The 109,002-nt window shown below is 36.0% G+C and carries 101 protein-coding genes, 2 pseudogenes, 1 CRISPR repeat array and 1 riboswitch (1 of these 105 cut by a window edge); of the genes and pseudogenes, 81 read left to right on the top strand and 22 right to left on the bottom strand.

The features are described 5' to 3' along the window. The 3 genes in view from ACZ2M0_RS02470 to ACZ2M0_RS02480 are tightly spaced (at most 26 nt apart) and all read left to right on the top strand, a layout consistent with a single transcriptional unit that may run on beyond the window. A protein-coding gene (locus tag ACZ2M0_RS02470) for a Gfo/Idh/MocA family protein (RefSeq protein ID WP_122051852.1) crosses the window boundary here: on the top strand, nt 1-510 show its 3' end. The gene continues 513 nt to the left of window position 1, outside the view; 510 of the gene's 1,023 nt are visible here — the last part of the coding sequence; its start codon lies beyond the left edge, outside the window; the stop codon is at nt 508-510. Between the two features lie 26 nt (nt 511-536). Further along, nucleotides 537-1,400 (top strand): sugar phosphate isomerase/epimerase family protein, encoded by an 864-nt coding sequence (locus ACZ2M0_RS02475; protein WP_490058395.1) that lies wholly within the window; start codon nt 537-539, stop codon nt 1,398-1,400. Between the two features lie 19 nt (nt 1,401-1,419). Further along, nucleotides 1,420-2,271 (top strand): TIM barrel protein, encoded by an 852-nt coding sequence (locus ACZ2M0_RS02480; protein ID WP_490058396.1) that lies wholly within the window; start codon nt 1,420-1,422, stop codon nt 2,269-2,271. Nucleotides 2,272-2,607: 336 nt separating this feature from the next. Here ACZ2M0_RS02480 and ACZ2M0_RS02485 read toward each other — a convergent pair whose 3' ends face one another. The 4 genes from ACZ2M0_RS02485 to ACZ2M0_RS02500 form a co-directional block, all read right to left on the bottom strand. Further along, the gene (locus tag ACZ2M0_RS02485) at nt 2,608-3,456 is read right to left on the bottom strand and encodes a TIM barrel protein (protein ID WP_490058397.1); all 849 of its coding nucleotides are present in this window, start codon (nt 3,454-3,456) and stop codon (nt 2,608-2,610) included. A gap of 11 nt (nt 3,457-3,467) precedes the next feature. Then, a complete protein-coding gene (locus ACZ2M0_RS02490; RefSeq protein WP_490058398.1) occupies nt 3,468-4,325 on the bottom strand; it encodes a TIM barrel protein in 858 nt (285 codons plus the stop codon). 308 nt (nt 4,326-4,633) lie between these two features. Then, a complete protein-coding gene (locus ACZ2M0_RS02495) occupies nt 4,634-4,855 on the bottom strand; it encodes a hypothetical protein (protein WP_490058467.1) in 222 nt (73 codons plus the stop codon). Between the two features lie 18 nt (nt 4,856-4,873). Continuing rightward, a complete protein-coding gene (locus tag ACZ2M0_RS02500; protein WP_490058399.1) occupies nt 4,874-5,293 on the bottom strand; it encodes a hypothetical protein in 420 nt (139 codons plus the stop codon). Between the two features lie 307 nt (nt 5,294-5,600). Here ACZ2M0_RS02500 and ACZ2M0_RS02505 point away from each other — a divergent pair, with 307 nt between their 5' ends. Next, the gene (locus tag ACZ2M0_RS02505) at nt 5,601-5,822 is read left to right on the top strand and encodes a hypothetical protein (RefSeq protein ID WP_490058400.1); all 222 of its coding nucleotides are present in this window, start codon (nt 5,601-5,603) and stop codon (nt 5,820-5,822) included. A 70-nt stretch (nt 5,823-5,892) separates the two neighbouring features. On the opposite strand, the gene ACZ2M0_RS02510 is transcribed toward ACZ2M0_RS02505, so the two are convergent. Further along, entirely contained in the window at nt 5,893-6,654 is a 762-nt protein-coding gene (locus tag ACZ2M0_RS02510; RefSeq protein WP_223902654.1) for a DeoR/GlpR family DNA-binding transcription regulator, read from the bottom strand. Nucleotides 6,655-6,856: 202 nt separating this feature from the next. Between ACZ2M0_RS02510 and ulaG the strand changes: the two genes are divergently transcribed. The 7 genes from ulaG to ACZ2M0_RS02545 all read left to right on the top strand — a co-directional run bounded on the left by ulaG (nt 6,857) and on the right by ACZ2M0_RS02545 (nt 12,578). Continuing rightward, nucleotides 6,857-7,930, top strand: a complete 1,074-nt coding sequence (gene ulaG, locus ACZ2M0_RS02515) for an L-ascorbate 6-phosphate lactonase (RefSeq protein ID WP_046331537.1) — start codon at nt 6,857-6,859, stop codon at nt 7,928-7,930. Between the two features lie 36 nt (nt 7,931-7,966). Continuing rightward, nucleotides 7,967-8,443: a PTS sugar transporter subunit IIA gene (locus ACZ2M0_RS02520; protein ID WP_490058401.1), complete on the top strand. Its 477-nt coding sequence runs from the start codon at nt 7,967-7,969 to the stop codon at nt 8,441-8,443. 5 nt (nt 8,444-8,448) lie between these two features. Further along, nucleotides 8,449-9,942, top strand: coding sequence for a PTS ascorbate transporter subunit IIC (ulaA, locus tag ACZ2M0_RS02525; protein WP_490058402.1), 1,494 nt, complete (start codon nt 8,449-8,451; stop codon nt 9,940-9,942). A 21-nt stretch (nt 9,943-9,963) separates the two neighbouring features. Beyond that, complete coding sequence (locus ACZ2M0_RS02530) at nt 9,964-10,266, top strand: PTS sugar transporter subunit IIB (RefSeq protein ID WP_223902651.1); 303 nt, start codon at nt 9,964-9,966, stop codon at nt 10,264-10,266. A gap of 12 nt (nt 10,267-10,278) precedes the next feature. Then, entirely contained in the window at nt 10,279-10,917 is a 639-nt protein-coding gene (locus ACZ2M0_RS02535; RefSeq protein WP_223902650.1) for a 3-keto-L-gulonate-6-phosphate decarboxylase UlaD, read from the top strand. Nucleotides 10,918-10,989: 72 nt separating this feature from the next. After that, nucleotides 10,990-11,871 carry an L-ribulose-5-phosphate 3-epimerase gene (locus ACZ2M0_RS02540; RefSeq protein WP_490058403.1) on the top strand — a complete coding sequence of 294 codons (882 nt, stop codon included), beginning with the start codon at nt 10,990-10,992 and terminating at the stop codon, nt 11,869-11,871. Between the two features lie 11 nt (nt 11,872-11,882). Next, complete coding sequence (locus tag ACZ2M0_RS02545; protein WP_490058404.1) at nt 11,883-12,578, top strand: L-ribulose-5-phosphate 4-epimerase; 696 nt, start codon at nt 11,883-11,885, stop codon at nt 12,576-12,578. A 125-nt stretch (nt 12,579-12,703) separates the two neighbouring features. On the opposite strand, the gene ACZ2M0_RS02550 is transcribed toward ACZ2M0_RS02545, so the two are convergent. Then, nucleotides 12,704-13,384 carry a hypothetical protein gene (locus ACZ2M0_RS02550; protein ID WP_490058405.1) on the bottom strand — a complete coding sequence of 227 codons (681 nt, stop codon included), beginning with the start codon at nt 13,382-13,384 and terminating at the stop codon, nt 12,704-12,706. A 56-nt stretch (nt 13,385-13,440) separates the two neighbouring features. Between ACZ2M0_RS02550 and yaaA the strand changes: the two genes are divergently transcribed. The 11 genes from yaaA (at nt 13,441) to ACZ2M0_RS02605 (ending at nt 21,734) form a co-directional block, all read left to right on the top strand. Beyond that, entirely contained in the window at nt 13,441-14,208 is a 768-nt protein-coding gene (gene yaaA / locus ACZ2M0_RS02555; protein WP_490058406.1) for a peroxide stress protein YaaA, read from the top strand. 29 nt (nt 14,209-14,237) lie between these two features. Then, entirely contained in the window at nt 14,238-14,843 is a 606-nt protein-coding gene (locus ACZ2M0_RS02560; protein ID WP_490058407.1) for a histidine phosphatase family protein, read from the top strand. Nucleotides 14,844-14,979: 136 nt separating this feature from the next. Continuing rightward, on the top strand, nt 14,980-15,501 hold the full coding sequence (locus ACZ2M0_RS02565) for a TetR/AcrR family transcriptional regulator (protein WP_490058408.1): 522 nt from the start codon (nt 14,980-14,982) through the stop codon (nt 15,499-15,501). Next, entirely contained in the window at nt 15,501-16,562 is a 1,062-nt protein-coding gene (locus ACZ2M0_RS02570) for an ABC transporter permease (protein WP_490058409.1), read from the top strand. The genes ACZ2M0_RS02565 and ACZ2M0_RS02570 overlap by 1 nt, the downstream gene beginning before the upstream one ends. 1 nt (nt 16,563) lies before the next feature. Continuing rightward, complete coding sequence (locus tag ACZ2M0_RS02575) at nt 16,564-17,238, top strand: ABC transporter ATP-binding protein (protein ID WP_490058410.1); 675 nt, start codon at nt 16,564-16,566, stop codon at nt 17,236-17,238. A gap of 494 nt (nt 17,239-17,732) precedes the next feature. Further along, nucleotides 17,733-17,954, top strand: coding sequence for a hypothetical protein (locus ACZ2M0_RS02580; RefSeq protein ID WP_223902642.1), 222 nt, complete (start codon nt 17,733-17,735; stop codon nt 17,952-17,954). A 107-nt stretch (nt 17,955-18,061) separates the two neighbouring features. Further along, on the top strand, nt 18,062-18,673 hold the full coding sequence (locus tag ACZ2M0_RS02585) for a TetR/AcrR family transcriptional regulator (RefSeq protein WP_223902641.1): 612 nt from the start codon (nt 18,062-18,064) through the stop codon (nt 18,671-18,673). A 143-nt stretch (nt 18,674-18,816) separates the two neighbouring features. Further along, nucleotides 18,817-19,356 carry an NADPH-dependent FMN reductase gene (locus tag ACZ2M0_RS02590; protein ID WP_223902640.1) on the top strand — a complete coding sequence of 180 codons (540 nt, stop codon included), beginning with the start codon at nt 18,817-18,819 and terminating at the stop codon, nt 19,354-19,356. 11 nt (nt 19,357-19,367) lie between these two features. Beyond that, nucleotides 19,368-19,916 carry an NADPH-dependent FMN reductase gene (locus tag ACZ2M0_RS02595; protein ID WP_223902639.1) on the top strand — a complete coding sequence of 183 codons (549 nt, stop codon included), beginning with the start codon at nt 19,368-19,370 and terminating at the stop codon, nt 19,914-19,916. Nucleotides 19,917-20,001: 85 nt separating this feature from the next. Continuing rightward, complete coding sequence (locus ACZ2M0_RS02600) at nt 20,002-20,793, top strand: tyrosine-protein phosphatase (RefSeq protein ID WP_490058411.1); 792 nt, start codon at nt 20,002-20,004, stop codon at nt 20,791-20,793. A gap of 11 nt (nt 20,794-20,804) precedes the next feature. After that, nucleotides 20,805-21,734 (top strand): FAD:protein FMN transferase, encoded by a 930-nt coding sequence (locus ACZ2M0_RS02605; protein WP_490058412.1) that lies wholly within the window; start codon nt 20,805-20,807, stop codon nt 21,732-21,734. Nucleotides 21,735-21,794: 60 nt separating this feature from the next. Here ACZ2M0_RS02605 and ACZ2M0_RS02610 read toward each other — a convergent pair whose 3' ends face one another. Next, nucleotides 21,795-22,865: a C39 family peptidase gene (locus tag ACZ2M0_RS02610; protein WP_490058413.1), complete on the bottom strand. Its 1,071-nt coding sequence runs from the start codon at nt 22,863-22,865 to the stop codon at nt 21,795-21,797. A gap of 225 nt (nt 22,866-23,090) precedes the next feature. Then, a complete protein-coding gene (locus ACZ2M0_RS02615) occupies nt 23,091-23,627 on the bottom strand; it encodes a CvpA family protein (protein WP_223902635.1) in 537 nt (178 codons plus the stop codon). 157 nt (nt 23,628-23,784) lie between these two features. On the opposite strand from ACZ2M0_RS02615, the gene rsmG reads away from it, so the two are divergent. The 19 genes from rsmG to ribH all read left to right on the top strand — a co-directional run bounded on the left by rsmG (nt 23,785) and on the right by ribH (nt 44,119). After that, on the top strand, nt 23,785-24,507 hold the full coding sequence (gene rsmG / locus ACZ2M0_RS02620; RefSeq protein WP_223902634.1) for a 16S rRNA (guanine(527)-N(7))-methyltransferase RsmG: 723 nt from the start codon (nt 23,785-23,787) through the stop codon (nt 24,505-24,507). A 15-nt stretch (nt 24,508-24,522) separates the two neighbouring features. Next, a complete protein-coding gene (noc, locus tag ACZ2M0_RS02625) occupies nt 24,523-25,371 on the top strand; it encodes a nucleoid occlusion protein (protein ID WP_265893602.1) in 849 nt (282 codons plus the stop codon). A gap of 15 nt (nt 25,372-25,386) precedes the next feature. After that, nucleotides 25,387-26,166 carry a ParA family protein gene (locus tag ACZ2M0_RS02630; RefSeq protein ID WP_198180500.1) on the top strand — a complete coding sequence of 260 codons (780 nt, stop codon included), beginning with the start codon at nt 25,387-25,389 and terminating at the stop codon, nt 26,164-26,166. Beyond that, nucleotides 26,144-27,031, top strand: coding sequence for a ParB/RepB/Spo0J family partition protein (locus ACZ2M0_RS02635; RefSeq protein WP_490058414.1), 888 nt, complete (start codon nt 26,144-26,146; stop codon nt 27,029-27,031). The genes ACZ2M0_RS02630 and ACZ2M0_RS02635 overlap by 23 nt, the downstream gene beginning before the upstream one ends. After that, nucleotides 27,024-27,299: a DUF951 domain-containing protein gene (locus ACZ2M0_RS02640; RefSeq protein WP_223902631.1), complete on the top strand. Its 276-nt coding sequence runs from the start codon at nt 27,024-27,026 to the stop codon at nt 27,297-27,299. Before ACZ2M0_RS02635 ends, ACZ2M0_RS02640 begins: the two co-directional genes overlap by 8 nt. 25 nt (nt 27,300-27,324) lie before the next feature. Then, the gene (gene ychF, locus ACZ2M0_RS02645) at nt 27,325-28,425 is read left to right on the top strand and encodes a redox-regulated ATPase YchF (protein WP_223902630.1); all 1,101 of its coding nucleotides are present in this window, start codon (nt 27,325-27,327) and stop codon (nt 28,423-28,425) included. 9 nt (nt 28,426-28,434) lie between these two features. Then, nucleotides 28,435-29,217 carry a DUF1129 family protein gene (locus ACZ2M0_RS02650; RefSeq protein ID WP_490058415.1) on the top strand — a complete coding sequence of 261 codons (783 nt, stop codon included), beginning with the start codon at nt 28,435-28,437 and terminating at the stop codon, nt 29,215-29,217. Nucleotides 29,218-29,361: 144 nt separating this feature from the next. Then, a complete protein-coding gene (locus ACZ2M0_RS02655; RefSeq protein WP_490058416.1) occupies nt 29,362-31,086 on the top strand; it encodes an ABC transporter ATP-binding protein in 1,725 nt (574 codons plus the stop codon). After that, nucleotides 31,087-32,958, top strand: coding sequence for an ABC transporter ATP-binding protein (locus ACZ2M0_RS02660; RefSeq protein WP_490058417.1), 1,872 nt, complete (start codon nt 31,087-31,089; stop codon nt 32,956-32,958). It abuts the gene before it with no gap. A gap of 199 nt (nt 32,959-33,157) precedes the next feature. Further along, a complete protein-coding gene (locus tag ACZ2M0_RS02665) occupies nt 33,158-34,684 on the top strand; it encodes an ABC transporter permease/substrate-binding protein (RefSeq protein ID WP_490058418.1) in 1,527 nt (508 codons plus the stop codon). A gap of 1 nt (nt 34,685) precedes the next feature. Then, the gene (locus tag ACZ2M0_RS02670; protein ID WP_490058419.1) at nt 34,686-35,654 is read left to right on the top strand and encodes an ABC transporter ATP-binding protein; all 969 of its coding nucleotides are present in this window, start codon (nt 34,686-34,688) and stop codon (nt 35,652-35,654) included. 177 nt (nt 35,655-35,831) lie between these two features. Beyond that, nucleotides 35,832-36,518, top strand: a complete 687-nt coding sequence (gene croR, locus ACZ2M0_RS02675; RefSeq protein ID WP_034978891.1) for a response regulator transcription factor CroR — start codon at nt 35,832-35,834, stop codon at nt 36,516-36,518. A 4-nt stretch (nt 36,519-36,522) separates the two neighbouring features. Further along, entirely contained in the window at nt 36,523-37,677 is a 1,155-nt protein-coding gene (locus ACZ2M0_RS02680) for a sensor histidine kinase (protein ID WP_223902624.1), read from the top strand. Nucleotides 37,678-37,721: 44 nt separating this feature from the next. Further along, a complete protein-coding gene (locus tag ACZ2M0_RS02685; RefSeq protein WP_490058420.1) occupies nt 37,722-39,293 on the top strand; it encodes a UDP-N-acetylmuramoyl-L-alanyl-D-glutamate--2,6-diaminopimelate ligase in 1,572 nt (523 codons plus the stop codon). 14 nt (nt 39,294-39,307) lie between these two features. Beyond that, on the top strand, nt 39,308-40,054 hold the full coding sequence (locus ACZ2M0_RS02690; protein WP_490058421.1) for an aspartate/glutamate racemase family protein: 747 nt from the start codon (nt 39,308-39,310) through the stop codon (nt 40,052-40,054). 447 nt (nt 40,055-40,501) lie between these two features. Next, nucleotides 40,502-40,635: riboswitch (FMN riboswitch) on the top strand. 119 nt (nt 40,636-40,754) lie between these two features. Then, complete coding sequence (gene ribD / locus ACZ2M0_RS02695; protein WP_490058422.1) at nt 40,755-41,816, top strand: bifunctional diaminohydroxyphosphoribosylaminopyrimidine deaminase/5-amino-6-(5-phosphoribosylamino)uracil reductase RibD; 1,062 nt, start codon at nt 40,755-40,757, stop codon at nt 41,814-41,816. Next, nucleotides 41,801-42,406, top strand: coding sequence for a riboflavin synthase (locus ACZ2M0_RS02700; protein ID WP_490058423.1), 606 nt, complete (start codon nt 41,801-41,803; stop codon nt 42,404-42,406). The genes ribD and ACZ2M0_RS02700 overlap by 16 nt, the downstream gene beginning before the upstream one ends. Nucleotides 42,407-42,417: 11 nt before the next feature. After that, nucleotides 42,418-43,644, top strand: a complete 1,227-nt coding sequence (gene ribA / locus ACZ2M0_RS02705; protein WP_490058424.1) for a GTP cyclohydrolase II — start codon at nt 42,418-42,420, stop codon at nt 43,642-43,644. A 1-nt stretch (nt 43,645) separates the two neighbouring features. Further along, nucleotides 43,646-44,119 carry a 6,7-dimethyl-8-ribityllumazine synthase gene (gene ribH, locus ACZ2M0_RS02710; RefSeq protein WP_223902620.1) on the top strand — a complete coding sequence of 158 codons (474 nt, stop codon included), beginning with the start codon at nt 43,646-43,648 and terminating at the stop codon, nt 44,117-44,119. A gap of 97 nt (nt 44,120-44,216) precedes the next feature. On the opposite strand, the gene ACZ2M0_RS02715 is transcribed toward ribH, so the two are convergent. Next, on the bottom strand, nt 44,217-45,482 hold the full coding sequence (locus ACZ2M0_RS02715) for an MFS transporter (RefSeq protein ID WP_490058425.1): 1,266 nt from the start codon (nt 45,480-45,482) through the stop codon (nt 44,217-44,219). Between the two features lie 193 nt (nt 45,483-45,675). Between ACZ2M0_RS02715 and ACZ2M0_RS02720 the strand changes: the two genes are divergently transcribed. Genes ACZ2M0_RS02720 through ACZ2M0_RS02730 form a run of 3 tightly spaced genes read left to right on the top strand, consistent with a single transcriptional unit; the run spans nt 45,676 to nt 48,798 of the window. Continuing rightward, nucleotides 45,676-46,383 carry a coenzyme F420-0:L-glutamate ligase gene (locus tag ACZ2M0_RS02720; protein ID WP_490058426.1) on the top strand — a complete coding sequence of 236 codons (708 nt, stop codon included), beginning with the start codon at nt 45,676-45,678 and terminating at the stop codon, nt 46,381-46,383. Between the two features lie 42 nt (nt 46,384-46,425). Beyond that, entirely contained in the window at nt 46,426-47,775 is a 1,350-nt protein-coding gene (locus ACZ2M0_RS02725) for a HEPN domain-containing protein (RefSeq protein WP_490058427.1), read from the top strand. 33 nt (nt 47,776-47,808) lie between these two features. Beyond that, a complete protein-coding gene (locus ACZ2M0_RS02730; RefSeq protein WP_490058428.1) occupies nt 47,809-48,798 on the top strand; it encodes a D-2-hydroxyacid dehydrogenase in 990 nt (329 codons plus the stop codon). Nucleotides 48,799-48,888: 90 nt separating this feature from the next. Here ACZ2M0_RS02730 and ACZ2M0_RS02735 read toward each other — a convergent pair whose 3' ends face one another. Continuing rightward, on the bottom strand, nt 48,889-49,875 hold the full coding sequence (locus ACZ2M0_RS02735; RefSeq protein WP_490058429.1) for a LacI family DNA-binding transcriptional regulator: 987 nt from the start codon (nt 49,873-49,875) through the stop codon (nt 48,889-48,891). A 182-nt stretch (nt 49,876-50,057) separates the two neighbouring features. On the opposite strand from ACZ2M0_RS02735, the gene ACZ2M0_RS02740 reads away from it, so the two are divergent. Together ACZ2M0_RS02740 and rpiB are read left to right on the top strand one after the other, a co-directional pair. Beyond that, nucleotides 50,058-50,714, top strand: coding sequence for a ribulose-phosphate 3-epimerase (locus tag ACZ2M0_RS02740; protein ID WP_490058430.1), 657 nt, complete (start codon nt 50,058-50,060; stop codon nt 50,712-50,714). Between the two features lie 17 nt (nt 50,715-50,731). Beyond that, the gene (gene rpiB, locus ACZ2M0_RS02745; RefSeq protein ID WP_490058468.1) at nt 50,732-51,247 is read left to right on the top strand and encodes a ribose 5-phosphate isomerase B; all 516 of its coding nucleotides are present in this window, start codon (nt 50,732-50,734) and stop codon (nt 51,245-51,247) included. Between the two features lie 150 nt (nt 51,248-51,397). On the opposite strand, the pseudogene ACZ2M0_RS02750 reads toward rpiB, so the two are convergent. After that, nucleotides 51,398-51,892 (bottom strand): annotated as a pseudogene (locus ACZ2M0_RS02750) (PTS system mannose/fructose/sorbose family transporter subunit IID); the annotation flags it as partial. Nucleotides 51,893-51,909: 17 nt separating this feature from the next. On the opposite strand from ACZ2M0_RS02750, the pseudogene ACZ2M0_RS02755 reads away from it, so the two are divergent. The 3 genes and pseudogenes from ACZ2M0_RS02755 to ACZ2M0_RS02765 form a co-directional block, all read left to right on the top strand. Continuing rightward, nucleotides 51,910-52,281: pseudogene (locus ACZ2M0_RS02755) on the top strand (DeoR/GlpR family DNA-binding transcription regulator); the annotation flags it as partial. Nucleotides 52,282-52,470: 189 nt separating this feature from the next. Further along, nucleotides 52,471-53,829 carry a DHA2 family efflux MFS transporter permease subunit gene (locus ACZ2M0_RS02760; RefSeq protein WP_490058431.1) on the top strand — a complete coding sequence of 453 codons (1,359 nt, stop codon included), beginning with the start codon at nt 52,471-52,473 and terminating at the stop codon, nt 53,827-53,829. Between the two features lie 32 nt (nt 53,830-53,861). After that, entirely contained in the window at nt 53,862-54,362 is a 501-nt protein-coding gene (locus tag ACZ2M0_RS02765) for a TetR/AcrR family transcriptional regulator (RefSeq protein WP_490058432.1), read from the top strand. Nucleotides 54,363-54,416: 54 nt separating this feature from the next. Here ACZ2M0_RS02765 and ACZ2M0_RS02770 read toward each other — a convergent pair whose 3' ends face one another. The 6 genes from ACZ2M0_RS02770 to ACZ2M0_RS02795 all read right to left on the bottom strand — a co-directional run bounded on the left by ACZ2M0_RS02770 (nt 54,417) and on the right by ACZ2M0_RS02795 (nt 60,666). Beyond that, the gene (locus ACZ2M0_RS02770; protein ID WP_490058433.1) at nt 54,417-55,220 is read right to left on the bottom strand and encodes an ABC transporter ATP-binding protein; all 804 of its coding nucleotides are present in this window, start codon (nt 55,218-55,220) and stop codon (nt 54,417-54,419) included. Beyond that, nucleotides 55,198-56,112: an ABC transporter permease gene (locus ACZ2M0_RS02775; protein WP_490058469.1), complete on the bottom strand. Its 915-nt coding sequence runs from the start codon at nt 56,110-56,112 to the stop codon at nt 55,198-55,200. Before ACZ2M0_RS02775 ends, ACZ2M0_RS02770 begins: the two co-directional genes overlap by 23 nt. 33 nt (nt 56,113-56,145) lie before the next feature. Further along, on the bottom strand, nt 56,146-57,114 hold the full coding sequence (locus ACZ2M0_RS02780) for an ABC transporter substrate-binding protein (RefSeq protein ID WP_490058434.1): 969 nt from the start codon (nt 57,112-57,114) through the stop codon (nt 56,146-56,148). Nucleotides 57,115-57,621: 507 nt separating this feature from the next. Next, nucleotides 57,622-58,590, bottom strand: a complete 969-nt coding sequence (locus tag ACZ2M0_RS02785) for an ABC transporter substrate binding protein (RefSeq protein ID WP_490058435.1) — start codon at nt 58,588-58,590, stop codon at nt 57,622-57,624. A gap of 358 nt (nt 58,591-58,948) precedes the next feature. Continuing rightward, nucleotides 58,949-59,902, bottom strand: a complete 954-nt coding sequence (locus tag ACZ2M0_RS02790) for a 1-phosphofructokinase family hexose kinase (RefSeq protein ID WP_490058436.1) — start codon at nt 59,900-59,902, stop codon at nt 58,949-58,951. A gap of 20 nt (nt 59,903-59,922) precedes the next feature. After that, a complete protein-coding gene (locus ACZ2M0_RS02795; protein WP_490058437.1) occupies nt 59,923-60,666 on the bottom strand; it encodes a DeoR/GlpR family DNA-binding transcription regulator in 744 nt (247 codons plus the stop codon). Nucleotides 60,667-60,828: 162 nt separating this feature from the next. Here ACZ2M0_RS02795 and ACZ2M0_RS02800 point away from each other — a divergent pair, with 162 nt between their 5' ends. From ACZ2M0_RS02800 to rpoN, 5 genes are all read left to right on the top strand, one after another. Then, nucleotides 60,829-61,287 carry a PTS sugar transporter subunit IIA gene (locus tag ACZ2M0_RS02800; RefSeq protein WP_490058438.1) on the top strand — a complete coding sequence of 153 codons (459 nt, stop codon included), beginning with the start codon at nt 60,829-60,831 and terminating at the stop codon, nt 61,285-61,287. Next, on the top strand, nt 61,284-61,604 hold the full coding sequence (locus tag ACZ2M0_RS02805; RefSeq protein ID WP_490058439.1) for a PTS sugar transporter subunit IIB: 321 nt from the start codon (nt 61,284-61,286) through the stop codon (nt 61,602-61,604). The genes ACZ2M0_RS02800 and ACZ2M0_RS02805 overlap by 4 nt, the downstream gene beginning before the upstream one ends. Nucleotides 61,605-61,626: 22 nt before the next feature. Next, entirely contained in the window at nt 61,627-62,979 is a 1,353-nt protein-coding gene (locus ACZ2M0_RS02810) for a PTS galactitol transporter subunit IIC (RefSeq protein ID WP_490058440.1), read from the top strand. A gap of 218 nt (nt 62,980-63,197) precedes the next feature. Further along, complete coding sequence (locus ACZ2M0_RS02815; RefSeq protein WP_174794905.1) at nt 63,198-63,968, top strand: class II aldolase/adducin family protein; 771 nt, start codon at nt 63,198-63,200, stop codon at nt 63,966-63,968. A 278-nt stretch (nt 63,969-64,246) separates the two neighbouring features. Then, the gene (gene rpoN / locus ACZ2M0_RS02820) at nt 64,247-65,518 is read left to right on the top strand and encodes an RNA polymerase factor sigma-54 (protein ID WP_490058441.1); all 1,272 of its coding nucleotides are present in this window, start codon (nt 64,247-64,249) and stop codon (nt 65,516-65,518) included. A gap of 114 nt (nt 65,519-65,632) precedes the next feature. Here rpoN and ACZ2M0_RS02825 read toward each other — a convergent pair whose 3' ends face one another. Then, complete coding sequence (locus ACZ2M0_RS02825) at nt 65,633-66,574, bottom strand: aldo/keto reductase (RefSeq protein ID WP_490058442.1); 942 nt, start codon at nt 66,572-66,574, stop codon at nt 65,633-65,635. Nucleotides 66,575-66,761: 187 nt separating this feature from the next. Between ACZ2M0_RS02825 and ACZ2M0_RS02830 the strand changes: the two genes are divergently transcribed. The 7 genes from ACZ2M0_RS02830 to ACZ2M0_RS02860 all read left to right on the top strand — a co-directional run bounded on the left by ACZ2M0_RS02830 (nt 66,762) and on the right by ACZ2M0_RS02860 (nt 80,043). Continuing rightward, nucleotides 66,762-67,670 carry an L-lactate dehydrogenase gene (locus ACZ2M0_RS02830; protein WP_045927542.1) on the top strand — a complete coding sequence of 303 codons (909 nt, stop codon included), beginning with the start codon at nt 66,762-66,764 and terminating at the stop codon, nt 67,668-67,670. A gap of 129 nt (nt 67,671-67,799) precedes the next feature. Then, nucleotides 67,800-71,981 (top strand): type II CRISPR RNA-guided endonuclease Cas9, encoded by a 4,182-nt coding sequence (cas9, locus tag ACZ2M0_RS02835; protein WP_490058443.1) that lies wholly within the window; start codon nt 67,800-67,802, stop codon nt 71,979-71,981. Between the two features lie 225 nt (nt 71,982-72,206). Beyond that, the gene (cas1, locus tag ACZ2M0_RS02840) at nt 72,207-73,118 is read left to right on the top strand and encodes a type II CRISPR-associated endonuclease Cas1 (RefSeq protein ID WP_490058444.1); all 912 of its coding nucleotides are present in this window, start codon (nt 72,207-72,209) and stop codon (nt 73,116-73,118) included. Beyond that, complete coding sequence (gene cas2 / locus ACZ2M0_RS02845; protein ID WP_490058445.1) at nt 73,096-73,401, top strand: CRISPR-associated endonuclease Cas2; 306 nt, start codon at nt 73,096-73,098, stop codon at nt 73,399-73,401. The genes cas1 and cas2 overlap by 23 nt, the downstream gene beginning before the upstream one ends. Then, nucleotides 73,398-74,066: a type II-A CRISPR-associated protein Csn2 gene (gene csn2, locus ACZ2M0_RS02850; protein ID WP_490058446.1), complete on the top strand. Its 669-nt coding sequence runs from the start codon at nt 73,398-73,400 to the stop codon at nt 74,064-74,066. Before cas2 ends, csn2 begins: the two co-directional genes overlap by 4 nt. A gap of 30 nt (nt 74,067-74,096) precedes the next feature. Then, a CRISPR array of direct repeats spans nt 74,097-77,368; the repeat unit is 36 nt; unit sequence GTTTTAGATGATTGTTAGATCAATGATGATTAGAAC. A 112-nt stretch (nt 77,369-77,480) separates the two neighbouring features. Then, nucleotides 77,481-78,722 (top strand): MFS transporter, encoded by a 1,242-nt coding sequence (locus tag ACZ2M0_RS02855; protein ID WP_490058447.1) that lies wholly within the window; start codon nt 77,481-77,483, stop codon nt 78,720-78,722. Between the two features lie 163 nt (nt 78,723-78,885). Then, complete coding sequence (locus ACZ2M0_RS02860) at nt 78,886-80,043, top strand: hypothetical protein (RefSeq protein WP_490058448.1); 1,158 nt, start codon at nt 78,886-78,888, stop codon at nt 80,041-80,043. Nucleotides 80,044-80,179: 136 nt separating this feature from the next. Here the strand turns inward: ACZ2M0_RS02860 and ACZ2M0_RS02865 are convergent, their stop codons facing one another. Then, entirely contained in the window at nt 80,180-81,427 is a 1,248-nt protein-coding gene (locus tag ACZ2M0_RS02865) for a glycosyltransferase family 2 protein (RefSeq protein WP_490058449.1), read from the bottom strand. A 414-nt stretch (nt 81,428-81,841) separates the two neighbouring features. Then, complete coding sequence (locus tag ACZ2M0_RS02870; protein ID WP_490058450.1) at nt 81,842-82,756, bottom strand: proline-specific peptidase family protein; 915 nt, start codon at nt 82,754-82,756, stop codon at nt 81,842-81,844. 498 nt (nt 82,757-83,254) lie between these two features. Between ACZ2M0_RS02870 and ACZ2M0_RS02875 the strand changes: the two genes are divergently transcribed. The 17 genes from ACZ2M0_RS02875 (at nt 83,255) to ACZ2M0_RS02955 (ending at nt 103,203) form a co-directional block, all read left to right on the top strand. Further along, nucleotides 83,255-83,704: a DUF3290 domain-containing protein gene (locus tag ACZ2M0_RS02875; protein WP_223902593.1), complete on the top strand. Its 450-nt coding sequence runs from the start codon at nt 83,255-83,257 to the stop codon at nt 83,702-83,704. 13 nt (nt 83,705-83,717) lie between these two features. Continuing rightward, nucleotides 83,718-84,353 carry a DUF421 domain-containing protein gene (locus ACZ2M0_RS02880; RefSeq protein WP_490058451.1) on the top strand — a complete coding sequence of 212 codons (636 nt, stop codon included), beginning with the start codon at nt 83,718-83,720 and terminating at the stop codon, nt 84,351-84,353. A gap of 13 nt (nt 84,354-84,366) precedes the next feature. Next, nucleotides 84,367-85,188: a Sir2 family NAD-dependent protein deacetylase gene (locus ACZ2M0_RS02885; protein WP_490058452.1), complete on the top strand. Its 822-nt coding sequence runs from the start codon at nt 84,367-84,369 to the stop codon at nt 85,186-85,188. Between the two features lie 9 nt (nt 85,189-85,197). Beyond that, entirely contained in the window at nt 85,198-86,151 is a 954-nt protein-coding gene (locus ACZ2M0_RS02890) for an exonuclease domain-containing protein (RefSeq protein WP_490058453.1), read from the top strand. Nucleotides 86,152-86,256: 105 nt separating this feature from the next. Next, nucleotides 86,257-87,129, top strand: coding sequence for a DNA/RNA non-specific endonuclease (locus ACZ2M0_RS02895; protein WP_490058454.1), 873 nt, complete (start codon nt 86,257-86,259; stop codon nt 87,127-87,129). A gap of 327 nt (nt 87,130-87,456) precedes the next feature. Continuing rightward, nucleotides 87,457-88,542, top strand: coding sequence for an ABC transporter ATP-binding protein (locus ACZ2M0_RS02900; protein WP_187154941.1), 1,086 nt, complete (start codon nt 87,457-87,459; stop codon nt 88,540-88,542). Next, complete coding sequence (locus ACZ2M0_RS02905; protein ID WP_187154942.1) at nt 88,542-89,408, top strand: carbohydrate ABC transporter permease; 867 nt, start codon at nt 88,542-88,544, stop codon at nt 89,406-89,408. The genes ACZ2M0_RS02900 and ACZ2M0_RS02905 overlap by 1 nt, the downstream gene beginning before the upstream one ends. Beyond that, nucleotides 89,409-90,233 carry a carbohydrate ABC transporter permease gene (locus tag ACZ2M0_RS02910; protein WP_223902587.1) on the top strand — a complete coding sequence of 275 codons (825 nt, stop codon included), beginning with the start codon at nt 89,409-89,411 and terminating at the stop codon, nt 90,231-90,233. Continuing rightward, nucleotides 90,217-91,512: an MBL fold metallo-hydrolase gene (locus ACZ2M0_RS02915; RefSeq protein WP_490058455.1), complete on the top strand. Its 1,296-nt coding sequence runs from the start codon at nt 90,217-90,219 to the stop codon at nt 91,510-91,512. The genes ACZ2M0_RS02910 and ACZ2M0_RS02915 overlap by 17 nt, the downstream gene beginning before the upstream one ends. A 49-nt stretch (nt 91,513-91,561) precedes the next feature. Next, entirely contained in the window at nt 91,562-92,872 is a 1,311-nt protein-coding gene (locus ACZ2M0_RS02920; RefSeq protein ID WP_490058456.1) for an extracellular solute-binding protein, read from the top strand. 265 nt (nt 92,873-93,137) lie between these two features. Then, a complete protein-coding gene (locus tag ACZ2M0_RS02925; protein WP_223902584.1) occupies nt 93,138-94,442 on the top strand; it encodes an extracellular solute-binding protein in 1,305 nt (434 codons plus the stop codon). A gap of 136 nt (nt 94,443-94,578) precedes the next feature. Continuing rightward, the gene (locus ACZ2M0_RS02930; RefSeq protein WP_490058457.1) at nt 94,579-95,496 is read left to right on the top strand and encodes a magnesium transporter CorA family protein; all 918 of its coding nucleotides are present in this window, start codon (nt 94,579-94,581) and stop codon (nt 95,494-95,496) included. 14 nt (nt 95,497-95,510) lie between these two features. Then, nucleotides 95,511-96,434 (top strand): serine hydrolase, encoded by a 924-nt coding sequence (locus ACZ2M0_RS02935; protein ID WP_490058458.1) that lies wholly within the window; start codon nt 95,511-95,513, stop codon nt 96,432-96,434. Nucleotides 96,435-96,595: 161 nt separating this feature from the next. Continuing rightward, nucleotides 96,596-97,183, top strand: a complete 588-nt coding sequence (locus tag ACZ2M0_RS02940; RefSeq protein ID WP_490058459.1) for a TetR/AcrR family transcriptional regulator — start codon at nt 96,596-96,598, stop codon at nt 97,181-97,183. Continuing rightward, nucleotides 97,176-100,208, top strand: a complete 3,033-nt coding sequence (locus tag ACZ2M0_RS02945) for an MMPL family transporter (protein ID WP_490058460.1) — start codon at nt 97,176-97,178, stop codon at nt 100,206-100,208. Before ACZ2M0_RS02940 ends, ACZ2M0_RS02945 begins: the two co-directional genes overlap by 8 nt. A gap of 320 nt (nt 100,209-100,528) precedes the next feature. After that, nucleotides 100,529-102,088 (top strand): ATP-binding cassette domain-containing protein, encoded by a 1,560-nt coding sequence (locus tag ACZ2M0_RS02950; RefSeq protein ID WP_490058461.1) that lies wholly within the window; start codon nt 100,529-100,531, stop codon nt 102,086-102,088. Nucleotides 102,089-102,183: 95 nt separating this feature from the next. Further along, complete coding sequence (locus ACZ2M0_RS02955; RefSeq protein ID WP_490058462.1) at nt 102,184-103,203, top strand: zinc ribbon domain-containing protein; 1,020 nt, start codon at nt 102,184-102,186, stop codon at nt 103,201-103,203. A gap of 77 nt (nt 103,204-103,280) precedes the next feature. Here the strand turns inward: ACZ2M0_RS02955 and ACZ2M0_RS02960 are convergent, their stop codons facing one another. Next, the gene (locus tag ACZ2M0_RS02960; protein ID WP_490058463.1) at nt 103,281-104,657 is read right to left on the bottom strand and encodes an NAD-dependent succinate-semialdehyde dehydrogenase; all 1,377 of its coding nucleotides are present in this window, start codon (nt 104,655-104,657) and stop codon (nt 103,281-103,283) included. A 125-nt stretch (nt 104,658-104,782) separates the two neighbouring features. Next, on the bottom strand, nt 104,783-105,565 hold the full coding sequence (locus ACZ2M0_RS02965) for an alpha/beta hydrolase fold domain-containing protein (protein ID WP_490058464.1): 783 nt from the start codon (nt 105,563-105,565) through the stop codon (nt 104,783-104,785). Between the two features lie 192 nt (nt 105,566-105,757). Here ACZ2M0_RS02965 and ACZ2M0_RS02970 point away from each other — a divergent pair, with 192 nt between their 5' ends. The 3 genes from ACZ2M0_RS02970 (at nt 105,758) to serS (ending at nt 108,531) form a co-directional block, all read left to right on the top strand. Then, the gene (locus tag ACZ2M0_RS02970; protein WP_223902576.1) at nt 105,758-106,363 is read left to right on the top strand and encodes a TVP38/TMEM64 family protein; all 606 of its coding nucleotides are present in this window, start codon (nt 105,758-105,760) and stop codon (nt 106,361-106,363) included. Continuing rightward, nucleotides 106,363-106,893 carry a GNAT family N-acetyltransferase gene (locus ACZ2M0_RS02975; protein WP_490058465.1) on the top strand — a complete coding sequence of 177 codons (531 nt, stop codon included), beginning with the start codon at nt 106,363-106,365 and terminating at the stop codon, nt 106,891-106,893. The genes ACZ2M0_RS02970 and ACZ2M0_RS02975 overlap by 1 nt, the downstream gene beginning before the upstream one ends. Before the next feature lie 330 nt (nt 106,894-107,223). Beyond that, nucleotides 107,224-108,531, top strand: coding sequence for a serine--tRNA ligase (serS, locus tag ACZ2M0_RS02980; RefSeq protein WP_223902574.1), 1,308 nt, complete (start codon nt 107,224-107,226; stop codon nt 108,529-108,531). Nucleotides 108,532-109,002 lie beyond the last annotated feature (471 nt).

Here is a 109,002-nt window from a genome sequence, read left to right on the forward strand (position 1 = left end):
ACTGCTATTCACGAATGTGACATTATGCACTGGTTAGTTGGTAGTGACTATGACAAAGTTTCATGCTTTATTCCTGGAGCACAAACCAAATACACTCACGAAGGTTTGCATGATCCCCAAGTGATGACATTTGATACTAAGAATGGTATCCATGCTGATCTAGAAGTATTTGTTAATAATCATAACAGTTACGATATTAACTGTGAAGTTGTCTGTGAAGAAGGAACTATTGCATTAACCAGCCCAATTTTCACTCAAGTAAAAACTCAAGAAAGAGCACAAACTGCAATTCCACAAAATGATAGTTTCCGTTTCCGTCAAGCCTTTGATTCAGAAATCCAAGATTGGGTAAATGGTGTACTAGCTGATCACCTTAACCCGACAGCTCCAACAACTTGGGATGGTTTAATGGCATGTGTAGCTGCCGATGCTTTAGAGAAATCACGTGACAATGGTTTTGTCAAAGAACCAGTAGTTTTGCCTGAAAGACCAGATCTTTACAAGAATTAATAATTAAAAAGGAAAAAGAGATTTTTATGAAATTAGCATATGATGCTTCAATGTTTCGCGATAGTACGCCACTTCACGAAACGATTGATAAAGTAGCAGAGCTAGGATACAAATATTTGGAATTAGCTCCTAGAACTGATTTCTTCTGGTTTTATCAATATCCTAAAGCAAATTCCGCTATGATTACAAATGTTCGCAAATGGTGTAAGGATGCTGGAGTTGAAATTTCATCTTTGGTTCCTGTCCAGCAATGGTCCTCACCTAACGAACAAGAAAGACAAGCAGCTGTACGCAATATGAAGAGGACAATTTGGCTTGCCTCTGAACTTGGGGTTAATACCATTAATACTGAATTTTCTGGGGATAAATATAATTCTGTTGCTTCAGAAGGTCAGTGGTATAAATCCATGGAGGAATTGCTTCCTATTTTTGAAAAGGAAGCAATTAGACTTGAAATTCAAGCCCACCCAAATGACTTTATTGAATCCAGTTATGCTGCTGCACAGCTTATTCGCTCACTCAACTCTGATAATGTTGGCCAAGTATTATGTTCGGCACATGCCTTTTATTCTGATGGTGGTAAAGGTGATGTCAGAAAGCAAATTTTAGATTCAAAAGATGTACTGAGTCACGTCCTAATTGCAGATACGTTTAATTTTGCTGGTTCTTATGGATTGAGATATACTATCAACCCGCCTGGTGCTCCTGTAACTATTCATCAACACTTAAATCCTGGTGAAGGCGAAGTTGATATGGATGCCTTTTATTCTACGCTTCGTGAAATTAACTTTGATGGAATTGTGACCAATAATGTGTTTATGTGGCCTGATCGCATAGAATGGTCAAATGAAAAAACTTTGAAGTCTATTAAAGATGGACTCCACATTTAATGAAAGGAGGAATACCTGGATGCTTACATACAATGACTTTTGTATCAATAGAAAATCTGCCCCTGGATTAGACTTAAAAGATTTTATTAACATGGTGGCTGATCTGAACATTAAATATATTGAGTTGCGTAATGATATAACAGGTGAAGTCGATAATTCTACCATTTTAGATGGTTATCAACCTGAAGAAATAAAGCAGTTGCTTGATGAAAAAAATATTCAAGTAGTAGATATTAATGCTCAGGGAAATATGGATCTGGCAGAGAGCTTAGAAGAAAACCTGAAAAGTCTTAACGAAATGATTGATATTGGCAAAGTTTTGCACGTGAAAAATATTCTGTTCTGTCCAGTTAGAGATGCAAATGACAAGAGAACGAGTGCAGAATGTCGTCAAGGCGCTATTAATAATATGAAGGCTTATTCTAAACTCTTAAAAGAAAATGGCATGAGTGGTTTGCTCGAGCCTTTGGGATTCATGGATTCATCCTTAAGAACACCATGGCTTGCACAAGATATTATTAAAGCTGCCAAAGTCGATAACTTCAAGTTAGTAGCTGATAATTTCCACTATTATTTAGCCGAGGTTACTAAAGAAGACTTTGAGACTAAAGTAGATCCTAAAATGGTTGGTTTAGTTCATTTAAGCTCAGTTGTTAATCAAAAGCCACGTGAAGAATTAGGTGATGCTGACCGAATCTTGGTAACTAAGAATGACATTATGAATGCCTTAAATCACGTAAAAATGTTTGAAGAAAGTACTTATAATGGCTTATATTCTTTTGAACCATTTTCTCCAGACTTGTATAAATGGGATGCAGAAAAAGCCAAGAAAGAAATTGTTCGTAGCATAGATTTAATCAATGCCCAGTAATAAAATTAATATATATTTCTCAAACAAATTCAATTCGTTTATCTAAAAATAACTTTCAAAAAGAATATTGAACATTTAAAAATAGATGTTCAATATTTTTATTTTTGACTAATTTGCTTTTTAGAAGAGCATGGCGCAAGCAGTTTGGTGGACCATTTCAAGTAATGAAAGTATAACCAGTGATTACGTATATTATAAAAAGTCTGGATACCTAGACCTATTTGGAATAGTAATTTTAAAATCTAATATGTCTTTAGGATATAAAAAACTGTTGACAGCTTCTTAAGAGAATCTTTCAACAGTTTTTAGGATTTAAGCGATTTTAGATCTGGTTTTCTAACCGGCAATTATTTTTTCAATACTGTCTGCAATTTGTTGTTTGCATTTATCATAACTCCAATTATTAATTTCAGGTGCACAAGGCTCAAATGAATAAAGGCCGAAATAGTTGCTCTCCTTAAACCAATTTGCTTGTTCAATAGATTTCATCACGTCTTCTTCATTAGCAGAGATAAAGTAACGATCGGCATCATCAGCTTCTTCTGGAGATTTTGCAGAAGTAATAGAACTTAAATGAATTAAGCCAACACGGCTGACATCTACCTTTTCGTCAAAATCATCTTTAGTAACCTCGGCTTTATAATAATGGAAGGTATCTGCAATTAACTTAAAGTTTTTAGCATCCGCCTCTTGTAAAACCTTTTGTGCAACCCACGGGAAACGCAATGATGAGTCACCAAATCCTAAAGGTTCTACCAAGCCATTAACTCCTACTGCTCCAAGAACATCTGAATAAATCCGAATATTGTGAACCAGATCGTCAAATTTTTGTTCATCAGTACGAATATCATCCGCATTCCTGATAGGAGTAAACAAAATATGATCAGCACCAATTTTTTGTGCAATTTCAGCTAATGCAGTAACTCCCTTTAATTTGGTATTCCAGTCACTACGATCATCAAGGTTAAATTCGGCGGAAATATTAGCTACATGAACATCATAATTGCGCTGCAAATTATTAAACTCTGCAATGCTTAAGTCATCCAAAAAATTGCTACCGTGATGTATGTCTGTTCTTAATTCGATATTATGAACTCCGACATCATTAGCTAATTTTACAAAGTCGGGCAGAGATAAGCCACCTGCACAGCAACGATTAATACAAAAGTCATTTAATTCCAACATAATAAATCCTCCTAAATATTTTTAATCAGGTTAATGCTCTTGGTAAGATTTTCCTTGGCAGTTTCATAATCCCACTGGCGAAGTTCATCTGAGAATGGCTCAAATGAAAATAGACCGTCGAATTTGCTGTTTGAAAACCATTTAATAGTGTCAAAAGCATTGATATGATCCTGATTAGGATCACTTAAAAGCACGCGATTTTGATCTGTCAATTTAGATTTGGGCATCTGGACCTCGATTGTACTCATATGAATGAGACCAACTTTATTAACATCAAGCTTATTATCTAAATCATTACGAGTGACACCGCCCATGAACCAGTGAAATAGATCAGCTACTACTTTAAAATTGGTTGCACTAGCTTCTTCGATGATATCAATAGCTCTAAATGGTGTTCTGATTGAACTTTCAGGGAAACCCAGTGTTTCAAATAAACCAGACATACCTTTATCTTGAAGCCTTTTTGCAAACTCTTTAATGGTTTCAACACCTTCATTAAATTTTTCGCTGTCACTTCTATCATCGAACTTGTCCATTACCGGACAGAAAAGAATTTTTTGGGCGCCGATTCCCTGAGCTATAGTAATCATCTCATCGAGATCATTTAAATTTCTGTCTTTCTGGCTCAATAAATCTGTATTACCGAGCGAGTTGATATCTTCAACTTGAACGTCGTATTTTTGTAATAGATCATTAAAATCCGAAATACTCATTCCATCTAAGATATTTTTATTATCAGGTTCTTTACCTAGATCATTTCTTAATTCTACATGTTTGATTCCTAATTCACTTGCTAATTTAATAAAATCAGCAAGTGGTAAACCGGGCGCTGATTTACGATTAAGACATAAATTTGAATTATTAATCATATTAAATACCTCCATTTTATAAAGCGCTTTCCATCTGTAATGGTAGGAAATAAAAAATAGAAGGTAAATGTAAAAAAGACGCAAGTATTTGTACTAATTAATAGAAAATATAAAAAGCTTATATTAATATGTAATGAGCTCCAAAAGTTAGACAACTTTTGGAGCTCATTACATGAAACGCTAATTTATCAGTCTTTTTGTGTATAACAATCTTAGCTAACGCGTAGAAAATATTTTTACTAACCCTTTTTATTCACTTCAGAGAAACAGTTGTTAACTTTTTTGGGATTAATTGGCTCTCCAAATACTTATTTATTTTTTCTAGAATTGTTATGAATAAATAATTTACGAGTATCAAAGGTAGTCTTATGGTAAATTGTATTATATATCTTTCTTTTTGGATGAGCCCAACCCATGCCACGTTTACCATAGTTGGGAATAATAGCTCTTTTGATAGCCCTCGTTGCTCTTCCCTTTGTTCTGGCAGAGATAGACTTTCTCAAACTAGGCTTTCTGAAACCGATTTTAATCATTACTTTTTCTTCTCCTTAATCTTCCCATTTGCATAAGGTGTAACCTTGGCTAATAGCCCTTTTTAATGATATTTTGGTTATATTGCCATGCGCTCTTCGAAGCCCACGGCAACTCGGATTAAAATGATATCTTTTCCCTGAATTAGGAGCTATATAGACTTTACGTACATTACGTCTGGCGACACTTTTACGCTTTTTTTGCTTTCTTTTTGCAGCTACCTTCCTTTTGCGAGTAGCTTTTCTTCTTTTAACAGTTACTTTTTCAGTAACTACTTTTTTCGCATTACTTTTTACTACTTTTGTTGACTTTGCAATAACCGTTTGTTGAGAATCTTGTATACCTGTGTTGCCAGAAACAAAAGTAGTGAAAAAAGTTATAAAAATCACTACAAAGCAAAACCACCATTTTTTATAAAAAGGTTTTTTATTCTGCATATTTTACCTCCCAAATAAAATAATTAATTCCTTAATATAATCATATCGCATATAGAAATAAAAAGTGCAAGTTTTTATATAAATGTATATAATAGAAATCATATATATTAAAGTGAAAAAATGTTTGGAAACAAAATCTTGATTTTCATTTAAGTAATACTTGTGTAATAACCAAGGGGAGAAGATTATGAGTATCGGACCTTTGTCAGAGAGGGTTACTGCAGCTGCATAAATTGCTGCTGTATGCGTTGCTTTATTTTTACCTGTTTATGATAAAAAACAGGTAAAACGTAAAAAGACTCGTAATATGAAGGCTATTTTTAGGCTTTTAATTAAAAAAGCGCTAGAAGAAAAAGACACGTCAAACTTGGAATCATACTTTAAAATAAGTTTTCTCATTATTGACAGTAATGATGATAAACAAATTTATTCATTAGTGCAGCATGCAATTGAAATTCTAAATAATCAGAATATGCCGGAGGATAAAAAAGAAACAGGCATTAAGCAGCTAATGGAATATCTTAAATAAGCAAACTTTATTTCTGAACAAATTAAAGCAGGGGTGAAAAGTAATAAACTTTTCACCCCTGCTTTTTTGCTTATAACTGTATTTGAATAACCTGCACACCAGCTTTAATAAACCCTTCAACCGTATCTCTTGGCGTAAAAGAATCCGTAATCAGTAAGTCTATATCACTGGCCTGACCGATTACAAAATTAGAAAACTGGTTAAACTTACTGTAATCAGCAACTACTATTAATTTACGGGACTGTCTAATAATAGCTTTGTTTACTTTTGCTTCTTCCATAAAAGGTGTTGAAATGCCTCGTTCAAGACTTAAACCCGCACAGCCGATAATTGACCAGTCGGCAAAGATTTTTAAAAAAGGTTCAACTGCCAAGTCACCGCTCATAATCATTTTGCGAGAGACATTACCACCGCTTAAGATAATTTGGCTGTTACTGGCTCGCATGTCTAAATTTCCTGCATAGCCATTATTGGTTAAAATGTTAACGTCTTTTTTGAGTAAGTAGGGAATCGCCTCAAAGGCGGTAGTACTTGAATTGATAAAAACCCAGTTATGTTTCTCAATGTGAGAAGCTGCTTCTTCACCGAGCCTTTGTTTAATGTAACTGACAGAATCAGTAAAAGGAACTTCTTCGGGCTTTACTAACGAGATGATGCCTTTTTCCTGCAATATCTTGCCTTGATTAGCCAGATTGCTGCAATCTCTGCGAACTGTCATAATAGAAACGTTCAGCTTTTGACTCAATTCATCTAAGCTGATCTTTTTTTGATGGTTAAGTAAATCAATAATTTTTTGGCGTCTATTTTTGATTTCTTGATATGAGTTCTTCATTTTAAATTCTCACCATAATAACAACTATTTATTTTCAGTAACAAAAATTACCATAAAATATGATAATTATCAATAAAATATCTTATTTTTTGTAAAAATATCATAAAAAGTAATAATTATCCTTTAATATGGTTGAAAGCGATAACATACTACAATATAATTTAACATGAAAACAAGGATAAAAAGAACATAGGAGGAAAAAATGACGAAACCAACTAACATTAATGAAGTGACACCGCAAGTTTTTGCAGAAAATAATTTCCCAGAATGGGGAACTTTCTTAAATGAGCAAATTGCTGCCAAAAAGGTACCAGAAAAATCATTTGCAATCTGGTGGCTAGGTTGCATGGGTACCTGGCTTAAAACACATGAGGGTACAAACATTGCAATTGACATGTGGAACGGTACCGGTAAACACACTCATGGTGATGGCAAGATGCGTCAAGGTCACCAAATGATGAGAATGACAGGTGGAGAGGCTTTACAACCTAATTTACGTAATAAGCCTTATGTAATTGACCCATTTGCTATCAAAGATTTAGATGCACTGTGCGTTACACATACTCACCACGACCACTTGGATATTTATACAGCAGCTTGTGTTAACAAATTTTGCCCTAATGCAAAATTTATCGGTCCTCAAGGCGTAGCTGATGAATGGGAAGAATGGGGCGTTCCGGCAGAAAAAATCACTGTAGTTAAACCTGGAGATGAAGTCAAGGTTGGTTCAGTAACCATCAAGGCTTTAGAAGCTTTTGACCGGACTGAACTTGTTACAGAAGATGATCCGAACGTTAAATTGGCAGGTACTAAGCCAATAGAAATGGCCAAAGTAGCAGTTAACTACCTCGTAGAAACTTCAGGTGGAAACTTATACCATTCAGGCGATTCACACTATTCTAACACTTTTGTGAAACATGGTAACGAAAATAAAGTTGACGTAGCCCTTTGTGCATATGGTGAAAATCCACGTGGAATTACGGATAAACTTGATGATTCCCAAGTTTTGCGCATGGCAGAAGCCCTAAAGACAAAAGTTATTATTCCAATGCACTATGACATTTGGACAAACTTCTACAGCGATCCTAAAGATATTTTGGCTCTGTGGAACAGAAAAAAGAATCGCTTACAATATCAATTTAAACCTTACATCTGGCAAGTCGGTGGAGAATTTAACTTCCCTCAAGATAAAGATAAATTTGAATACATGTACGATCGTGGCTTTCATGATGCATTTAAGAATGATCCTGACTTACCATTCCCAGAATTACTATAATTCTCTTTTTCATTAAAAATTTGGTAGGAGGAAATCATGCTCAGATATTTTTTAGAAAATCACTTGATTAATATCAGTCAGAAACACCCAAAAGATTGGCAGCAGGCCATCAGGATATCCGGTGAAATAATGAAGAAAAATAATCTTGTCACGGATAAATATATTGATCAGGTAATTGCAGACGTCAAACAATATGGACCGTATATTGTGATTGTTCCCGGTGTGGCAATGCCCCATTCGCAAGCCAATAGTTCGGAGGTTTTAGGTACTGGTATTGGTCTGACAATATTTCCAGAGGCAGTTTCCTTTGACCCAAATGATCCAGAAAAAAATGCGCAACTATTCTTTATGCTGGCTGCTAAAGATAACCCTACTCATATGAAAAATATTGCTAACCTCTCCAACTTGCTGATGGAAGATGACATGATTGAAGACCTACGTAAAGTGAAGAATTTACAAGATTATCAAAAAGTCATGCAAAAACATGATAAGAGTAAAGAAAAAAGCAGGTAAGAAAAATGCAAAATATTTTAAATGCTTTATTAGCTATTTGGAGCTACTTTGCCACTAATGTTTTAAATCAACCAGCGTTCATGATCGGCTTCATCGTTCTCATTGGCTATATTTTGGAACGTAAAAAGTGGTATGAAGTTCTGTCAGGTTTTTTAAAGGCTACAGTTGGCTACTTTATATTAGCTGCCGGTTCTGGGGGTTTAGTTAACACTTTCAGGCCGATTCTTGTAGGCCTAAAAGATCGTTTCCATCTTAGTGCGATGATTATTGACCCATACTTTGGTCAAAATGCGGTTAATGCAGGAATAATGGAACGCTTTGGCCGTTCGTTTGCAGATACAATGCTTTTACTGTTATTTGCCTATATCATTAATATTTTATTGGTCAGATTTTCAAAATACACCAAGCTGCGGGCCGTATTTACTACGGGCAATGTACAAGTGCAGCAGGCGGCAACTGCCTTTTGGCTGATATTGTTCTGTTTTCCTAAATTAAATCGCTTCTCAATTTTAGCAATCATGAGTTTGATTTTGGGGCTTTACTGGGCTGTGGGTTCAAACCTAACAGTTGGTATCACTCAAGAATTAACAGATGGGGCCGGTTTTGCTGTAGCTCACCAACAGATGTTTGGTATTTACTTTTTTGCCAAGCTTTCCGAAATGATTGAAAAACATTCTGTGAAAAAGACTAAGGGTAAAAACAAACGACTTGAGGACATTAAACTGCCAAGTTTTATGTCAATCTTTAATGACAATATGGTATCAACTTCAATCTTAATGTTGATTTTCATCGGCGCAATTTTAGTAGTTCTGGGACCAGATTACTTAACCAAGGCTCATTTTATGCAAAAGGGTCAAAGCTTTATCTTTTACATTTTGCAAACAGCCCTGCAATTTTCAGTTTACTTAGCAATTTTACAACTAGGTGTTAGAACTTTCGTTAATGAATTAACTGAATCCTTCACAGGAATTTCAGATCGCTGGCTTCCAGGTGCGGTACCTGGGATTGACGTTGCCGCCACCCTAGGTTTTGGTTCCCAAAATGCACAAACTATTGGATTCATGTTTGGTGCACTTGGTCAATTCACCATGATTATCTTATTGCTTGTTTTCCACTCGCCAACTTTAGTCATAGCTGGATTTATTCCACTGTTCTTTGACAATGCCGCTATAGGACTATATTCAAATAACCGTGGAGGCTATAAGTGTGCGATGATTATGCCATTCATTTCCGGCTTAATTCAAGTTGCAGGTTCAGCTTTAATTGCTACTTGGGTAGGTATGGCAAGATACGGTGGCTACCTGGGCATGTTTGACTGGGCTACTGTTTGGCCATTCTTCACGGTAGTCATGAAATATCTCGGCTATATCGGTGTAGCAGTAATCATTATTTTGCTTTTAGCTATTCCACAATTACAGTACCGTGCCGATCCTGAAGGTTACTTCATGATCACTGAAGATTACCCAGCATGGAAGAAATTAAATAATAAAGAAGAATAACTACAGAAAGGATGATTTTATATGAAGATTTTGACTGCGTGTGCTAATGGTTCAGGAACGAGCTTAATGCTGCTGCGAACCGTCAAGAAGACATTGGAAAAGATGGGCTATCAAATAACGCAAGCTGATCATACTTCCATTTCGGAAGCTAAAGGCATTGCGCGTAACTATGACGTAGTTTTTACCTCAATTCCATTTATCAGTATGTTTGATGAAGTTAAAAAGCGTGGCGGTGAGGTCATTGGCATAAAAAATGTTATTTCGGCTAAAGAAGTTGAAGACAAAGTAAATGCTTCTGACATCCCCACAAAGTTTAAAAAGTAATAGGAGAAAATAATGGATTTACCAAAATTACAAGTGGCTTTAGACAGTGACAATACAGCGCAGGCAATAGAAGTTTTACGTAAAGTAGAAGATGTAATTGATGTTGTTGAAGCGGGGACCATTCTGGTTTATAAAGATGGCTTAAGTGCGGTTAGGAACCTGCGTGCAATGGCTCCAGATAAAATCTTGCTGGCTGATATTAAATGTGCTGATGCTGGTACAAAGTGTGGTCAATCATGCAAAGATGCCGGTGCAGATTGGATGACATGTATTAATGCAGCTACTGTTCCTACTATGAGCAATGCTCAAAAGGAAATTGAAGTTCAAGTAGAACTTTATGAAGGCTGGGATAATAAAGAAAGAATGCAGGAATGGCTTGATCACGGCATTCATCAGGTAGTTTACCATCAAAGTCGTGACGCCAAGTTTGCTGGCCAAAAATGGTCGCAGCAGGATGTTGAAAATGTCAAAAATCTGATCAATATGGGCTTTAAGGTTTCCGTTACCGGTGGCGTTCATCCCGAAATTTTAAAGTTGTTTAAGGGAGTTCCAGTTTATACCTTTATTGCTGGTCGTGCAATCAGAGAAGCAGATGACCCACACGCTGTTGCCAAACAGTTTAAAGACGAAATCAACAGAATTTGGGGTTAATTAAATACTAAAAAAGGGGATAAGTGAGCGAAGGTTCATTTTCCCTTTTTTAATAAATATGAGGAGAGAATAATGACAGTTAATGCTTTAGGAATCTACGAAAAAGCTTTGCCCCAGAACTTGTCGTGGCAGGAAACTTTTGAATTAACCCATGACTTGGGTTTTAATTTTTTAGAATTTTCAGTTGACGAAAGCGACGAACGTTTAGCACGCTTAGATTGGACACGAGAAAAGAGAAGTGAAATCCGTAATCTAATGTGGGAGACAAATACCAGGATAAATAACTTAATGCTATCAGGTCATCGACGCTTCCCCTTAGGTTCAGCTGATCCGGCAATACGCGAGAAATCCTTGGTAATGATGCAAAAAGCAATTGATCTTTGTGTCGATTTGGGCATTCACAATATTCAAATGGCCGGCTACGATGTTTATTATGAAAAAAAGACTATGACTTCCAGAGAATATTACGTTGAAAATCTGATTAAATGCGTCCATATGGCAGCTATGAAAAATATTATGCTGTCAATTGAAACGATGGATGATCCTTTTATTAATAATCTGTCTAAGATTGCTCATTATCATGATTTAGCTAAAAGCCCATGGCTGCAAGCATATCCTGACTTAGGCAATTTAAGTGCATGGCCGGAAAACGATGTGCCAGCGCAACTTGAGAAATACATTGATACTATCTGTGCAATTCATTTAAAAGACAGCAAAAAAGTTACCCCAACTTTTAAGGGTCAGTTTAAGAACGTACCTTTTGGTCAGGGCTGTGTTGATTTTACTGGGTTACTCCGCACTCTAGTCAGATTAGATTATAACGGCAGTTTTACTATTGAAATGTGGTCTGGAGATAATGGTGATGACAATGCACTTGATGAAGTAAAAAGTGCCAAGGCATTTTTTGATGATATTTTTAAACGGGTAGGCATTACTCAAGAAAAGGTAAATTAAAGGAGAATAAGATGCTGGAAAAATTGAAAGAAGAAGTCTATGAGGCTAACATGTCACTACCCAAGTTAAATTTGGTGACTTTTACTTGGGGCAATGTTTCAGGAATAGATAGAGAACAAGGTTTATTTGTAATTAAGCCTTCAGGTGTACCTTATGAAAAGCTGAAGCCAGAAGACCTGGTAGTTATTAATTTAAAAGGAAAAGTAGTTGAAGGAGACAAAAATCCGTCATCAGACACACCCACCCATACTTATTTGTATAATCATTTTCCTAAAATTGGTGGGATTGTGCATACCCATTCACCTTGGGCAGTTTCATTTGCGGCTGCTAAAATGGATATTCCGGCACTAAACACAACTCATGCAGATACCTTTTATACTGCTGTGCCGGCTGCTGATGCCTTGACTAAGGCAGAAATAGAAGAAGATTATGAAGGCAATACCGGTAAGACAATTGTGCGTACCTTTAAAGAGCGTAATCTTGATTACGAAGCAACTCCCGCTGCACTAGTTAGTCAGCACGGTCCGTTTGCTTGGGGTGCAACTCCTGCAAAAGCTGTTTATAATGCCAAGGTGTTGGAAGTAGTGGCAGAAGAAGACTTTCACACTTTAGAATTAACCCATCGGAATTCAGAATTACCGCAGTATTTGCTGGATAAACATTACTACCGTAAACATGGTCCTAATGCTTATTATGGTCAACGATAAAAATTAAAAACTGATTCATTAAAAAACTGATAAATCTTTATTTGACGATATAACCCGAATTCTTATTCAAGTTACACAATCTTAACAAGGTTTATCAGTTTTTAATTTGAAATTGTTATTGAGTGCTAATATTTAGTTTCTTTAATATCGTCTTCTGGCCGGTGCTCTTGAATTCGAATTAGCTGCCATGTAAAATCACTTTTAGGCACATACTTTAAGTTGATGCTCAATTCATTATCAGCAAAAGTGAAATCCAGCTCAGTCCTATTCTCAATCATTTCGATACGATTAGGATTGTCGGACAGACCCAGAATTTTTAGTGTTTCTGGCAGTGGCTGTTTGATAAAAATATATTTTTGATAAGGCATGTGCCTATTCTGGAGTACGAAACCGTTATTGTCTTCTACATTGCTAATTTTAAGGGCGCAGGGTTCGCTTTCATTAAAAGCATGGCCAAAAAGATGCATCCAGTTGTTGATTTGCTTAAGCATTTCTTCAGTTTCAGAAGGCAACTTCCCATTATCGGTAACTGGAATATTAATTATCGTCTTTTGACCATCTTTACGATTTGCTACAAGCTTTGCAACTGCATTTGCTGGGACTAAATCACAACTTTCTTTAATAGTTTCTGCATCGACCAAAGCAATAGTATATTTTGCACAAGCTTTTTTAAAGTCTGTTTGATGAGCGTCAACGCTGACAGCCCGGGCTCCTATATTGCGAGCAGTTTTAACTAAAAAATCAGCGTCTACATCTTTTGTACTTTTTAGTTTAAAATTTAATACGATGGCAAAATCAGGATTCATTGATTTCTCTCCTTCAGTAGATATTATTAATAAGTTTAACCCAAAAGGTGGTAAAGATGAAAATTATTATTTCACCGGCAATGAAAATGACAGTTGATAATGACTCTTTTTCTGCAAAAACGTCTCCACAATTTTTAGCTCAAGCTCAAGAATTAGCCGCTTTTCTAAAAAAATGCAGTTTTGATGAATTACAAAAAATCTGGCAATCTAGTGAGCGTACAACTAAAGAAGGTCAAAGGCAGATTCAAACTCTAAACTTGAGTCAAAAAGATGGTTTAACTCCTGCTATTATTTCCTATTCTGGCATTCAGTATCAATATATGGCTCCCGACTTGTTCACTAAGCCCGCTTTGTCTTACTTGCAAAAAAATGTCCGAATATTATCAGGTCTGTACGGCGTTTTGCGGCCTTTTGACGGTGTTTGGCCCTACAGACTGGAAATGAAAAATAAAGTAGGGGGTTTTAAACAGCCAAATTTATACCAATTTTGGGGCACAACAATTGCAGACAATCTTTTTAATGAAGATCTGGTGTTGATCAATTTAGCTTCTAAAGAATATTCGCGCAATGTTACCCCATACGTTAAGAATGGCAGGCAGATGATTACTGTTGATTTTCAAGAAAAGAAAAACGGCCAGTGGAAAACAGTTGGGGTGCATGCCAAGATGGCTCGTGGAGAGATGGTGCGCTATATTGCTGAAAACCAATTAACTGAACCGGAGCAACTGCAAGATTTTCATGATTTTGGTTTTGTGTTTGAGCCTGAAGACAGTACCAATGACACTTATGTTTTCAGGACAAAGTTCGATTTTAAACGGCGCTAAAAATTAAGATATAGAAATGTGAGGTTATTATGGAAATTGTTTTTGTTCGCCATGGTCAGACAGATTTAAATAAAACTGGTCGTATTCAAGGTTCGGTTTTTGATCATGATTTAGATGAGACTGGTCGTGCATGTGCTGAAAGAGCTGCTGCTAATTTCGATCCTGCGGGATTTGATGTGGTTTTTTCAAGTCCTTTAAAAAGATCTTTGACAACCGCTGAAATTTTTACTAAAGGACAAAAAGAAATAAAAATTGATCAAAGGCTAACGGAAATTAATTTTGGCGAATGGGACGGTCATTTTCTTTCAGAGCTGGAGCAAAAATATCCTGATGCCATTGATCCTTGGGGCAAGGCTGCAGCTGGCTATATAAAGTATGCCCCGAGTGGTGAATCTTTTGCGGCACTGGATCAAAGGTGCGGCAGTTTTCTAGATGATATGAAAAAGAATTATTTGAGTAAAAAAGTACTCGTTTTTTGCCATGGTACTCTAATTAGAATGATGTTTGCCCACTATTTTACGCATGGTGACATGAAGTATTTTGAAACCATGGATAATTGTGCTTTGGCAAAAGTCTCCTACCGTGATGGTATTCCCCGAGCAAATTATTATAATCGCATTTTAACTTTCAAATAACGTCCTCAGTCTCATTCACGAGGCTTTTTTTATAAAAAATTATGCGAGCATTATAATTGACCACTAAAAATAAATGAACTATTATTTTTATAAAGTGACACTGTGTCACTTACGACACAAGGAGATGATTAAGAAAATGGCTAAGTCAACTTTTATTAACTTGCCTGCTGGCAAAAAGAAGAAAATCGAAAATGCTTTATTAAAAGAATTCAGCAACTATCCTTTGGCAAAAGCACAAGTGGCACGAATAGTGAAAGAAACGGGTATTGCACGCGGGGCTTTTTATAAATATTTTTTTGATTTAGAAGATGCATATCATTATATGTATGAATTGGCCCTAAAAAGTATTCATTTACCAATAAAAATAAAGTCGCAGTTTGATGCACAACAATATTATGATAATGTTGTTCATTTTATTGAAGAAATGCAAGCAAGTACATATGCAGGTTTAATAAAAATGCATATCTTGTATAATGAAAGTTCACCTGGCCATCCTGTTTCACCAAAAATTTTAGCTGAATTAGATCCGCAGAATTGGAGTGCAATGGTGCTAAGCCATGCCACCATTCGCTTGGTATTAACAAACCCAGCTCAAAAAAAGGCAATTATGACTCGTTTTAAGGCGAGCTTGGAACTGTTGAATAAAGGAAAAAATTAATGTTTTTAGCAATTAAAGAAATAAAAAGAGAGAAACTACGTTATGGCTTAATAATTTTAATGATTTTTTTGATTAGTTATCTCATATTCGTCTTATCGGCGCTGGCAACAGGCTTGGCCAGTGAAAATACACAGGCACTTGAATCTTGGAATGCTCAAAAAGTAATCTTAAATAAAAATGCTAACGTAAGTATGAGTCAGTCATTTTTAACCAAAAATGATTTAAAAAGGGCTTCATTATCTAAAGATGAAGCATTGCTAGGTCAAATTCCAGTAGTAGTTAAGAAAGCAGGACGTCCCCAAATTTCAGCACAATTTATTGGGGTTAAAAAGCAGCAGTTTATTTATCATGTTCAGGAACTTATTGCGGGTAGAAAAGCAAAAAAGAATTATGAGGTGGCTGTTGACCAGGCCTTTAAAACTAAAGGTTACAAAATAGGCGATAAACTGGCACTAAACGGCTCGAGTAAAAAGTATAAGATTGTTGGCTTTGTTAAGAATGCGAAAATTAATATTGCTCCAATTATATACGGGACATTGGAGTCTTGGAAAAAGTTGCGGCAAGGGATGCCAACTTTAGAGGCTTCAGCTCTAATTTCTCGTGATCATCACTACAAGTATAATTATAAAGATAGCAAGACATATCCTATTGGCCAATTTATTAAAAAACTTCCAGGATATACAGCGCAAAATATGACTTTTGAATTAATGATTGGTTTTTTATACATTATTTCATTAATTATAATCGCAGTTTTCCTGTACATTTTAACAATGCAAAAAATGCATAACTATGCGGTCATGCGTGCACAAGGAATTCCCAGCAGCACTTTAGTAAAAGCAACCGTTAGCCAGGCAATTATATTGGTCCTTGCTGGATTAGTCATTGGCTTGGCAGCAATGTTTGTGACAGTTAAGGTTTTACCGGCCGCAGTTCCCATCAGCTTCACGCCAAAAATCATTCTGACTGGTACAGTAGGTTTGCTGTTAACGGCAATTATCGGCAGCTTAATTCCAATCAGATCAATTTTAAAAGTAGATCCGGCACAGGCAATAGGTGAATAATATGGCAATTATCGAATTAAAAAATGTTCAAAAAGTTTATGGCATTGGAGCTGCACAAGTTGTTGCCCTTAAAAATATTAATTTTAAAGCCAATCTAGGTGAAGTGGTTTTGATTATGGGGCCTTCAGGAGCAGGTAAAAGCACCTTTTTAACAATAGCCGGTTCTTTGCAAAAACCAACTACAGGAGAAGTTATTGTCAATGGTCAGAATATTGCACGGATTTCTGCAAAAGCAAGTGATCATTTACGACTAATGCAGCTGGGTTTTGTATTGCAGGCTTATAATTTAGTTCCTTTTTTAAAAATTAGAGAGCAGTTTGAACTAGTTAATAAGGTAAAGAAAAGAGGCAATATCAGTCAAGAAAAATTGCAGGAATTATTAAAACAGCTTGGTATCAATTCTTTACTTGATAAATATCCGAGTGAATTATCAGGCGGTCAGCAGCAACGGGCAGCAATTGCACGTGCTCTTTACGCCAATCCTCAAATTTTGCTGGCTGATGAGCCTACTGCTTCACTTGACAGTGAAAATGTGGCAGAAGTAGGAAAGTTGTTTAAAAAACTGGCAAAAAGTTATAATAAGGCGGTTTTGTTGGTAACGCATGATCCCAGATTAAAGCAATACGCAGACCACATTTATGAGATGATGGATGGCAAAATTAAGCAAACGCTTTAGTTATTAAATTTTGTAAATAAAAATAACAATATAAAAAATAACCGGCAGAATTATTTTAATTAAAAGCGAAGAATCAACTAATCTTTTTTTGTTAATAGTAATTTTATTATTTGTAATAATTTCAGTTTAGCATGAACAATGTTATTAATTGAAATCATTTTTTACTGCGTAAATTTCACAGAAAAATCCTTGATTCTTTTGTACTATAAAAAAGTACTTTGCTCTTGACAAAGTACTTTTAAATTTATTATTCTTAGTAGTAGAAAGATAATGTTATTTTTTGAAGTGAAATAACGAATGTAATCAAAAAATATAATTATTAATTTGTTTTTTAACTACTTGAGTAAATTACTAGGAAATAATGATCTCTTTGCTAAAATAACAAAAAAGTATTTTTGAGTATATGTTTTAATTTGGTATAATTTTTATTTTATTTATTAGCGATACGAGTATAATATATTACTGAGTAAGGCTTTTTATGTAGAGGTATAGTAATGAATGATGTCCCAGAAGATAAGTCGATTGAGTTGTCAACCGATTACCAAAACCATAGCATTAATATGACTTTTTCAGACAATCTAACAGATGATTCTGAACGAGGTTATATTCTGTCCGCTGCTTTCTTTTCCTATTGCGCAGCGCAAGGTCTAAGCAAAGAAGAAGTAAGTAACATGGTTTCGACTTATTATGATGAATTTTTAAATAATGAGGAATAATTAACTCATTTCAAATATTTGGCTAAATGAAGTTTCGATAGTAGTACTGTCTCTAGGAAAACTGGTTTATATAATAGTACGTTTAAAATTAATCAAGGAAAACCAAAATGGCTAGAAAAAAAGAAATAGGAAGAAATAAGATTTTAAGTATTGCCTACAAAATGGTTGTTAAAGACGGCATTGAGAGTTTGACTGCTCGCAATATTGCCAAAGCTGGTCATTTTTCCACTCAACCTTTGTATCTTGAGTTTAATAGCATGGAAGACTTACGCAAAGAAGTTTTGCGTAAAATTGCCGACAACTTAAAGAATAATATTTTGCAAAAAAGGTATACGGATAAACCATTAATTGATATGGATCTATCATATATTGATTTTGCTAAGGAACAGGAAAATCTTTTTAGAGCAATGTTTGTTGACGGTAAATTTGGTAGTAAAATTATCGCCGATACATTAATTAATTTTGGTATTGAAAAATTTAAGGAGCAATATCCAGATAGTAATTATTCCGAAGATAGAATTAGAAGTGTTGTCATTGCTAACTGGATTACCACTAGTGGTATTGCTTCATTAATAGTTAATAAAATTGCGACTTTTTCACAAACACAAATTATAAATGTTTTAACGGCACAGATTAATGATGCAATCTTAAATGACTGGCTAAGCAAGACTAGTAAAGTTTCTTTATTTGATACTAATGAAGACAAAGATAAGAAATAGACTTTAATGCTCTATTGGCAAAAGAATTATTGGCTGGGAGCAGTTATTAAATTATTAAAACTATCTGAAACAAGGAACATGTTAAAAAGATACGAATATGCTATAATTAATTTTGAAGTTAGTTTTCCTGAAAGGTGGTTTTTATGAAAATCCTTGCATTATGTGGCTCAAATGCCAATAATTCATTTAATGAGGCATTGCTTAAATTTATTTCTAAGCATTTTGCCGACAAGTATGATTTTAAGTTTGCAACTGTTAAAGGGTTGCCAATGTTTAAAGAGGGTGAAGATGCTCCAGAAGCAATTCAAACCTTAACTAAAGAAATTGAAGACGCTGATTTGGTTTTAATCGGTTCTCCTGAGCAACAACACTCTGTTACCAGTGCTTTAAGTAGCGCACTTGAATGGTTATCTTGTGTAACTCACCCATTTAAGGGTAAGCCAGTTGCTATTGTTTCAACTTCACCAATGCCACAAGGTGGATCTCGTTCACAAAGTCGTTTGAAGAGTTTGTTGACTGCACCAGGCTTTGGCGCCAAGGTCTTTAATGGTGATGAATTCATGATGGGTGTTGCACCAACACAGTTTGATGATAATGGTGACTTGAAAGATGAGCCAACCGTTAAATTCTTAGGTCAATTTTTCGATGAAGTTGATAGTTGGTACGCACAAGTAACTAAGTAGGAGGGTCGAGAATGAAAATATTAGCAATTGTTGGTACAAATGCACCTTTTTCCTATAATCGTTTTTTAGCACAATTTATTGCCAAGCATTATAGTGACAAAGCAGATATTGAAGTAAAAGAAGTCGATAAATTGACACCTTTCTGCAGAACAGAAATGGCTGATGACACTATTAAGGCCTGGATTGAAGAAGTTAAGAGTGCTGATGGTATAATAATCACTACTCCTGAATATGATCATACTATTCCTGCTGCTTTAAAGAGCAGCCTTGAATGGCTTGGTTCACATGCAGGCCCTAATGTTATGAAGATGAAGCCAGTTGCTGTTGCTGGTGCATCATACGGTGCACAAGGTACTGGTCGTGCTCAAGAAGATATGCGTGAAATTTTGCTTTCACCTGATATGAGTGCAAATGTTTTGCCAGGCAACGAAGTTTTAATTGGTCAAGCTCCAGATAAGTTTAACAAAGAAACTGGAGAATTAACTGATGAAGCTACTATCAAGCAGTTAGATGGCATGATGGATAACTTCTTCAAGTTTGTTGAGCAAGCACATAAATAAACTTTTGCCAGTTTAGCTGGTAGAGAGTAAAATAACCGGATAGGAGCATTCTATCCGGTTATTTTTGATGTGAAAGGAAGTTGGCATGACAAAACCTGTCGTTTTACCTGTAAAATCTGTGCGTAATCCCCGCGACTTAGGCGGTTATATTGGCCTGGGGGGCCATAAAATCAAAAGTCATCGTTTATTGCGTACAGGCAACATAAGTAAAATAATCCCAAAAGATGAAAAATTTTTGCTTGATTATGGTCTGAGTAAAATTATCGATTTACGTTCACCAGCTGAGTGCAAGGCTAATCCCGACCAAAATATACCAGGGGTTGTTCATTATGAATTTCCCTTGTCTGTTGATGACAATACTGGTGGCAATGGTCTGGATATGAGTATAGAATTTGAACAATATCGCCATGATCAATATGCGGGTTTTTATACTATGTGTCAGAGATATCATGATCATGTCAGCAGTAAATTTGCTCAGAATAGCATTCACCAAATTGTCAGTTTAATTGCTGAAACGACTCAGGGCTCAGTTTTATACCATTGTTCAGAAGGTAAAGACAGGACGGGATTGGTAACTGTAATATTGCTTCACATTTTGGGAGTAGACCTAGAGACTATTCGGCAGGACTATCTTTATTCCAACTTGATGCTCAACGATTACCGCAAGGTTCGTGATGAGCGATTTAAAAGGGCCGGAGAAAATGATAAGTTCCGTGCTAACATGCGCATTTTGGGTTCGGTAGCCAATGCGTATATTGATACGAGCTTGATTACAATCAATGAAAACTATGGCGGCATTGATTCTTATATTGATAAACAATTAAGAATCGATGAGCAGATGAAAGAAAAAATAAGAGAAAACTATTTGGAGAAGTAGGGATAAAATCAATGATAAAAAATTTAGCTTTAGAACAACAAGTAGGACAACATCATGCTTTAGGCACATCAATAACCTTACAAATTTTTGGAGCACGCGATAAAAGTGTTATTAATGACTCGTTTACTTTGATTGATCATTATGAAGATTTATTAACAGTTAATCGTGATGAATCTGAAGTTATGGATGTAAACCATGCGGCTGGTAAACATCCAGTGCAAGTTTCCAGTGGTACCTATGATTTAATCAAATTAGCAGTAGAAGAGAGCCGGAAAAATTTTGGCTTTAATGCTTTAATTGGTCCAGTCGTTAAATTATGGGCAATTGGTTTTAAGGGAGCCCATGTTCCAACTGATGATCAGATTAAAGAAAGGATGAAGCTGATTGATCCTTTTAGTGTTGACTTGAATGACACAGACCAAACCGTTTTTTTGAAAAAGTCGGGTATGGAATTAGATCTTGGGGGTATTGCTAAAGGCTGGATTGCTGATCGCATTAAAGATTTCTGGATGGCCTATGGTGTTCATGCTGGAATTATTAATCTTGGTGGCAACATTCTACTTGTTGGTGATTCTCCTAAAAGGATTAGTGGTCAGTGGTCAGTAGGAGTGCAGGATCCTAAAGAGCCGCGTGGCAATAATATTGCTTCGGTAATGGTACCACAATGTTCAGCTGTTACTAGTGGTACTTATGAACGGTACTTGGTAGTTGACGGGCATAAATATCACCATTTAATTGACCCGCGGACTGGCTATCCGGTTGAAACTGATTTAGCCGGAGTGACTACTTTTACCAAGTATTCAGTTGAAGCAGAAATCGAATGTAAGAGGCTATTTTTTGCAGGTAAGCCGGTTGCTGGTTGGCATGATAATCCAGATCGCATCGGAGCAGTTTTTGTTTATAACGATGAACACGTTGAGTATGACAACTTTCAAAAGTAATAAAAAAGTGCCGTGAAAGGCACTTTTTTAATTACAATTTAAATTCGTAATGTAAGTATATTATTTGAACGAGAGAGCTTTATGGCAAAATTCTGCTTGAATAGCACTCTTTGGTACCCAGGCAATTGCACCATGATCATAATTCATGTTCTTGCCACCTGTACCCGCTTTATCAAACTTGGAGTAATAAAGGGGATCATAAACTAAGAACCTGCCTTTCTTGTAGCCGGTGATAACTTTGCAGTGATTGCGCTTGTAATCGCCAGCTTTTTGATATGAAGAAAAGCCATAGTATAACACTGGCTTGCCAGCCTGAATATACATTTTAAGATCATCAACAGTTAGCTTTTTACTGGAAATATTAATAATCTTTTTGCCCTTTTTAAAAGTCCGGGCATATTTAGCTAAGGCACCTGGGCTAATTACGTAGCCAAAACCGACGCCAGTGTAAACATTTCCCTTTTGTCCGCCTTTAACTGGTTGCATTGGTAAATTATTTTGAATTTTTGTAAGCAAGCTAGTAGTAATTTTCTGTCCCTGAGAACCTAACAACATAGCCATTGAGGCTCCTGCACAGCCCCACGGGGTTTTAACAGGAACGTATTGACTGACATACGGCGTCTTTTCAATTGTTTTAGCCTGATTAGGAGTAGCTACAGCTTTTTTATTAATATAGCCAATTGATTTCTTGCCCTTTTTGTTAAGCCAATAGTATGTTTTGCCGTTGTGGGTGAATTTTTTATTGACATTAAAAGTTTGGTGAAAATAATTCTTGGCTGCTTTCTTCTTGGTAAAATTATCAAGATAAATACCATAATTCTTTTTAACAATTGCTATTTTGAAAGTTTTGACTTTTTTGGCTGTGATATTAGCAGGCTTTTTATTCTGAGTCTTGGCAGCTGGGACCTTGGCTTCGGTCTTATCTGTTTCTTTGTCTGTCTTTTGGTCTTCTTGCGACTTTTGCGTCTCAGACTCTTTATTTACTTGATTAGGGTCCTGCTTTAATTGCTTATTTTGAGATTCCGTTTCTGCGCTAACTGTTTTGGTCAGACTGTTACTGAAAACAGGTGCTGCAAGAATAATGGCTGCAGAAAGAGTTACAATTTTCTTTAAGGTTAATTTGCTTTTCAATTTATCCTCCTAATTTCTTATTCAAAATGCCTTTATAACCAGTTTACTACCAAAAATGGCAAATATGTGCAAAAAATTTTGTGGATTTCTATTATTAGTAAAGGTGTATATAACACAATTACTCAAATTATTTTAGTTTGAAATCAGAGTAAACTTTTGCTAATTGTTAAACAAAAACAGCACTTAAACTAACAAGTTTAAACACTGATGATAATTTGATTTAATTTAGGCAGCAGTTCTACTGATACTAAAAATGCTGTTGAACAATCCGTTAGATAAGCCAGGTGTGTTATAAATAATGAAACGGATAAATGAGGAATCCAAAGTTTGCTGAATAAACCACGGATTTTGCAGAGCATTAAGCATTGACAATATAATATACACGAAGAAATAACTGGCAAAAAAAGATACGACAGCACCCAAAACGCTATCTAGTAAGTTGCCGAAGTTAGTTGCATGGGGATTTTTATTTGGCACCCAGCCTTTAAAAATCTTAACCACCATCTTACCGATAAAAACAATAATGAAGAAGGCTAAAAAACGAAAGAGCATTAGGTTGGTTCCGGGAGTTAAAGTGGTTTGAATATTCTGTCCCGTGATTTGACTGTAAAGCCAATTGCCAACGGGATTTTGAAACAGAATTGCTGCAATGAAGACAATAGCAGCAAATACCAAATTAATGATTAGTCTGGTAAAGCCGGTTTGAAAACCTTTATAAGTTTTTAGTGCCAAATAAGCCAGAACAATTAGAGTAACAATCATATTAATCTCCTTTGACGATATTATAGCTTAATTTATGCGTTTAGACTTTGACGACAGTCGAAAAATATTTCATAATTAAAGGGATGCATTGACTTTACAATAAGCCATTTTTAGCGTTAAATTTAGAGGGTGTGAAACAAGGTTTCACGGGTGAAAAATGAATCCTGAACAATTTGTCCAAGAATTATCAAAACGTAATTTTAAATTAAATGAAAATCAAATCAACCAATTTAACCAATACTTTACCAGTCTGATTGAAGCTAACAAGCACGTTAATCTCACGCGAATAACTGCAGAGAATGATGTTTACCTCAAACATTTTTATGATAGCATCACGCCGCTTTTGACCTTTAGTACGGTTTTGAAGTCAAGCAGCTCTTTATGCGATGTTGGTGCCGGAGCCGGTTTTCCTTCAATACCATTAAAAATTATGTTGCCAGAACTGCAAATAACAATAGTTGATTCTCTTGGTAAAAGACTGAATTTTTTGCAAGGATTGATCACCCAGCTAAATTTAAAAAATGTTACCTTGGTTCATGGGCGTGCTGAAGACGTGGGCCAAAATAAACATTATCGTGAGCAGTTTGATATTGTAACTGCCAGAGCTGTTGCCAACATGGCTGTTTTAAGTGAATACTGCTTGCCACTTGTCAAAAATGGCGGCAATTTTATTGCTCTCAAGGGACCAAAAGCTGAAGATGAATTAAAATTGAGTCAGAAAGCTTTAAAAATTTTAGGTGGCAAGGCAATTGCCATAAAAGAATTGCAACTGCCTCAAAGCACAGAAGAGCGCACGCTAATTTTGGTAAAAAAAGTGCAGCCTACACCCAAAAAATATCCGCGGCAGGCGGGCACACCGCACCGCAAACCAATTCATTAAACAGGGGGACTCAAAATGTCATTATTTTCTTCTTTGCGTCATCATGAAGAAATACCTAAAAATAAGCAAGTTCAGGATATTGAACTAAGTAAAATAAAACCTAATTCATATCAACCACGACATGAGTTTTCTGAAGAATCAATTCGTGAATTAGCAACGACTTTAGATAAAGATGGCTTGCTGCAACCTATTATTGTGCGTGAAAAGGGCGATGATTATGAAATTGTTGCCGGCGAACGTAGGTTGCGGGCCGCAAAGCATCTAGCTTGGGAAAAAATTCCGGCTATCGTTAATAATATGGATGATAGTCAAGCTGCTTCATTAGCTTTAATAGAAAACCTGCAAAGAGAAGATTTAAATCCAATAGATGAAGCACAGGCCTATAATAATCTCATGAAGTTAAATAATTTAACTCAAACAACTTTGGCTCAAAATATTGGCAAGTCACAATCTTATGTTGCTAACAAGTTGCGCCTTTTAAAGCTGACACCTAAGGTGCAGAGTTATTTGGCCAGTGGTGAAATTTCTCCTCGTCATGGACGCTGTTTAGTCGGACTTAGTGAAAAAGATCAAAGCCGCGTTCTCGATGAAATTTTGGCTCACAACCTTAATGTGAGCGATACCGAAAAAATCGTTAAAAATGTAGAGCAATATTTTGCCGACAAGAAAATTGAGGACAAAGAAAAAGAGCAGGCTGAAAAGACCAGACGAGCAGCCAATCGGATTCCCAAAGACTTAAAAGTACAGATTAATACGATCAAAAAGGCGATCAAGCTTGCACAGCAGTCTGGCATTAAGGTTAAGTTTAAAGAAAATAACGATCCTGATGATTATATGATCACGATTGAATTAAAAAGAAAGTAGGAAGGCATGGAAAATATGGTGAGTGTAATTTCGGTTGCTAACCAAAAAGGTGGCGTTGGTAAGACGACCACGACTATTAATTTAGCGGCTTCGATTGCGGAACGTGGGTATCAAGTCTTAATTGTGGATATTGATCCGCAGGGTAATGCCACTTCTGGCTTGGGAATTGAAAAGTCTGCAATTGATCAAGATATTTATAGCGTTTTGATTAATGATGTTCCGCTTAAAGATACGATTTTCCATACTTCGACTAATCGCTTGGATTTGGTTCCGGCAACTATTAATTTGTCCGGTGCAGAAACAGAACTGATTAGTATGATGGCGCGTGAAACGCGTTTAAAATCTGCTTTAGATTCAATTAGTGGCAATTATGATTTTATCTTTATTGATTGTCCACCTTCTTTAGGCCAGCTGTCTATTAATGCTTTTACAGCATCGGATTCAATTTTGATTCCCGTTCAAAGTGAATATTATGCTATGGAAGGTCTTAGCCAGTTGCTTAACACTATTCGCTTGGTGCAAAAGCACTTTAACAAAGATTTAGGGGTGGAAGGCGTCTTACTGACAATGCTGGATGCTCGGACTAATTTGGGCGCTGAAGTCGTTAAAGAAGTGCGTTCTTATTTTTCCGATAAAGTTTATAAAACTATTATCCCGAGAATTACCAAATTGGCGGAGGCACCTAGTTATGGGCAAGCAATTACTGAATATGCGCCTAATTCTCGTGGTGCCGAAGTTTATGATGATTTAGCTAAGGAGGTGTTGAAGAATCATGGCAAGAAACTCAAGAAGTAAAGATACAAAAAAACATGGTGGCCTGGGTCGCGGAATTGAAGCCTTGTTTGAAGATGAGCCGCAGATTGAAGACAATGAGGAAGAAATTCAGGATCTTAATTTAAGCGATATCAGACCGAACCCCTACCAACCACGTAAAAATTTTGATGATAAGTCTCTTAAAGAGCTGGCTGATTCAATTAAAGAAAATGGTGTTTTCCAACCAATTATTGTCCGTAAGTCGGTTAAAGGGTATGAGATTATCGCTGGTGAACGCAGGTTTCGTGCCTCAAAACTAGCCAAAAAGACTACTATACCTGCCATTGTACGTGACTTTAGCGAAAGTCAAATGATGGAAGTTGCGGTTCTGGAAAACTTGCAACGTGAAGATTTAACACCGCTTGAAGAAGCTCAGGCTTACGAAATGCTGCAAAAAAATTTAGGCTTAACTCAAGAAGAAGTTTCAAAAAGAATGGGCAAGTCCCGTCCTTATATTGCAAATTATTTGCGTTTGCTTACTTTACCAAGCAAAACCAAACATTTGCTTCAACATGGTGAACTTTCAATGGGTCAAGCCAGAACGCTTTTAGGCTTAAAAAATAAAGACAAGATTGATGAAGTAGCTAAACAAGTGGTTAAGGAAGGGATGCCAGTGCGCAAAGTTGAGGCATTGGTAGCCAGTCTTAATGCTAAGAAGCCCCGCAAAAAGACAGTTCATAAATCACCTTTTATTCGTGCTACTGAACATCAGCTGGCTAATAAGTTAGGCTCAACTGTCAATATTTCTGAAAGCAAAAAGGGCAGTGGTCATTTATCTATTGGCTTTTCTTCAACTGCCGAATTAAACAGAATACTTGATGTGCTAGGAGTCGATCTTGATGAATAAAGAGATTTCTTATAGTTTGGCAGATACGGTGTTGATGAAGAAACCTCATGCTTGCAAGACAAATGACTGGGAGGTTTTGCGCTTAGGAGCTGATATCAGGTTAAAGTGCATGGGGTGTGGCCACATCGTCATGATGCCGCGTTCAAAATTTACGCATAACTTGAAAAAAGTTTTAACTAAGGCGAATGATCCGGTCAACACTAAAAATGAGCTTTATGTGCCTAAAGAAGAAATAGTAAGACCTGGTTTTAATCAAGAAAATAATTGATTTTTGTTAAAGAAAGAGGATAAAAATGTCACTAACTGCTGGGATTGTTGGCTTGCCTAATGTTGGTAAATCAACTTTGTTTAACGCAATTACGAAAGCGGGAGCGGAAATGGCCAATTACCCGTTTGCCACCATTGAACCCAATGTTGGTATGGTTGAAGTTCCTGATAAGAGACTTGCGCGCATTCAGGAATTGATTCCTGCAAAAAAAATAGTTCATACTACTTTTGAATTTACCGATATTGCCGGTTTAGTTAAAGGAGCTTCAAAAGGCGAGGGTTTAGGTAATAAATTCTTGGAGAATATTCGCCAGACTGATGCGATTATTCATGTTGTTCGTGCTTTTAAAGATGACAACATTACTTCAGTTACCGGTAAAGTAGATCCAGAGGAAGATATCAATACTATTAACTTGGAATTGGCAATTGCTGACTTAGATGCCGTTAATCGCCGCATTAATAAGGTAAAAAAGATTGCCCAGCAAAATGATAAGGAAGCTAAAGCTGAATTTAACGTTTTGCAAAAGATTAAGCCAGTTCTAGAAGAGGGTAAACCCGTTCGCTCAATCAAGTTTAATGAAGATGAACAAAAAATTGTTAAGGGCCTATTTTTGTTAACTGACAAACCGGTTATTTATGTAGCTAATATTGCAGAAAGTTCAATGGCTGAGCCAGAAAAAGATCAATATTATCAAATTGTCAAAAAACATGCTGACAGTGAAAATGCTGAATGCTTAGGTATTTCCGCAGCCACTGAAGAAGAAATTGCCGGCTTGGATGATAATGAAAAAGCAGAGTTTTTAGAAGCTGAAGGTGTAACAGAGTCAGGTCTTGACCGATTAATTAGAGCAGCTTACCACATTTTGGGCCTAAGAACTTTCTTCACAGCTGGTGGACCCGAGACACGTGCCTGGACTTTCCATAAGGGCATGAAAGCACCACAAGTTGCCGGCGTTATTCACTCAGATTTTGAACGGGGATTTATTCGTGCCGAAGTAGTTTCATTTACCGATTTGGATAAATATGAAACCATGCAAAAGGTCAAAGAAGCCGGGAAATTACGTCTTGAAGGAAAAGATTATGAAGTCCAAGACGGTGACATTATTGAATTTAGATTTAACGTTTAGGAAAAAATAATGGCAGAAAAGAAAACTGAAGTACAAGCTAAAATCGATACTAATAAGCAAGAAAAATTAAAAGAGAAAGTAGTCAATCAGAATAAAGATGATGAGGTTAAACAGATGAAACCTGATCAGTTGCGCAAGCAACTCAGCAATAAAAATTCTGATTACATTTTTCGCTTGCAAAAGGAGCTTGAAACACAAGGTAAAATGAGTCATGAAGATGCTCAAAAGAAAATAGATGAGCTTTTGAATGATTTAATAATTGCACAGCGTCATGGTCAGCCGGCCAATACATACTATAATATGTCACCTAAATTAAAAGCTGCTGATATGCTAAAGCCGAAAAAGCGGAAAGCGTCTGATATTCCGTTTTGGCAATACGCCACAGATAATGCTTTATTTTATGTTGCCCTTTTCTTTGGTCTTTTTGGCTTAATTGGTTTATTCCAAAAGAATAACAAATATAATTCAGAGATGGGTGCCTTAACTTTGCTGATTGTTGGTGCTGCTTTAGGCGTTTTTATGACGAAGTATAATGAATGGGTCTTACCTAATGGCGGTAAAAATCGTAAAATTCCTTGGTCAAAATTAATTTGGGGTTTTATTTTAATGATGGCATTACTCTTTATCTGCTTTGGCGTACTGTCTCTGCGGGCATTACAAATTATAAATCCGGTTTTACCTGGAATATATAATTTAATAATTGCTGCGGTAGTATATGGTATTCGCTGGCTTTTCCGTCGACATTATCAAATCATTGGCTCTGCCTTTTCACCAGCTGATAGGAGCAAATAGGGTGCTTTTTGTCAAGAAAAGAGCTATACTTAGATAACTATATATTTTAAAGGATAAATAGATTTGCTATGAATCTATTTATCCTTTTTAAACTGAAGTACACGTTTAAAAACAACGCATTAATAAATTAGAAAGAGGTATTTAATGATTAACACGCTGAGTAAGTCAATCAGGCAGTATAAAAAACTGTCTTTGCTGTCACCACTCTTTGTCACTGGTGAAGTTATCATTGAAATGTTAATACCATATTTGGTCGGTATTTTAATTGATAATGGCATTATGAAAGGGAACATGCCCTATATTACTAAAAGCGGTATTGTTTTATTGGTGTTTACGGTTCTTTCACTTGTTTTAGGTTCTGGTGCCAGCTATGCCTCTGCTCATGCTGCAGCTGGGTTTGCAGCTAATTTACGTAAAGATATGTTTTATCATGTGCAAGACTACTCTTTTGAAAATATTGACAATTTTTCTAGTGCCAGTTTGGTTACGAGAATGACGACTGACGTTAATAACGTTCAGATGTCGTATCAAATATTAATTAGAATTGCAGTCAGAGCGCCAATGATGTTATTGGTTTCAATAATCATGTCTGTTATTGTCAGCCCCCAATTGTCACTGGTATTTGTAGTGATTGCCCCAATTTTTGTTATTCTGCTTGGTATCATTATTAAAAGTGCCAGCAAGTATTTTCCTAAGATTTTTAGGGGTTATGACCGCATGAACCAAGTAGTGCGGGAAAACATTCGCGGCATTCGTGAAGTTAAAACCTATGTTCAAGAAGAAGCACAAACAGTTAAATTTAAAAAATCTGCCGGCTTTATCTACAGACTATTTGCCACTGCCCAAAAAATCATGTCACTGAACTCACTGGTGGTTATGGCAGTGTTAAATATTTCTAACTTGGCTATTTGCTGGTTCGGGGCCAAAGAAATTGTTGGTGGCAGTTTACAAACTGGGCAGCTTATTTCAATGTTTTCATATTCAAACTCTGTCTTAGGCAGTTTGAATATGTTGGCAATGATCTTTACTCAGCTGGTTGTTTCTGCTGCTAGTGGACACAGAATTGCGGACGTTATCAATGAAAAACCATCAATTGAAAATCCACGCAAGCCTTTAAAGCATGTAAATAATGGTGAAGTAATTTTTGATCACGTTAATTTTAAATATGATCCAGATGATAAGAACCTGGCTTTGAACAATATCAATTTAACCATTAAACCGGGTGAGACAATTGGTATCATTGGGAAAACCGGATCATCTAAATCAACCTTAGTATCCATGATTCCCCGACTTTATGATACGGATTCTGGAGCAGTTCGGGTATCAGGACATAATGTAAAATCATATGATTTAAAAACACTGCGTGACAACGTAGCGATGGTTTTGCAAAATAATGTTCTGTTTTCAGGAACCATTAAGGAGAACCTGAAATGGGGTAACGAAAATGCCACTGATGAAGAAATTGTTGCTGCTGCCAAAATTGCTCATGCAGATGATTTTATTCGTGAAATGCCTGACCAGTATGAAACTATGGTTGAACAAGGCGGGGCTAATGTTTCCGGTGGCCAAAAGCAAAGAATTACAATTGCACGGGCATTGCTAAAGAGGCCCAAGATTTTAATTTTGGATGATTCTACTTCAGCGGTTGATACACAAACTGAGCGTCAAATCCGCGAAGCACTGGTAGAAAATATGCCGGATACCACTAAAATAATTATTTCGCAGAGAATCGTATCCATTAAGGATGCAGACAGAATAATTGTCATGGATGATGGTAAAATTCAGGATATTGGTACGCATGAAGAACTGATGCAACGCAATGACTTGTACAGCTCGATTGCCAAGTTTCAAGAAGAACAAAAGAAGTAGGTGATTAATTTGAATAAAGCAGTGGAAAAGCAAAATAACCAAGTCTCTGGTAAACGTTCTACAATACTGTGGCGCCTGCTTAAATTAGTTGCCAGTACTAGTCCCTTGATGCTCATCAGTTCTACAGTTGCCATAATTCTCACGGCTGCTGCAAATGTTTTAGGATCCTTATTTATCGAACGCTTGATAAATACTTATATTATTCCGCTAACTAAAGAGGCCAGACCAGATTTTGGTCCACTTTTGCACGCAATTGCAGTAATGTTTGGCTGTTATGCTATTGGATTTATTTCTAATTATCTTTTTGCAATGTTAATGGCAGTTTTAGCTCAAAAAGTCCAATTCAGAGTGCGGATGGAAATGTTTGAGCACATGGAAAAATTGCCAATTTCTTATTTCGATGAGAATGATTATGGCGACATCATGAGCTGTTACACTAACGACATTGATACGTTGCAACAAATGATTTCACAATCGATTCCGCAGTTTATGAACTCAACTTTAAACCTTATTTTCGTTTTGGGTGCGATGCTGGTTTTGAGCTGGCAACTAACTATTTTTACTTTAATAGTCTTTGCTCTTTCTATTATCGTTGTACGCTTTTTAACGATACGTTCAGCTCATTACTTTAAGCTGCAGCAAAAAGAATTAGGGCAAGTTAACGGTTATAATGAAGAAATGCTTAATGGCCTTAAGGTAATTAAAGTCTTTAGCCATGAGCCAGAAGTTGAGCAAGATTTTAATACTTATAACGATTCATTGCAAGTAGCATCTGGCAAGGCTCATACTTATGCCACAATTTTATTTCCAATTATGGGTAACTTGGGCAACTTGCTTTATGTTTTAATTGCTGTTTTAGGTGGTGCGGTGGCCATCAATCATATTGCACCTCTTTCATTAGGAGTTATTGGTGCCTTTTTGCAGTTATCAAAACAGTTTGCAATGCCGATAGCTCAGATTTCACAACAGTTAAATTCTATCGTAATGGCTTTAGCCGGTGCGGAAAGAATTTTCAAATTAGAGGATCAGACAGTTGAAGTTGATGATGGTGATGTAACCATCACTAAGGACGAAGATGTAAAGGGTGCTTGGCACTGGAATGTACCGCAAAAAGATGGGTCAGTGAAGAAAGTTACTGTCAATGGTCATATTGTTTTTGATCATGTCAACTTTGGTTATTCGCCAAATAAACAAATCTTGTATGATATTTCGATTGATGCCAAACCGGGTATGAAAGTAGCGCTAGTTGGTGAAACCGGAGCGGGCAAAACCACTATTTCTAATATGATTAATCGTTTCTACGAAATTAACTCTGGTACTATAACTTATGACGGTATTCCAATTAATAGAATTAAAAAAGATGATTTAAGGCGGTCGTTATCAATAGTACTGCAGGACACACACATGTTTACTGGTACAGTCATGGATAATATTCGCTTTGGTAATGCTGAAGCAAGTGATGATGATGTGTACCAGGCAGCGCACTTATCGCATGCCGATGAATTCATTCATCACTTGGACGAAGGCTATAAAACTATTATCGATGGTAATGGCGGAGACCTGTCTCAGGGTCAAATGCAGCTGCTCAGTATTGCGCGGGCGATGATTGCGGATGAGCCAGTCATGATTTTAGATGAGGCAACTTCCAGCATTGATACCCAAACTGAAAAGCTAGTGCAGGCTGGTATGGATAATCTGCTTGCAGGACGTACAAGTTTTGTTATTGCCCACCGTCTTTCAACAATTGTTAACTCGGACTTGATTTTAGTACTTGATCATGGTCATATTATTGAAGCCGGCAACCATGAGCAGCTTCTAAAGCAAAAGGGTTACTACTACGAGTTATATACTGGTAAAAAAGAAATACAGTAATTTTGATAAAATTTTCTCAGCATTATGGTGCTGGGAATTTTTTTGCTTCAAAAGACCTGCAAGCAATAATTGCTTACAGAACGCAGGTTTGTGTTATGGTAAGGTTTAAGAAATTAGCTAGGTCTAAAGCAATTAACATAGTGCTTTATGTAATTTAGGATAATTAAAAAAACTGGCATAGACAAAAGGAATTACGCAAATGAATCAAATCATCCAAATTTTAAGTGAACGCCGAGGCGATTTAGGGATCGCACTACTGCAACACATACAGATATCATTAATTTCACTGCTAATTGCTATGGTTATTGCAATGCCACTAGCTTTTTGGACTGTAAAACATGCCAAAGTAGCAGAATTTTTATTGCAAATTGCCAGTATCTTACAAACTATTCCTTCTTTGGCACTTCTGGGTTTGCTAATACCACTTGTCGGCATAGGAACAGTTCCTGCGGTAATTGCCTTGATAGTGTATGCTTTATTGCCTATCTTTCAGAATACTTATTTGGGGCTAACAGAAATTGATCCAGCTCTGGAAGAAGCTGCAGATGCGTTCGGCATGTCACGCATGCAAAAACTGGTCAAAGTTGAATTACCATTAGCTATGCCCACAATTATTTCTGGTATTAGGACAGCTTTAGTTTTAATTATCGGAACAGCTACTATGGCAGCATTAATTGGTGCAGGTGGACTTGGTAGTTTTATACTCCTGGGAATTGACCGTAATAATACGGCTTTAATAATTATCGGTGCAGTTTGTTCAGGTGCCCTGGCTATTATCTTAAGTGCCTTGATCAAGTGGTTAGAACATGCTTCAGTTAAAACCGCTTTAGGAGTTTTAGCTGTCAGTGTTCTGTTTCTAGCAGGCAGTGGTGTTTATGAAACTGTTGTTAATCAAAAAGAGACGATAACTGTTGCTGGTAAGCTGGGCTCTGAACCCGAAATTTTGATTAATATGTACAAAGAATTAATTGAACAGGGTGATTCGCACATTCAAGTGACGCTCAAACCTAATTTTGGTAAAACTACTTTTCTCTTCAGTGCATTAAAAAACAATAAGATCGATATTTATCCAGAGTTTACAGGCACTATTTTAGAAACTTTTGCTAAAACTCCGGTAAAAACGACGGGTTTATCTGAAAAAGAAACTTATGATAAAGCTAAGGAATTAGTGAACAAGCAGGATAAACTTACTTTACTTAGGCCAATGGCCTACGATAACACTTATGCCTTAGCTGTTAAAACATCTTTTAAGCAGAAAAATCATTTAAAGAAAATCAGTGATTTGGCTAATATTACCAATAGGCTCAAGGGTGGTATGACTTTAGAATTTATTGACCGCGGGGATGGTTTTAAGGGTATAAAAAAATTATATGGTATTGACTTCCCAGTTAAATCAATGGAGCCGGCGTTACGTTACCAAGCAATAGACCAAAATAAGGTTAACATTGTTGATGCCTATTCAACAGACAGTGAATTGCGACAGTACCACTTAAGTATTTTAAAAGATAACAAACATAACTTTCCTATTTATCAGGGTGCTCCCTTAATGAGTAATGTCTTTGCACGTCGGCATCCCCAAGTAGTACGCAGTTTAAATAAATTAGCCGGCAAGATTACTGAAAAGCAGATGCAGGAAATGAATTATGAGGTCAATGTCAAAAATATGGATCCAGGCCAAGTAGCGCATCATTATTTAGTAAAACAGCATTTGCTTAAGGAGAAGTAAGATGACTTCAGCGATAAAATTTGATCACGTAAAAAAATCGTTTGCTGATAAAATAGTAATAAACGATCTTAATCTTGATATTCAACAAGGTGAACTCTTTGTCCTAGTGGGTAATTCTGGTAGTGGCAAGACAACATCAATTAAAATGATTAATCGCCTGGAAGATCCTAATGCTGGCCAAATCTTAGTTAATAAGCGCCCAACTACTGCTTATGATGTGCAAAAGTTACGCTGGAAAATTGGTTACGTTTTGCAACAAATCGCTCTTTTTCCCAATATGACCGTTGCCCAAAATATTACTCTCATACCGGAAATTCAAGGGGTAAATGTTAATCTGGAAAAACTGGCAGCTCAACTGCTGCAAAAAGTGGGTCTCAATCCGCAAGAATACGCTCAGCGTTATCCCCGTGAACTGTCTGGTGGTGAACAACAAAGAATTGGCATTTTAAGGGCTATTGCATCAAAGCCTCCTATCGTGTTAATGGATGAACCTTTTAGTGCGCTTGATCCACTTTCTCGAGCAAATTTACAAGAACTAGTTGTTGACTTGCATAAGCAACTGCATAATACTATTTTGTTTGTAACACATGATATGAACGAGGCACTTCATTTAGCTGACAGAATTGGTATTATGAAGGATGGTCAATTACTGCAGGTTGATCAGCCCGAAGAAATTTTACGACATCCAGCTGATAACTTTGTCCGAGACTTTTTCAGAGGCAGCATAGGTAGCAACTTATATGAAACTACTTTGAAGCAAGCAGCTTTATTAACTAAATTTAAACGCACTGAATCTGGTTCACGGGCGACAATGCCAGTAATTAATGTCGAGGAAACAATTGCTAAATTGTTAGCCCTTTTAAGTGAGCAAAATGAAGTGCTAGTGCAAAATTCCAGTGGGGACTTTTTAGGCCTTGTTGATCGTCAATGGCTGGTTACGTATCTGAATAATATTAATAGTTTAAAGTAGAAACTAAGCTGGAAAAATCCGGCTTTTTTAATAAAACGATAAAGTTATGCTTGAATATTAGTAGTTTGTTACAAAATTGTCTAAAATATTAGACATAGATTCTGCTACACTATATTTAGTAGAATATAAAAATAAAACGAATATAATCAATAAGTAAAAAGAAGGGAAATTAGCCCTATGAAAATTTTAGTTGTTGACGACGATAAAGAAATCGTCGAATTGTTAAGTATTTATCTTAAAAATGAAGGGTATACCCCAGTTGTTGCCTACAGTGGCAAAGAAGCAATCACAAAATTAACTACCACTCCTGATATTGCACTAATGATTTTGGATGTTATGATGCCTAATATGAGTGGAATTGATGTTATTAAGGAGGTTCGTAAGGATTCAGATATTCCTATTATTATTGTGTCTGCTAAAACTGGCGATATGGATAAAATTCAGGGTTTGATTACAGGTGCTGATGACTATGTATCTAAGCCATTTAATCCACTAGAGGTAATGGCTCGAGTTCGTTCGCTTTTGCGTCGCAGTCAAAAGCAAGTCAAAGATGATGAACCTGACATTCTTGAAGTTGGACCACTTATTATTAACCGTGATTCTCATGAAGTTAAAACAATTGATGGCAAAGATATTCAGTTGACTGCTTTGGAATTCGGTATTCTGTATCTTCTTGCTAGTCACCCTAACCGTGTATTCTCTGCAGATGAAATTTTTGAACGGGTTTGGCAACAAGAATCAATAGTTTCTGCTAAAACCGTCATGGTGCATGTTTCCCACTTGCGTGACAAGATTCAAACGGCCACAGGCGGCGAAGATGTTATTCAGACTGTTTGGGGTGTAGGCTATAAAGTTGAGGCTTAGCTAGATGAAAAAAGAAAGAGTCAAGCTGACAGCTGCTGAAAAAAGCGAGTTGTTTGCTGAAGGCGTTATAACGGTGATCTTGCTGTTATTGTTAAACCTATCGGTGATTATTTTAATCAACTTGACAATTTTACAAAATAAAAACCTGGTTAACGGTATTTATTTTTTAAAAAGGACCATTACTTTTGCTGGTGGACGTCACTTATGGTCTTGGCAAAATACCTTTATCATTTTTATGGGTATTGGTGATTTGATCGTGCTCTATTGGCGCTTAATTCGGCGTTATCATCAAATGCAGTTAAGACACGTTATTTCTGAATTGCATTATATTGCCAAAGGACATTTTGATCATACAATTTCTTTTAAAGTTAAAACAGACTTGCAGAAAGTAATTGATTCGATTAACTCATTAGTGGATAGTACAGTCAACGCCATTAATGAAGAAAAGGCAATCGAAAAGTCAAAAGACGAACTAATCAGTAATGTTTCTCATGATATCAGAACGCCTTTAACTTCTATTATCGGTTATTTAGGTTTACTTAAATCGGGGGTGTCGGATCCAGCAGATCAGCAAAAATATCTTAATATCGCATATATGAAGGCAGAACAAATGAAGTCATTGGCTCATGATCTGCTTGAATATACCACGTTAAAATCAACTAGTACCAAATTAAACTTGTCCCCCTTACATATCTTTTCTATGTTAGAGCAGGTGGCAGCAGGTTTTGAATTTGAGGGTCAAGAAAAAGGGATAGTATTTAATATAGAAGCAAGACCCAAAGATTTAACCATTCAAGCTGATGCAGAAAAATTGGTACGTGTATACAATAATCTCATCACTAACGCACTTAAATATGGCACAGGGGCAACACAAATTAATTTAATTGCCAATTTGGTTAACAACAATGAAGTAGAATTGCGAGTAGAAAATAATGGTGCCCAAATTCCTGAAGGGTCGCTAAAAAAAATATTTGAGCGCTTTTACAGAGTAGAAGGTTCCCGCAATACTAAAACAGGTGGTACAGGATTAGGCCTGTCAATTACCAAAAGCATTGTTGATCTTCATCACGGTAAGATTCGTTGTGAATCTGATAAAGATTGGACCCGTTTCATTATTTGTCTGCCTTTAAACCTAAAGAGTGAAAAAACTCCAGCATAGCTGTGGTATAATTTTGACTGAGATAATAAATAGAGGAGTATAGCATGAGTATTTCTTTAAATACCTGTATTTTAATTTTAAAAGAGCACCATCTGCTTAAATCGAGTGCTGTTCAGGACACCGTCCCATCAAAAATGGAATATGTATCATATGATTCACGTGATGTTCATACCAATACACTATTCTTTTGTAAAGGCGCTGGTTTTCGTCCTACATTTTTGTCAATGGCGAAAGCAAACGGTGCCAACTGTTATGTAGCAGAGCAACCATATCCAGAAGGCAAGGGAATGCATGCACTGATTGTGCGCAATGTTTCTAAGGCAATGGCTCTATTATCTGCAGCCTTTTTCCGCTTTCCTCAAGATGATTTATATTTAATTGCTATTACTGGTACTAAAGGTAAAACCACTACTGCTTATTTTCTAAAAGGAATGCTGGATCAAGTCAATGGTGGTAAAACTGCACTGATTTCTTCTGTCAACACAGTTGTGGGTCAGGGAAAAGACGATACTTTTAAATCCAGCTTAACCACTCCTGAATCACTTGATTTGTTCCGTGATATGCGAACGGCTGTGGACAATGGTATGACGCATATGGTGATGGAAGTTTCCAGTCAGGCTTATAAGAAAAACAGGGTGTTCGGACTAACTTATGACTTAGGCTTTTTCTTAAACATTTCACCTGATCATATTGGACCTAATGAGCATCCTAACTTTGCTGATTATCTGCATTGCAAACTGCAATTATTAGTTAATGCACGCAAGTGTATTATTAACGCACAGACTGACCACTTTGATGAAGTTTATGCTGCTGCTACGACTACTACCGCTCCAGACAGTATCTACTTATTTGCTGCTGAAAAATTTACTAATCCTAATTTAAAACAGACCATTGATTTTCGTTTTGCAACCGAAGAACTTGATATGGCTCAGACTAAATTCCAGGTATTATGTGTTAGTGATAAAGCTAAGCAACTTAAAATAGCCGGTGATTACCAGTTAAAGATGCTGGGTGATTTTAATGAATCAAACGGTACAGCTGCAGTAATTGGAGCCGGGCTTGCTGGAATGGATCATGATGATGCTGCTAAAGGTATTAGCCAAGTAACTGTTCCGGGACGGATGCAGACAGAGGTTACCAAAGAACATGGTGTAGTTGTAGTAGATTATGCACATAATGAAGCTTCGATGATGGCACTTATGGGTTTTATGCAACGCGAATTTAACAATCCCAAAATTATTGTGGTTGTAGGAGCGCCTGGCGATAAAGGAATTTCTCGCCGTCCTGGTTTTAGCCACAGTTTAAATGCCTATGCTGATAAAGCCTTTTTGACTACTGATGATCCGGGGTTTGAAGATCCAAAAGAAATTGCACAGGAGATTGATGCCGGTATTGATCATTCTAAAGTTGATGTGACAATAGAACTGGACCGTAAAAAGGCCATATATGATGCTATCAGTATGTCAAATAAAGGAGATATTGTTCTAATCTGTGGTAAAGGTGAGGACGGTTTTCAAAAAGTGCGCGGCGTGGATACTCCTTATCCCTCTGATATTACAGTTGCACAAGAAGCAATTGATGAACTTGAAGGACAAAAAGAGCACTTTAGAAGTTAGAAAAGCAGGTATTAATGAAACATTTTTTTAGTATTATTGGCGGTATGGGTACGATCGCAACGGAGAGCTTTGTTCGCATGATTAATCACCGCATCAAAATTACTAAAGATCAGGACTATTTAAATTATATTTTGGTTAACGATGCCCAAGTTCCTGATCGCACGGCTTATATCAAAGATCACAACCAACCCAATTTTTTCACTGCCTTACGAGAAGATGTGCTCCAACAAGCCCAGCTAAAACCGGACTTTTTTGTAATGCCGTGTAATACAGCTCATTATTGTTATGATGATCTGGTGGAGCTAACAGACATTCCTTTTTTGCATATGATGCGCATTGCCGTGCATAAATTTATAACAGATTATCCCCAAGAGAAAAAGATTGGGTTAATTGCCACCGAAGGGTCCATATATGATCATTTGTATGAAGACGAAATTAAACAAGTAGGTCGAGAAGTTGAACTGGGTGGTCCTGAGATTCAGCCAATGGTTACTGAGCTGATTTATTCCAACATTAAGGAAAAGGGCGTAGTTGATGGCGAACTTTATCACCACATATTGCGCACAATGCATGACAAATATGGCTGCAATGTCATATTACTAGGTTGCACAGAATTATCGTTAGCTCAGGAGAAGGCGCCAGATCATCCCTATAACGTTATTGATCCACAGGTTATCATGGCTGATGTAGCAATTGAATTGGAATTGAAGATACGTGCAGGAATGGATCCTAAAACAGCCATAGAGAAGTATCTGTATTAAAAAAAACGTAAGGTTTAACAGATTAAAATAGACTAGTAATCAATTTGGTTACTAGTCTATTTATTTTGCCAAAAAAAGTTGACAATGTTATCACTAAGTAATAGTGTATTATAAAAGTGATACAGTTAAAAATAGGAGGGCTAAGATGCTATATCTTTTGTATATATTTATTAGCATACTGATAATTGTCACTACTAATTTAGCAGTGACAACAATTTTGAGTATCAGAGACGCTTATTGCAATCATCTTAAAGATCATTCGTCATTTGGCACTGCCTTTAAAAAATATTTTGGTAAAAACAATAATATTCCTCTCCATTTGTCTGATTGGAAGTTTTAAGGAATAATTTATTTAAGTTTGATCTTATCGTATATATAATTTATATAAAACAAAAAATTGCTATTGCCGATATAGGATATCTATATTATACTGGAATCAGTTGAATACGGTTTCTTCGGGGCAGGGTGCAATTCCTTACCGACGGTGACAATTAATAATTGAAGTCCGTGACCCGCGTTTTGCGGTGGAACTAGTGCAAGTCTAGTACCGACAGTTAAAGTCTGGATGGGAGAAGAACAAACAAGATTAGACAGAAAACTCGCGTCGTTATTAAACTTCGCTGAAATCTTATTTGATAAATAAAAGATGAGCCTCGTTGATAAAATCAACGGGGCTTTTTAATGTTTAGGAAGTGAAATAGTGCAGGATAAAGATTATATGCAAATGGCAGTTCAAGAGGCTTTAAAAGCTCAGGGGATGACTTGGACAAATCCATTAGTTGGTGCAGTTTTGGTTAAAAATGAGCAAGTTTTAGCAACGGGCTATCACCATCAATTTGGCAAAGAACATGCGGAAATAAATACACTGTCACACTTAGCGGATCCCAAACAAGCTCAAGGGGCAACCTTGTACGTCACACTAGAGCCTTGCAGCCATTATGGCAAGCAACCTCCCTGTTGTAAAACAGTAGCCGAGGCCGGAATCAAAAAAGTTGTTATCGGTCAGGTCGATCCCCACCAAATTGTGGCAGGTAAAGGCATTAAATATCTTAAAAGTCATGGAGTTCAAACAGAAGTCATTGGTGGCACTGAAAGTTTAAATGTTGCGTATAACTTTTTTTATCAACAAGAAAGACCGTTTGTAACACTTAAATATGCAATGTCTATTGATGGCAAAATTAATGCTGCGGGCAAGAGAAGAACGCTTTTGACTGGGGATGCTGCTCAAGTGGATGTACAAAAATTGCGCTTGCAAAATCAAGCTATTTTAATTGGCGCAAACACATTACGCATCGACAATCCGCTGTTAACTGTCAGAATAAAAAACTTACCACATCCACCTATTAGGATTGTGTTAACTAAGGATGCCAATCGGTTGGATTTTACCAGTCAAATATTTAAGACCCGCGGTCAAATTTGGCTACTGAGTGAAACTAAATTAACACAAAAAGTTGGAGAAAATGTATGCTGTTATACTGCTAGCAAGTGGACACCAGCAAAAGTAGTACAGCTGCTAGCTGAACACGAAATTCAATCGCTGTTAGTTGAGGGCGGCAGCAATGTCCAGGCTCAGTTTGTAGCAGCCGGTTTGGCTGACGAAATAGTGACATATGTAGCTCCGATAGTTTTAGGAGGCACCGGTTTACCAGCCGTGTTCGGCCAAGCTTTAACAGAAAAAAAGAACTATCAACTTTTGGATGTTAAGAGATTCAATCAAGATATCAGAATTCGCGTGAGGAGAAAAGAATGTTTACAGGAATAATTCAAACAACGGGTACGATTACCCGTTTGGAAATTAGTGAGCAACATGCAAGACTGGGTATTTGCGCTCCAAAATTGGTGCAAAAAGATTTGCCTTTAGGAGCAAGTATCGCCGTTAACGGTATCTGTTTAACCATTACTGACTGGAGTGAAAAGGACTTTGCAGTTGATGTAATGCCGGAAACAATGAAAAGAACCAACCTTGGAAAATTGCAAAAAGGTAGTTTGGTTAATTTGGAACCTTCACTAACGCTAAATGGCAAACTTGATGGCCATATTGTTGCAGGACACATTGATACCACAGCTGAACTGGTAAAAAGGGATGAAAACGAAAATTCTATTGAGTTGGAATTTCAAGTACCACATAAGTATGACTCCTTTATTGTTGAAAAAGGATCAATCGCTATTGATGGCATCAGTTTAACCGTTACGATGGCAGAAAATGATCATTTTGGGGTAAGTTTAATCCCCTATACCATCCAAAATACTACTTTGGCTCACTACCAAGTAGGCGATAAAGCAAATATTGAAGTGGATATGATTGGCCGCTATGCAGTCAAGCAAATTCAGGCCTGGAAAAAAGAATTTTGATGGAGGAAAAAATGACAGAACAATTGAATGAAAAAATGCATAAAGTATTGCAGCACATGCTAAATGGTGGTTTGGTAATTGTGGCTGATTCACCGCAACGCGAATCTGAAGGGGATATGATTGGCTTAGCAGAAAAGGTTACACCACAAGCAGTTAATATGATGATTACTAAAGCTCGAGGATTATTATGCGTGCCAATGAGCAAAGCATATGCCGACCGTTTGCAGTTAAAACCAATTGAAACTGGTTCGAACGATACTTTTGGCACGGCTTTTACTCTTAGTGTTGACTCCACTGAAACTACAACGGGAATTTCAGCTTTTGATCGGGCAAAGACTATTAAAAAGTTAGCTGATCCTAATAGCCAATGGGCTGATTTTTATCATCCTGGTCATGTTTTTCCGCTGGTAGCTAAAGAAGGTGGCGTGCTGGAGCGGACTGGTCATACGGAAGCAGCCTTAGACTTGGCAAGACTAGCTGGTGTTGCTCCTGTTGGCTTTATCTGTGAGTGTATTAAAAAAGACGGTACAATGGCCAGGCGTAAGGACTTGAAAGCTTTAGCAGAAGGACTCGGCATACCTTATTTGACCATTGAGGAGTTAATTGAGTACCGTAAAAATCAGGAAAACAAAGATTTGGGGATTGAGTCTTTTACTAAGGTTGACTTTCCTACAAAATATGGTCACTTCCAACTTGAAGGGTTTAGAGATAAAAAGCATCCTGAAAAGCAACCTACTTTATTAATTAGTAAAGGTGAAATTAAAAAAGGTGAACCCCTTTTGTTGCGGCTTCACAGTGAATGTTTGACTGGGGATGTTTTTGGCTCTAAACGCTGTGATTGCGGCGCTCAACTTGCTGAAGCACTAACTAAGATTGAAGAAAATGGTTCAGGAGCGGTTTTATACTTACGTCAAGAAGGTCGGGGCATTGGCCTGGAAAACAAATTGCGTGCTTATAAGCTCCAAGATGAAGGTATGAACACAGTAGAAGCTAACCAGCATCTTGGCTTGCCAGTTGATGCACGCCGTTACAACGTCGCTGCCGAAATCTTACGACAAAAGGGTGTAAGTGAAGTTAATTTGATGACCAATAATCCTGACAAAGTGAATCAATTAGAAAACTATGGTATTAAAGTTACTAAACGTATTCCTGTTGAAGTAGGCATGACTGCAGAAAATAAAAAATATTTGGCAACTAAAAAGCATGAAATGAATCATATTTTAAATGAGGTGGATTAATATGAAAGAAATTATTGGGAATATTGCCCAAGGACAAGATAAAAAGATTGGTATTGTTGTAGCTCAGTTTAATGGTGTGGTAACTGATCGCCTGCTTTCAGGAGCAGTGGCACAATTAAAAAAATCGGGCGTGAAAGATGAAAATATTGTGATTGTGAGAGTGCCCGGTGCCTTTGAAATCGCCCGTACAGTCAACTGCTTGGCAAAAAGTGGCCAAGTTGACGGTATCATTGCATTAGGAGCAGTAATTCGGGGTGAAACAGCTCACTTTACCTACGTTTGTGAAGGCACTACTTCGCAGTTAGCCGCTGCATCAGCTAATGGAAATGTGCCAGTGATGTTCGGCGTGTTAATGACTGATACAGTTGCACAAGCAACCGATCGTGCTGGCGGCAAGTCAGGCAATAAAGGTGCAGAGTGTGCCACGGATGTCTTAGAGGTCTTAAATATAGAAGAACAGATTAAACAATTATAATTTAATTAAGTGCATTATCGCTATTGAGCGCCATTAATTACGCAAAAAGCCATCTCTAGAAATAGAGGTGGTTTTTTATGACTTCACGTCAACGCTTTTAATTAATTTGTTCTAAACGATACCGCTCCATATTATTGCCAAAAAGGCTAAAAATAAGTAAGAGTGCAATTCCTGCAGCAAGTAGAGTAAGAGCCGGTTGGTGGCAAGCATTGGCAATTGCAGATACTCCGACAGTAAAAAAGATATTCAATAAAGAACTCCCCAGCTGCAAAAAACTTGATTGCGCAGACTGGACCTCTTTACCGGTTCTTTTAATCCTAGTTTTGTTGCACCAATTAGCGATTGGTAAAGTTTCGCCATATATCAGTACAGTAATAATGGCCATAGTAACGATTGTTTGCTTTAAAAAGAAAATTCCTAAAGCCAGCGTGGTAATAAATACTAAAGTAGTAAGTAACCAAAATATATTATCAAAGTGGATAAGAATAGCACCTAAGAAAAGACCACTGACTACTGCAACTAGTAGCCAGTAAACTTGACTGTAATTAGGATCAATCGCTTTCCAGAAATAGATCAGCAACCCGTTAAATACTGTTTGGAGAGTACTGGTAAAGATGGCAATAATAATTGAGGCGCGTAAGCCTTTACTAGCAGCTATTTTGTGCCAAACTGTCATGAGGTGGGTTAAGGTTTTAAAACTATTTTGGTTTTTAGTAAAGTGACTTTGGCGTAAAGCAATAGAGAGAAAGATATTTATAAAAAAACCGTAGCTTGCTACTAAGAGAAAATACAAATAGTTGCGGGTAGTAAAAATTAAAACTGCCATCGCTGCCACACTGGCAATATTACCAATAAGTCCGGCAATGGAATTATAGTTAATAGTTCGCTCCAGTACATTTTCTGGCAGAAGAGACTTTAAATTCCCAGTGAAAGATAACCCTTCTACTAAGCTAAACATTGTTATACAAAGGTCAACCAGAATGTATAAGGGTACAAAGTATTTTTGCGGGAAAGTAAAAGGGAGTAATAAAAATAAACTCAGTAAAATATACATCCAGATAAGCATGCGTCGCTTATCAGTGTTGTCGAGCTTGGAACCAATAAATAAAACGCTCAAAATAAGTGCTAACGAACTGATACTCGAAATTAAGCCGTTAATAACGATATTATCTGAATATTCACGGATAATTAGTGAACCGCCAATTCCAACCAAGATGCTGCTAAAATTCGTCAAAAAATTGATTAGTGGTAATAATATTTGATTACGGCTGAGAAAGTTATTATTGTCCAATTTTGCCACGCTTTCGTTTGCTATAATGAGAAGCGTAACATGTAGGAATTTTGCTGGCAGCAAAAGTAACATAAACGGCCGTTTCTTTTACTTGAAACGGCCGTTTTTAATATACAAAATCTTGGATCTTAATTAAGTTTCTTAACAATTATTTGTTATAAATTATGCTACCAAATCCACAAAATACATAGTGTTGTTTAAATTTTTAGAGTATTATATAAATATTAAGAAAAAGTGATAGTTAGAGTTGTGATAAGGATAATATATGGTTACAATTACTGGTTTGCTTGGCGTACCCATAATTTCTAAAGTTTGTGACTTGCCACAAATATTAATTAAAACAATCAAAAAGGAGCATTTTCAAATTGCTGATGGCGATATTATTTGTGTAGCTTCTAAAATTTGCTCGCTAGCAGAAGGCGATGTTATAGATCTAAACCAAGTTGTGCCGACTCCTTTGGCACAAAAAATTCAGCAGCGAATTCTCAGAAAAGATGAGCATTTAATTCAAGTAATTATCGACCAAACCGGTGATCCCACTGGTAGCAAGCTGGAAATAAGTGGAAATCATATTGGTGCATGGCTGCCAAATGGACTGTTTTTAACTAGTGGCGGTGTTGACAAGGGTAAAAATAATACAGCGATAACTTTGCCCAAGAATTGTGATTTAACAGCTAAACGCATCAGCAATGCTTTTTGCCAAGAGTTAGGGGTAAAAACGAGTGTGATTATTACTGACAGTGACGGTAGGGCAGATAAAAAAGGTGCTAATCAGGTAGCAGTTGGCTTATACGGTTTAAATGGTCTGAGAACAAATAAGAAAACTGGTACTAGCGAAACACTTTGTGATTTGCTGGCAGCTTCTGCGGGTTTAGTAATGGGACAACGTGGTATTAATATACCATTAGCCTGCATTCACGGTCTTGAATATGAAAAAGCTACTGATTTTAGCATTGCAGATACCGTGAATTAAAATTTAACCTGTCCGAATCATTTTTAGAATGGAGCAAGTTTTTTGAAAAGATACAGAAATAACACGAACCTGAATGAAACAACGCGTAGTGAATTTGAATTAATGGGTGAATTTGGTGTAAATCCAGATTTTTTAGAAAGACAACTTCGTGATGGCTTTGCAATTGGGGTATTTAAATACGAAGGTGGAAAAGCGGAAGTTAAAACTACTCCAGTTCTTTATACTAAAGATGATAAAATTGCTGGCGGTTATTTACCATTAACTAATAGTATAAAACATTGTATATATGGCTTTTTAGAAGATGGCACGTTTGTCAGATTAAATACTTTTTCAAGTTCAAATCATAGGGTTACTATTTCGGGATTAGGTGCAATTAAATATGTTTCTTATGAAACTGATTTTTCCAGATTACCTTTTAATAAAGAACAAGAGCCGGAAGAATTGTGGATAACAATAAATTCTTTGAGTGAAATTGCAAGCTATATTATTCCTCAAGATTTAGAAAATACCGAAGCTTTAAGAAAACAAGACGTGAAAATATGTGAGTTAACAGATTTTGATATCTTCTTAAAACTTCTCTATTTTAAAAATAAAACACCGATGTCTTTAAGTATTAAAACCAATATTGCGTTAAAGATAAAACCCCACAAACCTTATAATGAAAAAATAATTTTAAATTTTGTCAATAAGTTCGAAAGATTTATTTCAATTATTAATGATAGCCGAATGGACATAACTTCAATTAGATTTTTTAAAGATAATAAATGTATTAAGTTACGTCTTCCATATTCTGAAGTAATGAAAGAGAATAGTTTTAAAGACTTTACAAGTTTTATCTACATACCAGGTCTTGCTTTCAAGTTTTATACAAATGAGCTTGGAAATGTATTCAAGGCAGTAAATAAAGATGATATAAATTTTAATAACTTGATTAATAATTATATTTATAATATAAATCGTGAGCTTAATATCAACAGCTCGTTGCTTGACTATGTAAATTCAATCGAATTTTATATGGCAGGAAAAAAGTTTAAAAATGGTAAAAATATAAAGTCTTTAAATAAAAAAATTAGTTTTTTCATGGAAAGTTTGCCAGAAAAACTGTACCACTTATTTTTTGAAGAAGCTAAGAGTAAAGAAAATCCGACTGAGTCTATGTTCATAAATTCGGTTGTAGATACTAGGGATTATTTAACCCATGGCGAAAAGACTAAAAGCGAATTTTTAATCACTGATTTTCAAAAGCAAGTTGACTATGTTGAATTTCTCAGAAATATTATACGAGTAAAAATTTTGTATGAGTACAATATACCTGAAGATATTATTTATCAAGAATATAGCAACAAATGGGGAGATAGATATTTTTGCAGCTTAATCAAAAGATACTTATAAAAAATTTATAAACAAGAATAGGAGAGATAAAAAGTGAAAATTATTTGTTATGGTGTAATTAAAATGGAAGAAAAAATTATTGAAAACTGGGCTCAAAAAAACCAAGTTGAAATAAAAATCGTCCACGATGACTTGTCTGCAGATAATGCTGGTTTAGCTCAAGGTTTTGACGGAGTGAGTTCTGAAGGCAACCTTCCAGTCGGCGCCAGTGTCTACGAAAAATTTAAGCAATTTGGCATTAAGCAATTATCCGTGCGGCAGGTTGGAGTTGATAACCAAGATTTAGCGGCCGCAAAAAAGAATGGTATTAAAATTACAAACGTTGCAGCGTATTCACCAAGGGCCATTGCCGAACTTGGCGTAACCGATGCAATGTATTTACTGCGTAAAATTGGGATTTATCAAGACAGAATGGATCATGGTGATTTTACTTATGATAAAAGTACAATTAGTACTGAAATTTTTAATTGCACTGTCGGTATAATTGGCGCCGGTCATATTGGTGGAGCTAGTGCACACCTATACAGCGCATTGGGTGCTAAAGTTTTGGCTTGTGATCCGGTTTATGACGCATCTCTTGAACCTTACCTCACTTATACCGACTTTGATACGATTCTTGCTGAATCCGATATTATTTCTTTACATACACCATTACTAGCAAGTACTGAAAACATGATTAACAAAACTGCCTTTGATAAAATGAAGAAAAAGCCTATTTTGATTAACGTAGCTCGTGGGGGCTTGGTTGACACACAAGCTTTAATTGCGGCCCTTAAAAATGGACAAGTTTCTGCTGCAGCTTTAGATACTCTAGCCGATGAAACAGATTTTTATGATAAAAAGAATATGCTGAATTCCCTTCCGGAAGATTATAAAGAACTAAAAGCAATGCCTCAGGTATTAATTACTCCGCATATTGCTTTCTTCACGAAATTAGCTGTTAAAAACAGTATTGAAATTGCTTTGAACGATGCTAAAACAATTATTTCCGGAGGAGAAGTAAATAGCGTAGTTAACTTATAAATAGTTAGTGAAAATATTTTGGCGTAAATGTCGTTATAACAACAAAATAAAGCAACGTCTTTAAACAAAAATAGCTAAGTTTTTACTTAGCTATTTTGTGGTTTCTCTGATTATTAATTTAGTTGGAATTAGAAATTGACTTCCTTTTTCATTTTGCTTATTGATGGCATGCATTATGCTGGTAACTGCTGTTTGAGCAATTTTTCTGGTATTTTGCTGGATGGTTGTTAACTTTGGTGTAATTATGTTAGCTGCAGGTACATCGTCGAAACCTACAACTTGAATTTGTTGTGGAACTTGGTAACCAAGATTTTTAAGATATTTGAGTAATTCCATTGCAATCCCGTCATCGACCGCAAATAAACTGTCAGTTTTGGGATTTTTTTGCAAAAATTTGGCGAATGAAGATTGACTTTGCAACTTCAGTTCGTGGCGTGACTTAACGAATTTAAGAGAATGATTTTTCAAACTTTCCTTAAAACCGTCAATTCTAGATTTAATTGAGCTACTAACCTTTTTGACTACGACCACAGGAGATTCTGCTCCTTTTTGAAACAAATAATTAGTTGCATCCAGGGCACCTTGATAGTGATTAGAAGAAATAAAAACTGTATTATGAAAATTTTCTGGTTCGCGGTCAATACAAATGTAGGGAATTTCTTTTAGAGAACTTTGAAATTTAAAACCGTGTTGATAAGACCCAGAAATCACGATAATGCCATCAACCTTTTTGTTTTCAAGCATACGTAAGTATGCTTTTTCTTTTTGTTCATTTTTATCAGTATTACAAATAATGGTGGAATAGTTTTTGGTAAACAGCAATTCTTCAATTTTTTGAACCAAATCGGCAAAAAAGGGATTTTTAATGTCTGGAACAAGGATTCCTATGGTGAATGTAATATTCGTACGCAAACTACGGGCATTGTTATCGATTTTATAGCCAGTTTGTTCAATAACATCTAAAACTTTTTGTCTGGTTTTTTCAGAGAACCTGCCATTATTATTAATTACCCGTGAAACTGTTGCAGTTGAAACATTACATAATTTTGCAATGTCTTTAATTGAATATTGCTTCATTACCTACTCCTTCATTTATTGCCTAATTATATCATTAAAATAAAAATTTAAGTTTTTTTGTGGTTAAACGATTGCTCTATTTATAACTTATTATTTAGACAAACGTTTACAAATAAAAAATTAAGTGCAATAATAGCAGTATGTTAATTTGAGTAAACGATTACTCAAAAAAGGAGGAGAAAATGTCTTTAATACTAAGCCCGTCAATGATGTGCGCAAATTTTAGTAATTTAAAACAAGAAGTTGAAAAGCTGAATAACGCTGGAGTCGATATGTATCACATGGATGTAATGGATGGTAGATATGTTCCGAATTTTGCATTGGGACCAGAAGATTATCAAACAATCCGTTCCTTGACGAAAAAGCCTATGGATGCTCATTTGATGATTGAAAATCCTCGTTCTTACATTAAATTCTTTAGTGATTTGGGAGCAGACATTATTTATTTTTGCCCAGATGCTGAAAAGCAACCTGCAAGGACGATTGATGATATTCACGCTTTGGGTAAAAAAGCTGGAATTGCAGTAAATACGGGAACGTCTTTCACTACAGTTCAAGAACTTTTACCTAACGCAGACTATGTTTTAGTAATGACTGTTCATCCAGGATTTGCTGGACAGCCATTTCAAGATTTTGTAATGCCAAAGCTGCAGCAGTTTATCGCAGCAAAAGAAAAGTATGAGTTTGTCTTAGGAATTGACGGAGCAGTTTCACGAGAAAAAATTAATCAACTGCATAGAAAAGGCGTTGATAATTTTATTCTCGGAACTTCAGCACTATTTAACAAGTCAGTTTCTTATCAGGAAACAATTGCTCAAATCAGAAAGGAAAATCAGTAAAAATGGTTGCAAAGAAAATAAAAATAGCTTTTGGATCAGATCATGTCGGTTTGGAACTGAAACCAACAATTATGGAATATGTTAAAAATTTGGGCTATGAAGTTTATGATTTTGGGACTAAGAGTAATGAGCGAACTGATTATCCTATTTACGGGCAAAAGGTTGGTAAAGCCGTGGCTAGCGGAGACTATGATCTTGGAATTGTAATTTGTGGCACTGGTGTAGGCATTTCCTTAGCAGCAAACAAGGTAAAAGGTATTCGTGCCTGCGTATGCAGTGACTGCTATTCAGCTAAGCTCTCGCGAATGCATAACAATACAAATGTATTAGCTTTCGGCTCTCGCGTAGTTGGTCCAGAGTTAGCCAAGATGATCGTCAAAAATTGGTTAGAAGCCAAATATATTGGCGGTCGTCATGAAAGAAGAGTAGAAGAATTAGCAGCAATTGAAAGTGAAGATGAACAAAAGTTTGTAGAATTGGAGTATTCCCAAGAATTTGATGGTAAAGAACAATTTGAGGATCAATCACTGTAAGGGATAGGTGAGAAAAGCAGGTTATTATTGCTCAAGGGTTGTCATCTTCATGAATACTAAAGATTATCCAGATGTTGAACTGCTACATGCAGGGGAAAATAATTATGGCTTTTTTGAAAGTCTTGCTATTTTTAATTAATTCTTCTAGCCTTAAGCAATGCCTAATGCACTTATCAAAATGCAAAAGACAATTAAGCCCAAGATGACAATTGTAAAGTTGACGTGCTTCTTTGCTATCAACCAGTAGCAACCTAAAGTTCTGGCTGCTTTTGTGAAAATTGTTAATAAACCAGATGAATACATTTCAGTGATATATTCAGAACCTACTGTAAATCCTAGTTTAGTCATTTCCCAGTGACACCATTGAGCAGGGATGTTGTAGATCAACAGGAAGACGAAGGGTGCTAAAACATTGCCTTGCATTCCAAATGTCATTGCGACTCCGGCAGCAATAACTCTTAAAATACCCCAAAATAGCGTGTCACCAATTCCAGACATTGGTCCCATCAAACTGGCTTTGACGGCACTAATTGAAGAAACATCATAATCTTCGTGTTGGGAAGCCTGCTTCTCCATTGATGCAACCAATCCTTGACAAAAGGTTCCCACATATTGAGTGATATTATAAAAAACAGTATGTCTTTTAAGAGCTTGCTGCTTTTAACGACTTAAACATTTCAACTACTAATTTAGAAACGGCAATCTATTTAAATCTACATACACAAAATAAAATTAATGTAATTGGGGGGAGTATGATTGATACATATTCTAGTAGTATGATTACTGCCAGAAATTTACGTGATCATGTTTTTGATATTTCTTTTATGTCATGTAGAGGATTTAGTCTGGAGTACGGTGTTACTGATAAGGTTGAATCCGAGTCTAGCATAAAGCATACTTTAATTGAATGCAGCAAAAAATTAGTTTTATTGATAGATAGTAATAAAATGGGTCTGATTTTTCCTTATAGAGATTGTAAATTAAGTCAGATTTCTGCAGTTGTAACAGATAAAAAGCCTGCTGGTGATTTTTAATCATTAGCAGGCTGTTTTGTTTTTACAATGGACTATCAGATTTTTCTTAAATGGATAATAGAATACCCATTTCAATTTTTAATTGATTTACTATTTATATTTTCCCAACATTTCAATATAAATTGTTGGTTGTTTATCTTTTCTACATCAATATAATTAAAACAACTTAAATTGAAAGAAGAGAAATTCATGACTGGAAAAAAAGCTAATTTAATTTTTGGAACTCTTTTGACTGGAACAATTGTTACATCGTTTCTTCAAACTTCTTTAACAACGGCCTTACCACAAATTATGCATGAGTTATCATTGACCGCACTAACTGCCCAGTGGTTAACCAGCGCTTTTAGTTTAGCTATGGCAGTAATGATTCCTATATCAGCATATTTGATTAAAAGCTTTACTACTAGGCAAATATTTTTATCGTCAATGCTATTATTTGCTTTCGGCACATTACTTTGTTGTGGGGGAAGCAATTTTCCAATTATACTAATAGGCCGTATATTTCAAGCCTTTGGTAGCGGCATTATTTTACCATTAACTCAAGTAGTAATTATGATTCTTTATCCGGTTAACAAGCAGGGAATGGTCATGGGGATATTGGGATTGGCATCAGGAGCAGCACCTGTGATAGCACCAACTTTAACAGGCATCCTTATTGAAATTTGGGGTTGGCGTAGCGTTTTCTTTATTTCAGCTGTTATATCACTTTTTATTATAATTTTAGCAATCTTTAGCGTTGAAAATGTTTCACCAGTTGCAAAAAATCAGCTAGATTACTTTTCTCTATTATTAAGTACTGGTGGCTTGAGCAGTATTTTGGTAGGGCTTAGCAATATTACTACTAGATTATTTATAAGCTTAATCTTGCTGGTTATTGGAACAGTATTAATAATTATTTTTTGTAAAAGACAGTTACAAGATAAAGAACCATTACTAAATCTAAGAATTTTTAAAAATTCTAAATTTCGTTTGGCTGTATTAATCAGTATGCTTCTTTATGCAATAATGATGGGTAGTTCAACTATTTACCCTATTTTAATTCAAACTGTAATGAAAAAATCAGCCCTTATTTCAGCATTTATAATGTTGCCCGGATCATTAGCTATGGCTCTAATTAATCCTTTTACCGGAATGTTTTATGATAGATTTGGAATAACTAAATTGGCAATTTCAGGAAGCTTGTTATTAGTAATTAGTTGTTTGGGAGTAACATTTATTAGTTCTCCAAAAGAAATAATTTTGTTAGGAGTTTTTTATCTTCTCCGTTTATTAGGGGTTGGCTGTTTGATGATGCCAATTGTAACTTGGGGAATGCAAAGTTTGCCTAAAAATGAAGCAGCAAATGGTACAGCTCTTCTAACTTGTTTAAGAACATTAAGCGGTGCTATGGGAACTTCTTTATTTATGGAAGCCATGACTAGCGCAACCCACTTTATTGATGCTAAAGTAGTGGCAAATTATATAGGAATTCAATTCACATTCAGTATAATGACATTGTTGGCTTTAGTTCAATTATTGATTAGCATATATAAAGTTAAAAAGCTTTAACAAAAAGATTTTTATATGCCATAATCATTTCTATGAATAAAAAAAGAAATCGTACCGTATCACGTAAAAAAATTCAAAATGCCGTCGTTGAACTTTTAAAGAATAGTAATTTAGAAAATTTAAAAGTCACTGAGATTTGTCAAAAGGCACAAATTAACAGGTCAACTTTTTATGATAATTACACAGATATTTATGATATGGCAGACAAATTAAGAAAATATCTTGTTAACGAATACGCACTAACGCAAAATAATTCTAAAAAACCATCTTTTTCAAAATTATTGCAACATGTTAAAGACAACCAAGATTTATATCGTTTATTTTTTAAACTAAATTTACAAGATGGTGTTGCTGAAAAGTTTATAGATAGTCATGAAGAAAAAAATCATTATGATGAAGTATTTTTTCGTAATGGTATAGTGGCTATAATTACAGAGTGGCTAAAAAATAATTGTTCAGAACCAATAGATAACGTTGTTAAAGTAATTGAGGCACATCAAAATTGTTTGCAGAATAGTAGTAATGAATATTAAGATCTATCTAAGAAAAATAAAAAACAATCTGAATTTCAGATTGTTTTTCTGTTTTTATGCCAGCAAAATGGCATCATCTTCAAGACCTGTACCTACATGTTTTTGGAATAGTTCCATTAACTTAGACACAGTTAGATTTTGTTTATCTTCACCAGCCAAATCGATCGCCACACGACCTTGATGCAACATGATCAAACGATTGCCGTAGCGGATAGCATCTTCCATGTTGTGGGTAACCATAAATGCTGTTAAATGCTGTTCGGATATCAACTTTTCAGTTAATTGCATGACTGTTATTGAAGTTTGTGGATCAAGAGCCGCAGTATGTTCATCCAGTAAAATCAAGTCTGGTCTCTGCAAAGTCGCCATTAGAAGCGTAATTGCTTGTCTTTGACCACCAGAAAGAAGTCCAATTTCAGTTTCCAAACGGTTTTCCAAATTTAAGTTAAGTTGTGCCAGCTGTTTTTTGAAAAATTTTCTATCTTGTTTTTTAACGCCAGGACGAAAGCCCCGGCGCTGTCCGCGCTTCATAGCTAAAGCCAAATTTTCTTCAACTGTTAATCTGACCGCTGTTCCCATTTTAGGATCTTGAAATACGCGACTAATATTTTTTGCTCGCTTAGTAACAGGCATTTTTGTAATATCGGTACCTTTCAAAGTAATCTGTCCCTCTTGAATAGGCAGCGTACCAGCAATACTATTGAGCAGGGTAGACTTACCTGCTCCGTTACTACCAATGATAGTCACAAAATCCCCGGCTTCTAAATTTAGGTCAATACCACGTAAAACACGGTTTTCGTTGACAGTTCCTTGTTCAAAAGTTTGATGTAAATTTTTAATCTTTAGTACTTCTGGCATTTTGCTTTCCTCCTTTAAGATTGCGTGGCAAGTGGAAATTCGGCAAAGTTAAGCACACAACTAAAACTAAAGCTGAAGCTAATTTTGCATCAGATGGTTCTACATTCATCTGGAATACCAAGGCTAAAATCAGTCTATAAATGATAGCACCTACAACTAAAGTAAGTAAACGACCGCCAATTGGTAGATTCCTGATAAGTACTTCTGCAATAATAATTGAAGCTAATCCAATAACCAGAGTACCAACACCAGAGTTAAGATCGGCAAAGCCGTTATTTTGTGCTAAAAGTCCACCTGACAGGGCAATGCATCCGTTAGAAATCATATAGCCTAAAATTTTCATTCCTTGAGTTTTGATACCATTTGCGGCACTCATTTGCGGATTGTCGCCTGTAGCTCTCATAGCCAGGCCAATTTCAGTTTTGAAAAAAACAACTAATAATAGTATAACCAAAAGTGCAATTATCAATCCCATCGCAATTACTGCATTGTTACGACTTAATCCCCAATTTTGCGCAATTGTAAAAACTGTATCTTTGCCCAACAATGAAACATTAGCAGCGTTTTGCATTACTCTGGAAGTAATGGAGTACAGTCCAGTCATTGTAATAATTCCTGCTAGTAAGGAAGGAATACGCAATTTGGTGTTCAAAATACCAGTAACTAAGCCAGCAATCAAACCGCCAATAAATGCGGCAATTGTTGCCAATATCGGATTAATTCCTTTAATAATGCACATCGTTGCAACGGCTCCCCCTAACGGAAAGCTGCCTTCAGCTGTCATGTCGGCTAGATCTAATATCCGAAAAGTTAAGTAAACACCGATTGCCATTAATGACCAAAGTAATCCTTGAGAAGTAGATGAAAGTAATAACTCCCAAAATGTATTCAACATAACTATTGATTCACGCTGCCTTTCTTTAATTTACTTAGGTGCTTTAATTGAAGCAGGATCAATTCCAAGTGCCTTTGCCATTTTCTTGTTAACTACCAATTTCAAATCAGTTGCCCTTTCAACTGGCATATCTTTAGGCTTAGCTTTACCGTCTAAAATTTTGGCAGCCATTTTACCGGTTTGTTTACCAAGCGCCTCATAATCTATTCCGATTGAAGCCAAGCCGCCAGTTTTAACCTGGTCGGTTGAACCGGCTACTAGTGGGATTTTCTTTTCCTTAACAACTTTACCAATAATTGAGGAAGCAGAAGCAAATGTGTTGTCTGTTGGTACGTAAATTCCTTGTACTTTACCAGCTAAGGTTTCTGTTACTTGTTGAACGTCGTTAGTGGTATTAGCTGTTTTAACTAAAACTTTAACGCCAGCTTTTTTCAGTGCCTTGATGGCTAGATCAGCTTGAATTTTAGAATTGGCTTCGCCCGCATTGTACATAATGCCAATTGTTTTCGCCTTAGGCACAATTGATAATAACAATTTGATTTGTTTATCAATTGAAACCATATCAGTAGTTCCTGTGACATTTCTACCAGGTTTTGCATCAGAATTAACTAGTTTGGCAGCTTTCAGATCAGTCACAGCAGTGACCACAATCGGAACATCTTGGGTCGCATTAGCAACACTTTGCGCTGCTGGTGTGGCAATTCCCAAAATTAAATCTGATTTTTCGTTGACTAGTTTTTCACTCATGCTCTTCAGATTGTCTTGGCTATTTTGGGCATTTTGGTAATCAATTTTCAAATTTTTCCCTTCAGTGTAGCCTTCTTCTTTTAGACCTTCTTTAAAGCCCTTGTTGGCTTCATCTAAAGAGGGATGTTGTACTACTTGCAGTATACCCACATGTTTGACAGTTGCTGTACTGCCTGATTTTTTGTTACTGCAGCCACTAAGTAGCAACAGACTAGTTAAAGCCATTCCCATAATAATTTTCTTGATTCGCATTTTTGTTCCTCCGTAATCCTGCTGACCGTAAAAAAATATCCACTTATTTCTAAGTGGATATACAAGAATTATTAGTAATAATCATTTGTGATTAGCCACTTAGAAAACTATGTGGCTAACCGCAATTAAAGGACTTTAGCCATCATAGATAAATTCAAAACTTGAGTCTGGTTTGAATTCATCTAGATGAACCCAAACCTTATCTAAAATAGCTAAAGTAATAACGGTTATTCAGTTGTGAGACTCGTATTAGATTACATTTCATAAAACTTTACCTCCAACCTTAATGAGAAGATTATAAAAAACAAAGAAGAAAAAGTCAAGAAGTAATAAAATTTGATTGCAGAAATAATAATCTTTATGGTTGTTTAAAGCAGAGTCTCAATAAAAAATTCGTTCTAATTATTATTGCTAAATAAAAAGGCCACCCAGTTGAAATAAGTAACAAAGTTTCTCGCTTACGTTATTTGTTTCAATGTTTAGCGGCCTTTTAATAGCAACTTAAAATTATTTAGGTGCTTTGATTGATTTAGGATCAATTCCCAGTGCTTTAGCCATGCTCTTGTTAACAACTAATTTCATATCATGTGCTTTTTCAACTGGCATGTTAGCTGGCTTGGCTTTACCAGACAAAATCTTGGCCGCCATTTTACCAGTTTGTTCTCCTAATAATTCGTAATCAATTCCGATTGAGGCCAAACCACCTGTTCTAACTTGATCAACGGAACTTGCTACCAGGGGAACTTTCTTTTCTTTAACTACTTTACCAACTACAGAAGCAGCTGAGTCGAAAGTATTATCTGTAGGAACGAAAATACCGTCAACTTTAGATGCAAGTGTTTCAGTGACTTGCTGGACATCATTAGTGGTATTTGCGGTTTTAATCAAAACTTTCACTCCTGCTTTTTTCAGTGCAGCTGTAGCTAAATCGGCCTGTATTTTCGAGTTTGATTCACCGGCATTGTACATAATACCAACCGTTTTTGCTTTAGGAACAATTGATAGCAACAACTTAATTTGCCTTTTAATTGAAACCATGTCTGTTGTTCCTGTAATGTTTCTGCCAGGCTTAGCATCTGAATCAACTAACTTAGCTGCTTTCAAGTCAGTTACAGCAGTAACAACAGTTGGTATTTTTTGGGTCGCATTGGCAACGCTCTGTGCCGCTGGAGTAGCAATGCCCAAAATCAAATCTGATTTTTCATTAACTAGTTTTTCGCTCATACTTTTCAGGTTATCTTGATTATTTTGCGCATTCTGGTAGTCGATTTTAAGATTTTTACCCTCAACAAAGCCACTTTCTTTTAGTCCCTTTTTAAAACCTTTGTAGGCCTTATCTAAAGAAGGGTGCTGCACCACTTGCAAAACCCCAACATGTTTAACTTCTGGTGTCTTGCTAGTTTTTTTGTTGCTGCAGCCTCCTAGTGCCATTAATCCGACAATACTAATTCCTGTGATCAATTTCCTAAAACGCATTTTCTGCCTCCATAAAAATACCCACTTACTTCTAAGTGGGTGCACAAAAATTAAATTGCCAAAAACGATTGGATGTGGTCAGCCACTTAGAAAGCTATGTGGCTAACCAAACTAAAAGAGCCTTAGCCATCATAGATAAATTCAAACTTGTGTTTGGTTTGAATTCACCTAGATGAACCCAAACTCCTATCTATAGTAGCTAAGATAATAACGATTATTTAGTTGATTTTCTTTTTGACTAAATTGAGTCATTATCCTTACCTCCAACTTCAATAACCGAATTATAAAAAAATAAAAAATTAATGTCAAGACTTAATTTAATTGTTAGTGCTAATTAAGTGGGGTGAGAAAAAGTGTGTTAATCAACAATTCGCTCAATTTTAATAGTTTTGATAACTTCCAGAACTTTGCTGATCTGAACAAAACCGGTTTTGGTTTCCATTGCATTAGCAGTGCCTGATGCAATAGCCCATTTAATGGCTTCTTTAAAATCATAGTTTTTACCTAAGGCATATAAAAGGCCACCAACAAGTGAATCTCCTGAGCCTTCGGTATTAACTACTTTTACTGGTTTTAATTTAATACTGTAAAAATCATGTTCATGCTTGAAAAGCGCCCCTTTTTCTCCTAAAGAAACAATTATGTTTGGAATTTTTTTCAGTTTACTTTTTAATATCTCTTCTTTGATTAAGCTGTAATCCTTAGTAACAGGATAAGATAATAACTCTGCTACTTCTGTTTCATTAGGTTTTATGAAGTCTGGTAAATAGTGACTGTTTAATACCTCGGCTAAGGCCTCTCCGGAAGTATCAAGCACAATTTTAATGTCTGGGTTAAGGTCACGAACTTTGGCAATTATTTGGGGATAAAAATTATGAATCTCACTAGGAGGAAGGCTACCATTTAGAGAAATTGCCGCAACTTTATTTTTAGTAATTAATTGTTCTATAGTTTCTAACAATTGGTTGAAATATTGTAGTGGAATATGGTCCCCATACTCATTTATTTCTGTTTTTTCCCCGTTATTTTGAATTATAGTGTAACAATTTCTTGTGTTACCGTTAGTTTCAATAAAGTTACATTTATACTGGTCATTTTTAGCTTGTTTCAATATATATTTGCCATTTGAACCAGCTAAAAATCCTGTAGCTACAGTTTTGGCTCCAAGGTTGGCAGAAACTCTGGCAGCATTGATACCCTTGCCACCAACCATTTTTTTGATCAACTGAACTCTATTTAACTGTCCTACTTTGAGCTGCTTTAACTCGTATAAACGATCTACTGAAGGATTGACTGTAACTGTAATTTCCATTTTTATTCCTAATCTGTAAGTTAATGAATGATTTTGATATATTTTGAATATTTTTTAACATCATCAGGAGAAACTCTTGGATCCGTCACCAGAAGATCAAATTTATCAAGGTCACGAAACGTGATGATGTCTGAATGGTTTAGTTTGGTGTGATCTGCCACTATGAAAGACTTTTTTGCATGAGCAATCGCTATGTTTTGAATATTTCCTTCAGGTATTGTACTGGTAGTTACACTATTATCACTGATCCCGTTAGTTGAACACAATGCATAGTCAAAATTTAAGCCTTCAAAGATGTTTTCAGCTTTTTCACCTAAAAATTCTTCAGTATTCCTATGTAGTTCACCGCCTGTCAAAAATAGGCGACATTTACTTTTATTAATTTCATTAAATGCAGGCAAACTATTGGTTACAAAAGTAAGATTTTTCGAAAGTAATAAAGGAACAGACATTAACAAAGTTGTACCAGCTCCTAAAAAAATTGTTGAATTATTAGTTACTTGTTTTGCTAATAATTTAGCAATTTCTTTTTTTTCGGAAATATTTTTTTGTAATTTTTCATTAGTTGTTGACTCGGTTTGATAGTTACTTTGAGCACCGCCATAAATTCTTGTGATTTTTCCTTGCTCCTCTAGACGCTTTAAGTCACGTCTTACGGTCATTGAAGAAACATTTAAATTTTTAGCAATGTCAACTGTGGTCATAAAACCGGTTTTACGTAACAGAATGTTTATCTCTGTTAACCTTTTTTCTTGTAAACTCAAATAATCACTTCTTTTTACCGATTCTATCATGACTTTAGTAGTATATCAAACATTTTGTAACATATAAAGTTCAAGTTTGTTAAACTTTGTTAAATTAAGGTTGACATTGTTCGAGCTTAGTATTATATTGAAAACGTATTCAAAATGAAAGGAGGTCTTGTAGTGTTTTATCAAAAATTAATTGATTTAAATATTTCAGTTGAAACAGAAGAACAACTTTTTGATTTAGTTGGTTCGCGTGCAATTAAACTTGATTTTGCCAGGATTGGATATATATCAAATTTGGAAAAGAGGGAGCTTTCATATCCAACTGGACTTAAATTTCCACAGGTTTCACTAGCCTTACCACATGTTGATCCACAATATGTTGAAAACCCATTTATTTATATCGGTCGTACCATTAAGCCATTAAAACTTAAACAAATGGGAGATAATGCTGACATGGAAGCTAAAGATTTCTTATTCTTAGGTCTTAAAAATGGATCAAAACAACCTGAACTTTTAGCTCAAATAATATCTGCATTCCAAGATAAGGATTTTGTTAAACATTACATGGAAACAGAAAACACTAAAGATATGCTTCAAATTGTCAAAAATAAGTTTAAAGAGGTAATAAAATGAAAACAATTTTGGTTTGTTGTGGAACGGGTGTTGCTACCAGTCCCCAAGTAGCGAATAAAATTAATGATTATTTAGCAGAAAACGGTTTAGATCAATTGGCGAAGGCAACACCTGAGCCAATTGGTGAGGCCAAAACAACAATTGAAAATGACAGTAGTGTCATTGTTTATGTTGGTATAGCACAAGCTGATGCTGAACTGCAGGAAGTACTTGATGCCAATAATGTTGTAGGAATGGTGGGCCTGCCCTGGTTGACCGGAATGGGGCAGGAAGAAGCCAATCAAAAAGTGGCGGAAATTGTTAAACAGGCAAAATAATCTAAAAATAGAGGTGAGTTAAATGGATTGGAACGGTATAGTTCAAGGAATTTTGGGAGTTGGTGCTCAGGTTTTGATTCCAATTTTAATTATAATTTTGGGATTAATCTTTGGGATGAAGCCGTCTAAAGCGATACTTTCAGGTCTTTATTTAGGTACCGGATTTATTGGGATGTCAATGGCCATTAATCAATTGACTGAAACTGTTAGTCCAGCGGCTAAAGCATTAGCTAAATATACTGGCATTAATCTGCCAGCAGTTGACTTTGGCTGGACTGGCGCTGCTGCTATTACATGGAGTTGGACATTAGCTTTTCTGTTTTTTGCAGTAGAAATTGTAGTCAATCTGGTCATGCTATTGGCTAAAATGACAGATACTATGAATGCCGATATGTGGAATGTATGGGGTATTGCCTTAACCGGCTATATGGTTTATCAAATTTCTGGCAGTTTAATCTGGGGTTTCATCTGTGGTGCTATCCAAGTTGTAATTTGTTTGAAATTAGGTGATATGTGGAGTAAAGAAATTGCCAATATGCTTGGTTATGAGGGTGTTACTGTAACCCACATTGAAGCGTTTACGGCGATTATAATGTCTCCTATTAATAAATTAATGGATTATATTCCGATTTTTAATCGTGAATGGGATGCTTCTTCATTAAAACGTAAAATTGGTGTTTTCAGTGAACCAGTGACAATGGGCGCAATTATTGGATTAGTTCTTGCGTTAGCTGGTCGTTACAGTATAGGTGATGCACTCAATCTTTCCGTAACTGTAGGTGCTGTCATGGCTATTTTTCCAGTTATGGCAAAGTTTTTCATGGATGCCTTAACTCCGTTTGGTTCTACTATGAGTGACTTTATGAAAAAGCACGTTAAAGGTAGAACTTTCTCAATCGGACTAGATTGGCCTATTTTGGGACAAAGTACCGAATTATGGGTAACCATGGTGTTAATGATCCCAGTATCAATTATTTATGCAGCGATTTTGCCTGGTAATACTATTCTCCCAATTGCAGGTGTCATCAATTACTGTATTGGTGTAGGTGGATTGCTTCTTACTGGTGGTAATCTTTTGAGAATGCTTGTTTTAGGTGTTATCTATGAACCTGTTTTTCTCTACGGTGCATCATATTTTGCTAATATCTTTACAAAATTAGCAAAATCAAGCACTTCTATTAAAGTACCTGCAGGATCACAAGTATCATGGAGTTCAATTGAAGCTCCCGAATTGAGATTTGTGATGGCATGGGCAGGAAAGGGTAATATTTGGGCAATTATTGGTTTAGTTGCATTACTTGCTCTTTTCTGGTTACTATATCGCTCATTTAAGAAAAATCCAATTCCAGCCCTGAAATATAGTAAATTAAAGTAGGACTGAATAATGGATAAATTAATGAACAAAAAAGTCTTTTGGACTTGTTTAAGTTTTTTGACATTTGGTTTATTCAGTTATGCAATTATTTCTAAAACTTATTGGATAAATGTCTTCGTTATTATTTTAGGATTACTAATTAATAAGAAGGGAAGTGATACCCTTTTTACTAAAAAAAGTATGTCCACTAAAAATAAAATGAGGAGGAAAAATAATTTATGAAATATCCTGCAGGAAGAATTCCATTTGAATATGAACGAAATGATTTAGCAAAAGTTGTCCGTGAAGTAATGGAACGCAGAGACACTAACATTGTTGGTGGCAATATCAGCATTAAGGTTCAAGATGAAACTGGAAAATTCTTTTATGTCATGACGCCAACGATGATGTCAGAAGCTTATATGGGTTACTTGAATGCGGATCAAATTCTTGTCATTGAACCTCATACACGCAAAGTGATTTCTGGCACTGGTAAGGTTACCAGAGAAATTAATATGCATGAAGCAATATATGATGCTAATCCTGAAATTAAGTGTGTTTTTCACTCACATGCCGATCAATGTATGTTCTGGGGTACAAGTGGCTTAAATATGCCAAATGTAACCGAAGCAACTCAGAAGTTAAAAGAAATTCGCACTTTAAATTGGCATCCAATGTGTACTGAAGAACTGGCAGAATATGTTTCCGCTGAAATAAAGAAATTAGGTGCTAAGGCTTTAAGAAATGGGTTCATTTTAAATTCTCACGGTACTTTATTTACCTCCGGTGGTAAGGACATGGATCCATTGACTGCTCTGCATAAATCTTTAGCAGATGTTGATATTACCGAATATAATGCTAAAGTTGCTTATAAGCAGACTGTTTTCCAACAAATAGGTGTGCTAGACGGTTATTACTCAGAAGGAACCAAAATTGGGACTTGGGAGGATGTTAAAGCTGGTAAAGCCCTCTATAATAAAAAAACAGCGCAAAATAAAAAGGGTGACTAAAAAATAGTACCCTTCTTACAAAGTTTGACCACTTTGACAATATAATACTTTTGCGTTGAATGCAACTATTATTCAAGATTTTTGTGTAAGCCTGATCATTTTGATCAGGTTTTTTTGGTTAATGTAACATTGTAGAAGAAGGTCATAAATAGCGATAGCAAAAGGGTAAACATTAATTGAATAATGTTAGGTATATTTGTACTGTCAATCTTTTTAGGACTGATAGGTGTAGTATAATTAAATAGATAGTCATTCTTAAATAAGAGGAGGAAAAGCCGATGACGCGATTGCAAAAAATGGTATTAAAGCCGAAAGAGCAGTTAGTGACACGGCTTTTTTTGTCACCAAAATTAAAGCAGAATTTAACCGTCCTTTCTTATAGTACTCATGATTTAATAAATGCTATGAAAGAAATGAGTGCCAGCAATCCCTTTGTGACTTTGAAAGAACCTAAAGGTGAGATGCAGAATTTAGAATGGCTGCGCTCGCCTGAAGGGAAAAATTTAATAGATCATTTATTATTGCAAGTGGATTTAAGTGACTGGCACACTTGGGAAAAAAGTGCAGTCAAGGCTTTGATTTATAATCTTGATGAAGATGGCTACTTAAGAATTGATTTGGCTAAAATTGCGGAACAAACTGAGTTTACGCTGGCAAAATTATTAAGGGCAAAAAGCCTACTTCAAAGTCTTGACCCGTGTGGGATCGGAGCTGCAAATCTGGCTGAATGTCTGGCGCTTCAGGCAAAGCAAAAAGACAACTTTAATCCTGTAGCACTTGAAATTTTGCTTAATAATCAGTTGGAAATGCTGGCAGATCCTAAAAAATGGTCTAACTCTAGGTTTTCAATATCCGAATTAAATGATGCATTGGCCAGCATACAAACACTGAACCCGACTCCAGCCAGCGATTATATAGTCGACAGTAATGTTCAATATTTGTTACCCGATTTGATTTACAAGGTAACAGATGGACGTATAACGGTAGAAAACTTTCAAGCGCAAATACCAGAAATGGTTTTTGATGAAAAATCATATCGTGAATTAAAAGATCAGTCTAATGAAAGTAAGTATTTTTCGGAGCAAAAGCAGCGTTTTCTTGAAATGAAAAATGCGATTGCAGAGCGTCAGAAAACTATCATGAGATTGGGTAAATATGTGGGCCAGTTTCAACATGGTTTTTTAACTACAATGCGAAAACAGGAATTAAAACCACTTGGGTTAAAAGAAACCGCTCAGGCTTTGGGTCTGGCACCAAGTACAATTAGCAGGGCGATTAAAGATAAATACGTCCAGTGTCAGAATAAGGTTTTCAGTTTGAAAATTCTTTTTCCGCGTAAAGTAACTACTGATTTATCCCAATCACGCATAGAATACGACCTGCAAAAGATCATAAAAAAAGAAGAGGCCCGTGCTCCTTTAAGTGATCAGCAACTGGTAGAAATTTTTGCCAAACATGATGTGACTTTAAGTCGGCGAGTGATTGCTAAATATCGTAAAAAGCTCAATATACCTAATAGTTACAGCAGAAAATCCAAGTCAATTGATTAATATTGGCAAAAAAATCCTAACGTGGAATGAAATGTTTCATAAAAGTTAGATTAATGTCTAACATTTTAGTTGCAATTCAGAATCGTTAGGATTTTTGTTTTAATTAACAAGGCTTTATGGCAAATCATTACCTGCAGCAAGATAAATATCATACCATTCCTGAGCAGTAAGTGAAATATCTGCTCCCTTGGCACTGTCGATGATATGAGCTGGTGTCATCGTACCGATAATAACTTGTGTATTTGCCGGATGCCTTAAAATCCATGCAGCAGCCACAGCATTTTTAGAAACACCTTTTTGCTCAGCTACTTTTTGCAAGGCATCATTAACCTCCGGAAACTTAGGATTACCAATGAAATTGCCTTCAATTTGACCGTATTGGAAAGGTGACCATGCCTGAACGGTCATACTGTGCAAGCGTGAGTAATCCAAAACACCACGGTCATGATCAATACTCCGCTCATCCGTCATATTAGTGTGAATATTGAAGTCAATTGGACCAGTGTGCATGACACTTAATTGCAGTTGATTAATTAACAGCCTTTGGCTGACTCCACTTTGCAGTAGGTCTACTTGCATCGGGTTGAAGTTGGAAACGCCAAAGTGACGCACTTTACCGTCTCTTTGTAACTCATCAAAGGCAGCAGCGATTTCTGCAGGATCCATTAAGGCATCAGGTCTGTGCAGCAGCAAACTGTCTAAATAACCAATTTTCATACGAGAGAGAATACCATCCACAGCATTAATCAGATATTTCTTAGAAAAATCATACCTGGTTGTCTTGTAGTCCATTTTAGGATTTTCATAAATCCCCGTCTTAGATTGAATGTAAAAATCGTCGCGTTTTAATGATGATTTTTGTAATGCTTCTCCGAAAATTTCCTCAGATTTACCATGACCATAAACATCAGCTGAATCGATATAGTTAATACCAGTTTCATGGGCAGTTTCTAATGCCCTGACAGCTTCTTCTACAGTCAATTTATTCATGCGCATAATTCCGAGTGCAATAGCTGAACCAGTAAAGTTAGTGTTGCCAATTTTAATTTGTCTCATAATGTACCTCCTTTCTTTAGTATACGCTTTCTTAGAGGCAAAAATTTAAAAACAGGAGAGTTTTAATTTATATTTAGCAATAATAGCAAAAAGCCTAATATTTTTTTAAAAATAATTTTATTTTTATCATTATTTTGTATATAATAGATATTACATAATTTTGAAAAAACAAGTAGGAGGGAAAATTATGAGTAATAAAATAGGAGTTATCGGTGACGGTCACGTTGGCAGTACGGTAGCGCAACAGTTAATATTAACAGGTTTAGTAGATGACCTCGTTATGATTGATGTTAATGAAGCAAAGGTTAGAGCAGATCAGCTTGATTTTCAAGACGCGATGGCAAATTTGAAGCATCACACTACTATTACAATCAATGATTATTCCGCCCTCAAGGATGCAGACATTGTCATTAGTGCTTTTGGAAATATTGAGTTGGAAGCAGGCGGCGAGCGTTTCGCAGAATTGAACTATAACCGTGAGCGAATTGGAGACATTGCGGAGTCAATCAAGAAGAGCGGCTTCAATGGTATTTTGGTTGCCATTACCAATCCAGTTGACGCAATTACTAATATGTATCAAGAACTAACTGGTTTACCGCGCAAACATGTCATTGGTACTGGTACTCTATTAGATACGGCTCGTATGAAGCGTGCTGTTGGTGAACGGATGAATGTCGATCCTCGTTCAGTTGAAGGCTTTAACTTGGGTGAACACGGTAATTCACAATTTACTGCTTGGTCCACCGTTAAAGTTTTGGAAAAACCAATTACTGAAGTAGCTGAAGCAAAACACCTTAAGCTTGAAGACTTAAACGATGAAATTAAGTTTGGTGGTCAAACAGTTTATAAAGGTAAGCAATATACTAACTACGGTATTTCAGCTGCTGTGACCCGTTTGGTAGAAACCATTCAAAGCGATGCTCACACTGAAATGCCAGTTTCAAATTACCAAGAAAAATATGGTACCTACTTATCTTACCCGGCAATTGTTGGTCGTGACGGTATTGTTCAAACCGTTGAATTGACACTGACAGATGAAGAAGAAAAGAAATTACAGGCATCTGCAGAAACAATTAAAGAAAAAGCTAACAAGTAGTTCTAGTTTGTTTAGTAAAAATGATGGTCACAAAGATCATCATTTTTTTATTATATAAAAAAAGATAGTGAATTGTTTTCTTATAAGGGGTATTCTTATAGTAATGATAAAAAATAAAGGAGAAAATAGATGAAAAGAGTTAATGAAGATTATATTTTAGGTCTCGATATCGGAACCAATTCTTGCGGCTGGGCCGTGACTGATAAGAAAAATAACTTATTAAAACTCAGAGGAAAAACCGCCATAGGTTCACATTTATTTGAAGAAGGTCATACTGCTGCTGATCGACGGGGTTTTAGAACTACTAGAAGACGGCTTAAACGTAGAAAGTGGCGCTTAAGACTTTTGGAAGAGATTTTTGCAGAACCAATGGCTAAGGTAGATCCGGGATTTTTTGTGCGCCTGCACCAATCTTGGGTGTCACCATTAGATAAAAGCAGAAAAAAATACCAGGCAATTGTATTTCCAACAGCTAAGGCAGATCAGGCATTTTATCAAAAATATCCGACGATTTATCATTTGCGTGATGCATTGATGGCTCAAGACCGTCAATTTGATTTACGGGAAATATTTTTAGCCATCCACCACATTGTTAAGTATCGGGGGAATTTCTTACAAGACACACCTGTAAAAGACTTTGAAGCTTCCAAAATTGAAGTAGGTCCTATTTTATCGAAAATCAATGATGCTTTTGCGGAAAAGATAGTTGAGGACCAAGATCTTATTGAATTAAATGTCGCAAACGCTGCCGAGATTGAGGCAGTTATACGCGGTAAAGATGCAGAAAAGACCGTTTATAAGATGGACAAGGTCAAGAAAATTGCTAAGTTATTAACAGATTCAACTGCCAAGGAAGAGAAAAATGTGGCCAAGCAGATTGCTAACGCCGTCATGGGTTACAAAACGCAATTTGAAACTATTTTAGGCAAAGAAATCGATAAAAGTGACAAGGCGCAATGGGAATTCAAACTTTCGGATGCAGATGCAGATGATAAGCTGGATGCCTTATTACCGGATCTTGATGAAAGTGATCAGACTGTTGTCGCTGAAATCGAAAAATTGTTTAGCGCGATTACCTTAAGTACTATTGTTGATGAAAACAAGAGCTTATCACAGTCAATGGTGGCCAAGTACGACAAGCATCATCAAGACTATAAGTTGTTAAAAGCATATATCGACTCTTTGCAAGACCGCAGTATAGCTAAAAAGTTGCTGTTAGCTTATGATTTATACGTTAATAATCGTCATGGTCGTTTACTGGAAGCCAAAACAGAATTTAAGCAGGATGGCGCTTTAACCAAAGAAGATTTTTATAAAACAGTTAAGGATAACCTTGATGATTCTGAGTCAGCTCGCAAGATTGCGCAAGAAATAGCTGCAGATAACTTTATGCCTAAACAGCGGACGAATAGTAATGGTGTAATTCCGTTTCAGCTGCATCAAATTGAATTGGATAAGATTATTGCTAATCAAAGCAAATATTATCCCTTCTTAGCTGCAGAAAATCCGGTAGAAGATCATCGTAAACAAGCACCTTACAAGTTAGATGAACTGGTTAGATTCAGAGTACCTTATTATGTAGGTCCGATGATTACAGCTGATGAACAGGAAAAAACTTCCGGTAAGAGTTTTGCTTGGATGGTCAGAAAAGAAGATGGTCAGATTACGCCTTGGAATTTTGAGCAAAAAGTAGACCGGCAAGAATCTGCCAACAAGTTTATTAAGCGCATGACTATTAAGGATACTTATCTTTTAGGTGAAGATGTTTTGCCAGCTAATAGTTTGCTTTATCAAAGATTTGAAGTTCTAAATGAGCTTAATAATATTAGAATCAATGGTAGTAGAATAGGCGTCGACCTTAAGCAACAAATTTTCAATGATCTTTTTGAAGAAAAGAAAACTGTCACGGAAAAATCCTTGACAAGTTATTTGAAGCAAAACCTACATTTGCCAACTGTAGAAATTAAGGGACTGGCTGATCCAACTAAATTTAATTCAAGTCTGGCGAGCTATTATCACCTCAAAAGCTTACATGTATTTGATAAGGAATTAGCAGATCCACAATATCAAAAAGACTTTGAAAAAATAATTGAGTATTCGTCTATTTTTGAAGATAAAAAGATATACCAAGATAAGTTACATGCTGAATTTAAATGGTTAACGCCTGAACAATTTAAGGCAATTTCGACTTGGCGCCTGCAAGGTTGGGGCAGATTATCACGTAGACTCCTAGTTGAATTACATGATACAAATGGCCAAAACATTATGGAACAACTGTGGGATAGCCAAAAGAACTTTATGCAAATTGTGACTGAACCAGATTTTAAAGATGCAATTGCTAAGGAAAACCAAAATGTTACTCAAGTAAATGGTGTTGAGGAGATTCTGGCTGATGCTTATACCTCTCCTGCTAACAAAAAAGCTATTAGGCAGGTTGTCAAAGTAGTAGCTGACGTTGTAAAAGCAGCTGGTGGTAAGAAACCCGCACAATTTGCGATTGAATTTACACGTGATCCTGATAAAAATCCCCAGTTGTCGCATATTCGTGGTACTAAATTGCTCAAGGCATATCAAGAAACTGCTGGCGAATTGGTAGATCAGAAACTGACTGATAGCTTAAAGGAAGCAATGACCAGTCGCAAATTGCTTAAAGATAAGTACTTCTTGTACTTTATGCAGACAGGTCGTGATGCATACACTGGTAAGAAAATCAATATTGATGAAGTATCAACAAATTATCAGATCGATCATATTTTGCCTCAGTCATTTATTAAAGATGATTCCTTTGATAACAGAGTATTAACTGCTACTCCATTAAATGCAGAAAAATCGGATGATGTACCTTATAAGCGCTTTGCCAATAATTACGTTTCAGACTTGAAGATGACGGTAGGTGAAATGTGGAAGCACTGGCAAAAGGCTGGCATCATTAATAAACATAAGTTAGGTAATTTGCTACTTGATCCAGACAGATTAAATAAATTTCAAAAATCTGGGTTTATTAACAGACAATTGGTAGAAACGAGTCAAATAGTTAAATTAGTCTCAGTTATTTTGCAAAATAAATACCCAGATGCAGAAATTATTACTGTTAAAGCTGGAGATAACTCGGCTTTGCGTCAACGACTAAACTTGTATAAGAGTCGTGACGTAAATGACTATCACCATGCCATTGATGCCTACCTTTCAATTATTTGTGGCAACTTTCTGTACCAGGTTTATCCTAAGTATCGGCCATACTTTGTTTATGGCAAGTATAAAAAGTTCAGTCAAGACCCAGACTTGCAGAAGGATTTGATTAAACACTTCAAGGGCTTTACATTTATGTGGCCTTTATTGCAAAAGGATAATTCTGAGCGTAAAGCTCCAGAAGAAATTAAAGAAAATAATAGTGAGCGAATAGTCTTTTACAAGCATCCTGATATTTTTGATAAATTACGTAAAGCTTACAATTATAAGTACATGCTGGTTTCAAGAGAAACCACGACTGAAGATAGTAGTATGTTTAACATGACTATTTATCCTCGCGGAGAGCGTGATCGCAAAAAGACTAGAAAGCTGATTCCTAAAGGTAATGGGCTCGATCCGAAAATTTATGGTGGCTATAGCGGCAACACTGATGCATATATGGTAATTGTCAAGATTGATAAGACAAAAGAATCCATTTATAAAGTTATTGGCGTTCCGATGCGCGCTCTCGCTGGCTTAAACCAGGCTGAAAAGCAAGGAAATTATCAGGAAGAACTCCACAAAGTGCTAGAACCGCAGATTATGTTTGATAACAAAGGTAAGCCTAAGCGTGGTATTAAAGACTTTAGAGTAATAAAAGATCATGTACCTTTTAAGCAAGTCGTTTTGGATGGCGACAAAAAATTTATGTTATATTCTGCAAAATATGAAACAAATGCTAAGCAGCTGACTCTTTCTCAGGAAACAATGCGAATAGTGACCGATAACTTGAAAAAGGGCGAAGATCAAGATCAATTATTGGTAGAAGCATATGATGAGATTCTGCAAAAGGTTGATCAATATTTACCATTATTTGATGTGAATAAATTTAGAAATAGCTTACATTTAGGTAGATCAAAGTTTCTTGACTTGGCGGTTAGTGATAAAAAAATCACTTTAACCAATATTCTGAATGGCTTACATGATAATTTAGTCGTTCCTAATTTAAAGAATATTGGAATTAAAACTCCTTTTGGATTAATGCAATCACCATCTGGCATAGCTTTATCACCAGATGCAAAGTTAATTTACCAGTCACCAACTGGACTTTTCGAAAAACGGGTTAGGATAGCCGATTTGTAAACAAAAATAGGGAAGCGCAATAATCCGGTTCCCTATTTTTATGCATAAAAAAACCTCCGCTATAGAGCTGAGGCAGGACGGTAATAATACCGCGTTGAAACTTAGTATCAAAGATACATTGTTTGATTTTAAAATCTGGTTGTTAGATCAATAATGATTAGATCGTTGGTAGCTAACCAACAACTATAGTATAACATTTATTTTTAAAAATACAAGGAGGAAAATATGGGATGGAGATCAGTAATCATCACGCAGCATGCTAAATTGACTTATTCAATGCAAATGATGATTGTACAAACTCGTGATGGAATAAACCAAATACCAATTGAGGATATTAATTTGTTACTTGTTTCAACTACACAGGCAGTGATCACTAGTGCACTCATTAGTAAGTTGGCGCAGAATCAAACCAAAGTTATATTTGTTGATGAAAAAGGAAATCCTATCGTTGAAACAGCTGTTTATTATCCGGGAACAAGGAATATGGCTAAATTAACGCAACAATTTAATTGGGATGATCATTTAAAAGAGGTGTTGTGGACAAAGATAGTTAGTCAAAAGATCAAAAATCAGATTGCGGTTTTAGCTAATTATCAATTGAATAAGGACGAGGTTCAGAGTGAACTGGACCAGTTAGAAATTAATGATGAAAGTAACCGAGAGGCAATTGCAGCCCGTAAATACTTTATGCTTTTATTCGATAAGGACTTTGTCAGACGTGATACCAGTGCCATTAATGCAGCATTAGATTATGGCTATGCCATTTTGCTTTCTAGTTTTAACCGTGAAATTGTAATGAATGGCTATCTGACCTATTTTGGCATTCACCACTGTTCACAGGAAAACCCATTTAATTTGGCCTCGGACTTAATGGAACCATTTCGACCATTTGTAGATTATTGGGTTAAGGCCCACGAAAAGATTAAGGAATTAACGCCTGATATTAAGTATGGGCTAGTTGAACTTTTAAGTTTAGAAATAAAGTTTAATGGTAAAAAGACGCTTTTGACAAATGCTATTACAGTTTATGTACGAGAATGTCTAAAATTTCTAAGTGGGGATAGTAAGGAATTACCTGAAATGGAGATGAGTTTGACCAATGAGGTACCGAATAATGCGCTTAATGATAATGTTTGATTTACCAACAGAAACAGCTGAAGAACGAAAAGAATATCGCCAATTTCATAAAAAGTTGATTAATGAAGGTTTTCTGATGATCCAATTTTCAGTATATGTGAGGGTCTGTGTTACTAGACAAACGGCTAAGTTTTTGGAAAATCGTATTAGAAAGTTTTTACCTCACGGGGGATTAGTACAGTCATTAATGGTTACTGAAAAGCAATATAATGACATGCATTTTTTAGTCGGTAAGCCAATTGACGATGTGCGTAATACATCAGATAGGACGGTAATTTTATGATTTTAACTTATGCGACTCATAAAAAATGGGTATTTAAGGATCCTGGAATAAAAGTAATTGGTTTACAAAGTTCAATTGCTTACCGTGATATAATTCAAGGCTTTCAAGGAAAAAATAAGCTGTTAATTTGTTCAGAGGATGATTATAGTCCTCTTGATGTAAGTAAAACTTTTGATTTTATTGGCGATCCACTACTTAGTGGTGATATTACCAAAAAATATATGCCCCATATTGTAAGTAGTTATCTGAAAAATTTAGATGAAGAAAATCGCAATAAAGTGATTAAGTCTTTTTATAATTTAGAATCAACCTTGCAAGATTCACTTTTACTTGAAGACTTACCTTTAGCAATTAATTTTGACGAAGATTTAAAGAAATTACTTAAATTTACAGAAATTCATTTAGATAAATCAATGTTGCTCACTCCATATGGTATAATAGAAACAGTTTTAAAAATTCACCAAACGTGTAATTTAAAATCAGTTCCTGTTATTTGTAATGTAGCTCATTACTTGGAAGAACGGGAGTGGCAAGAATTAGCTAGTCTTGTCACAGAAATGAATTTAATTTTGGTTGTAATTGAATTCACGACAAAAGAAAATTTGGCAATTTCTGAAGACATACCTTTTTACTATATTGATAAGGATCTAATCGATTGGTACTAACAAAAATTAAAATCAGATTATAAAATATCGGTTTTAGATGATTGTTAGATCAATGATGATTAGAACAATATCATTATCATTATAAACTGTCAATAGGTTTTAGATGATTGTTAGATCAATGATGATTAGAACAAGTAGGTATTATCAGATATACAATCACTTGTTTTAGATGATTGTTAGATCAATGATGATTAGAACTGTAATTAAGTGCTATAATGAAATTGTTAGGTTTTAGATGATTGTTAGATCAATGATGATTAGAACGCAAATACAGCAAGGGCGTTTACAAAGTAAGTTTTAGATGATTGTTAGATCAATGATGATTAGAACGACGCTAATCACCGAGAGAGAGCAGCTTATGTTTTAGATGATTGTTAGATCAATGATGATTAGAACTGAATACTTATCATCAATCATGAGAGGCGAGTTTTAGATGATTGTTAGATCAATGATGATTAGAACAAATCGGACCAATTAATTGCCAACTACGTCGTTTTAGATGATTGTTAGATCAATGATGATTAGAACAAACTCTTGCCAACAAGGTTCAGCCACAATGTTTTAGATGATTGTTAGATCAATGATGATTAGAACAAAAGTTCAAAGAAAAAGTCGTCAAAGTCTGTTTTAGATGATTGTTAGATCAATGATGATTAGAACAACAGGTTAAGGCATATCGGCTCGCTGATAGTTTTAGATGATTGTTAGATCAATGATGATTAGAACATCATGTGCTACCAGTTGAACGCTTTCCAAGTTTTAGATGATTGTTAGATCAATGATGATTAGAACTCGGAGCTTGCGTAGGTACTTTCGGCCTTGGTTTTAGATGATTGTTAGATCAATGATGATTAGAACAAGCAATAACACCAGTTTCAAGGTATTATGGTTTTAGATGATTGTTAGATCAATGATGATTAGAACTAATTTTATATTCATTCAGCAACTGATATAGTTTTAGATGATTGTTAGATCAATGATGATTAGAACACTGAATAGGCTAATTATACATAATACCATGTTTTAGATGATTGTTAGATCAATGATGATTAGAACTAAAATTGGAATAACATGTACCAAAGAACAAGTTTTAGATGATTGTTAGATCAATGATGATTAGAACTACGTGAAGTTTTGCAAGAAATAGACGAATGTTTTAGATGATTGTTAGATCAATGATGATTAGAACTTTTGAAAGAACGTCAAAACGCTAATTTCTGTTTTAGATGATTGTTAGATCAATGATGATTAGAACGATATTGACGATAAGCGGAGCAATGAAGCAGTTTTAGATGATTGTTAGATCAATGATGATTAGAACCTATTAATTAGCTTTATGGATAACACATTTGTTTTAGATGATTGTTAGATCAATGATGATTAGAACTATGAAGAATCTTTTGTTATTCCCCAACGATGTTTTAGATGATTGTTAGATCAATGATGATTAGAACACATAAAAAGGTCCGACGGCAATCGGACCAGTTTTAGATGATTGTTAGATCAATGATGATTAGAACTAAGTGAGAATTTAATCGATTACTTAAATTGTTTTAGATGATTGTTAGATCAATGATGATTAGAACTAATTTTAATTTTATAGAAAGTGTTTAAAAGTTTTAGATGATTGTTAGATCAATGATGATTAGAACAGACAGAGCACTGCTAAACTAAGTACGGCTGTTTTAGATGATTGTTAGATCAATGATGATTAGAACGGTTTTTGTGAGAATCAAAATATATTAACTGTTTTAGATGATTGTTAGATCAATGATGATTAGAACTAAAAATTCAGGTGATTTTTTAGCAGAATCGTTTTAGATGATTGTTAGATCAATGATGATTAGAACGTAGATCTGCTAAACCTGATTTGTAGTAATGTTTTAGATGATTGTTAGATCAATGATGATTAGAACTTGATAAGCCGAAGAATTTACCAACGTTACGTTTTAGATGATTGTTAGATCAATGATGATTAGAACCAAGTTGATGTCTATGGCAAAAAGCTCTATGTTTTAGATGATTGTTAGATCAATGATGATTAGAACGCAACTATATCGGCTTGATCCGTGAGTATGGTTTTAGATGATTGTTAGATCAATGATGATTAGAACAATTTTGTAATTCATAAAACAAATCGTCAAGTTTTAGATGATTGTTAGATCAATGATGATTAGAACTCAAATGAACGGCAAACAGTATTTTATAGAGTTTTAGATGATTGTTAGATCAATGATGATTAGAACATAAGCGCTATGTTATTACAGAATTAGACTGTTTTAGATGATTGTTAGATCAATGATGATTAGAACCCAGGCTCTTTATAACGCTTGTACCACTCAGTTTTAGATGATTGTTAGATCAATGATGATTAGAACAAGTGTCGTAAATGTGATAGCCGCGCTCGTGTTTTAGATGATTGTTAGATCAATGATGATTAGAACCACTGATAAAAATTCTTCCCTGCTTGATAAGTTTTAGATGATTGTTAGATCAATGATGATTAGAACAGTTAATCAGAAAGGAACTTTTTAAAATGTGTTTTAGATGATTGTTAGATCAATGATGATTAGAACGGTTGCAAAACTGAAAGAAATTACAATAACGTTTTAGATGATTGTTAGATCAATGATGATTAGAACACAAATATGGAAAGAAAAACGAAAGCGTTAGTTTTAGATGATTGTTAGATCAATGATGATTAGAACTGTCCTTAGCTACTTGTTGGCCTGATTGTTGTTTTAGATGATTGTTAGATCAATGATGATTAGAACTAAACTAATTCAAAAATAAGGTTTCACTAAGTTTTAGATGATTGTTAGATCAATGATGATTAGAACCTAATCCTAAGTTAAAGCTTTTTCCGCATAGTTTTAGATGATTGTTAGATCAATGATGATTAGAACGCATAGAGTTAGGCGCTAATTATGAAATTTGTTTTAGATGATTGTTAGATCAATGATGATTAGAACTAAGTGAGAATTTAATCGACTTTTTGAACTGTTTTAGATGATTGTTAGATCAATGATGATTAGAACGCATTCTTCAACTCTTCCACTATATCGTCAGTTTTAGATGATTGTTAGATCAATGATGATTAGAACACAGTAATTACAAGTTTGTTCATCAATTGTGTTTTAGATGATTGTTAGATCAATGATGATTAGAACTTGATCTCTTCCCAAGGCAAAGCTTTTCCTGTTTTAGATGATTGTTAGATCAATGATGATTAGAACTGTAACATTTTGTTGTGCTGAACATTAAGTGTTTTAGATGATTGTTAGATCAATGATGATTAGAACGTGGTAAAGTTACCATAGCAAAGAAGCCTGGTTTTAGATGATTGTTAGATCAATTAACGCTTTAATATTTTAAGAATTGACACTAATTAAAGAAAGGCTGCCATTTGTTCACATGCAAAACATACTAAAAAGTAACAACAACAAACTATACCTTTTGTCAGTGATCACAGATAACTTGGGCAGCTCTTTAATGTCATTTGCGTTGCCGTTGATGGTTCTTGATATTACTAAAAATGGTATTCACTTATCGATAATTTCCATTATTGAAACATTGCCTATTTTGGTTTTAGGTCTTCCGGCAGGAGCTCTAACGGATAAATTAGATGTTAAAAAAATTCTCATTTTTAGTGATTTGATTAGATTAATCAGCTACTTGATTCTTTCCGCATCATTTGCATTCCAGTTAACAGTGAATTGCATGATTTTAATTATTTATGCGGTATCACTTGTCGTCAGCGTGACAAACACAATTAATACGGTGTCAGAAATTACTTTTGTTTCTTTTTTAGTAGAAAAGAAGGACTTTTCAGAATTAAACAGTCTGGTTTATGGCATACAATATGCAGCAAATTTTGCATTGCCTATTGTAGGCGGAATATTATATCAATATATTTCACATAGCCTTTTAATTGTTATTTGTGCAGTTTTCTACCTAATTAGCCTTTTACTGGAAAAAAGGATCAGCCTGAAAACTAAATCTACCGCTTTTATCGGCTTTACAGCTCTTAAATCTGCACTTAAAACGGTAAAAACAGATATAAAGGAAGGTCTGCAATATACACTTAATCTTCGTTCTGTTTTGTATCCGTTAATATTAGCTGCACTAGTTAATATTGTATCAGCTAATTTTGATAATGATAGCCTCATAATATTACGTACCCAATTAAAACTTTCCTCTCAAAATATTGGAATAATTTCAGCGATTGCAGCTGTCAGTGCCTTAATTGGTACTTTGGTGGTCAATTGGTTGAATAAGCACATTAAGTTTAATCTATTGTTTATTCTACTAATTTTTGCAGGTGCTCTTTTTCGTGCCCTTTTTGCACTGGACCAAAATGTACCAACTATGGTTTTAGCTATTGCGTTTGTTTCTATAATTGAATCAATTATTAATATTAGTATCATCACGAATAGGCAACAGCAAGTTGCACAAAAATACCTTGGACGGGTTACGAGTATCTATAAAACAGTGCTGATTGGAGTAAACTCTTTAGGCTATCTTTTAGGCGGTCTTGTTGCTAAAAAAATAGGCTCAAGATCAGGCATTGGAGTTTCAGCCATTGAACTTTTGCTAGTTACAGCAATTAGTATTTTTTTACTGGCACCTGAAATCAAGCATGATAACGAGTCTTAGCATCAAAAATTTGGGCAAAATAGTAAACAGCAAGAATTTATAGGCAGCTTGGGAAACTATGAACCCTTTTTTGGTTATATATGCAGGTCATTTGTTTAAAGTAACAGATAGATTAATAATGATTATAGTCTGTGACTTAATAAATTAATGAGGAGATATATAAATGACTACACTGCATAATAATAGTCGTGAAGTTAAACCAGATTGGTCTTCAGTGATTGTGGAAGAAGAGCAAATGCCCTGGTCCCAAAATGGTGCCAAGACCATTTGCGCAAGGTATAAGGATCCAGTTCTTAGAGGCTATTCTGCTGTAATTGTAAAAGATTCAATCAACAGAGAGTTTTCTGAGAATGAAAACTTAATTACACCAGACAGAGTCACAACTATGATTGTCAGGTTTCCCAGATTTATTCTTCCCGAGTGGAATACTCATCGGGTTTTCAGCAGAAACAGTGCCTCTTCAAGAGCCAGAAGCATAAAGACTACCGTCAAGCCAGTCATGGAGCAACATGTGATTCCACTTTGGACTATTAATCACAAGGGTATGACAGGTCCATTTGCTGATTCAGAAAGGGCAAAAAGATCTACTGCAAATTGGCTGCATTCCCGAGATGAAGCCGTTCTGGGTATGTTTCGACAGCTGATGAATGAAGAGGAAGTTCCTTACGATGCTGAAGCTAGTGACTGGGAAAAATTTGCTGACAAGTATGATGAAGCATATAAAAATGATGCAGTTCCAGCCTCATGGAATGATGCCCATAAACAAGACTGCAACAGATTGATTGAGCCATGGATGTGGCATGAAACTCTGGTAACATCAACTTTTTGGCAAAATTTTCTGGATTTGAGAATTGCTGCTGGCGTCCAGCCGGAAATGGAAACTATTGCAATTTTGATTAAAGCTGTTCTTAAAGCAAGTCCCAAGTATGGAACACTGAAAAAGAGAATATTGCATGTTCCCTTTATCGATGTTGAGGAGAATAATCTGTTATCATGGGCAAAACTTGAGCCAGTGCTTCTGCAATCGGCTTCAGAATGTGCCAGAATTTCGTATCATGACCGTTCTCAAATGAAAAATAGAAATGGCTCAAATCTGGGCAACAGATTGCTTGCTGAAAAGCATATGAGTCCGTTTGAACATATAGCATGGTCAGCTCAAAGCAGTGACTGGAAAAAATTTCCAGCATTAAAAGAAAAGATGACTGATTTGCTTGAAAAACATCCTGATTGCCTTCCAAGCAAGGCAACTGGTTCACTGACTTCAAATCTTAGTGAGAGTTGGTTGCAATTCAGAAGAGTTATTGAGAATAGAGAACAGTAGCTTAATTAAATGAATTTAATTATATAAAATTTGCAGAAAGCAAAAGGCTAATAAATTGGGTTGTCAAAGCTCAAATTTATTAGTCTTTTTGAATGTAAGTATTTAAAAATAGAAGCTAATTCAGTTTTCTGCCATGTTAAGTGTGAGAAGTTTTTGACCAGGACTGATTGCCAACTAAAATTCTTCCCAAAGCTTTATATGAAACTATAGCTAACGACCATCTGTAAAAATCAATCAAAAACAATATTTTCAGTAAATAAGAAATTTTCAGAGGCTCAGCAATCTTAGTTTCACGATAATGCTTTAGTATTAACATTGTATTTGTCAAATATTCTATTACCAGCAAACTGGCAATAATTGAAATGCTAATCCAGGCATTCGTTTTGATATAAAGCAGTAAAACTATTAATGAAATTGCGGAGGCTGGTGTTGTGACCATTGAAAATACTGGAATAAGCAGGAAAAGCAGTACAAAAGTTTTAACCATTGACGGAATAGATTTAGATTTAATAATTCTTTTACCATATTTGCCTAGGCATTGAAAACCGCCTTGGCACCAACGGGTACGTTGCTTAATCAGCTTCTTATATTTAGTAACCCCTTCTTGTCCAATGCTGACGGTATTTAAGAAGGTACCACGATAGCCTTTTAATAAGCCTTTTAATGAAAATTCGCAGTCCTCCAATAATGATGATGACCAGCCAACGTTACTAGTCATTTTTAAGGTCATGAATTGACCATTGCCTGAAGCCAAAGATGAACCCCAATAAGTTCTTGCCATTTGTAAAAGAGAATTATAAATAGTGAATTCAAAATTTTGCATTGCTGCGATATTATGCTCCAGATTATAAATATTTACTCTTGTTTGAAGTAAGTCGCAATTAGAATGGTTAAAGGCATATACCACTTGCCGTAAATAATTTGCATCTAAGTGGCTATCAGCATCTATGACACCAATAATAGTTTTATCCTCAGAATAGTTCATTTTGGCAATGCGTTCAGCTGCTTCTTCTAATGCCGGGCCCTTTCCTTGCTGAGCATTAGGCTTTACGCGGTGTACAACTACGACATTAGGATGATAAGCGTATTTTTCTAGTAAAGTAGTGGTGCCATCACTAGAATCATCATCGATAAAGACTAGATTGAGTTTGATGAAATTGGTACATTGTTCTTGTAAATCCATTAATTTGGGGATGTTTTTTCTTAAAGATTGAAATTCATTCATTGCTGGGATTAACAAGAACATAGTATCGAAATCTCGACAGCGACCACCGTAATGTTCTTGCCTAACATGATTGCTAAATGTCAGATAAAGAGTCCAAACTAAATCAAAAATGTATGAACAGCCACCCAAAATTAATATTATGGCTATTAATAACTTCATTTATTATCACCTAGTTATTTTTTCCTAATCTAAATATACTTTAGTTTTATAATAACACGAATTGGTCTAGACAAAAAATATATTCTTTTTAAATTTAAAATTTAATATATAGGGATATATCTTTATAAGTATTGCTTTAATCACGGGAAAACTTAAACATGTAAAATGTATGAAAAATTATTTTTTTGCATTTATTATTATTGCTTTATAAGTTAAGCAAAATATTTTATTGCTATTTTTTTAAAAAGTATATTCTTAAAAAGTGTTATTTTATACAGGAAAATAATATAGTGAAAAATTCACTATTTATGCTAAAAGTAATTAGCAGATAAGCTTTTTTTAAGTGAACAAAAAAACAAGCAGTTGCCTACTTGCTTTTTGTTAGCTATACTTGTATAAAAATAGTTGGACTTGTTATTCTCCTTTAAATGTCCCTGCTTCAACTTGACGGATAAAGTCTGCTAAATGCTTGTAGTAAACATCAGGGTTATCGACCATATGATGATGGCCACCATCAGGAGTTGTAACTAAGCGGGAATCAGGAATCTCTTTTTGCATAATTTTAGCCGTAGCGATTGGCATCGTTTCATTTTCGCCAAAGGTTAACAAAGTTGGTACTTTAATATTTCTGAGTTGATCTCTAAAGTGCCAGTCTTTTAGTTTGCCAGTAATGACAAACTCATTATCGCCTTGAAATGCTTGGTAAACAGCAGAACCGCCAATATCTTTGAGGTGATATAACTTAGATGGCTGTTTGCGGTCAACAAAGTTAATGTTGAGAATGTTGACATCTTCTTGATAGCGGTCATTGCCATAATCATTATTGTTTTCACATTCATGCATGAAGTCAATTTCAGATTGGGGCAAAACTTCTTGGCGGCGACGATTCACGGCTTTAACATAATCATCAATATCATCGACCATTGAGGAAATAATTGCGCCCTTTAGGTGCTGACCATATTTAACGGCATATTCTTGTACCAGAAGTCCGCCCCAGCTTTGACCAATCAAATAAAAATTGTCTAAACCCAGTTTTTCGCGGACCTCGTCAACTTCATCTAAGAAGTACTCGTAGGTCAAATACTTTTTAGCAATTTTAGGATCAGAATAATCCGGCTGATCGGAATAAAGGGAACCAAGTTGATCATACATCGTTACTTGCACATCCAAGCCCTGCTTTTTTAATTGTTCGGCAGTATCTTCCCAGTATTCATGGTTGCCTCCGGGACCACCGTGCAAAGCTAATAGATGAATGTTCCCCTGACCCTGAGTGTTTGTCCACAAATGATAGCCATTATCCAGTGTAATAATTTTGGTACCTGTTTTCATATTTTTCTCCTTTAATCGTTATCAACTAGTCTCTATTTTAGCTCATTATAATAGAAAGAAAAACCAATGCCAAAAATGAGAGATAATATAAAAATAAGCTTTAAGTTAAGCACTTGCGTGTTACAATTAGCTTATTATTTAAGATAAAGATTAAAAAGAATGAAAATGGCTGAACTCAAATAGTTAAAAGATCTAGATGCTAGCGAGTATTTAAAAGAAGACTTTGATGCAAAAGGCGAAAGTTGGATACAGCAACAGATGCTTCTCAAAACTAGAAATAAATTGAATATTAATAAGCAGTAGTTAGACAGGTTCTAACTGCTTTTTTGTTATACTAATAATATGTAGGCTTATAAACATAGTTGAATAAGCTTAAAAGGAGGAATTAGGTATTTTTAAGGTTTATTTGGTAAAAATTAAAAATAATTAGCTGGCAATTTACGCTAAGTTAGTTATACAAAAATTAGAATAAAGTATTTTGATAGAGGTAATTATGTTATGACTTTTTACACACTTAAATATATCCAGCAAAATCAAAACACCAGTAGAACCATTCTCTATGTGTTGATTGCAGTTGCAGCATTGACCATGATCGCTTTCACTGTTCTTTACCTGCGCCACAGATTTGACACCCGCTACCGGGATCTGGGTATTATTGCACTTTTGTTTTTACTTTTATTTATGGGAACGCAATACGAAAAATATGTGCAAACTAATGTAGTAAAATCCCAATCCGAACAGATTGCGCCTTTTATTAAATCAGTTGCTAAAGATCATAAGGTTCCAGTTTCAGATGTCATGGTCAGTTCTACCACCTTGCAAAACGGCCTCATTGTCAGAGTTGATTCCAAAGACATTGACTATCAACTGGAATTAAATGATGATAACAATTCATATTCTTTAAAACAGGCTCATGTAATTAATCACGAAGTCAATGTGAAGAATTAGGAGGAAAGCAATAATGAATTATACACAGCTTTTTATTAAATTTGCCTTAGGTGTGTTAACATTAATTTTTCAAATAAATGTTTTTGGCAAGAGCAACATAGCTCCGACCACTGCTTTAGACCAACTGCAAAATTATGTTCTTGGTGGCATCATTGGTGGAGTTATTTATAACGCTAATATTTCCGTTTTGCAGTTTCTGCTGGTTTTAATCGTCTGGACCTTGGTCGTTTTTATCCTAAAATTTGCCAGAGAACACAGCAACTTTATCCGTGGGCTAATTGATGGTAAACCAATTCAGATAATTAAAGACGGTCAGGTTTTATCCCGTAATTGCTTGTCTGCCGGGCTTTCAGCCAATGAATTAATGTTTAAATTGCGTAGTCAAGGCATTTATTCAGTTAATAAAGTGAAGAATTGCATCTTTGAAAAGAATGGTCAACTGACGGTTATTAAAAAGGATGAAAAAAATGTCCGTTTTCCGTTAATTAATGATGGTCAAATCAATGAAGATGTGCTTGAATCTATTAATAAGGACGATAAGTGGTTAGAAGAGCAAGTGAAGCAAGCTGGTTATAATGATGCTAGTGACATTTTCTTAGGTGAAATTGAAGATGGGAAGCTTTCATTTACTGCTTACAACCAAAAATAGAGAAGAGATTTAGATGGAAAATTTGAATAAGGCACGAGAATTAGTGCAAAATGCGGCAGTTGTAGTTGTTGTTGCTGGCAACGGTCTAGCTAAAATTGAAGGGCTTGATCTGTTGGGTCAGGAAGATTTTGAGCAGAGTTTTCCTGAAGTTGTCCAAAAGTATGATGTCCACTCAGTCGGCTTTGCACTTGATCAGCATATTTGCTCTTGGTCTGAAAAGTGGCAGTTATGGTCAAACCTTATTCAAAAATATTCCGTTGATTATCATCCTAGTCAGACGCTAAAACAACTTCTGCAGTTAATTGGACATAGACCATATTTCGTTGCTACCTCAACTTTTGGCCACTTTTTTGAAAATGCGGGCTTCAACACTAACCGCATTTTTAATGCTTTTGGCGATTGGACTAAAGCGCAATGCTCGAGTGGAATTAATCATGGGCTGCGGAATTGTCAGAATGTCATCCAAAAGATTGCTGCCAAGAAGCCGGATGAAGACATAGAAAAATTGGTGCCAAAATGTGAAGTATGTGGTCAACCATTGGAAATACACATGCCTCTTAATGATCATTTTTATCCAGAAACCGAAGCCAACACTCGTTTTCGCTGGTTTCTAACCGGCAATGAGGATAAAGCTACCGTCTTTTTGGAACTGGGAGTTGATGAAACCAGTCCGCAGCTACGGGAGCCAATTGAACGTTTAGTGGCTGAATTTCCGCAGTGGTCCTATGTGGCTGCTGACTTTAAGCAGGAAAATTTATTACCGGAAATTCAAGAACGCAGTGCTGGTATGAATGCTGATGCAGCAAGTTTAATTAACAGTTTAGTGACGGAGTAACTGATTTTTATGAGTATTTATGTAAAAAAAGGCGTACTGCATGTTTCTGGCGTCCAAGACAAGATCCGGGGCAAGGGTCAAGAATGGCCTGACTTCATTTCTGACTACACTATGCTTGATATTGAAACTACGGGCTTAAACCCCTATCGCGATCATGTAACCGAACTAGGTGCTGTTAAAGTTCGAGCTAACCATGTAGTAGATGAGTTTAGTCAACTGGTTGTTTATCCGCGCTCAAATCGGGTGCCGAGCTTTATTACTAAGTTAAATGGTATTACCGAAGAAATGCTTCTTAATGAAGGCCAGCCGGTAAAAGAAGCAATGACGTCTTTTCGCACTTTTATCGGTGATGATATTATCATTGGCTATAACGTCAATTTCGATTTAAATTTCTTGTATGACTTGACCCAAAAATTTCATTTACCTCAGTTAAGTAACAATTACGTTGACGTATTGCGCTTAGCACGCGTTTATTATCCGCAGCAGCATAATCGCTTACTCGACTGTATTCAGCGTGCGGGTATTGCACAAGTTGAACAGCACCATGGCTTGGCAGACTCACTTGACACTAAAAAAGTTTATGATGATTTTCGCGAACATTTTACTCCTGAACTATTGCAAGAAGCGCAAGGAAAATTGAAAAATATTGATTTGCTGCAGGATGAACTGGAAGTCTGGGAATTAGGTTTTCGTAATCCGGTTAATAATAAAAAAATTGCTTTTGCTCCTGAGGTAGAAATAAACGGCACTGAAGCTTTTCAAATGGTTAATAATATGAATGGCATTGCCCAAACCGGTGTCAAAGCTGATACAGACTATTTAATCATGAGTGATGATGGCTTTTTTAGTAAAAATAATCCGGAAACGTTGAAGGCAAGGGAATATAATCATGCTGGCAGCAAGATTAAGCGCTTGTCTGAAAGCTACTTTTTGAATATGCTGGATGAATGGGCCAGAAGTTAGAATTTAGGAGGCAAGGGATCATCAACCTTGCTTTTTTCTTGTTCCTATTGCAAACAAGAGTTCGATTAGCTATACTTAATTATTATTAAACAAGGAGCAATGTGAATGGCACGCAGGAGGAGCAGACGAAAAACTAAAACAACTAATGGAGATTTCTGGGCAATAGTGATTATTATCCTGTTCTTGTTCTGGTTTGTTTCTACTAAAGGTGGCTCAGACCCAAGTGGACACCAGACAATGAACAGGATTACCCGCGACGACCGGCAGAAGAGCAATAAAATTGTTAAGGCCAAACCTGCCAATAAGGTTTATGGTGGGCTGTCACATGAAGATTACCAAAAACTGGCTAATTTAAACTTTAAGAGTGGTGGTTCGTCTTACATAACAGTCAATAATGACCATTCAACTTTAATCAAAAATACCTGGCGCGTTAATCGGGTTATTTATTCTGACTTAGATAGCTTAAATCGGACATCTCATTCCAATACGGCCTTTTTGCAAAAGCGTAACGTTGCTAACGACAGTCTAAGGGTCCGTCAATTCGTTGAACCGACCGGCTGGCATTATAACCGACGCAATGGTACGCAAATCTATAATCGCGGACATCTGATAGCTTATTCAGTTTCTGCGGGCATTGACCTTGAAGGCAACTTCAATCCCGGTAATCATTCAGGTGACCAAAATAACCCTAAAAATTTGTTCACACAGTCTGCTTTTTCCAACCAAAGAATTCAAACAATGTTTGAAAGCCGTATACGTGTGGCACTAAGACAGAATAAAAAAGTGATTTATCAAGCTACGCCGATTTTTCGAGGAGACGAATTAATGGCTAGGGGAATTAATTTACAAGCGGTGTCGACTGACGGAGAACTTGATTTTAATGTCTATTTGTTTAACGTTCAACCAGGATATTCTTTTAACTATAATAATGGCCGAGCCAAAGTTGATCATGAGATTTTTGTGAAAGATAACTATTAGTTTTTGGCTAATGGCAAAAAATTATATTTAAAAAATAGTCAAATGTTCGGATAAAATATTAATTAATATATACAGAGATTAAAATAAGCGATAGTAAGATTTATTATCGTTTTTTCTCTAAAGCAAAATTATAAAATAAGAACAATAAAACTATTTTTAAGTTAATAATTAGTAATTTGCTTGATAAATACGAATAATTAGTTGAAAAGCTTGCTTATGATAAGATAATTACGAATTTTAATGAAGCAAATTAGGTTGTGTTCTCAAACTATTTATCATAAAATTAAGGGAGTAAAAAAGAAATAGAGATTATAGTGGTGCGAGTTAATGGATAACAATAAATTTGTTGAAGTGAAAAACCTGCGAAAAGTTTATGACAATGGTCATGAAGCAATTAAAAACGTTAGTTTTTCGGTTAAAAAAGGAGATTTAGTTTGCTTGCTAGGGCCGTCTGGTTGCGGCAAGACAACAATTTTAAATATATTGGCCGGCTTACTTAACCCCACAGAGGGCGATATTATCTTTAACGGTAAGTCGGTGGTAAAAGTTGCACCTAAGGATCGCCATATCGGTTACGTTTTTCAAAATTATGCATTATATCCTCATATGACAGTTTTGCAAAACGTTATGTTTCCGCTAATTGTAGGTGCTAACAAAAAGCCTAAAGCGGAAGCAAAAAAAATTGCCACTAAATACATGGAGTTGACACAGATTACAGAACTGGCTGATCAAAAGCCGGGTAATTTATCTGGTGGTCAGCAGCAACGTGTAGCAATTGCCCGTGCTTTGGTGCAAGAACCCCAAATTCTGCTGATGGATGAGCCATTAAGCAATTTGGATGCTAGATTGCGCCTGAAAATTCGTGAAGAAATAAGGTCACTTGTAAAAACTGTAGGGATTACGACCCTCTTTGTAACCCACGACCAAGAAGAAGCGTTGTCTATTGGTGATAAGATTATTTTGTTCAATGATGGCATTATTCAACAAGATGATTTAGGACAAAACTTTTACTTGGAACCAAATAATTACTTTGTAGCCAACTTCGTTGGCAATCCGGTAATTGATAATTTTAAAGTAACAAAAACTGCAAATGAATTAAAGTCAAGCCAATTTACGATAAATCTTGCCGATCTGGAGCAGTCACGTTTTAAACGGGAAATACCAGACGGTGAGTATGTCTTATCTGTTCGACCCGAAAATATTGTTCCTGATCCTAATGGCCTGTTTGAGACTACGGTAGACGATATTGAACTAATTGGACGTGAACGTATTTTAAAATTTACATTTGATAATGAGCAAGTGCGTTCCCTAATTAATCTCGAAACTCCAATTAAACGAGGCGATCAAGTTAAACTTAAAATGCGATTTAATCGGGTATTTCTATTTACCCCTGAAGGAGAGCGAGTTTACTAATGAAGACAAATCAAAAAAAGGCTTGGCTTTTTTTAGCGCCAACTATCATCTTTGTCACCTTATTTAGTATTTACCCTATTTTGCGTGCATTTAGCATGAGTTTTCAGGGTGGTTCCTTAATTGACTTACACTGGAATGGTTTTAGCAATTATCAGTATATTTTTAACGACCCAGAATTTTGGCTGGCCATTAAAAATACAGTGCTATATGCTGTTATTTCTGTACCAGTGGGTCTAGCAATTTCAATCATGCTGGCATGGATTATTTTTGACAAGGTTAAGCATAAGTCCTTCTTTGAAACCACGTTTTTTATGCCTTATGTTACCTCGACAATTGCCATTGGGATTGTCTTTCGTTATATCTTTAACGGTGATTACGGTATGTTAAACTTCGTGCTCAGGTGTCTGCATTTACCTGCTCCTGACTGGATTGACGATCCGGCAATGTCTTTAACTACGATTATTATTTTCGGAATCTGGTCATCTTTAGCATTTAATATTGTTATATTAATGGGCGCGCTGCGTAATATTGATCCTAATTTTTATACCATTGCTGACATGTTTGGCGCCAGCGGTCGCGATAAGTTTTGGCGCATTACTATGCCAGAGCTTGTTCCTACTATTGCCTTTTTGCTAACAATGAATGTGATCGGGGCTTTTAAAATTTATACTTCAGTTTATGCACTCTTCAACGGGCAAGCTGGAGTGGGCAATTCAGGAACAACCGCAGTGTTCTACATTTACAATAAGTTTCAAATCGTCGGTACTCCCGGAGTTGCCATGGCTGCAACCGTAATTTTGTTCCTGATTATTTTATTTGCGACATTCTTGCAACGGAAAATGATGAAGAAGATAGGAGAAAATTAAATGAAACGAATTCGTTTAGGAGTCTTATTCAGCTACATTATCTTATTTCTCTTTGCCGTTATTACCGTTTTTCCATTCATATATATGATTTTGGGCGGCTTAATGAGTTTTCAGGAAACCACTTCGATTCCGCCGACACTAATTCCCCACCATTTTGAGTGGTCTAACTACGCCAAAGTATTCGCTCGTGCACCATTTGGGCGCTACTTTTTCAACACGGTTTTAACAGCCAGCGTGACTACGATTGTCAGTCTGTTTAACTCATTGCTTGGCGCTTTTGCCATGGTTAACCTGCGCTTTAAGGGCAAGGGCTTAATTCAAATGGTGCTTTTGTCATTATTAATGGTACCTGGTGAAGCAATTATTTTTACTAACTACAACACAATTGCTCATATGGGTTTACTTAACACTTATGTAGGACTGGTTTTGCCATTCTTGACTTCGATTTTCTACATGTATTATTTACAAAGCTATTTTGGTTCAATCTCAGATACGATTTATAAAGCAGCTATGATTGATGGCGCCAGCGATTGGGACTATATTTGGAAAATTCTAGTACCGATGTCAAAAGGTGGCTTGTTTACAGTTGGTCTTTTAAGTTTCATCTCTGGCTGGAATTCATTTCTCTGGCCATTACTGGTTACAAATGAAGATACCATGCGCCTGCTGAATAATGGTTTGTCGGCCTTTGCGTCTGATGCCGGTAGTGAAACGCAATTGCAACTAGCTGCTGCTACCCTGACTGTTTTACCAATTTTAATCTTGTACTTAATCTTTAGAAAACAGATTATCAAGGGGGTAGTGCGCAATGACCTTAAAGGCTAAAACTACCATCACTTTTTACAACGGTTTAAATACCATTGGTGGGCCAATGATTGAAGTAGCTTATAACAAGTCTCATGTCCTGTTTGACTTGGGTGAAGTCTACAGACCGGAATTGAATCTACCTGATGAAAAATACCAGACTTTAGTTGATAACCAGTTAATTGGGGATGTGCCTAATTTTTATGATCCTGAACTAACTGGTAAGCCGCTTGATCATGAACGCTGGGAACACGCGGCTGCTTATATGTCTCATCTTCACCTTGATCACAGTAAGGCTATGAATTTCCTGGCCCCAGAAATACCTTTATATGCAGGGCCGATAACAGCTAAGATGCTGCCGGCTTTAAACGAAAAAGGCGACTTTTTGCTGCCGGCTGCAGGTCATGAGCCGAGCTATACCCGCCCAATTATTGCCGCACAATGCCAAAAGCCAATAGTAGTAGGCGATATTACGATGACGGTTTGGCCAAGTGACCATGATGCTTATGGTGCCACTGGCCTGATAGTTAGGACACCCGATTTAGCAATTGCTTATACTGGCGACATTCGCTTGCACGGTTATCATCCTGACTGGGTTAAAAAATTTTTGGCAGCAGCTAAAGACTGTGATGTTTTAATTACTGAAGCAACCGGCTTTTCCTGGCCGGAAAAAAAGCATGAGGAAAATAGCGCAGAATTTACTGGTCCTAAAAATGAGGATGAATTGACTGCCAAATTTGTACAGTTGCAAAAAGATAATCCTAACCGGCAAATCACTTTCAATACTTATCCGACCAATGTAGAGCGATTATTACGCATTATCTCTGATTCACCACGCCGAGTTGTTTTACATGCTGCCAGGGCTCATTTGCTCAAGGAAAGCATTAATCAGGATTTGCCGTATTACTACTTGCCAGGGGAGCAAAAATTCGCTGATCTGAAACCAGAACTGGCTGTTCAGTACGATGAGCTGCTAAATGATGATCACGAATTCCTCTGGCAGGCAGTTGCTGATTTCAACCACTTGCAAAAAGGAGGCTTGTATATTCATTCAAATGCTGAGCCATTAGGAGATTTTGATCCAGCCTATCAGCCATTTTTGCAAAAGTTGGAGAAGCAAAATATTGAAGTTCAAATGTTGCGTTGTTCTGGTCACGCTGACGAAAAAGAACTAAAACAAATTATTGCTTGGGTTCAACCACCAACACTAATTCCTGTGCACACATTGCATCCGGAGCTGGTGGAAAACCCTTATGGTAACAGGATTTTACCAAAACGTAACCAAACAATTGCGTTTTGATTAATCATAAAAATGTTGTTTAGTTTTTATATTTGGGAGGTTTAACCAAATGAAGTTTAGTAAAAAGTTGGCCGCTGCGTTTGCTGTTGGCTTAACTCTTATTGGTACTGCAGCTTGTTCAAATGGCGGAAGCAATTCTAATTCTTCCTCATCTTCAAGTTCAGAAAAAATTGCTAAAGTCAAAAAGACAACTAATATTGTCTTTTGGCATGGTATGACAGGTGTGCAACAATCTACTTTAAAGAAATTGACACAGGAATTTGAAAGTAAAAATCCTAAGATCAAGGTTAAGTTGGAAAATCAGGGAGCTTATAACGACTTACAAGCTAAAATTAACTCTACTTTGCAATCACCTAATAACCTGCCAACTATCACTCAGGCCTATCCTGACTGGCTCTTTAATGCTGCCAACAAAAACATGCTGGTTGATTTAAAGCCATACATTAATAGTAAAGAAGTTGGCTGGGGCAGCAGTGAAGCTTCTAATATCAAGAGTGCACTTCTTGATGGTGCAAAGATTAATGGCAAACAATACGGTATTCCTTTTAACAAGTCAATTGAAGTTTTGACTTATAACGCGGACTTGTTAAAGAAATATGGTATTAAAAAAGCTCCTGCAACAATGGATGAATTGAAGAAAGATTCACAAATTATCTACAAAAAGAGTAATCATAAAGTCGTTGGAGCAGGTTTTGACTCATTATCAAACTACTACACTTTGGGCATGAAGAACGAAGGCGTTGACTTCTCAAGTAAAATTGACTTTGCTGGCGACACTTCAAAGAAAGTTATTAATTTTTATGCATATGGAATCAAAGACGGTTACTTCAGAGTAGCTGGTTCAGAACACTATTTATCCGGACCATTTGCTAACCAAAAGGTAGCAATGTACATTGGTACTTCTGCAGGTGAAGGCTTTGTTAAGCAAGGTGTAGGCAACAAGTTCACTTATGATGTTGCTCCTCGTCCTGGTAAATACACCATGTCACAAGGTACTGACATTTACATGTTTAAGCATGCTTCAGCTGATCAAAAATCCGCTGCATTTACCTACATCAAGTTCCTAACTTCAAAAGCTAGTCAACTTACATGGGCTAATGCAACTGGCTATGTTCCAGTTAATCAAGCTGCCGCTGATTCTGCTGAGTACAAGGATACCAAGAAGTTGAAATTGCCAGCCAAACTTGAAGATGCAATGGCAAACCTTTACAGTGTGCCAATTATCAAGGATGCCGGTGCAGCATATGGCAGTTTAAATCCAATTATGCAAAACATTTTAGCTGCTGCACAAAAGAAGCAAAATGTTGACAATGCAATTAAAACAGGTAAAACAAAATTTGATGCTGCTTGGAAACAATAAAAACTAAATAGCAATTTTTATCATAAAGCTTGTCTTTTTACGGCAAGCTTTTTTTGTCCGCAATAAAAGCAAGAGAGTAACTACCTGATAAATGTTCGTAACGTGGTGAACTATATAATTAAATAAAGTAAAATATACAAATAAAGCCGAATTTTTTTGGCTAATTTATTGTAATTAATCTATATTTGCTATACAATAAATGAGTATTAATGCTCAAACTATCACTATTGAGCATTTAAAAAGATTTTGGAGGAAAAAAGATATCATGAATTTCGGTAAAAAGCTGGCGGCTCTAGCAGTCGCGGGCTTGGCTTTAGTTGGAACTGCTGCTTGTTCAAATAACAGTAATTCATCGTCATCAAGTTCAAGCAAAATTCCTAAAGTAACTAAGAAAACCACAGTTGTCTTTTGGCACGGGATGCAGGGTGCTCAGGAAAAAACTCTGAAAAGTTTAGCTCAGGACTTTGAGAATAAAAATCCTAAAATTAAGATTAAGCTTGAGCAACAAGGTGATTATGATAATCTGCAATCAAAAATTACTTCAACTTTACAATCACCTAAGAATTTGCCAACGATCACTCAGGCATATCCGGGTTGGCTTGAGAGTGCAGCCAAGAATAAGATGCTGGTAGACCTTAAGCCATACATTAATAATAAAGATGTCGGTTGGGGCAGCGTTGCTGCATCAGGCATTAAACAGGATATGCTGAACAGTGCCCAAATTAAAGGCACTCAATACGGTATTCCGTTTAACAAGTCAATCGAGGTTTTAATTTATAACCCAAAGATGTTTAAGGAGTATGGCATAACCAAAGTCCCTGCAACGATGGCTGAGGTTAAAAAAGCTGCTCAGACTATTTATCAAAAGAGTAACCATCAAGTAGTTGGTGCCGGTTTTGATGACTTAGACAACTACTATGTTTTAGGAATGAAGAATCAAGGCGAGAATTTCTCTAGTAAAATTGATTTTACCGGTGCAAAATCCAGAAAACTGCTCAACTACTTTATCGACGGTGAAAAGTCGGGCTACTTTAGAATGCCTGGCTCTGATAAATACCTGTATATTCCATTTACTAACAAAAAACTAGCTATGTTTGTAACCTCTTCTTCAACTGAAACCTGGATTAAACAGGCTGCTAAGAAGGGCTTCACTTATGAGGTTGCAGCTCGGCCAAGCAAATACACTATGTCACAAGGTACTGATATTTATATGTTTAGCCACGCAAGTGCGATGCAGAAAGCTGCTGCTTTCAAATTTATGAAATATCTTTCTTCTAAAGATAGTCAAATTAAGTGGGCTAAAGAAACCGGCTATATTCCGGTTAATGAAAGTGCCACAAAATCTGACGAATATAAGTCAAATAAAGATTTTAAACTACCGGCCAAATTAGAAGACATTCTTAATGCCAACTCACTTTACAGTGTTCCCGTCATCAAGGACTCTAGTGCTACATTTAGTCAATTAACCCCAATTATGCAGTCAATCTTATCGGCTGCACAAAAGAACCGTAATGTTGAAAAAGCCATTACAACAGGTAAAAATAAATTTGATGCAGCTTGGAAACAATAGAAATGTGATAAAAAATTTAAAAAACAGGTCTTGACCTGTTTTTTTATTTGTCGTTTTTCTCTTCAATGTTAAGATAATAATGGCATAACAAAGCTGGTGGCAGCACTAGCTAAATATAGTGGCCAGGGGTGAAAACGTGATCAAAGAACAAAAGTTTCCAGTAGAAACTAATTATAAATGGTATGATATAAGCAATTTGAGTGAAGAAGACAGTAATAAGCTGCAAATAGATTTTCATTTCACTCCTGACATGATTACTTATATTTCAGACCGACATGAACGACCCCACTATGACTATGATACGCATACGCATATCAATTTGCTGGTTTATGATGTACCTATTTGGCCAACTAAAACTATCAAGCATTTTACGGCTCACCCAGTAACTTTTTTAATATCGGGGGAAAACATTTTTACTTTTCATACGCAATCGACCAGCTATGTGTTTGATGAGTTTAATGATGCTGCTACGAGAAGAGAGCTATCAATGGCACAAGATGTTACTGAACTTTTAATGAAGTTTTTACTATATTCATCGCAGTATTTCCAGCGAGCTGTTACTCAGCTTGATGCCGAACGCAATAGTTTAGATCAAAAGCTTTCTGGTGACATTAATAACAAGGACTTGGTAGAGCTGTCCAATATTGAGAAAAGTCTGGTGTATTTGTCTAGCTCAATTCAGACCAACCTAATGATGCTGCACAGTTTAAAAATGTCTAAATTGGATTTTACCAAGCCTGGACGTGAACGTCTTGATGATGTTTTAATTGAGTCAAACCAATCGGCAGAAATGGTGAAAATTTCGCAACAGGTAACCCAAACTTTGTCTGCAACTTCTAATAACATGATGAACAATAACTTGAACGATACGATGAAGTTTCTCACAGTTTGGTCTTTGGTTTTAACTATTCCTACTATTTTAACCGGTTTTTACGGGATGAATGTCAGTCTTCCGGTTGGACACAGCTCGTCTGACTGGATTGCTATTACTGTAATAACGATCTTTTTGATGGTATGGTTGATTGTGCTAATGAAACGACATCACTTCTTTTAAACTGAGGCAAATAAATGAAAAATAAAGTTTTGATAGGCTCATTAATCACAGCACTTATTGCTTTTATGCTCTATTCTGTCAATCTTAAAAAAGTAGAGAACAGCAGCCTGAAAATTGTGGGTCATGGACAGGAACAAGTTGTCAAAAATAAAAAGGGAAAAAACTCTGCCCGTGAACCAAAAGTTGCGACTGTGGAGTATCCAAATCACATTAAAATTGCTTCCGGCAGTGAGAAAAAATGGGCAGAAAAAATTGTACAGGTGATGGGAAAGGATCAGAGCTATCAAGTTTGTGTTCAAGACCTCAATAATAATAAATTTGTCCGTGTTTCTAACACTAGCCAAAGACATGGTGTAAATACTATTAGTTGTCTATTTCTACTTATTGCTTTAACTTATCAAGAACAACATGGGCAGGCAACTGCGAATAAGGCTGTTAAAATAAAAAAAGCAGATCACGTTAAAGGTGAAAAGGTCCTGCAAAAGGGAATTGCGTATAATGCAGCTTATTTGAAGCAGCTGATGATGCAAGGTGACAAAACTGCAGCCAACGCTTTGTTGCGCACAGTTAAGCCTGCAAAAGTCAACTCAATTATCAGGAGAACTGGCGCTGAAGATACCGCCATTAAAGGAAAACTTTCAGCTAAACCAGCAGCTTATACTACTGCAAATGATTTGAATAAAATTATGGTGAGTCTATACCATGACCAGATTTTAAGCAGACAATATTCCAATCAAGTTTTAGGAGCACTGAATGCTAACAAAACTAAGCCCAGGATTATCCGTAATAGCAAGGGTTTAATTTATGCTATTGGGGATAGTAAAGCCAATGTTGCACTTGTCCAGTCTAATGGTAATGCCTATTGCGTCAGCGTTTGGAGCAATAATGATCATGATTTTGTTAAACTGGGAAAGGCAGTCAATAGCTTTTTTAAATAACATTTTTGACGTATACTTTAACAAATCTTAAATTTTAGGTCCTAATAAAAACTATATTTTAGGGCTTTTTTATTATTTTAAAATAATTTACAGCTTGTAGATTGTATTCTTCAAACTGTAGTGCTATATTATTCACTATGCTGTCAGAAGGAGGGGTGAAATTGGTTAAAAAAAGAAGCCTTGATTTAGATAAGGTGATTGCGAAGGCGACGGAGCTGATTGGACGAAAGGGACTTTCCGCGACCACTCTGCCGAACCTAGCTAAAGAGTTAGGCGTTCGTTCACAGTCACTCTATCATTATGTTTCAGGTCGAAAGCAATTGTTGTCGCTTGTCGGTGCAAGCAGAATTAAAATTTTAGGTAAAAAATTAGTTGATAATTTGATTGGAATTTCAGGTGAAGAGGCTTTACTTAAATTTGCGGATATTGTCCGTGACTTTATTTTGGACGATCCTGCATTAATTAGTATTCTCTACCATCTGAACGAATACCAAAAAGACGATGCTATTACCCAAGAAATTTTAAAGATAATAGCTTTGGCTGACAAACTAAATTTGAGAAGTGACAGCACGGTTTCGCTCCATTCCTTAATTGGGGCAGTACTAGGATACGTTTTTTTAGATGTGTCTGATTCTTTTACAGAAGAAACTAGTGAAGAGGCTGACCAGGGTTATCATGAATTAATTATTCAATTGGTTCAGCCCAATAAATTATTGCAAAAAAATAGAAAGGAAAATCAGAGTGCATAAACTAGTAAAAAATCATATTTTCTCGTTAATTGCATGGATTTTAATTTTAATTATTTCTGTTGTGGCTTTGCCGGACGTTACAGGGTTAACCCGTGAGCACTCAAATATTTCCTTACCGTCTGATGTTCAAAGTGAAGTCGCAAAATCAATTCAAAATGATTGGGGTCCTAAACAAAAAGATACCTATCAGATTGCGGTGGTCTTTAATAAGCAAAAAGGCAAATTGACATCTGATGATAAGAATGCCATTAATGAAACTATTGACAGACTTAAAGATAAGCAAGATCAGTATGGCATTAAAATGATTTTAGGCCCAGATGATAATATTGCTACTAAGAAAAAGCTGCAGTCAAAGGATAATACAACTTGGATAATGCAGTTGAATGTGGCTAAAAAGCACGGACCGGTTAATGATGTTGAGGATGAGTTGAATAAAGCAGTCAAATCTGCCGGCATCAGGACTTATGTTACTGGTGCTGATGTTTTACAAAATGCCTTCTCAAATGCTATTCAAGAGGGAATTAAGAAAACGGAAGTAATTACCGTTATCTTTATTTTCATCGTGTTAGTAATTGTCTTCAGGTCGCCAATAGTGCCCCTAATTTCATTACTGACTGTTGGAGTTTCCTTCATCACATCATTTGCGATTGTTACTAATCTGGTTAAATATCAGAACTTCCCATTTTCTAACTTTACACAAGTCTTTATGATTATTGTGTTATTCGGAATTGGTACGGACTACAACATCCTTTTGTATGACAAGTTTAAAGAAGACCTCGGTAAAGGAATGGGCCGCTACGAAGCGATGAATAGTGCCTTGAAGGTGGCTGGTAAAACAATTCTTTATTCCGGTTCTTCAATCTTAATCGGATTTTCGGCACTGAGTTTAGCTAACTTTTCCATTTATCGCTCAGCAGTTGGTGTTGCGGTCGGCGTAGCAGTTTTATTAATAGTGCTGCTGACACTCAATCCTTTCTTCATGGCTGTTTTGGGAGAAAAAATGTTCTGGCCGGTGAAGAAGTTTACCGGTGAGCATGAAGATAAATTATGGCATGGTATTTCCAAAGCGACACTTGCTCACCCAATTATTTACTTAATTGTACTGGCTTTGGTTGTGCTTCCTTTTGGACTGATGTATACCGGTCACTTGAATTATGATGACACTGATGAGATTGATAATAGTACTTCAGCTAAAGCAGGGATGCTAGTTGTCGAAGATCACTTTTCAAAAGGGATGGCTGAACCTTCAACACTTTATATTAAGAGTGATCACAAACTTGATAATGAAGCCGACTTACGTCTGATTGATCAATTAACCAGACAACTCCAGGCATCTGGAGATGTAGCTTTTGTCACTTCTGTAACTCAGCCTTATGGTGAAAGTATCGATCAGCTTTACGTTAAGAACCAGCTTAATACAGTTAACCAAGGTGTTGATCAAGCACGTGCCGGTTTAGGTAAATTAAGCAAGGCAAGCAAAAAAGTTACTGCGGGTGCAAGCAAGTTGGCTGACGGAACTAGTCAGTTACAAAATGGTACTAGTCAACTCCAAGATGGCGCCAGCAAATTGCAAGCTGGTACGGGTAAGCTGCAAAATGGTGCCAGCCAGTTGCAAAACGGTACTGGGCAACTGCAAGGTGGTGCAAGCCGTCTGCAGAGCGGAACCCAGCAAATGACCAGTGGCCTTAACCAGTTGAATTCTCAATTGGCAAGTGGCAGTGCTGGTATCGCAAATGCGCAGAAAAATACTAAGGCTGCTTTAGAAAAGAGCTATAAAGCTAACCTATCAAAGAGTATTAACAGTATACCCGGTTTAACTCAACAGCAAAAGATGGCTGCCATGCAAGCTGCAGGTGCTGCTTTAGAAAAATCCTGGGCAGAAGCTTCCGCATCAATGCCGGATGTATCTGGTCAAATGGGTCAACTGCAATCTGGTGTCGGCAGATTAGCCACTGCTTCGGGACAATTAAATAGTGGTGCTTCAACATTAAGTGGCGGCATTGGTCAACTCAATTCCAGCGCTGGTCAATTAAGCTCAGGTATTGGTCAAGTTAATTCCAGTACTGGTCAATTAAGTTCAGGTATCGGTCAATTAAATTCCAGTGTTGGCCAACTTAATTCAGGTGCCGGCAAGTTAGCTTCAAGTACACCTAAGATAACTAATGGGGTAGATGAAGTTAATAGTGGACTTGGACAAGGTGCAGCCTATCTTAATGGGTTAGCAAGCTCCTCAGCCGCAGATACTTTCTATATCCCAAAGGAATTTATTAAAAACGATACTTTCCAAACTTCGATTAAGAATTACTTGAGTCCTGACAAGAAATCAACCATGCTGATGATTGTCTTTAAGTCAAATCCAAGTAGCCTTAAAGCAACTAAGAAGGCGCAGGATCTGAGTTTGATGGCTAAAAAGTCCTTAGCAGGAACCAGGCTCAAAAAGGCTACAGTAGCAATGGGCGGAGAAAGTTCTAACATTGCTGACATTAAAGATATTGCCAACAGAGACTTTATTAGAACTGCTGCCATCATGTTAATTGGAATTGGCATTGCGCTGATTTTTGTAACTCGTTCACTTTTGCAACCAGTTTATATCTTGGGTACACTACTGATTGCTTACTTCTGTTCATTATCAATTACGGAATGGGTAGTAAAAGCAGCATTAGGCAAAACTATGCTAACTTGGAACACGCCATTCTTCGGCTTTATCATGTTAATTGCCTTGGGCGTTGATTACAGTATCTTCTTAATGACACGTTATCGTGAACTTGAAGACGGCAGCCCAAGTCAAAGAATGCTTAAAGCATGTGGCATTATCGGAACAGTTGTGGTTTCAGCTGCTATCATTTTAGGTGGTACATTTGCTGCCTTAATTCCATCAGGAATTCCGACTCTGATTGAAGTTGCTTTGGCAGTGATTATTGGTTTAATAATTTTAGTATTTATTATGCCGATTACCTTGTCAGCTGCAGTCAAGTTGACTTATGAAGGTGTTCATTGGCGCAAGAATAAGCGTGCTAAAAATTAATTAACCTTAATTAGAAGGTTGAAATTCTCGTTTAGAGGATTTCAGCCTTTTTTGGCTTAACGCACTTCTTGACTGGTTTACAAAAGATTGTTCATTATAGTATAATGCTTTTAATTAAATTTTAAGTAGAAAGTAAGGAATACTGGCATGTCAAGACAAGTAAATAATCAGTAAGCTCTCGTTAAAGTTTTAAATAATTAATCACTTTTTTAATTTTGAACCTAACGTTGAGCGCATCACTTTAGCAGATAGAGTAATTTTAGCAATTCAATGAATTGCAGCTTATTTAGTGTATTTTGCGTGCACGTTGAGGTTTGATAGTGGAATTAATTAAAATAGATTATTTACAAATTGGCGTGGCAGCTTCTAAACTGCTGACAGTCTCAAATTTGAGCATCAATTCTGGGCAAAAAATTGGCTTAGTTGGCAACAACGGTGCTGGTAAAACAACTTTAATGCGGATACTTGCTCAAGAAAAATTTACGGATTTATTTACCATTAAAGGTGTAGTTGCTAATAATTGTAATTTTGCCTATGTTCCGCAACTGCTTGATGCTGGGGATAAGAGCGGTGGACAAAGGGAAAAACTGGCTCTCAGTAAGGCCATCGCCCAACTAAAAAATATGCCTAACGGTTTGCTGCTTTTGGACGAACCCACTTCTAATTTGGATATTACGCAGCAACAATGGTTAATAAAATTAATAAATAAAAGCAAAATTGCCTGTTTAATTGTCAGTCATGACCAGAATTTTTTGAACAAAGTTTGTGATTCAATCTGGTATATTCAAAATAAAGAAGTACACAATTTCTCAGGGACTTATGAAGAGTTTCGCAACTTTAGCGAAGATCAGCGAAAACGGGCAGAAACGACTTATGAGCAAAAGAAAAAGCACCTTGAGCAGTTAAAGAGAAGTTATAATCTGCATTTTAATAAGGCCAGTACTTTCTCTCACAACAAAAAGGGACTTTCTTCTTCTGATTGGCGGTCAAAGTCGCTGGGAAAACAAAAAACTGCAAATAATGTTATAAGAGCTAGTAAGAATCTCGCTAACCGCATCAATAAAGAAAAAGCAGAAATAAAGAAGCCGCAAATGCATCATGCGATTACCTTAAAAAATGGCAACAATGCAATAACTGATTTGTCGATTTCTCCTAAAAGCAAGGCATTACGGTTGGAAAAACAACCAATTAATGCATATGGTCAAAAGCTATTTAACATTACGCAGGAAGTAAATCTTGTTTATGGCTCAAAAGTAGTTTTAACTGGGCAAAACGGGATCGGCAAGACTGTTTTTCTGAAAAAAATCAAGAATAGACAGTTAACCGGTTTTTATAATTCTAAATTGAAAATAGGTTATTTTAACCAGAATATTGTTACTAGCCAAACTGATAAAACCCTGCTAGATTCTCTTTTTGCCACCAGTATCTTCGATGATAGTTCGACTATGCAGGTCTTAGGCGATTTGCATTTGCGCCAATACGGTGAGCACAAAATAAGTGATCTTAGTGGTGGCCAGCTAGTATGTTTTAATTTAGCTAAGATACTAACTGGTCAATATAATTTATTGCTGCTGGATGAACCGACTAACTTTTTAGATATTGCATCGGTTAATGCCTTAGCCGAATTTGTCACTGCTTATCCCTTTGCCATGATTCTCGTGTCACACGATCAGGCATTTATCAAGCAACTTGAAGTTCCTAAATGGCAAATTAAGAATAGTCGGTTAATCACATCAACGGCCCAAAAGAGGCAGTCCAGAAAAGGCAACAATAATGAATTAGAGTTACTTAAATTTAAGCTCGATCAATTAATGCTTGATTCGCGGGCTTCAATTTCTGAAATAAGGCAACTTAAGGCACAAATTCAAGAATTACAGTAAAAAGCTAGGTTAAAATAGTGATAAAGAATTTTCCTTAGCGCTATTTTTGTTTTATGATTAAGCTATTAATAATTATTGTTTAAAGGAAGTTTTTTATGACTACTTGTCCAAATTGTGGTCGTCCTGTCTCTGACGAGGATGTTACCTGTCCCAATTGCCAGTTTGATTTACAAAAATACCGTGAGACTTTTTTCACGGATCAACACCAACAGGCTAACTTTGAAGATGAAGAGACTGGTAAAAAAATAGCCAGTCGCAAGGTATACCGGCAAGAATTTTATCCAGAAAAACAAAATTCGGTTATCGAACGAATGCTGCAATGGATTCATGTCAATAGTATGATTGTTTTTCTATTGGGAATTGCTTTACTAATTCTCATGAGTTTTTCCCGCAGCTTTGGTTGGATTTGCTTTTTTGCATTACTTGTCTGGCTTTACTTTGTGTGTAGCCGTCAAGAAAAAATTGATCGCTATACCGCGGATGAGCGCTTAACACAAAAAATAAATCAACTCGGATCCAATATGTTTAATGACGTAGCTGAATCAAAAGAAAAAGTGAAAGCTAAAAGCAGGTTAGCTCAAAGAAGTTCTGCTGAAAAAACAGCTATCAACAAGAAAAAACATTTTTCCTATGTGCAACTTTTAGTAATACTAATGGCAGTAATAAATCTAATAGTTTTATTTACTGGTTCTGGTGCATCTGTTTTAGACGTGACTTATGGCCAAAAAATGTCCATTACTCGTGTAACTTTTGGGCTTGCTGGCAGGCTTTTTTCTTCAAATGCGACATTGCTTTCAGGTATTGTGCTTTGTGTAATTTGGTTAATCATAGTTCTAATACCGCTATTTATTATTTATCATACTATGAGGGATACTAAAAAGAGCAGGGCCATTGCATTTTTACTTTCTTTGGTTGAAACTGTCTTTTTAATTTACATTATTTATAGAATGTCTAATAGTTCGCTTTCTAATCGCGGCATTTTACACAGTATTACCAGTCAACTACTTTTGTACGCAGTTTCAATAGGCGCTTCAACTTATTTCTTAATTTTGGCTAGCGTGATGACGACAGGACTCACAGGGTATAATCTATTCCGCCACCGTCAAAAGCAATAATAAAAAAAGCTGATAAATCAGCGTTCTTATTTAGTAACGCAGTTTATCAGCTTTTTAGTTTATATCTTAATGATAAGTTATTTGGTTGGCATAGAAATTACTAAATGTTGGTTAACGAAAGCCATCAAACCTAGGTCACTAAGTTCACGACCATAGCCTGATTTCTTTACACCACCGAATGGTAATTCAGCAGAACTGATCCATGTGCCGTTGATTACGCTCATACCAGTTTCAATTTGCGCAGCTACATTCTGAGCACGCTTGATGTTGGAACTGATAACAGAAGAACCTAGACCGTAACTGGAATCGTTAGCTAAAGCAATAGCAGCATCTTCATCTTCTACTTCGTAAACGATAGCAACTGGGCCAAAGAACTCTTGGTCAAATGCAGGATTGTCACGATCAACATTGGTCAGAATAGTTGGGCGGAAGAAGGCACCATCTGAATCAATTTCAGGATATTGGTAGAACACTTTTGCCCCTGCTGCAATAGCGCCATTTACTTGCTTAGTCAGTTTTTCCTTTGCGCCTTGTGAGTTCAGTGGTGGCAAGGTAGTACTTGGATCAAGCGGATCTCCTGCTTTCAAACTAGAAAAGACCTTCTTTAATTCTTGCAGCGTTTCGTCATAGCGGGACTTAACGACAATAATACGCTTAGAAGAAGTACATACTTGGCCGTCATTATAAGTTCTGGCTGAACTAAGCGCCTGCTTTAAAACTTCAGGATCAGCGTCGTCAAGGATAATGAAGGCATCATTACCACCAAGTTCCATGGTCGACTTCTTCAGATTTTTACCAGCATTTTCAGCAACCGAAGAACCACCACGTTCTGAACCAGTCAACGCTACGCCCTGAATTCTAGGATCGGCAATCATTTGATCAAGTTGATCGTAGCTTGGATACATATTAATCAAGCTGCCCTCAGGGGCACCTGCCTGTTTAATAATTTTAGCAATCAATGCTGCAGAACCTGGAACATTGTGGGCGTGCTTCAGAATAATAGGATTACCAACAATAAAGTTTGGTGCAAATACTCTGATTACTTGATAAAGTGGGAAATTCCAAGGCTCACATGCCATTACAACGCCAGTAGCCTGCTTTAGGTAATATGCATCACCCAATTTGGAATCAATTGGCTCGGGTTTTAACAATTCAGGCCCTTTGTCGGCAAAGTAATCGCAAATAGAAGCACAAAGATCGACTTCACCTTCAGATTCTCCAATCATTTTACCCATTTCGCGAGTCATGATCTCTGCCATTTCTTTTTTATGCTCACGTAAACCGTCTGCAACTTTATGCAACGTTGCGGTTCGGGTTTCAGGGCCTTCATGGCGCCACTTTTTGTAAAGTGCATCGGTCAAGTTTAGAGCATCCTCGATTTGTTCAGCTGTAGGATTGTCATAGCTGGCAAAAGTTTCATTAGTATATGGATTAATAGATTGATATTTAGCCATAATATTATCTCCTTAAATTTTAATCAGGATAGATTTTTCTCAAAATCAAAATATAAACCGTTTTCATTAATCATTATAGCACATACAGAATATTTTACTAATAATTAGTAAGTAAAAATAAAGATTTATTTTATTGCATTTAAAAGATAAGTTAATGATTCCTCTAAATACTGAGCAGCATAAGTCATTGCGTGTCGCTTACCCGCTATTAGTTTAAGGTCTACAGCGTGATTATTTTGAGCCAAAAAGTTAATAAAATTAAGTAAATAATTGATAGGAGATAATTCATCTGCAGAATTGATCATTAATAATTGCTGTAAATTGCTGTAATCATATGAATCAGCATCAATCTTTTTTAATACCTTTTCATCTTCAGAGCCGGCATATGCTAAAGTAAAATATTTATAAAAAGCATTATTGATATCGTGTAAATCAGATAAGCCCAGTTCTTTTCGACCATCAACCGCAGGGGTAACTTCTGTATGGTCTTTTATCCAGGCTGAATAACTAACAGGAGCCGACCAAGTAACAGTAGGGAAGCCATATTTACCCGCAATATTCAGCGCCATTGTGCCACCACTGCTGGCACCAATTTGAGTAATGTGGGGCTTTTTATTAATTACAAACTCACTTTGCATTAGCCATTTGACAAAGTTAATGCTGTCTTGATGTGCTGCTGGAAAAGGATATTGTGGCGCAAGAGAATAATTAGGGGCAAAAACAGTAAAACCTCTATCGGAAATATTTTGGCATAAGTTTTTAAAACTGTTTTTATCTCCCCGAAACCAGCCTCCACCATGCCAAAACAGCAGTATTTTGTCACTAAAACTAACGTTGTCTGGCTTATAAATATCTACCTTAAGATTTCTTTGCTCATCATAAGTGACATCATTGATAATTTCTACCATCCGATTTTCCTCCCCAAAATTATATTTTTAGATCTATTATACTGTAATAATAGCTAGTTTTTGCTTTAAACCCAAATTGCTTTCACTTCAGGAAAATAATTAAAATATTTTAATTATTATTATTTAATGACTTAAATAGTAATCACTATGCTTATTTTTTGGTAAAATTAGGCTTAACATTGGAGGTAAGCTATGCATCTGTCTGCTAAAGCTAGTCGAAGACTGATTAATATCTTGACCGTTGTCAGCGGGATTATCATTATTATTTTATGTATATACTGGTATAAATTAGGAATATTTACCAGTCAGGCTAAAATGAAAGCATATTTGGCTAACAAGAGAATAATTGGGCCGATTATTTTTGTTTTAATCCAGATAATTCAGGTTGTTATTCCTATTATTCCTGGTGGTGTTTCACTTTTAGGAGGGGTCATTTTCTTTGGACCGATAGCAGGTTTTATATACAATTATGTGGGAATCTGTATTGGTTCAATTATCAACTTTTTTTTAGCGCGCTTTTACGGCAGACCTTTTATTCTTCATATTGTTTCTGAAAAAACTCTTGATAAATATATGAAGTGGACTAAAAACCAACGTAAGTTTAACTGGTTTTTTGCAATTTGTATTATTGCGCCAATGGCACCGGACGATGTTTTATGTCTTTTAGCAGGTTTAACTGACATGAAATTCTGGACCTATTTTTGGATTATTATCCTAGGTAAGCCTTGGACCATTGCAGCATACAGTCTGGCACTTGATTTTGGTATGGACTGGCTGCTTAGGTTGATAGGTAATTAATGGGCAGTCGAATTTATTTTCGTCCCTTCAAATTATCTGATGCACCAACTCTGCTTAAATGGGGGCAAGATCAATATTATCAGTGCTTAGCCGGCTTTGGGCATTATCAAAATTTAGCGGAGGCTGAAGTTGCCGCAGGAAAGTATGCTGCAAGAAAGTATAGTTATGGCATTTGCCTTAGAAATTCTCAGGAGTTAATCGGCTTAGTTGAACTATATAATAGAGGTACTAGCGAAGAAGAGTTATTGCATACCAAAGAAATTGGTTTTTTACTTGATAAGGATTTTTCTGGTCAAGGTTATATGACCGAAGCCTTAAATATACTTCTAGATTATGCGTTTAAACAGCTCAATCAATCTGAAATTTGGGCCGGCACTTTTAAAAATAATTTTCGTTCACAAAATTTACTTACTCGCCTGGGCTTTAAATATATTTATTCAGTCGATATGAGCAAGTTAAGTAAGTTATTTCAATATCGGGAAGATTATTTTTTATTAAAAAAGGCAGATTGGTTCAATAAAGAAAAGTGATTTAAAGTAGGCAAAATTTTTTACAAAAATAATTATAAAAACATTAAATATTGTTTGCTAAAAAAAGCATAATAGCTTAAAATAATATCCAAACACGGAATCCTTAGACTGATTCAGAGAGTTCGCATTTTGGTGCAAGCGAATAGATGTCGTTTCCAGATTCCATTAATGTGGGTAATTAATAATTACACGGCACGCGGCATCGTTATCGCCGACTTAATGAAGTGCAGCTAAATACTAGCTGAAACTGGGTGGTACCGCGAAGCCATGTATGAGCCAATTCGTCCCAATCATGTGGGATGAGTTGGCTTTTTTTGTGGAGGTAAAAAGATGCTGGATATAAAGGTGATTCGCGAGAATCTTGATTGGGCCAAGGATAAACTTGGTAGACGTGGCGTTAAGCCGGAAGAATTGGATGAATTAGTCAAAATTGACGCTGATCGGCGTGAAGAACTGAACCGCAGCGAGCAGTTAAAAGCAGAGCGCAATACAGTTTCAAAGAAAATTGCGGAAATTAAGAGAAATAAAGAAGATGCTTCTGCTGCAGTGCAAAAAATGCGTGAAGTAGGACAGGAAATTAAGGAACTTGATGATAAGGTTGCTGAATTGACTGAAAAACAAGAATATATTTTGCTGAGACTGCCTAATTTCCCAGACGATTCTGATCCAATTGGACCTGATGAAAGTTATAATGAAGAAGTTCGTAAGTGGCATGAACCAACTAAATTAGCTTTTAAGCCTAAGGCACACTGGGATATTGGTACTGATCTTGATATCTTGGACTGGGACAGAGGTGCTAAAGTTTCAGGTGCCCGCTTTGTCTATTATAAGGGTGCCGGTGCTTTACTTGAACGAGCTGTATTTAACTTTTTCCTTGATGAAAACACTAAGGAAGGCTACACCGAAATAATTCCGCCATATTTAGTTAATGATGAATCAATGCAAGGTACAGGACAATTCCCTAAGTTCCGCGAAGATGTTTATACCATTGTCGATAACGACAATCCTGACAAGCCACGGGACTTAACTTTGATTCCAACTGCTGAAGTGCCACTTGTTAATTATTTTCGTGATGAAATTATTCATGGTGATAAGCTACCAATCAATGTTACTGCATTATCACCGGCATTTAGGAGTGAAGCTGGTTCAGCTGGACGTGATACTCGCGGTCTGATTAGAATGCATGAATTTAGAAAAGTTGAAATGGTTAAAATTTGCAAGCAGGAAGATTCTTGGGATGAATTAGAGAAACTGACTCATAACGCTGAGCATTTACTGCAAAAATTAGATTTGCCATATCATGTAGTTGCTTTATCTACTGGGGATGCTAGCTTTACCAGTGCTAAAACTTATGATTTAGAAGTTTGGATGCCAGCTCAAGATAAATATCGTGAAATTTCCAGTTGCTCTAACTGTACTGACTTTCAAGCTCGTCGCGCGCAAATTCGTTACCGTGATGAAGATGGCAAGCTGCACTTGGCACATACTCTTAACGGCTCAGGTTTGGCAGTAGGCAGAACTGTTGCCGCAATTTTAGAAAACTATCAAAATGAAGATGGTACAGTTAATGTACCAGAAGTTTTGGTTCCTTATATGAACGGAATGAAAAAGATTACTAAGGAAGAAACTCTGATTTAATAAGTAGCAGTTTACTGTGATTTCGCAAGTTGAATAAACTTGCGAAATTTTTTTATAAAAATTTGGGGCAGTGTAAATAGCAAAATTAATCGAATTACGAATAATTAACTAATTGGTCTAGTCTAAAAAATAAAGAAATGGGTCTAACAGGTATTAGACAAAACTAATTCGAAAGTTATTTTACTTAAATAACGAACAAAATGATTAATTTGACGAATGAATGCAAAAAGAGTAAGGTATTACTTGTGTCTGAGCGAGTTACGTCAAATAACAAGCTCAACATAAATCGAGCAAAAGCAGTTGACAAAAGCGAACTGCTTTAGTAAGATAATAAACGCTGTCGGGCAAGACGGCAAAAAGGTTCCAGAAAAAAGTGCTTGACAAAAGGGCACGGATCTGGGAAAATAAAAAAGCTGTTTTAAAGAAGCAGCAGGTAGTACCTTGAAAACTGAACAATGTTTTCGCAAAAAT

The organism is Lactobacillus sp. VURO6/B1 (VP7) (assembly GCF_058139575.1).

What these genes read in the sequence shown, in the direction of transcription:
- ACZ2M0_RS02475 (WP_490058395.1), top strand. Translation starts at nt 537, where the DNA reads ATGAAATTAGCATATGATGCTTCAATGTTTCGCGATAGTACGCCACTT.
- ACZ2M0_RS02480 (WP_490058396.1), top strand. Translation starts at nt 1,420, where the DNA reads ATGCTTACATACAATGACTTTTGTATCAATAGAAAATCTGCCCCTGGA.
- ACZ2M0_RS02485 (WP_490058397.1), bottom strand. Translation starts at nt 3,456, where the DNA reads ATGTTGGAATTAAATGACTTTTGTATTAATCGTTGCTGTGCAGGTGGC.
- ACZ2M0_RS02490 (WP_490058398.1), bottom strand. Translation starts at nt 4,325, where the DNA reads ATGATTAATAATTCAAATTTATGTCTTAATCGTAAATCAGCGCCCGGT.
- ACZ2M0_RS02500 (WP_490058399.1), bottom strand. Translation starts at nt 5,293, where the DNA reads ATGCAGAATAAAAAACCTTTTTATAAAAAATGGTGGTTTTGCTTTGTA.
- ACZ2M0_RS02505 (WP_490058400.1), top strand. Translation starts at nt 5,601, where the DNA reads ATGAAGGCTATTTTTAGGCTTTTAATTAAAAAAGCGCTAGAAGAAAAA.
- ACZ2M0_RS02510 (WP_223902654.1), bottom strand. Translation starts at nt 6,654, where the DNA reads ATGAAGAACTCATATCAAGAAATCAAAAATAGACGCCAAAAAATTATT.
- ulaG (WP_046331537.1), top strand. Translation starts at nt 6,857, where the DNA reads ATGACGAAACCAACTAACATTAATGAAGTGACACCGCAAGTTTTTGCA.
- ACZ2M0_RS02520 (WP_490058401.1), top strand. Translation starts at nt 7,967, where the DNA reads ATGCTCAGATATTTTTTAGAAAATCACTTGATTAATATCAGTCAGAAA.
- ulaA (WP_490058402.1), top strand. Translation starts at nt 8,449, where the DNA reads ATGCAAAATATTTTAAATGCTTTATTAGCTATTTGGAGCTACTTTGCC.
- ACZ2M0_RS02530 (WP_223902651.1), top strand. Translation starts at nt 9,964, where the DNA reads ATGAAGATTTTGACTGCGTGTGCTAATGGTTCAGGAACGAGCTTAATG.
- ACZ2M0_RS02535 (WP_223902650.1), top strand. Translation starts at nt 10,279, where the DNA reads ATGGATTTACCAAAATTACAAGTGGCTTTAGACAGTGACAATACAGCG.
- ACZ2M0_RS02540 (WP_490058403.1), top strand. Translation starts at nt 10,990, where the DNA reads ATGACAGTTAATGCTTTAGGAATCTACGAAAAAGCTTTGCCCCAGAAC.
- ACZ2M0_RS02545 (WP_490058404.1), top strand. Translation starts at nt 11,883, where the DNA reads ATGCTGGAAAAATTGAAAGAAGAAGTCTATGAGGCTAACATGTCACTA.
- ACZ2M0_RS02550 (WP_490058405.1), bottom strand. Translation starts at nt 13,384, where the DNA reads ATGAATCCTGATTTTGCCATCGTATTAAATTTTAAACTAAAAAGTACA.
- yaaA (WP_490058406.1), top strand. Translation starts at nt 13,441, where the DNA reads ATGAAAATTATTATTTCACCGGCAATGAAAATGACAGTTGATAATGAC.
- ACZ2M0_RS02560 (WP_490058407.1), top strand. Translation starts at nt 14,238, where the DNA reads ATGGAAATTGTTTTTGTTCGCCATGGTCAGACAGATTTAAATAAAACT.
- ACZ2M0_RS02565 (WP_490058408.1), top strand. Translation starts at nt 14,980, where the DNA reads ATGGCTAAGTCAACTTTTATTAACTTGCCTGCTGGCAAAAAGAAGAAA.
- ACZ2M0_RS02570 (WP_490058409.1), top strand. Translation starts at nt 15,501, where the DNA reads ATGTTTTTAGCAATTAAAGAAATAAAAAGAGAGAAACTACGTTATGGC.
- ACZ2M0_RS02575 (WP_490058410.1), top strand. Translation starts at nt 16,564, where the DNA reads ATGGCAATTATCGAATTAAAAAATGTTCAAAAAGTTTATGGCATTGGA.
- ACZ2M0_RS02580 (WP_223902642.1), top strand. Translation starts at nt 17,733, where the DNA reads ATGAATGATGTCCCAGAAGATAAGTCGATTGAGTTGTCAACCGATTAC.
- ACZ2M0_RS02585 (WP_223902641.1), top strand. Translation starts at nt 18,062, where the DNA reads ATGGCTAGAAAAAAAGAAATAGGAAGAAATAAGATTTTAAGTATTGCC.
- ACZ2M0_RS02590 (WP_223902640.1), top strand. Translation starts at nt 18,817, where the DNA reads ATGAAAATCCTTGCATTATGTGGCTCAAATGCCAATAATTCATTTAAT.
- ACZ2M0_RS02595 (WP_223902639.1), top strand. Translation starts at nt 19,368, where the DNA reads ATGAAAATATTAGCAATTGTTGGTACAAATGCACCTTTTTCCTATAAT.
- ACZ2M0_RS02600 (WP_490058411.1), top strand. Translation starts at nt 20,002, where the DNA reads ATGACAAAACCTGTCGTTTTACCTGTAAAATCTGTGCGTAATCCCCGC.
- ACZ2M0_RS02605 (WP_490058412.1), top strand. Translation starts at nt 20,805, where the DNA reads ATGATAAAAAATTTAGCTTTAGAACAACAAGTAGGACAACATCATGCT.
- ACZ2M0_RS02615 (WP_223902635.1), bottom strand. Translation starts at nt 23,627, where the DNA reads ATGATTGTTACTCTAATTGTTCTGGCTTATTTGGCACTAAAAACTTAT.
- rsmG (WP_223902634.1), top strand. Translation starts at nt 23,785, where the DNA reads ATGAATCCTGAACAATTTGTCCAAGAATTATCAAAACGTAATTTTAAA.
- noc (WP_265893602.1), top strand. Translation starts at nt 24,523, where the DNA reads ATGTCATTATTTTCTTCTTTGCGTCATCATGAAGAAATACCTAAAAAT.
- ACZ2M0_RS02630 (WP_198180500.1), top strand. Translation starts at nt 25,387, where the DNA reads ATGGTGAGTGTAATTTCGGTTGCTAACCAAAAAGGTGGCGTTGGTAAG.
- ACZ2M0_RS02635 (WP_490058414.1), top strand. Translation starts at nt 26,144, where the DNA reads ATGGCAAGAAACTCAAGAAGTAAAGATACAAAAAAACATGGTGGCCTG.
- ACZ2M0_RS02640 (WP_223902631.1), top strand. Translation starts at nt 27,024, where the DNA reads ATGAATAAAGAGATTTCTTATAGTTTGGCAGATACGGTGTTGATGAAG.
- ychF (WP_223902630.1), top strand. Translation starts at nt 27,325, where the DNA reads ATGTCACTAACTGCTGGGATTGTTGGCTTGCCTAATGTTGGTAAATCA.
- ACZ2M0_RS02650 (WP_490058415.1), top strand. Translation starts at nt 28,435, where the DNA reads ATGGCAGAAAAGAAAACTGAAGTACAAGCTAAAATCGATACTAATAAG.
- ACZ2M0_RS02655 (WP_490058416.1), top strand. Translation starts at nt 29,362, where the DNA reads ATGATTAACACGCTGAGTAAGTCAATCAGGCAGTATAAAAAACTGTCT.
- ACZ2M0_RS02665 (WP_490058418.1), top strand. Translation starts at nt 33,158, where the DNA reads ATGAATCAAATCATCCAAATTTTAAGTGAACGCCGAGGCGATTTAGGG.
- ACZ2M0_RS02670 (WP_490058419.1), top strand. Translation starts at nt 34,686, where the DNA reads ATGACTTCAGCGATAAAATTTGATCACGTAAAAAAATCGTTTGCTGAT.
- croR (WP_034978891.1), top strand. Translation starts at nt 35,832, where the DNA reads ATGAAAATTTTAGTTGTTGACGACGATAAAGAAATCGTCGAATTGTTA.
- ACZ2M0_RS02680 (WP_223902624.1), top strand. Translation starts at nt 36,523, where the DNA reads ATGAAAAAAGAAAGAGTCAAGCTGACAGCTGCTGAAAAAAGCGAGTTG.
- ACZ2M0_RS02685 (WP_490058420.1), top strand. Translation starts at nt 37,722, where the DNA reads ATGAGTATTTCTTTAAATACCTGTATTTTAATTTTAAAAGAGCACCAT.
- ACZ2M0_RS02690 (WP_490058421.1), top strand. Translation starts at nt 39,308, where the DNA reads ATGAAACATTTTTTTAGTATTATTGGCGGTATGGGTACGATCGCAACG.
- ACZ2M0_RS02700 (WP_490058423.1), top strand. Translation starts at nt 41,801, where the DNA reads ATGTTTACAGGAATAATTCAAACAACGGGTACGATTACCCGTTTGGAA.
- ribA (WP_490058424.1), top strand. Translation starts at nt 42,418, where the DNA reads ATGACAGAACAATTGAATGAAAAAATGCATAAAGTATTGCAGCACATG.
- ribH (WP_223902620.1), top strand. Translation starts at nt 43,646, where the DNA reads ATGAAAGAAATTATTGGGAATATTGCCCAAGGACAAGATAAAAAGATT.
- ACZ2M0_RS02715 (WP_490058425.1), bottom strand. Translation starts at nt 45,482, where the DNA reads ATGTTACTTTTGCTGCCAGCAAAATTCCTACATGTTACGCTTCTCATT.
- ACZ2M0_RS02720 (WP_490058426.1), top strand. Translation starts at nt 45,676, where the DNA reads ATGGTTACAATTACTGGTTTGCTTGGCGTACCCATAATTTCTAAAGTT.
- ACZ2M0_RS02735 (WP_490058429.1), bottom strand. Translation starts at nt 49,875, where the DNA reads ATGAAGCAATATTCAATTAAAGACATTGCAAAATTATGTAATGTTTCA.
- ACZ2M0_RS02740 (WP_490058430.1), top strand. Translation starts at nt 50,058, where the DNA reads ATGTCTTTAATACTAAGCCCGTCAATGATGTGCGCAAATTTTAGTAAT.
- ACZ2M0_RS02760 (WP_490058431.1), top strand. Translation starts at nt 52,471, where the DNA reads ATGACTGGAAAAAAAGCTAATTTAATTTTTGGAACTCTTTTGACTGGA.
- ACZ2M0_RS02765 (WP_490058432.1), top strand. Translation starts at nt 53,862, where the DNA reads ATGAATAAAAAAAGAAATCGTACCGTATCACGTAAAAAAATTCAAAAT.
- ACZ2M0_RS02770 (WP_490058433.1), bottom strand. Translation starts at nt 55,220, where the DNA reads ATGCCAGAAGTACTAAAGATTAAAAATTTACATCAAACTTTTGAACAA.
- ACZ2M0_RS02780 (WP_490058434.1), bottom strand. Translation starts at nt 57,114, where the DNA reads ATGCGAATCAAGAAAATTATTATGGGAATGGCTTTAACTAGTCTGTTG.
- ACZ2M0_RS02785 (WP_490058435.1), bottom strand. Translation starts at nt 58,590, where the DNA reads ATGCGTTTTAGGAAATTGATCACAGGAATTAGTATTGTCGGATTAATG.
- ACZ2M0_RS02790 (WP_490058436.1), bottom strand. Translation starts at nt 59,902, where the DNA reads ATGGAAATTACAGTTACAGTCAATCCTTCAGTAGATCGTTTATACGAG.
- ACZ2M0_RS02805 (WP_490058439.1), top strand. Translation starts at nt 61,284, where the DNA reads ATGAAAACAATTTTGGTTTGTTGTGGAACGGGTGTTGCTACCAGTCCC.
- ACZ2M0_RS02810 (WP_490058440.1), top strand. Translation starts at nt 61,627, where the DNA reads ATGGATTGGAACGGTATAGTTCAAGGAATTTTGGGAGTTGGTGCTCAG.
- ACZ2M0_RS02815 (WP_174794905.1), top strand. Translation starts at nt 63,198, where the DNA reads ATGAAATATCCTGCAGGAAGAATTCCATTTGAATATGAACGAAATGAT.
- rpoN (WP_490058441.1), top strand. Translation starts at nt 64,247, where the DNA reads ATGACGCGATTGCAAAAAATGGTATTAAAGCCGAAAGAGCAGTTAGTG.
- ACZ2M0_RS02825 (WP_490058442.1), bottom strand. Translation starts at nt 66,574, where the DNA reads ATGAGACAAATTAAAATTGGCAACACTAACTTTACTGGTTCAGCTATT.
- ACZ2M0_RS02830 (WP_045927542.1), top strand. Translation starts at nt 66,762, where the DNA reads ATGAGTAATAAAATAGGAGTTATCGGTGACGGTCACGTTGGCAGTACG.
- cas9 (WP_490058443.1), top strand. Translation starts at nt 67,800, where the DNA reads ATGAAAAGAGTTAATGAAGATTATATTTTAGGTCTCGATATCGGAACC.
- cas1 (WP_490058444.1), top strand. Translation starts at nt 72,207, where the DNA reads ATGGGATGGAGATCAGTAATCATCACGCAGCATGCTAAATTGACTTAT.
- cas2 (WP_490058445.1), top strand. Translation starts at nt 73,096, where the DNA reads ATGCGCTTAATGATAATGTTTGATTTACCAACAGAAACAGCTGAAGAA.
- csn2 (WP_490058446.1), top strand. Translation starts at nt 73,398, where the DNA reads ATGATTTTAACTTATGCGACTCATAAAAAATGGGTATTTAAGGATCCT.
- ACZ2M0_RS02855 (WP_490058447.1), top strand. Translation starts at nt 77,481, where the DNA reads ATGCAAAACATACTAAAAAGTAACAACAACAAACTATACCTTTTGTCA.
- ACZ2M0_RS02860 (WP_490058448.1), top strand. Translation starts at nt 78,886, where the DNA reads ATGACTACACTGCATAATAATAGTCGTGAAGTTAAACCAGATTGGTCT.
- ACZ2M0_RS02865 (WP_490058449.1), bottom strand. Translation starts at nt 81,427, where the DNA reads ATGAAGTTATTAATAGCCATAATATTAATTTTGGGTGGCTGTTCATAC.
- ACZ2M0_RS02870 (WP_490058450.1), bottom strand. Translation starts at nt 82,756, where the DNA reads ATGAAAACAGGTACCAAAATTATTACACTGGATAATGGCTATCATTTG.
- ACZ2M0_RS02875 (WP_223902593.1), top strand. Translation starts at nt 83,255, where the DNA reads ATGACTTTTTACACACTTAAATATATCCAGCAAAATCAAAACACCAGT.
- ACZ2M0_RS02880 (WP_490058451.1), top strand. Translation starts at nt 83,718, where the DNA reads ATGAATTATACACAGCTTTTTATTAAATTTGCCTTAGGTGTGTTAACA.
- ACZ2M0_RS02885 (WP_490058452.1), top strand. Translation starts at nt 84,367, where the DNA reads ATGGAAAATTTGAATAAGGCACGAGAATTAGTGCAAAATGCGGCAGTT.
- ACZ2M0_RS02890 (WP_490058453.1), top strand. Translation starts at nt 85,198, where the DNA reads ATGAGTATTTATGTAAAAAAAGGCGTACTGCATGTTTCTGGCGTCCAA.
- ACZ2M0_RS02895 (WP_490058454.1), top strand. Translation starts at nt 86,257, where the DNA reads ATGGCACGCAGGAGGAGCAGACGAAAAACTAAAACAACTAATGGAGAT.
- ACZ2M0_RS02900 (WP_187154941.1), top strand. Translation starts at nt 87,457, where the DNA reads ATGGATAACAATAAATTTGTTGAAGTGAAAAACCTGCGAAAAGTTTAT.
- ACZ2M0_RS02905 (WP_187154942.1), top strand. Translation starts at nt 88,542, where the DNA reads ATGAAGACAAATCAAAAAAAGGCTTGGCTTTTTTTAGCGCCAACTATC.
- ACZ2M0_RS02910 (WP_223902587.1), top strand. Translation starts at nt 89,409, where the DNA reads ATGAAACGAATTCGTTTAGGAGTCTTATTCAGCTACATTATCTTATTT.
- ACZ2M0_RS02915 (WP_490058455.1), top strand. Translation starts at nt 90,217, where the DNA reads ATGACCTTAAAGGCTAAAACTACCATCACTTTTTACAACGGTTTAAAT.
- ACZ2M0_RS02920 (WP_490058456.1), top strand. Translation starts at nt 91,562, where the DNA reads ATGAAGTTTAGTAAAAAGTTGGCCGCTGCGTTTGCTGTTGGCTTAACT.
- ACZ2M0_RS02925 (WP_223902584.1), top strand. Translation starts at nt 93,138, where the DNA reads ATGAATTTCGGTAAAAAGCTGGCGGCTCTAGCAGTCGCGGGCTTGGCT.
- ACZ2M0_RS02935 (WP_490058458.1), top strand. Translation starts at nt 95,511, where the DNA reads ATGAAAAATAAAGTTTTGATAGGCTCATTAATCACAGCACTTATTGCT.
- ACZ2M0_RS02955 (WP_490058462.1), top strand. Translation starts at nt 102,184, where the DNA reads ATGACTACTTGTCCAAATTGTGGTCGTCCTGTCTCTGACGAGGATGTT.
- ACZ2M0_RS02960 (WP_490058463.1), bottom strand. Translation starts at nt 104,657, where the DNA reads ATGGCTAAATATCAATCTATTAATCCATATACTAATGAAACTTTTGCC.
- ACZ2M0_RS02965 (WP_490058464.1), bottom strand. Translation starts at nt 105,565, where the DNA reads ATGGTAGAAATTATCAATGATGTCACTTATGATGAGCAAAGAAATCTT.
- ACZ2M0_RS02970 (WP_223902576.1), top strand. Translation starts at nt 105,758, where the DNA reads ATGCATCTGTCTGCTAAAGCTAGTCGAAGACTGATTAATATCTTGACC.
- ACZ2M0_RS02975 (WP_490058465.1), top strand. Translation starts at nt 106,363, where the DNA reads ATGGGCAGTCGAATTTATTTTCGTCCCTTCAAATTATCTGATGCACCA.
- serS (WP_223902574.1), top strand. Translation starts at nt 107,224, where the DNA reads ATGCTGGATATAAAGGTGATTCGCGAGAATCTTGATTGGGCCAAGGAT.